Source organism: Shouchella oshimensis (assembly GCF_004375095.1).
GTDB lineage: Bacteria > Bacillota > Bacilli > Bacillales > Bacillaceae_D > Shouchella > Shouchella oshimensis.
In genome coordinates this window covers 118319-233661 of sequence record NZ_SNUX01000003.1, presented here as the reverse complement: position 1 = coordinate 233661, position 115343 = coordinate 118319, and the positions used below count along the sequence as shown (strand labels likewise).

General features: G+C 39.4%; 112 protein-coding genes (2 of these 112 running past the window's edge). 35 read left to right on the top strand and 77 right to left on the bottom strand.

The genetic code is table 11. The features are described 5' to 3' along the window. Together E2L03_RS11870 and E2L03_RS11865 are read left to right on the top strand one after the other, a co-directional pair. Positions 1-281: the 3' portion of a DUF368 domain-containing protein gene (locus tag E2L03_RS11870; protein WP_095149882.1), read on the top strand. Its footprint begins 544 nt before the window's first position; 281 of the gene's 825 nt are visible here — the last part of the coding sequence; its start codon lies off the left edge, out of view; the stop codon is at positions 279-281. 384 nt (positions 282-665) lie between these two features. Further along, positions 666-2012 (top strand): hemolysin family protein, encoded by a 1347-nt coding sequence (locus tag E2L03_RS11865; protein WP_038478319.1) that lies wholly within the window; start codon positions 666-668, stop codon positions 2010-2012. A 45-nt stretch (positions 2013-2057) separates the two neighbouring features. On the opposite strand, the gene E2L03_RS11860 is transcribed toward E2L03_RS11865, so the two are convergent. Continuing rightward, entirely contained in the window at positions 2058-2705 is a 648-nt protein-coding gene (locus E2L03_RS11860; RefSeq protein WP_134259269.1) for a histidine phosphatase family protein, read from the bottom strand. A gap of 16 nt (positions 2706-2721) precedes the next feature. Beyond that, positions 2722-2913: an SE1561 family protein gene (locus E2L03_RS11855; RefSeq protein WP_038478313.1), complete on the bottom strand. Its 192-nt coding sequence runs from the start codon at positions 2911-2913 to the stop codon at positions 2722-2724. Between the two features lie 128 nt (positions 2914-3041). On the opposite strand from E2L03_RS11855, the gene yfkAB reads away from it, so the two are divergent. Further along, complete coding sequence (gene yfkAB, locus E2L03_RS11850; protein ID WP_038478310.1) at positions 3042-4157, top strand: radical SAM/CxCxxxxC motif protein YfkAB; 1116 nt, start codon at positions 3042-3044, stop codon at positions 4155-4157. Between the two features lie 39 nt (positions 4158-4196). Here the strand turns inward: yfkAB and E2L03_RS11845 are convergent, their stop codons facing one another. The 3 genes from E2L03_RS11845 to E2L03_RS20445 form a co-directional block, all read right to left on the bottom strand. Then, positions 4197-4997: a YfkD famly protein gene (locus tag E2L03_RS11845; protein ID WP_038478307.1), complete on the bottom strand. Its 801-nt coding sequence runs from the start codon at positions 4995-4997 to the stop codon at positions 4197-4199. Between the two features lie 349 nt (positions 4998-5346). Then, entirely contained in the window at positions 5347-5688 is a 342-nt protein-coding gene (locus E2L03_RS11840; protein ID WP_134259268.1) for a hypothetical protein, read from the bottom strand. Positions 5689-5797: 109 nt separating this feature from the next. Beyond that, positions 5798-5944: a hypothetical protein gene (locus E2L03_RS20445; RefSeq protein ID WP_158318503.1), complete on the bottom strand. Its 147-nt coding sequence runs from the start codon at positions 5942-5944 to the stop codon at positions 5798-5800. Between the two features lie 200 nt (positions 5945-6144). On the opposite strand from E2L03_RS20445, the gene E2L03_RS11835 reads away from it, so the two are divergent. The 3 genes from E2L03_RS11835 (at position 6145) to E2L03_RS11825 (ending at position 8860) form a co-directional block, all read left to right on the top strand. Then, on the top strand, positions 6145-6348 hold the full coding sequence (locus E2L03_RS11835) for an FbpB family small basic protein (protein WP_038478302.1): 204 nt from the start codon (positions 6145-6147) through the stop codon (positions 6346-6348). Between the two features lie 121 nt (positions 6349-6469). Beyond that, the gene (locus E2L03_RS11830) at positions 6470-7810 is read left to right on the top strand and encodes a cytochrome ubiquinol oxidase subunit I (protein WP_134259267.1); all 1341 of its coding nucleotides are present in this window, start codon (positions 6470-6472) and stop codon (positions 7808-7810) included. 12 nt (positions 7811-7822) lie between these two features. Continuing rightward, complete coding sequence (locus tag E2L03_RS11825; RefSeq protein ID WP_134259266.1) at positions 7823-8860, top strand: cytochrome d ubiquinol oxidase subunit II; 1038 nt, start codon at positions 7823-7825, stop codon at positions 8858-8860. Positions 8861-8904: 44 nt separating this feature from the next. Here E2L03_RS11825 and E2L03_RS11820 read toward each other — a convergent pair whose 3' ends face one another. From E2L03_RS11820 to rnhA, 8 genes are all read right to left on the bottom strand, one after another. Next, the gene (locus E2L03_RS11820) at positions 8905-9804 is read right to left on the bottom strand and encodes a hypothetical protein (protein WP_134259265.1); all 900 of its coding nucleotides are present in this window, start codon (positions 9802-9804) and stop codon (positions 8905-8907) included. A gap of 361 nt (positions 9805-10165) precedes the next feature. Continuing rightward, positions 10166-11926, bottom strand: a complete 1761-nt coding sequence (locus tag E2L03_RS11815) for a M3 family oligoendopeptidase (protein WP_038478296.1) — start codon at positions 11924-11926, stop codon at positions 10166-10168. Between the two features lie 234 nt (positions 11927-12160). Then, positions 12161-13015 carry an amidohydrolase family protein gene (locus E2L03_RS11810; RefSeq protein WP_055735136.1) on the bottom strand — a complete coding sequence of 285 codons (855 nt, stop codon included), beginning with the start codon at positions 13013-13015 and terminating at the stop codon, positions 12161-12163. 6 nt (positions 13016-13021) lie between these two features. Continuing rightward, complete coding sequence (locus E2L03_RS11805; protein ID WP_166740291.1) at positions 13022-16060, bottom strand: GNAT family N-acetyltransferase; 3039 nt, start codon at positions 16058-16060, stop codon at positions 13022-13024. Between the two features lie 99 nt (positions 16061-16159). Continuing rightward, positions 16160-17617, bottom strand: a complete 1458-nt coding sequence (locus tag E2L03_RS11800) for a catalase (protein ID WP_038478288.1) — start codon at positions 17615-17617, stop codon at positions 16160-16162. 120 nt (positions 17618-17737) lie between these two features. Then, on the bottom strand, positions 17738-19039 hold the full coding sequence (locus E2L03_RS11795) for a lysine N(6)-hydroxylase/L-ornithine N(5)-oxygenase family protein (RefSeq protein WP_134259263.1): 1302 nt from the start codon (positions 19037-19039) through the stop codon (positions 17738-17740). A 10-nt stretch (positions 19040-19049) separates the two neighbouring features. Next, positions 19050-20447, bottom strand: a complete 1398-nt coding sequence (locus E2L03_RS11790) for an aldehyde dehydrogenase (protein WP_241741791.1) — start codon at positions 20445-20447, stop codon at positions 19050-19052. Between the two features lie 33 nt (positions 20448-20480). Next, positions 20481-21113, bottom strand: coding sequence for a ribonuclease H (gene rnhA / locus E2L03_RS11785; RefSeq protein WP_038478282.1), 633 nt, complete (start codon positions 21111-21113; stop codon positions 20481-20483). Positions 21114-21285: 172 nt separating this feature from the next. Between rnhA and E2L03_RS11780 the strand changes: the two genes are divergently transcribed. Then, positions 21286-21537: a hypothetical protein gene (locus tag E2L03_RS11780; RefSeq protein WP_038478279.1), complete on the top strand. Its 252-nt coding sequence runs from the start codon at positions 21286-21288 to the stop codon at positions 21535-21537. Between the two features lie 180 nt (positions 21538-21717). On the opposite strand, the gene E2L03_RS11775 is transcribed toward E2L03_RS11780, so the two are convergent. Together E2L03_RS11775 and E2L03_RS11770 are read right to left on the bottom strand one after the other, a co-directional pair. Beyond that, positions 21718-22038, bottom strand: a complete 321-nt coding sequence (locus E2L03_RS11775; protein WP_038478276.1) for a hypothetical protein — start codon at positions 22036-22038, stop codon at positions 21718-21720. An 85-nt stretch (positions 22039-22123) separates the two neighbouring features. After that, positions 22124-22516: a thiol-disulfide oxidoreductase DCC family protein gene (locus E2L03_RS11770; RefSeq protein WP_197196471.1), complete on the bottom strand. Its 393-nt coding sequence runs from the start codon at positions 22514-22516 to the stop codon at positions 22124-22126. Between the two features lie 336 nt (positions 22517-22852). Between E2L03_RS11770 and mreBH the strand changes: the two genes are divergently transcribed. Continuing rightward, positions 22853-23860: a rod-share determining protein MreBH gene (gene mreBH / locus E2L03_RS11765; RefSeq protein WP_038478270.1), complete on the top strand. Its 1008-nt coding sequence runs from the start codon at positions 22853-22855 to the stop codon at positions 23858-23860. Positions 23861-23991: 131 nt separating this feature from the next. Here mreBH and E2L03_RS11760 read toward each other — a convergent pair whose 3' ends face one another. The 12 genes from E2L03_RS11760 to treP form a co-directional block, all read right to left on the bottom strand. Further along, positions 23992-24228: a protein YuzH gene (locus E2L03_RS11760; protein WP_038478267.1), complete on the bottom strand. Its 237-nt coding sequence runs from the start codon at positions 24226-24228 to the stop codon at positions 23992-23994. Between the two features lie 18 nt (positions 24229-24246). Next, positions 24247-24948, bottom strand: coding sequence for a hypothetical protein (locus tag E2L03_RS11755; RefSeq protein WP_124741693.1), 702 nt, complete (start codon positions 24946-24948; stop codon positions 24247-24249). 14 nt (positions 24949-24962) lie between these two features. Continuing rightward, positions 24963-26261, bottom strand: a complete 1299-nt coding sequence (locus E2L03_RS11750; protein WP_241741801.1) for an amidohydrolase family protein — start codon at positions 26259-26261, stop codon at positions 24963-24965. 121 nt (positions 26262-26382) lie between these two features. Further along, a complete protein-coding gene (locus tag E2L03_RS11745; protein ID WP_124741691.1) occupies positions 26383-28269 on the bottom strand; it encodes a PTS fructose transporter subunit IIABC in 1887 nt (628 codons plus the stop codon). A 15-nt stretch (positions 28270-28284) separates the two neighbouring features. Continuing rightward, the gene (pfkB, locus tag E2L03_RS11740; RefSeq protein WP_055735142.1) at positions 28285-29196 is read right to left on the bottom strand and encodes a 1-phosphofructokinase; all 912 of its coding nucleotides are present in this window, start codon (positions 29194-29196) and stop codon (positions 28285-28287) included. Further along, the gene (locus E2L03_RS11735) at positions 29193-29957 is read right to left on the bottom strand and encodes a DeoR/GlpR family DNA-binding transcription regulator (RefSeq protein ID WP_124741689.1); all 765 of its coding nucleotides are present in this window, start codon (positions 29955-29957) and stop codon (positions 29193-29195) included. Before E2L03_RS11735 ends, pfkB begins: the two co-directional genes overlap by 4 nt. A 209-nt stretch (positions 29958-30166) precedes the next feature. Continuing rightward, positions 30167-32038, bottom strand: a complete 1872-nt coding sequence (locus tag E2L03_RS11730; protein WP_134259262.1) for an ABC-F family ATP-binding cassette domain-containing protein — start codon at positions 32036-32038, stop codon at positions 30167-30169. A 54-nt stretch (positions 32039-32092) separates the two neighbouring features. Next, complete coding sequence (locus E2L03_RS11725) at positions 32093-33160, bottom strand: nitric oxide synthase oxygenase (RefSeq protein ID WP_134259261.1); 1068 nt, start codon at positions 33158-33160, stop codon at positions 32093-32095. A 57-nt stretch (positions 33161-33217) separates the two neighbouring features. After that, positions 33218-33703, bottom strand: a complete 486-nt coding sequence (locus E2L03_RS11720; protein WP_134259260.1) for a glutathione peroxidase — start codon at positions 33701-33703, stop codon at positions 33218-33220. 70 nt (positions 33704-33773) lie between these two features. Further along, positions 33774-34490 carry a trehalose operon repressor gene (treR, locus tag E2L03_RS11715; protein ID WP_055735146.1) on the bottom strand — a complete coding sequence of 239 codons (717 nt, stop codon included), beginning with the start codon at positions 34488-34490 and terminating at the stop codon, positions 33774-33776. Positions 34491-34499: 9 nt separating this feature from the next. Next, positions 34500-36170: an alpha,alpha-phosphotrehalase gene (gene treC, locus E2L03_RS11710; protein WP_134259259.1), complete on the bottom strand. Its 1671-nt coding sequence runs from the start codon at positions 36168-36170 to the stop codon at positions 34500-34502. 141 nt (positions 36171-36311) lie between these two features. After that, complete coding sequence (treP, locus tag E2L03_RS11705) at positions 36312-37742, bottom strand: PTS system trehalose-specific EIIBC component (RefSeq protein WP_038478235.1); 1431 nt, start codon at positions 37740-37742, stop codon at positions 36312-36314. A gap of 196 nt (positions 37743-37938) precedes the next feature. On the opposite strand from treP, the gene E2L03_RS11700 reads away from it, so the two are divergent. Further along, the gene (locus E2L03_RS11700; RefSeq protein ID WP_134259258.1) at positions 37939-39549 is read left to right on the top strand and encodes a gamma-glutamyltransferase family protein; all 1611 of its coding nucleotides are present in this window, start codon (positions 37939-37941) and stop codon (positions 39547-39549) included. A gap of 88 nt (positions 39550-39637) precedes the next feature. On the opposite strand, the gene E2L03_RS11695 is transcribed toward E2L03_RS11700, so the two are convergent. The 3 genes from E2L03_RS11695 to E2L03_RS11685 all read right to left on the bottom strand — a co-directional run bounded on the left by E2L03_RS11695 (position 39638) and on the right by E2L03_RS11685 (position 44218). Next, positions 39638-40972 carry a polysaccharide biosynthesis protein gene (locus tag E2L03_RS11695; protein ID WP_038478230.1) on the bottom strand — a complete coding sequence of 445 codons (1335 nt, stop codon included), beginning with the start codon at positions 40970-40972 and terminating at the stop codon, positions 39638-39640. Between the two features lie 86 nt (positions 40973-41058). Then, on the bottom strand, positions 41059-42447 hold the full coding sequence (locus E2L03_RS11690; protein ID WP_134259257.1) for an alanine/glycine:cation symporter family protein: 1389 nt from the start codon (positions 42445-42447) through the stop codon (positions 41059-41061). Between the two features lie 115 nt (positions 42448-42562). Further along, entirely contained in the window at positions 42563-44218 is a 1656-nt protein-coding gene (locus E2L03_RS11685) for a glycerol-3-phosphate dehydrogenase/oxidase (RefSeq protein ID WP_134259256.1), read from the bottom strand. 131 nt (positions 44219-44349) lie between these two features. Between E2L03_RS11685 and E2L03_RS11680 the strand changes: the two genes are divergently transcribed. Next, the gene (locus E2L03_RS11680; protein WP_166740290.1) at positions 44350-45099 is read left to right on the top strand and encodes an SDR family NAD(P)-dependent oxidoreductase; all 750 of its coding nucleotides are present in this window, start codon (positions 44350-44352) and stop codon (positions 45097-45099) included. A 101-nt stretch (positions 45100-45200) separates the two neighbouring features. Here the strand turns inward: E2L03_RS11680 and E2L03_RS11675 are convergent, their stop codons facing one another. From E2L03_RS11675 to E2L03_RS11655, 5 genes are all read right to left on the bottom strand, one after another. Beyond that, complete coding sequence (locus tag E2L03_RS11675; RefSeq protein WP_166740289.1) at positions 45201-46448, bottom strand: ATP-binding protein; 1248 nt, start codon at positions 46446-46448, stop codon at positions 45201-45203. 68 nt (positions 46449-46516) lie between these two features. Further along, the gene (locus tag E2L03_RS11670; protein ID WP_134259254.1) at positions 46517-48397 is read right to left on the bottom strand and encodes an ABC transporter ATP-binding protein; all 1881 of its coding nucleotides are present in this window, start codon (positions 48395-48397) and stop codon (positions 46517-46519) included. 1 nt (position 48398) lies between these two features. Beyond that, entirely contained in the window at positions 48399-50117 is a 1719-nt protein-coding gene (locus E2L03_RS11665; protein WP_038478217.1) for an ABC transporter ATP-binding protein, read from the bottom strand. 644 nt (positions 50118-50761) lie between these two features. Next, the gene (locus E2L03_RS11660; RefSeq protein ID WP_134259253.1) at positions 50762-51397 is read right to left on the bottom strand and encodes a GDSL-type esterase/lipase family protein; all 636 of its coding nucleotides are present in this window, start codon (positions 51395-51397) and stop codon (positions 50762-50764) included. A gap of 74 nt (positions 51398-51471) precedes the next feature. Continuing rightward, the gene (locus tag E2L03_RS11655; protein WP_134259252.1) at positions 51472-53496 is read right to left on the bottom strand and encodes a HelD family protein; all 2025 of its coding nucleotides are present in this window, start codon (positions 53494-53496) and stop codon (positions 51472-51474) included. Positions 53497-53706: 210 nt separating this feature from the next. On the opposite strand from E2L03_RS11655, the gene proC reads away from it, so the two are divergent. Further along, on the top strand, positions 53707-54507 hold the full coding sequence (proC, locus tag E2L03_RS11650) for a pyrroline-5-carboxylate reductase (protein ID WP_134259251.1): 801 nt from the start codon (positions 53707-53709) through the stop codon (positions 54505-54507). A gap of 45 nt (positions 54508-54552) precedes the next feature. Here the strand turns inward: proC and E2L03_RS11645 are convergent, their stop codons facing one another. The 8 genes from E2L03_RS11645 to E2L03_RS11610 all read right to left on the bottom strand — a co-directional run bounded on the left by E2L03_RS11645 (position 54553) and on the right by E2L03_RS11610 (position 64383). Then, positions 54553-55890, bottom strand: a complete 1338-nt coding sequence (locus tag E2L03_RS11645; protein WP_038485404.1) for an MATE family efflux transporter — start codon at positions 55888-55890, stop codon at positions 54553-54555. A gap of 160 nt (positions 55891-56050) precedes the next feature. Then, positions 56051-56572, bottom strand: a complete 522-nt coding sequence (locus tag E2L03_RS11640; protein ID WP_134259250.1) for a histidine phosphatase family protein — start codon at positions 56570-56572, stop codon at positions 56051-56053. A gap of 91 nt (positions 56573-56663) precedes the next feature. Continuing rightward, positions 56664-57572 (bottom strand): ABC transporter permease, encoded by a 909-nt coding sequence (locus tag E2L03_RS11635; protein WP_038478209.1) that lies wholly within the window; start codon positions 57570-57572, stop codon positions 56664-56666. Between the two features lie 13 nt (positions 57573-57585). Further along, the gene (locus tag E2L03_RS11630) at positions 57586-58575 is read right to left on the bottom strand and encodes an ABC transporter permease (RefSeq protein ID WP_206698858.1); all 990 of its coding nucleotides are present in this window, start codon (positions 58573-58575) and stop codon (positions 57586-57588) included. Positions 58576-58651: 76 nt separating this feature from the next. Next, on the bottom strand, positions 58652-60301 hold the full coding sequence (locus tag E2L03_RS11625) for an ABC transporter substrate-binding protein (RefSeq protein ID WP_134259249.1): 1650 nt from the start codon (positions 60299-60301) through the stop codon (positions 58652-58654). Continuing rightward, the gene (locus E2L03_RS11620; RefSeq protein ID WP_038478201.1) at positions 60301-61296 is read right to left on the bottom strand and encodes an ABC transporter ATP-binding protein; all 996 of its coding nucleotides are present in this window, start codon (positions 61294-61296) and stop codon (positions 60301-60303) included. The genes E2L03_RS11625 and E2L03_RS11620 overlap by 1 nt, the downstream gene beginning before the upstream one ends. Then, positions 61286-62275: an ABC transporter ATP-binding protein gene (locus E2L03_RS11615; protein WP_124741675.1), complete on the bottom strand. Its 990-nt coding sequence runs from the start codon at positions 62273-62275 to the stop codon at positions 61286-61288. Before E2L03_RS11615 ends, E2L03_RS11620 begins: the two co-directional genes overlap by 11 nt. Before the next feature lie 299 nt (positions 62276-62574). Further along, positions 62575-64383, bottom strand: a complete 1809-nt coding sequence (locus E2L03_RS11610; protein ID WP_055735158.1) for a hypothetical protein — start codon at positions 64381-64383, stop codon at positions 62575-62577. A gap of 122 nt (positions 64384-64505) precedes the next feature. Between E2L03_RS11610 and E2L03_RS11605 the strand changes: the two genes are divergently transcribed. Then, positions 64506-65396, top strand: coding sequence for a diacylglycerol/lipid kinase family protein (locus E2L03_RS11605; protein ID WP_038478193.1), 891 nt, complete (start codon positions 64506-64508; stop codon positions 65394-65396). Positions 65397-65501: 105 nt separating this feature from the next. Here the strand turns inward: E2L03_RS11605 and E2L03_RS20440 are convergent, their stop codons facing one another. Beyond that, positions 65502-65648 carry a hypothetical protein gene (locus E2L03_RS20440; RefSeq protein WP_158318501.1) on the bottom strand — a complete coding sequence of 49 codons (147 nt, stop codon included), beginning with the start codon at positions 65646-65648 and terminating at the stop codon, positions 65502-65504. A 189-nt stretch (positions 65649-65837) separates the two neighbouring features. Here E2L03_RS20440 and E2L03_RS20435 point away from each other — a divergent pair, with 189 nt between their 5' ends. The 3 genes from E2L03_RS20435 (at position 65838) to E2L03_RS11595 (ending at position 68664) form a co-directional block, all read left to right on the top strand. Beyond that, on the top strand, positions 65838-66011 hold the full coding sequence (locus E2L03_RS20435) for a hypothetical protein (RefSeq protein ID WP_158318500.1): 174 nt from the start codon (positions 65838-65840) through the stop codon (positions 66009-66011). A gap of 154 nt (positions 66012-66165) precedes the next feature. After that, a complete protein-coding gene (locus tag E2L03_RS11600) occupies positions 66166-67041 on the top strand; it encodes a glycine betaine ABC transporter substrate-binding protein (protein ID WP_134259248.1) in 876 nt (291 codons plus the stop codon). A gap of 399 nt (positions 67042-67440) precedes the next feature. Then, a complete protein-coding gene (locus E2L03_RS11595; RefSeq protein ID WP_038478187.1) occupies positions 67441-68664 on the top strand; it encodes a YeeE/YedE family protein in 1224 nt (407 codons plus the stop codon). A 28-nt stretch (positions 68665-68692) separates the two neighbouring features. Here the strand turns inward: E2L03_RS11595 and E2L03_RS11590 are convergent, their stop codons facing one another. Continuing rightward, complete coding sequence (locus E2L03_RS11590; RefSeq protein ID WP_166740287.1) at positions 68693-69424, bottom strand: class I SAM-dependent methyltransferase; 732 nt, start codon at positions 69422-69424, stop codon at positions 68693-68695. A gap of 138 nt (positions 69425-69562) precedes the next feature. Between E2L03_RS11590 and E2L03_RS11585 the strand changes: the two genes are divergently transcribed. Continuing rightward, positions 69563-71200 carry a PAS domain S-box protein gene (locus E2L03_RS11585; RefSeq protein ID WP_134259246.1) on the top strand — a complete coding sequence of 546 codons (1638 nt, stop codon included), beginning with the start codon at positions 69563-69565 and terminating at the stop codon, positions 71198-71200. Between the two features lie 247 nt (positions 71201-71447). On the opposite strand, the gene E2L03_RS11580 is transcribed toward E2L03_RS11585, so the two are convergent. The 6 genes from E2L03_RS11580 to E2L03_RS11555 are packed head-to-tail and all read right to left on the bottom strand — an operon-like array spanning position 71448 to position 74324. Then, positions 71448-72218, bottom strand: a complete 771-nt coding sequence (locus E2L03_RS11580; protein ID WP_134259245.1) for an ABC transporter permease — start codon at positions 72216-72218, stop codon at positions 71448-71450. Next, positions 72215-73096: an ABC transporter ATP-binding protein gene (locus tag E2L03_RS11575; RefSeq protein WP_166740286.1), complete on the bottom strand. Its 882-nt coding sequence runs from the start codon at positions 73094-73096 to the stop codon at positions 72215-72217. The genes E2L03_RS11580 and E2L03_RS11575 overlap by 4 nt, the downstream gene beginning before the upstream one ends. Beyond that, positions 73086-73301, bottom strand: coding sequence for a PLDc N-terminal domain-containing protein (locus E2L03_RS11570; protein WP_134259243.1), 216 nt, complete (start codon positions 73299-73301; stop codon positions 73086-73088). Before E2L03_RS11570 ends, E2L03_RS11575 begins: the two co-directional genes overlap by 11 nt. Further along, entirely contained in the window at positions 73285-73524 is a 240-nt protein-coding gene (locus E2L03_RS11565) for a sigmaY antisigma factor component (protein ID WP_134259242.1), read from the bottom strand. Before E2L03_RS11565 ends, E2L03_RS11570 begins: the two co-directional genes overlap by 17 nt. Next, positions 73517-73807 carry a YxlC family protein gene (locus E2L03_RS11560; protein WP_134259241.1) on the bottom strand — a complete coding sequence of 97 codons (291 nt, stop codon included), beginning with the start codon at positions 73805-73807 and terminating at the stop codon, positions 73517-73519. Before E2L03_RS11560 ends, E2L03_RS11565 begins: the two co-directional genes overlap by 8 nt. Then, entirely contained in the window at positions 73788-74324 is a 537-nt protein-coding gene (locus E2L03_RS11555) for a sigma-70 family RNA polymerase sigma factor (protein ID WP_134259240.1), read from the bottom strand. Before E2L03_RS11555 ends, E2L03_RS11560 begins: the two co-directional genes overlap by 20 nt. A 164-nt stretch (positions 74325-74488) precedes the next feature. On the opposite strand from E2L03_RS11555, the gene E2L03_RS11550 reads away from it, so the two are divergent. After that, positions 74489-75499 (top strand): LLM class flavin-dependent oxidoreductase, encoded by a 1011-nt coding sequence (locus E2L03_RS11550; RefSeq protein ID WP_134259239.1) that lies wholly within the window; start codon positions 74489-74491, stop codon positions 75497-75499. Positions 75500-75574: 75 nt separating this feature from the next. Here E2L03_RS11550 and E2L03_RS11545 read toward each other — a convergent pair whose 3' ends face one another. After that, the gene (locus E2L03_RS11545) at positions 75575-76111 is read right to left on the bottom strand and encodes a GNAT family N-acetyltransferase (protein WP_134259238.1); all 537 of its coding nucleotides are present in this window, start codon (positions 76109-76111) and stop codon (positions 75575-75577) included. A 73-nt stretch (positions 76112-76184) separates the two neighbouring features. Beyond that, complete coding sequence (gene serS, locus E2L03_RS11540; RefSeq protein ID WP_038478160.1) at positions 76185-77465, bottom strand: serine--tRNA ligase; 1281 nt, start codon at positions 77463-77465, stop codon at positions 76185-76187. Between the two features lie 298 nt (positions 77466-77763). Between serS and E2L03_RS11535 the strand changes: the two genes are divergently transcribed. Continuing rightward, on the top strand, positions 77764-78615 hold the full coding sequence (locus E2L03_RS11535; protein WP_134259237.1) for a LysR family transcriptional regulator: 852 nt from the start codon (positions 77764-77766) through the stop codon (positions 78613-78615). A 51-nt stretch (positions 78616-78666) separates the two neighbouring features. Here the strand turns inward: E2L03_RS11535 and E2L03_RS11530 are convergent, their stop codons facing one another. Then, entirely contained in the window at positions 78667-79176 is a 510-nt protein-coding gene (locus E2L03_RS11530; RefSeq protein ID WP_166740285.1) for a YhcN/YlaJ family sporulation lipoprotein, read from the bottom strand. Between the two features lie 215 nt (positions 79177-79391). Here E2L03_RS11530 and E2L03_RS11525 point away from each other — a divergent pair, with 215 nt between their 5' ends. Next, on the top strand, positions 79392-80312 hold the full coding sequence (locus tag E2L03_RS11525; protein WP_038478155.1) for a patatin-like phospholipase family protein: 921 nt from the start codon (positions 79392-79394) through the stop codon (positions 80310-80312). A 46-nt stretch (positions 80313-80358) separates the two neighbouring features. Here the strand turns inward: E2L03_RS11525 and dsdA are convergent, their stop codons facing one another. After that, entirely contained in the window at positions 80359-81657 is a 1299-nt protein-coding gene (gene dsdA, locus E2L03_RS11520; RefSeq protein WP_134259235.1) for a D-serine ammonia-lyase, read from the bottom strand. Beyond that, positions 81654-82637: an HD domain-containing protein gene (locus E2L03_RS11515; protein WP_166740284.1), complete on the bottom strand. Its 984-nt coding sequence runs from the start codon at positions 82635-82637 to the stop codon at positions 81654-81656. Before E2L03_RS11515 ends, dsdA begins: the two co-directional genes overlap by 4 nt. Before the next feature lie 142 nt (positions 82638-82779). Here E2L03_RS11515 and E2L03_RS11510 point away from each other — a divergent pair, with 142 nt between their 5' ends. Both E2L03_RS11510 and E2L03_RS11505 read left to right on the top strand, forming a co-directional pair. Next, the gene (locus tag E2L03_RS11510) at positions 82780-83253 is read left to right on the top strand and encodes a GNAT family N-acetyltransferase (protein WP_095149854.1); all 474 of its coding nucleotides are present in this window, start codon (positions 82780-82782) and stop codon (positions 83251-83253) included. Between the two features lie 67 nt (positions 83254-83320). Continuing rightward, positions 83321-83554 (top strand): hypothetical protein, encoded by a 234-nt coding sequence (locus E2L03_RS11505; protein WP_038478144.1) that lies wholly within the window; start codon positions 83321-83323, stop codon positions 83552-83554. A 73-nt stretch (positions 83555-83627) separates the two neighbouring features. Here E2L03_RS11505 and E2L03_RS11500 read toward each other — a convergent pair whose 3' ends face one another. Both E2L03_RS11500 and E2L03_RS11495 read right to left on the bottom strand, forming a co-directional pair. Next, positions 83628-84314 carry an LrgB family protein gene (locus E2L03_RS11500; RefSeq protein ID WP_038478142.1) on the bottom strand — a complete coding sequence of 229 codons (687 nt, stop codon included), beginning with the start codon at positions 84312-84314 and terminating at the stop codon, positions 83628-83630. Continuing rightward, positions 84311-84679: a CidA/LrgA family protein gene (locus E2L03_RS11495; protein WP_038478139.1), complete on the bottom strand. Its 369-nt coding sequence runs from the start codon at positions 84677-84679 to the stop codon at positions 84311-84313. The genes E2L03_RS11500 and E2L03_RS11495 overlap by 4 nt, the downstream gene beginning before the upstream one ends. Before the next feature lie 122 nt (positions 84680-84801). On the opposite strand from E2L03_RS11495, the gene E2L03_RS11490 reads away from it, so the two are divergent. Continuing rightward, the gene (locus E2L03_RS11490) at positions 84802-84987 is read left to right on the top strand and encodes a hypothetical protein (protein WP_038478136.1); all 186 of its coding nucleotides are present in this window, start codon (positions 84802-84804) and stop codon (positions 84985-84987) included. A gap of 138 nt (positions 84988-85125) precedes the next feature. Here the strand turns inward: E2L03_RS11490 and E2L03_RS11485 are convergent, their stop codons facing one another. The 3 genes from E2L03_RS11485 to E2L03_RS11475 all read right to left on the bottom strand — a co-directional run bounded on the left by E2L03_RS11485 (position 85126) and on the right by E2L03_RS11475 (position 87016). Next, positions 85126-85527, bottom strand: coding sequence for a hypothetical protein (locus tag E2L03_RS11485; protein ID WP_038478133.1), 402 nt, complete (start codon positions 85525-85527; stop codon positions 85126-85128). Positions 85528-85611: 84 nt separating this feature from the next. Continuing rightward, positions 85612-86070: an NUDIX hydrolase gene (locus E2L03_RS11480; protein WP_038478130.1), complete on the bottom strand. Its 459-nt coding sequence runs from the start codon at positions 86068-86070 to the stop codon at positions 85612-85614. Between the two features lie 187 nt (positions 86071-86257). Then, positions 86258-87016, bottom strand: coding sequence for a TrmB family transcriptional regulator (locus tag E2L03_RS11475; RefSeq protein ID WP_134259233.1), 759 nt, complete (start codon positions 87014-87016; stop codon positions 86258-86260). Positions 87017-87144: 128 nt separating this feature from the next. Between E2L03_RS11475 and E2L03_RS11470 the strand changes: the two genes are divergently transcribed. Next, positions 87145-88326 (top strand): MFS transporter, encoded by a 1182-nt coding sequence (locus E2L03_RS11470; protein WP_134259232.1) that lies wholly within the window; start codon positions 87145-87147, stop codon positions 88324-88326. A 141-nt stretch (positions 88327-88467) separates the two neighbouring features. On the opposite strand, the gene E2L03_RS11465 is transcribed toward E2L03_RS11470, so the two are convergent. Then, complete coding sequence (locus E2L03_RS11465) at positions 88468-89754, bottom strand: MFS transporter (protein WP_134259231.1); 1287 nt, start codon at positions 89752-89754, stop codon at positions 88468-88470. Positions 89755-89908: 154 nt separating this feature from the next. On the opposite strand from E2L03_RS11465, the gene E2L03_RS11460 reads away from it, so the two are divergent. After that, positions 89909-91207, top strand: coding sequence for a helix-turn-helix domain-containing protein (locus E2L03_RS11460; protein ID WP_038478117.1), 1299 nt, complete (start codon positions 89909-89911; stop codon positions 91205-91207). Between the two features lie 316 nt (positions 91208-91523). After that, positions 91524-93020 carry a glycosyltransferase family 2 protein gene (locus E2L03_RS11455; protein ID WP_241741792.1) on the top strand — a complete coding sequence of 499 codons (1497 nt, stop codon included), beginning with the start codon at positions 91524-91526 and terminating at the stop codon, positions 93018-93020. Positions 93021-93366: 346 nt separating this feature from the next. Here E2L03_RS11455 and pdxT read toward each other — a convergent pair whose 3' ends face one another. Together pdxT and pdxS are read right to left on the bottom strand one after the other, a co-directional pair. Beyond that, positions 93367-93942 (bottom strand): pyridoxal 5'-phosphate synthase glutaminase subunit PdxT, encoded by a 576-nt coding sequence (gene pdxT, locus E2L03_RS11450; RefSeq protein WP_055737219.1) that lies wholly within the window; start codon positions 93940-93942, stop codon positions 93367-93369. Between the two features lies 1 nt (position 93943). Continuing rightward, positions 93944-94831: a pyridoxal 5'-phosphate synthase lyase subunit PdxS gene (pdxS, locus tag E2L03_RS11445; protein WP_134259230.1), complete on the bottom strand. Its 888-nt coding sequence runs from the start codon at positions 94829-94831 to the stop codon at positions 93944-93946. A gap of 72 nt (positions 94832-94903) precedes the next feature. Between pdxS and pdxR the strand changes: the two genes are divergently transcribed. Continuing rightward, on the top strand, positions 94904-96355 hold the full coding sequence (gene pdxR / locus E2L03_RS11440) for a MocR-like pyridoxine biosynthesis transcription factor PdxR (RefSeq protein ID WP_367613690.1): 1452 nt from the start codon (positions 94904-94906) through the stop codon (positions 96353-96355). A gap of 271 nt (positions 96356-96626) precedes the next feature. On the opposite strand, the gene E2L03_RS11435 is transcribed toward pdxR, so the two are convergent. Both E2L03_RS11435 and E2L03_RS11430 read right to left on the bottom strand, forming a co-directional pair. Then, positions 96627-97193 (bottom strand): NADPH-dependent FMN reductase, encoded by a 567-nt coding sequence (locus E2L03_RS11435; RefSeq protein ID WP_124741660.1) that lies wholly within the window; start codon positions 97191-97193, stop codon positions 96627-96629. Further along, a complete protein-coding gene (locus E2L03_RS11430) occupies positions 97190-98248 on the bottom strand; it encodes an LLM class flavin-dependent oxidoreductase (protein WP_095149851.1) in 1059 nt (352 codons plus the stop codon). Before E2L03_RS11430 ends, E2L03_RS11435 begins: the two co-directional genes overlap by 4 nt. A gap of 129 nt (positions 98249-98377) precedes the next feature. Between E2L03_RS11430 and E2L03_RS11425 the strand changes: the two genes are divergently transcribed. Then, on the top strand, positions 98378-98710 hold the full coding sequence (locus tag E2L03_RS11425) for a winged helix-turn-helix transcriptional regulator (RefSeq protein WP_038478098.1): 333 nt from the start codon (positions 98378-98380) through the stop codon (positions 98708-98710). A gap of 39 nt (positions 98711-98749) precedes the next feature. On the opposite strand, the gene aroD is transcribed toward E2L03_RS11425, so the two are convergent. The 3 genes from aroD to E2L03_RS11410 all read right to left on the bottom strand — a co-directional run bounded on the left by aroD (position 98750) and on the right by E2L03_RS11410 (position 101260). Further along, positions 98750-99514: a type I 3-dehydroquinate dehydratase gene (gene aroD, locus E2L03_RS11420; protein ID WP_134259228.1), complete on the bottom strand. Its 765-nt coding sequence runs from the start codon at positions 99512-99514 to the stop codon at positions 98750-98752. Positions 99515-99570: 56 nt separating this feature from the next. Next, on the bottom strand, positions 99571-100299 hold the full coding sequence (locus E2L03_RS11415; protein ID WP_134259227.1) for an IclR family transcriptional regulator: 729 nt from the start codon (positions 100297-100299) through the stop codon (positions 99571-99573). 127 nt (positions 100300-100426) lie between these two features. Next, positions 100427-101260, bottom strand: coding sequence for a sugar phosphate isomerase/epimerase family protein (locus E2L03_RS11410; protein WP_095149847.1), 834 nt, complete (start codon positions 101258-101260; stop codon positions 100427-100429). Between the two features lie 253 nt (positions 101261-101513). On the opposite strand from E2L03_RS11410, the gene E2L03_RS11405 reads away from it, so the two are divergent. From E2L03_RS11405 to E2L03_RS11395, 3 genes are read left to right on the top strand one after another with little or no spacing between them, the layout of a single operon-like run. Next, entirely contained in the window at positions 101514-102554 is a 1041-nt protein-coding gene (locus E2L03_RS11405) for a tripartite tricarboxylate transporter substrate binding protein (protein ID WP_134259226.1), read from the top strand. After that, positions 102547-102975, top strand: a complete 429-nt coding sequence (locus E2L03_RS11400) for a tripartite tricarboxylate transporter TctB family protein (protein WP_038478084.1) — start codon at positions 102547-102549, stop codon at positions 102973-102975. The genes E2L03_RS11405 and E2L03_RS11400 overlap by 8 nt, the downstream gene beginning before the upstream one ends. A 30-nt stretch (positions 102976-103005) precedes the next feature. After that, complete coding sequence (locus E2L03_RS11395) at positions 103006-104484, top strand: tripartite tricarboxylate transporter permease (RefSeq protein ID WP_051667393.1); 1479 nt, start codon at positions 103006-103008, stop codon at positions 104482-104484. Between the two features lie 38 nt (positions 104485-104522). Here the strand turns inward: E2L03_RS11395 and E2L03_RS20430 are convergent, their stop codons facing one another. The 5 genes from E2L03_RS20430 to E2L03_RS11375 form a co-directional block, all read right to left on the bottom strand. Further along, entirely contained in the window at positions 104523-104678 is a 156-nt protein-coding gene (locus tag E2L03_RS20430; RefSeq protein ID WP_166740283.1) for a hypothetical protein, read from the bottom strand. A gap of 74 nt (positions 104679-104752) precedes the next feature. Continuing rightward, a complete protein-coding gene (locus tag E2L03_RS11390; RefSeq protein ID WP_038478081.1) occupies positions 104753-105205 on the bottom strand; it encodes a GNAT family N-acetyltransferase in 453 nt (150 codons plus the stop codon). Continuing rightward, positions 105202-105849, bottom strand: a complete 648-nt coding sequence (locus E2L03_RS11385) for a TVP38/TMEM64 family protein (protein WP_038478078.1) — start codon at positions 105847-105849, stop codon at positions 105202-105204. Before E2L03_RS11385 ends, E2L03_RS11390 begins: the two co-directional genes overlap by 4 nt. A gap of 42 nt (positions 105850-105891) precedes the next feature. Further along, the gene (locus tag E2L03_RS11380; RefSeq protein ID WP_134259225.1) at positions 105892-107232 is read right to left on the bottom strand and encodes a hypothetical protein; all 1341 of its coding nucleotides are present in this window, start codon (positions 107230-107232) and stop codon (positions 105892-105894) included. 202 nt (positions 107233-107434) lie between these two features. Next, entirely contained in the window at positions 107435-107845 is a 411-nt protein-coding gene (locus E2L03_RS11375) for a hypothetical protein (RefSeq protein WP_134259224.1), read from the bottom strand. Positions 107846-108028: 183 nt separating this feature from the next. On the opposite strand from E2L03_RS11375, the gene E2L03_RS11370 reads away from it, so the two are divergent. Beyond that, on the top strand, positions 108029-108328 hold the full coding sequence (locus tag E2L03_RS11370) for a hypothetical protein (RefSeq protein WP_124741653.1): 300 nt from the start codon (positions 108029-108031) through the stop codon (positions 108326-108328). A gap of 22 nt (positions 108329-108350) precedes the next feature. Here the strand turns inward: E2L03_RS11370 and E2L03_RS11365 are convergent, their stop codons facing one another. Then, the gene (locus E2L03_RS11365; RefSeq protein ID WP_134259223.1) at positions 108351-109820 is read right to left on the bottom strand and encodes a protein adenylyltransferase SelO; all 1470 of its coding nucleotides are present in this window, start codon (positions 109818-109820) and stop codon (positions 108351-108353) included. Between the two features lie 277 nt (positions 109821-110097). Here E2L03_RS11365 and E2L03_RS11360 point away from each other — a divergent pair, with 277 nt between their 5' ends. The 4 genes from E2L03_RS11360 (at position 110098) to E2L03_RS11345 (ending at position 114464) form a co-directional block, all read left to right on the top strand. Next, a complete protein-coding gene (locus tag E2L03_RS11360) occupies positions 110098-110664 on the top strand; it encodes an RNA polymerase sigma factor (RefSeq protein ID WP_051667391.1) in 567 nt (188 codons plus the stop codon). Next, positions 110657-111430 (top strand): anti-sigma factor, encoded by a 774-nt coding sequence (locus tag E2L03_RS11355; protein WP_166740282.1) that lies wholly within the window; start codon positions 110657-110659, stop codon positions 111428-111430. The genes E2L03_RS11360 and E2L03_RS11355 overlap by 8 nt, the downstream gene beginning before the upstream one ends. Positions 111431-111992: 562 nt before the next feature. Next, the gene (locus tag E2L03_RS11350) at positions 111993-113336 is read left to right on the top strand and encodes a copper amine oxidase (RefSeq protein WP_134259221.1); all 1344 of its coding nucleotides are present in this window, start codon (positions 111993-111995) and stop codon (positions 113334-113336) included. Between the two features lie 210 nt (positions 113337-113546). Next, positions 113547-114464: a class F sortase gene (locus E2L03_RS11345; protein WP_134259220.1), complete on the top strand. Its 918-nt coding sequence runs from the start codon at positions 113547-113549 to the stop codon at positions 114462-114464. Positions 114465-114486: 22 nt separating this feature from the next. Here E2L03_RS11345 and E2L03_RS11340 read toward each other — a convergent pair whose 3' ends face one another. Next, positions 114487-114837: a DUF779 domain-containing protein gene (locus E2L03_RS11340; protein WP_038478054.1), complete on the bottom strand. Its 351-nt coding sequence runs from the start codon at positions 114835-114837 to the stop codon at positions 114487-114489. 27 nt (positions 114838-114864) lie between these two features. Then, positions 114865-115343, bottom strand: partial view of an acetaldehyde dehydrogenase ExaC gene (gene exaC, locus E2L03_RS11335; protein WP_055737013.1) — the end only. Its footprint extends 1039 nt past the window's final position; only the last 479 of its 1518 coding nucleotides appear in the window; its start codon lies off the right edge, out of view — the gene reads right to left on this strand; its stop codon occupies positions 114865-114867.

Here is a 115343-nt window from a genome sequence, read left to right as displayed (position 1 = left end):
CGGCTATTTCCGCTCTTGATTCGTTTCATATACCTGTGATTGCAGCGATTGGTTTAGGTGTAGCATTTGGTGTTTTATTTACAAGTAGAGTTATACGTTATTTCTTAAAAACGTACACGCAAGCTACTTATTCTATTATGTTAGGCCTTGTAGCAGGATCTATACTTGTTATTGCGCCATCCTCGTTACCGGATACCTTTTTATATGGCCTTGTTACATTTTTTACGTTCTTAGCCGGATTAGTCACTGCGTTGACTTTCGGACGAGCTGAACGTTCCTAGTGCTAAACAACTAAACGTTTAGCACTTTTTTGAATTGTTAATTTTTTTAAATAAAGTGTTTGACGTTCTTCTAAACTTCCCATAAAATATAAGTACTTAATAATGAGAGCGGGGTGATTCGATGGTGGAGAGTACAAAGTAGATAGAAAAACGATACATGCGTGCAATTATCGTTTGGAACTTCTCGTTTGCTTCCCAATCGAGTCGGGCTTCCGCTATTCTTGCGAAACCATCTACTTCACATAAAACACATTGTCATTGTACGCACTACGTTTACACATTTGGTAAAGAATATGCGTTAGCCTGTTGTTCCAAACTAGGAAGCTTTACAAGCCTATTTTTTGAACATTACAGGAGGTGACTCCCTCTTTACGAGGGGAATATTTGGACATACAACAGGGACTTAGCCTTATCGCTGTGGCGATATTAATTGGATTAACCGCATTTTTTGTGGCATCAGAATTTGCAATCGTAAAAATAAGAAGTACGCAGCTTGAACCACATTTAGAAGCTGGAAAGAGATCAGCGAAGTACGCCAAAAGGGTAACGACGCATTTAGATGAATATTTATCCGCTTGCCAACTCGGGATTACGATTACCGCCCTAGGAATTGGACGTTTAGCTGAACCAACGTTCGAGCAAATGCTCCATCCATTCTTTGAAGGGGTCGTACCGCCTGCAATGGTAACAACACTTGCTGTCGTTGTTTCATTTAGCTTTGCAACGTTCCTACACGTTGTTATCGGTGAACTTGCACCTAAGACGATTGCAATCCAACGAGCAGAACAAGTCACTCTTTTAATTGCCCGTCCACTCGTCTGGTTCTATCGCTTACTCTATCCTTTTATCTGGGTTTTAAACGGATCTGCTCGGATCTTAATACGCCTTTTAGGCTTTAAACCAATGTCAGAGCATGAAGTAACCCATTCCGAAGAAGAGCTGCGCCTAATTATTTCTGATAGTTACAAAGGTGGGGAAATTAATCAGTCTGAGTTTAAGTATGTTAGCAAAATCTTTGACTTTGATAACAGGTTGGCCAAAGAAATTATGGTTCCACGAACTGAAATTTCTGCCGTCTCAATAGAAGATAGTTTAGACGACAATTTAGCCATTATGCGTGAAGAGAAATTTACACGCTATCCAGTAGTAAACGGTGATAAAGACAACATTTTGGGCATTGTTAACGTTCGTGAAGTGCTAACAGATATTGTCTCCCCAGCCATTACTGAAGAAATAAAATTGGAAAATTATATTCGCCCCGTCATTAACGTAATTGAATCGATTCCAGTCAACGACCTTCTTGTAGAAATGCAAAAGAAACAGACGCATATGGCGATTCTTTTTGATGAGTACGGTGGCACTGCTGGATTGATAACGGCTGAAGATATTATTGAAGAAATTGTTGGCGAAATTAGAGACGAATTCGATGTGGAAGAAGACCCTCTTATTCGTACCATTAATGAAGATCATTATCTTTTAGATGGTAAGACACTAATCTCTGATGTTAATAAATTGCTTCATGTTGAACTAAACGAAGATGAAGTCGATACAATTGGTGGTTGGGTACTTACAGAAAAGTACGACATTGAAGTCGGTGAAACCATGATCTTTAACGACTATGCGTTTACAGTAAAAGCCTTTGATGGTCACCAAATTAAATTAGTAGAAGTATTGAAGCGATCCGATGAACAAGACATTGAGGATCACTTTCAAGCTTATGGTACTTCTTAAGAAACGAAGGAAAGACGCATACCGCTATTGTATGCGTCTTTTATTTTATAAAATTCCTTTTCGTGCTTGATGGTCAGCTTTCACTGCTTCTAAATGAGCCGTTCGGTTTGTGTAGTCGATATAAAAACGATTGGATTCAAGATCCCATTCAACAAGGCTGACGCTTGTATTGCCAATCACAAATGGGCGATTTGCCCCTCCCCACTGTTTACCAACAATTAAATACGTGAGTACCATGCTAATAAAACCACCGTGAGAAACGAGTACAACCGATTCGTCGTTTTTATGCTTCTCTTTTAGTAGAGAAAATAATTGTTCACAGCGTTCACTGAGGTCGTCTGTTGTTTCAGCACCCTCTATATCAGCACCAACAAGCGGTTTTCCTTTTAAATGAGGATATTCTGTATAAATGTCTTCTCGTGTTTTACCTTGTATGGAACCTAGATGTACTTCTCGTAATAGAGTCGTTTCCTTTAACGGTTGAGTAAGCTTTTGCGTAATCGCTTGTGCAGTATGAAGAGCACGGGTCAAATCACTTGTATAAATTTGATTAACTGGTATTGATCGCGTGAATTCAGCCACTGCCTCTGCTTGTCTTTCTCCGAGCTTACTTAATGGAAAATTCATCGTTCCTTGAATTTTCCCCTGTTTATTTCCTTCAGACTCTCCATGACGAATAAAATATAGCTTCATAGTTACCGCCTCCTTCTTAAGCGTTTGGCCAGTCTCTACGAAATTGTTGACATTTTACCTCGATATCGTCAATCATTTTCAAAATCGAATCGAGCTCTTCAACGCTAGCAGAATCAGCATCCATTCCTTCAATAACAGATGCTACTAATTCGAAGCGCTTTTGTAAATAATCAAGTTGTTCATTCTTTGTTGATACGGCACGGCCCATTTTATCTCTCCTTTTAACTTACATGCAATGGCTTAAGTTTAACAAAGTATGCATATACTCTCAAACAGTCTTTTGTTTCTTGACAAGATACGATAAGATAGACGTTGGAGTAAAGGAGTATGATTTTAATGATTACAAACTATTCTACAAGCATCACACCAAAAAACGACCCTTGGGAAGCGTACATCGATGTAGCTGAAACAGGACAACTTTCATTAACAAATATAGAAATAACCACGACTACTTTATGTAATATGAGATGTGAACATTGTGCTGTTGGCTATACACTATCTCCAAAAGATCCTGAAGCACTTCCATTAGAATTAATTATCCAACGACTCGACGAAATTCCTACGCTTCGCGCATTTAGCATTACTGGTGGCGAACCGATGATGTCTATGAAGTCCGTTCGAGAATACGTTGTTCCGCTTTTAAAATACGCTCATGAACGTGGAGCAAGAACGCAAATTAACTCCAATTTAACCATGCCATTAGAGCGTTATGATCTTATTATCCCTTATTTAGATGTTCTACATATTTCACACAACTATGGGAGTGTTGATGACTTTCATCTTATTGGATTTGCTCATGCTGAGCGGAAGCCCGGAGAAAAGCAACGTGAAGCTATGTTTAACCGAATGATTGATAATGCGAAGTCATTAACGTCTAGAGGGGTATTGGTATCAGCAGAAACAATGATTAACAAACGAACATTGCCTCATTTGGAATCCATTCATAAACAAATTGTTGAAATGGGTTGTCAGCGCCATGAAGTTCACCCAATGTACCCAAGCGACTTTGCATCTGCATTAGAGACTGCTTCCCTAAGTGAGATTCGCAAAGGCATTCATCGCCTTTTAGACCATCGAGATCCGAATGTATGGATGTTGTTTGGAACATTGCCATTTTATCCTTGTTCCGATAACCAAGATGATCTTGATTTACAAAGACGATTGTATGGAGAAGAGAACGTGACGGTTCGAAATGACCCTGATGGGCGATCTCGACTAAATATTAACTTATTCTCTGGAGATATTATTGTTACTGATTTTGGGGATGCGCCTGATTTGGGTAACATACAGCATACCTCATTACCAGACGCTTATAGAATTTGGCAGACCTCTTCGTTAAATGAGGGGATATCTTGTCATTGTCCAGCTGTAAAATGTCTTGGACCAAACTTACTTGTCCGTGACGCTTATTACAGTGACATTGACTTTACAAAAAAAAGTTCAAATCTATAGCTTAAAAAAAGAAGTCCACATTGCGTGAACTTCTTTTTTTTATCTAGGTTTAGTTGATGCCATAAAAGTAAAAGATAAATTATCTTGAACTGGAATCCACGCACCAATTCCTTGCTCTGTTACGTTTTTTACGTCTAATTTTGGCTTACCGCCCCGTAAGGTTAAATAGACTTCTCCGTATGTGACATCTCCTTTTTCATGTACAGCCGGTACATAGCCATACAAGTACCCTACTTGGTTTGCTGGTACGTTATATTGATTATTCTTTACCGTGCTTTGACCAATAACTGTATCAAACGCTAAAGGAAGGTTTGTTTTCTCCGCTGCAGAAATCATCATCATTTTTTCTACAGCTTCAGAATTCGGTATCTTTGCTGTTAAACCACCGGTTATTTTCTTTTGTTGTTCCTGATAATACGACATTGTTTTTGGCGCATTCCCGCCTCGATTATCAATATAGTTTGTATTCACTTTTTGATATTCCCAATTCACTTCTGTTCCTTTTGATTCATAAGCAAGTGGCCATTCACCTAAATAAATCGATGCTTTCATAGCAAATCCTAATTTGGCAAATTGGATGGATGATTCATTCATTATACGAATAAGGTCTGGGTTCTCAATTTCTTCATTTGTTGAATCCAACAGTTGCTGAGCCAATTCACTTGGTTGTAAATAAGGAAGATCTTGAGTCGGATTTTTATAAGTATTTTCTTTTGATATCGATAAGACAGACTGGGGAATCATGAACGTATTTTCTTCTTTTGGTGACTCTTCTGCAGCAAAAGTAAGATTTGATTGAATGAGCAGGAATAGCAAGGATGCGATCATTATCTTTTTCATCAAATTTTCTCCTTTTTTATTGATGTGCTTAGTGTGAAACAATTACCACAGTTTTATCCACATCGAAAAAGAGAATGTTTACCAAAAAAACAACAGCAGCGCTTGGCTGCTGTTGTTGCAATAAAACCACCTGCTCTAGGGTAGAGTCGATTTTTGTCTTTTGGAAACACCTTCCTTCATCATGTATGGTCTTACATGATAAAAAAGACATTTACATTGCTCAACGCAACCACCTCTTCTAGTTATAGAAAACGTGTGACAATCAACATGTAACTAGCACAACTGATTTTAAGGAAGAACTGTAGCATAGCTACCGTCCTTACGTATAGAATAACCCGTTGTTTTTATTCTATTCAAGTTCCCGTTGCTTTTTTAATGCTTTAATTTCGTCTGCTGCTTCCTTTGCTGCATGAATTGCTTCCTCAGAGGTTTCTCTAATATGGACAGCTTTTTCTGTAATTGCTCGAACATCATTAGCAACATCTTTCCAAAGAAGATTTACGCCTTCAATCGTCTCTTTTGCTTGAGCAACCATTTCTTCCCGATTATCACGTAAGAATGTATACGCCTCTTGTGCTTGCTTACAAGCAAGCTTTGATTCTATGCATACTCGCTCACGCCATTCTTTTTTAGACGCTACTGCAACAACAACCGCTGTTACAAGAATGAAACCCCATTTACGCTTTGCCATTATCTTCATCCTCCTAAGCACTAACTTGTTCTACTATCATTTTAAAACAATTTTCGACGCTTTTGCAAAGAAGAATGAAAAAACTGCCAGCGAAATTTCGCTGACAGGGTTAATTATATGTCTGCACCAGTGATTTATCCGTTTCTAATTGTTCAAAATTTGGATAGGATTTTTGCTTAAGTTCATTCATTTCCTTTGAAAGCGCATGTATCTTTGCCTCTAAACTTTCCATACGTTGACGATCTTTTTCTGTCATTAAGCTTCCCCTCCATTTTTTAACGTACCCATATTTTCTTTTATATATGCAGAATAGTTTACCAAATGTACACCCTACGTGTAAAGTGTATCTCTTAAAAATACACAAACTTTTTTTAGTGACTTTTTTCGACATAAATCTTCTTTATCGAAAATTTGTAACAAATTCCCCTTGCATATACAAATAGAGGTGATATACTGATGTTAGGAAATATTCAGAAAAAGGTGATGGATTTGCGCAGAAGACATTCTGTTCGTTATGAAGACTTAATGGCTAGAAATCGGGATGAATTATTGAAAGATGCAGACGCACTTTCAAAAATAGACGACAAGTTATACGAACGTGCTCTTAAAAAGAATCGAGCTTCAGTAGACAATACTTCTAACAAGTCACGTCGTTACTAAATACGAACTCTTTCTCGTTCTACTCACTCTTAGTAGTGAATGAACTTGAGAGAGTTTTTTTTGTATATTTTCTTTTCACCTGCACAAATTACCTCTTAAACAAAGTGAAAAGAGGATTCACATGGATAATGTCTTACTTTCAAGAATGCTATTCGGTACGTCAATGGCATTTCACATCATTTTCGCCACCCTAACCGTTGGTATATCACTCATGATTTTCTTTGGTGAACTAATGCGGGTTATTCGTAAAGATAACGACTATGCTGTTTTAGCAAAACGCTTGACAAAAGGCTTAGCGATTTTACTAGGAGTGGCTATCCCAACAGGAACGATTGTTGCGGTCATGCTCTCACTCCTCTGGCCTGGTTTTATGGAAATCGTTGGTCAGGTCATTGCACTACCATTCCAAATTGAAATTTTTGCGTTTTTCCTTGAATCCTTATTTTTAGCGATATATGTCTATGCCGCTGACCGGCTCACAACACCTATGCGCATAGTTAGCTCGTTTTTTATAGCCTTTGGCGCGGTTGCTTCAGCTGTTCTTATTACAAGCGCTCATGCCTGGATGAACACACCTGAAGGTTTCGACATCGTAGACGGAGCGATAACGAATGTTAGTCCGCTTTCTGCGGCATTATCCACCAGTTTTTGGGCGACGTCTTTACATGTTGTTAGCACCGCTTATATGACAGGTGCATTTGTGCTCGTCGCTGTTGCGGCTTATAAATTAATGAAACCCTCTATTACCCAAGCTGAGCGTCGCTACCATCATAAAGGAATGCTTCTAGCGCTCGTCTTCGGATTAGGAATGTCATTATGGACTGGTTTAACAGGTCATGACACTACAGTAATGCTCTATGAGGAAATTCCGATTAAACTCGCTGCTGCTGAAGGATTATTTGAAACGCAGTCAAATGCTCCATTAACCTTATTCGGGGTCCCAAGTCCTGAGGAAAATGAGGTAATCGGTGGAATTGAAATACCAGGACTATTAAGCTGGTTAGCTACTTACTCAACAGACGGCGTCATACAAGGTTTAAATGATTTTCCACAAGATGACTGGCCACCCCTTATCGTCCACACTTTATTTAATGTCATGGTCTTTATTGGTGGAGGGTTAATCGCCATATCTGCTGGTGGATTATTGTATTGGTTTATAAAACGGAAAACGGAGAACTTTGCGTTTCCGAGGTGGATTTTAGCTGCGTTTGTAGCCTCTGGACCACTTGCAATGATTGGGATTGAGACTGGCTGGATTTTCAGCTGTACTGGTAGGCAACCATGGACCATTTTCAACATTCAACGAACATCTGAAGCCGCTACCACTTCAGGAAACTTAGGGATCATTTTCTTCTTTTTCGCTGTACTCTACGCGGTTCTCTTAGTCATCACAAGTCTTGTTCTTTATTTCTATTTTAAACGTAATCCGCTTGCACAAGACATGAATGCAATTGGATCATAAGGAGGTTAGCGAATGGAATCCGTATACGTTGGTATTTTATTAATCTGGATCCTATTATTTATTTACGCAGTGGCAGGTTCAATTGATTTTGGAACCGGTTTTTGGGCAATGTATTATGAACGAAAAAATAATGTTCAAGCTTCGCGTATTGCCAATAACTTTTTGTCACCAGCGTGGAAAGTGACGAACGTGTTTCTTGTTTTACTCGTTGTCGCCTTCGTTGCTTTATTTCCTGGTGCTGCTCCTACACTAGGCACATTAATGATTGTGCCACTCTGTCTAGTGTTGCTACTCTTAACCATTCGAAGTGCTTTTATGGTTTACGCTTTCAGTACTGAAAAGTATTCAAGGATGCTTACACTTGTGTCCGGCGTTTGCGGACTCATTATTCCCGCTATCTTAATAAGCATTTTACCAGCTGCGATTGGTGGCTTCGTAACAGTTGCAGGGGACCAACAATACATTCTACTAGATGGCCTTCTACAGAGCCCTGCATTCTATACCCATATTGGCTTTGGCTTAATGACTGAGCTTTTTATTTCTTCTCTCTTTATGGCAGATTACGCTAAAGAGGCAGGGGATTTTGATACTGCTCGAACGTATCGAAGAAACGCCTTAATCCTCGGACCACTCACACTGGTTATTGCTATCGCAGCGATTTTCACGCTTATTCCAGAAGCGCCGTGGATGTTTGATAATTTTATGGACCTATGGGGATGGTATACAGCCTCTTTATTTGCATTCGCCATTGGTTATAGTGCTTTATGGTGGCCATCAAAAAACAAAGAATTGGGGCAGCCGCGGATGGCACTTTTGTTCACCGTCATTCAGTTTGGTCTTGCCAGTTTAGCTTATGGGATGGCGCACTTGCCTTATCTGTTATATCCAGACGTAACGATCTACAATTCTTTCACGAACGAAACCATGTTCCACTATTTATTAATTGGCTTCATTATCGGCCTCGCCATTTTAATACCTGTTTTTATATGGTTCTGGCGCTTGTTTTTTAAAGATAAGGCGTATTTACAAAGCGATGGTCACGACTATTAGACAATAAGAAAAGAAGCACTCTTTAGAGGAGGCTTCTTTTTATACTATCGTTCATCAATTACTGGATATTGACTACTATAGCTTATTTGAAAATCTGCTTCAGTTAGTTCTACATCTGAATCGAACATGGTCAGTCGAGAAACCGTTCCATTATAGCCTGCGAAAAATTCATTTTGTCGGATTTGAATGCCAGTTTCTGTATCGAACCACAGGTTAATTTCTGTGTCTCCCTTTTCTGTTTCAGCAAAGATATGGTACGCCTCATAGCCCTCTGTTTCAAAAATCCCTCTGTAATTCAGCTGATAGGGCGCAGTTTGATTGGTAAATTCATGAAGGTCTCGGATGGAGATTGTTGGAACGAATTCATCAGAAGCTGTTTGCAAAGTCACTTGATCTTCACCTTCAATATAAAGAGTCCTAGCTTCTGGCGTTTGGGCCTCATATATCGTAGATGCGTCATTCTCCTCTAATTCTACACCGGAATCCTCTCGATAAAAATAGTCTGGTCCGTTTTCGTTTTCCATATATTTAATGAGCGTAAACCCCTTCGCTTCCATCACCGATCCATCCTCTGCTACATCATGGTGCTGCCACTCAAGTGAATAAGATGAAAATTGGGTTTCAGCCTCAATCGCTCGATTAATGATGTCTACTGGATTTAAAACGTCTTCTTCATCAATGGCTTCGTCTTTTTCCTCTTCCTCCGATGGCTGGTCCTCTTCATCCTTTTCTTTCTCATCATCTGAAGAGTCATCAAGCTCATGATCCGTTTCGGTCTCTTCTTCTCCCACTTCAGTTTCAACTTGATCCTCTTGATGTTGACCGTTCTCTACTTGTTCATTGTCACCCTCATCAACCTGCTCTGTCTCTGTAGGTTCTCGATCTTCAGCACAAGCCGTGAGCATCATTGCACTGCATAAAAGGAAAAACGACGCTTTTTTCACCTTTATTGCCCCTTTCATTCTAAAAACAACAGAACTTCTCATTATTTATAATGTATGCGGTCATACATCACACATACGATATTCATTAAGCGCATACAAATTAGCACGGCAAAGGGAAAATAAGACACTTCCCTTATTTTATAACTAAGATACACTGAAACCTCTACCTTTGTCAGTGGTTATTTCACTTTTTTATTCTTTTACTAAATCTATCCCATCAATAACGATCGGGTTGATCATTTAGAGAATTCTACATTACAGTCAAACTTCCCTATTTGAATAGAGCTAAACATCATACTACCTTTTTTCAATCATCTATAAAAAAAAACGTACAGCTCGCATGGCTGTACGTTGGCGATTATTAAAATTTGCGAATATCCTCTAACACTACATCAATAGCCTCTTGCCAGAAGTCAGGTTTTGTTAAGTCTACATTCAAATGTTTCTCTGCTAATGCTTCAACACTCATACTGCCGCTATCTTGAAGCAAGGAGATATACGCACTTTCAAAGGATGTTTCAGACTTTAAAGCGCGCGCATAGATTCCCATACTAAACAAATATCCGAATGTATATGGGAAGTTATAAAATGGCTGCCCAGTAATGTGGAAGTGTAGTTTTGATGCCCAAAAATAAGGATCGTAAGAAGATAATTTATCACCATATGCCTCTTTTTGAGCATCTACCATTAGCTCATTCAAACGCTCTGTTGGTACCATACCGTTTTTACGCTCTTCATAGAACCGTGTCTCAAATAAGAACCGCGAATGAATATTCATAAAGAAAGCAAGAGATCGGGACAGTTTATTTTCTAGCAACATCTTTTTTACATCTGAGCTCTCGGCTTCGTCAACAAGAGCGTCTGCTACAATCATTTCTGCAAACGTTGAAGCTGTCTCGGCAATACTCATCGGATATTGCTTTTGTGATTGTACGTCATTGTCTTTTAAACACCAGCTGTGATAAGCATGTCCTAATTCATGGGCAAGGGTAGCAACATTCGACATCGATCCGTCATACGTCATGAAAATACGTGTTTCTTTATTCATTGGGAAGTTCGTACAAAAGCCTCCTGGACGCTTTCCAGAACGATTTTCTGCTTCTACCCAACCTTCACGCAGTGCCATTTCTGCGAACTCAGCCATTTTTGGACTAAACCGGTTAAAATGTTTAATAATTAAGTGACACGCTTCTTCATATGGAATGGTATTTTTTGACGCATCTTCGAGTGGAAGTGGCGCACCTACATCATGAATCGATAACTGATCCACACCGAGTAATGTTGCTTTTTTATCCATGTACGCATAGAATTCAGGTTTATTTTTTGTAATGGTCGCCCACATTGTATTTAAAGTGTCTTCCGTCATACCGTTAAGCTCTAGTGGTTCTTTTAAAACATTTTCCCACCCACGCTCTTCATAAAGCTTTAAGCGAAAGCCCGCTAAACGGTTTAACGTCTGCGTAAACAATGGTGCCTGCTCTTCCCAAGCATGTAAAGCAGCCTCTGATGCTCGTTCTCGAACTTGTCGGTCTGTACTTCCTAAGCGATTATGTAGTTGACCTGCTGACAACATCTTTGTTTCCCCATCTTCTTCAAACGGGATAACCATTCGTCCGACAGCTTCATTGTAAACGGAACCCCATGCATGGTAGCCATCTTTAGCCAGTTTTGTAGCTAATTCTTCTTTTTCTGTATTCATTTTATCTAAAGCGTGTGAACGTGTTTTCTTTAAAAGATAAGCAGACGGCTTCACTTGCTCATTTGTAAGCAGTTGATTGAATGCGTCATCTGACATACTTCGCAATTCTTCCTCTAAAAATAAATAAAGCTTTTGCGCTTTCACTTTTTGTTCTTGAACGTTTTCTGCTAGAAGCAATGCCTGTTTATCATTTACATCTTGAGCAGCTAAGCATGAAACAAATGCAGCCGTTTGCCAAAGTCTTGGGCTAATTGATTCTATAGCTTGGACTAATGCTTCCACCTCAACAGACGATTGATCTACCCATTGATCTAATTGCTTGTTTGTTTCGTTGAAGAATTCTGTGAATTCATTTGAATCGCTTCCGCCTTCAAAAATTGAATGTAGATCCCACGTAATTGGAAAGTGAACAGTTTCTTTCATCATATCCTCCTCAAAAAAACGGTTTTATTTCGTATTCCGTAATATCGTACCATTAATAGTTTAGATTTGCACGTTATAGTTAAAAGAACAAACTTGAAATCATAAACAAAACAGTTAAAGCACTTACGATTAGTAACACTTTCTCCTGCTTACAATACCTTGTCCACCAATTCAACATAATAAAAGCCCCCTCTGTTCTCACTTAATCGTATGAGAGCAGAGGCAGGCTTATGCTTATATCAATGCATGTAATTTCGGAAATACGTGAAGCGCAGTATCGTGAAAGAATGCCTCATGGTGCTTTTCTGGAATAATCCCACCTAACCATTCTGCGTATGGCTTAATGGGGACAAGCGGCCAATCGGTACCAAACATGTAACGATCATAAGCATCCCCATAAATAAGCGCATGTTTAAAATGATCAAAGTACGAATTATCTTTTCTCATATGCTGCGCTACTTTATCAGCTGTCCCCACGATTAGACCAGATAAGTCCGCATACACATTGCGGTTCTTATACATTACTTCTGCCGCCGTTAAACACCACGGATCTCCTAAATGAGCCATAACAAATGTAACATCTCGATGTTTTACAGCTACCTCATCAATCGTTAAAGGATGTGCATATTTTAATATCGCTCCTTCTGCATACGTATCACCAGTGTGAAATACAACTGGAACACGATGCTTCTTTGCAAGTTCATATACAGGCTGATACACCTCATCAAATGCGTAATATGGGTAATAGCCTAAATAAATTTTCACCCCAACAAATTCTCTTTCTTCTAGTAGAGCATCTAGCTTTTCAACTGATTCCTTTGAAAAACGAAAGGGGTTTATCCCGATACATATGCCCATTGTTTTAGGTCGATCAGGCAAGTTTAACCCCATTAAATCGGGAGCTGAATGATCGGGGAAAGCACCTGTAACACTTTCTTCCACACCCATACCTACTGTTGCAATAACATTCGCATCTTCACATTCTCGCTCAATCCCTTTATGGTCATAAGCCAGCATGCTTGCATCGACTGCTGTTCGTTGGAAGGTGTGAATTCTTGAAAAATGAACATGTGCATCAATGATTTTCAACGGTCGTTATTCCTCCTTAAATTGCAATGAACTTAACCATTCCCATCCTTCTGCTCGCGCTAAACCTTTTGCCCATACAAAACTATGTGGCTGCGAAACAGCGGGTCCATGCCAGTCAATGGTTTCTCTACTCATGTACGAAAATACATCTTTATTCTCATAAAATTCTGGTTTGCGCTGGTGCTTCGGTCTAGCTAAAAGAAGCGTCTCATCCGTCTCTTCACAATAGAGACGCGCTACTTTTTCTAATTGATTTCCAGCAAAAGTTTGTGTCCTTTCTCCTAATTGAAACGAAAGCTGATTCGAGTCGGTAGGGTAAAGGAATAATTGATCACGATTAAAAAAACATCCCATTAACCATTCTTGCTCATCGATTCGATCCTGTCTATCTTCCAGTTCTGTATAATGTGTCAGCAACATACAGCCTGGCAACGTAAGAAAATATTGGCTAATCGTGGCATTTTTCCAGATTGGATGATCTGAAAAGGTTATTGATATTCTAATCCCCGTCCACTCTTGATTCCAATTATCCACTCTCGTCACAAAGTTTGTCTGACGTTTATGTTCATATACCGTTCTCAATTGTAGATTAGCAGGTATAGTCATTAAGCCGCCACCCCATGGATTCCACCAACTTTTTGCTCCTGCTGTAGGGAAAGAGTGATGAAGCCACTCTCTTTTCGTCTTAATCGAATACAATGACGGATAAAATGAATTGGCAGCTTTAAATGTGAAAACACCATTATCAACAAGATGAACATCTACACCATTCTCCTGCACTATTTGTGTCGTGACAGTCTTCTCCCCAACATATAGCGCTTGCAAATAATGAGTAGATCGGATGGATTTACCTTGAACAGTAACGGCAAGTGTCGTTACTGGTTGGTCTGGTTGGTTTAACTTATGCTGAATGGTTTCTGTGCCCTTCATCGGCTCATACGGATAAGTAACAGATTTGTCATCAACGATTGTAATAATCCCATGATCTGGTTGATTGGGATTCGTTTGAAGTGCTACGTTTACCTCACCACCTCGATGGTAGAAACCATGCGCAGCAAACGCCACTTGTTTTAATGGTTTTACAACTGGCTTCGTATGCTTTCTAGCCATAAATTGATCAATGCTGTTATCTACATTTGAATAGAGAAGTAGTTTCTTAGAAGTGGATTCTTCCCCAACTTGAAGCGGATCTAATGTCCAACGAACGCATAAGTCGTCATCGATCTCTAAGCATTCTGCACCGTCTTTTCCCTCAACTCCTAGAGAACTACTAGCCCAGTTCATAAACACCCATGGATCACTAAGCTTGTCTAAAGGTAGATCTTGAATCCACACTTGATTTATTTGGGACACATGCACCACTTCCCCCTTAATAGGCAAATAGATCGAATCAGGTTGAAAGTAAAAAGGAATAATCAGTTGTTTTAAATCTAACACGTTTCTACTCTTATTTTTAAGAACATAGCTTGCTTCAATGATTCCATTTTTCTCCCACTCGTACACAATGGTTAATTGCGCATCTCCATTATGAATAGGATAGTTAATTGTTATGAGTACACCATTATCTGTCACTTCCGGCTTGAGTGAAGTCCAGCCTGTTTGAGCAAGTTCATTCGATACTGGTTCATTGAAGCTAGGATAAAGCATAGTCCAAGGTTCGTCCTGACCGAACTGTTTCATCGTGACAAAGTACGTTTCATAATCAAAGACGAGTTGACGTCTTCCATTCACAACAACAAGACTTCGCTCCTTTTCGAAAAACCCAATGGTATCGTCTGATTCTACAAGAAAAGGAACCTGCTCAGTATAGCGTAAAGATCCGTGTCCGTCCTTACTTTCACTCGCTAGCTCTATAATCAATGGTACGACACCAGCACGTTTTTGCTTACATGTGAGTATAAATGATTCTACACCAGTAGCAGCCAAAGAAACGTTCATTTCCCTTTGATTATTCCATTGAATAAGCGGATGATCCTTCACACGCACATTCACTTGTTGACTTGTCGATAGATGATTCTTTAGTTGAAAAACCACCTTACCTTGTTCTAACTGTGGTTTTGCTTGAAGTGCAAACGGTTTTTTTATTGAATATCCACACGCTAATGGACAAGCTATCCCATCCATAAATAGGGGCATACGTGCCATTGGGTATGTAACGCCATCTGAAATTGCTTCATCTTCCTTCCTAACCTCAGAAATAATAAAGGGAAAACGATAGGTTTTCTGTTCATTTTTTTCCAGTACATCATCAACTGCCATCTTCATGTGTAAACGGTTATCAACCGTTTCAGTTACGTGAATAGATAGAGGGCAATTCTTTTTATTATGAATTTTAAGAGTGGCTTCATATGGATGATTCGGGAACAATTGTTTATGAGGAAGCAAATACTCTACCATTGCCTCTGCGGTTTCAATCTTATAGACCTTTCGACTTGAATGCTCAATTCCAACTGAGACCTCATCATGCTCGAACTCAAAGCGATACGTAAAAACGGAAAATTCATTTTCTTTTTCCACATCCGGTTTTACCGTTAAATCCCGTTTTAATGCTTGATACCAGTTTGTTTCAGTAACCGATCTCTTAATAAATGGATGTTGCAAAACAAGAGGTATAAAGTTCATTAAATGTGTTGTCTCTTCACGCTCTTCCCAGAAAAAACCACATCGTTTGTACAATGGAACCGCTTTTGTGTTGCCTGGCCAAGTATGTAAATCAAGGCGGGGCCACCCTGCTTTATACGTTCGTTTAATGGCCTCAAGCACAAGCTGTTTTCCAATCCCTTTACCGATATGCTGCGGGTGAGCATTTAATAATGGAATGTATAGTGCATCTTTATCCGTTTTAAATTCAGCTAACCCGCAATAGCCTACAACCTTGTCTTCTTGAAGGGCTAACATGGTTGACAAATTCCCTGAGTTTCGCTCGTCTTTATCACGATCTTCTGCCAATTCAACTTTGTCGTCTCCACCAAAATTTTCACGACTCTCATTCCACATTTTTGCCGTCGCCTTTGCATATTTTTTCTCATAATCTACAATTTTCATAACCTTCCCCCTTTTTTCGTTTATCATAAAATAAATTATCCTTTGACGCAAAAAAGAACCGCCATTTATGGCTGGTTCTTTTTGGAATTAAAGATTTCTTTAGTGATCAGCATGTTGCACATAGCTAGAAATATCAAGATTCAATTGATCTGCCAATGCTTGACCCAGGGTTTCATCCGCTCGATAGAAATTACAAACTGCACGTAAAGCTGTTTCTTCTTTTACTTGTTCTAGATCACCAACAATATTTTTAATGAGGGCTTCTTGAACACTCTTTTCGTAATTACGGTAGATCTTTCCTGCTTGACCAAAATGGTTTTTCTTCTCAATCGCTATTCTACCTATTGTGCCGCTAATCGGTGCTCTATAGTCTTCGTATCCTTCCGCCTCAGCAGGTGTTTCCTGGTGACGGTTCGGCTCATAATTTATCCGATTTGTCTGCTGTCCAATTGGCATTGCACCATCACGCTGAAAGTTTGCTTTTTGAGCAAATGGGCAATTGACTGGTAAATTTAAATAGTTTGCACCTACACGGTAGCGTTGTGTATCAGAATAAGAAAAGATTCTCCCTTGAAGCATCTTATCTTCTGAAGGTTCGATTCCAGGTACAAGGTTTCCGGGATTGAAGCCGACTTGTTCCGTTTCTGCAAACACATTATCCGGATTACGATTTAATGTCATTGTACCAACGTGTTGATAAGGAATATCTTCTTCTAACCAGTCTTTCGTTGAATCCAGTGGATGGAAATCAAAGTGATCAAGGTCTGCCGGGTCAAGAATTTGAACATAAAGATCCCACTCTGGAAAATCACCTTTTTCAATTGCTTCATACAAATCTCTTGTTGCATGGTTAAAATCTTTCCCTTGAATTTCAGCTGCTTCTTCTCCTGATAAGTTGCGAATACCTTTTTTCGGAACCCAACGCAGCTTTACATAGACCATATTCCCATGTGCATTCACCCACTTAAACGCATGGACACTTGATCCCCGCATTTCTCGGTAGGAAGCTGGTATGCCTTCATCTGTAAACAAATGCATGAGCATATTCGTTGTTTCAGGTGACAAAGACATAAAGTCCCAGTAACGATCTGGATCTTGAATATTTGTACGTGGGTCGGGCTTTAATGAATGAATGACATCTGGAAATTTGATTGCGTCTCGAATGAAAAATACAGGTAAATTGTTGCCAACAAAATCATAATTGCCTTCCTCTGTATAAAACTTCACTGAAAAGCCACGAGGATCTCGCAATGTTTCTGGAGAAGTGCCGCCGTGAATAACTGTAGAAAAACGTACAAACAATGGCGTTTCTTTTCCATCCTCTGCAAGGAAAGCAGCTTTTGTATAACGTTTCATATTCGTCTTCACCTTAAAAACGCCGTAAGCGCCAACGCCTCTCGCATGGACAACTCGCTCAGGTATACGCTCTCTGTCAAAGTGAGCTAGCTTTTCTACTAAATGATAGTCTTCTAACATAGTCGGACCATGTTGTCCGGCTGTTCTTGAATTTTGATTGTCGTAGATCGGATGACCTTGATTGTCTGTTAAACGTGTCATATGTAGTGCCTCCTTCAGAAAACAGGTATCATTCTATTCCCTTGTTGCAATGATAAACTGTTCCCCTTCCAAGAAGCATTTAAACCTGATGCAAAAAGAATTCTTTTTTAATAATCATTATTACGTATTCTTTTCGCTTGAAAAGCGTTGAAACACGGACCCTGGACTTTCTTTATATATGGCTTCGCCAGCCAGTTCATTTACGATTCGTACATTTCTCTCTACTGATAACCCTAAATTGGTTGCGCTTGTCCCTAACGCATGCTCTAGATTTGTTAACGAAAAGACGTTGTTCTTCCTTCCATCAAGAAATCGTAAAGCTGCGTTTCGAGTCATAGCAAATTCCTTCTCTGATTCCATTTCCACCTCTTTCAGCATCTCTTGAAACCATTGAGGCAGTCTAGGTTTGTAGCCGGTAGCGAATACAACCTTTTCTGTATCATGTTTAAACGAATGATCTTCTTGCCATTGTTTAGCAAAAAGTGTGTATCCTTTCGTACCACTCTTTTCTACACGACTTACTTCCGTTGTTGCTTGAACAAGTGCTGGCGCATGATTTGTTTCAATACTACGGTGATACAACTTGTCATAAATTTTGTGAAGGGTTTTTTGTTGGACACCATTTCGCAAGTTCCCTAGCATCGGAAGGGCTTTTTTTCTTGTATCATACGATAGGCTATGAAAGTAATCCACATAGCTAGGCGAAAAGAGTTCCTGACCAATTTTTGAGTCTTCAAGCTGAAAGAATCCTGGTGAGCGAGTAAACCACGTTAATTCATAGTCATAATCAATTTGGTCATCAAGCAGCTTATAAAAAATTTCAGCCGCACTTTGTCCAGAGCCAATCACTGTAATGGATTTCGCTTGTTTTATCTTTTCTTCATGAAACCCATAAGAACTAGAATGGATGAGGTCATCATTCAACCCTTCTTCCAATTCAACTGGCACCATTGGCTCACTACCAGTACCAACAACAAGATGTTTGCTATAGTAGTGCTCTGTTTGATGATTCGCTTTTACCGTCACTTCGTAGCATTCATCCTCTTTTACATAGCGAACATCTACTACCTTCTTCCCAAAATGACAGTTCGTTAATTGCTCTGAAACCCAGCGGCAGTAAGCATTGTATTCTTTTCTTGGTACGTCGAACCGGTTAAAAAAGAAAAATGACATTAAGCGGTCATGAACATGAGCATAATTTAAAAACGTATACTTACTTGTGGGGTTTGCAAATGAAACTAAATCGGCTAAAAATGGGACCTGTAAATCGGTCCCATCTAATAACATTCCAGGATGCCATTGAAACACATTTGTTTCATCAAAAAATGCGCTTTTTACGTTTGTCTTTTCCTCGAGTAAAGCAGCAAGCCCTAAATTAAATGGACCAATTCCTATTCCAATGACATCAATTTTCTCTTTCATATACACGCTCCTATTTGAAAACACTTCGAATAATTTTGTTCATAACTTTACCGCTTTTATAGCGTAACGGCATATCAAAAGCGGTTGTTTGTTTTAGCATGCCCTTTTGGTGAGAAAAAGTACGGAAACTCTCATATCCGTGGTATGCCCCAATGCCACTTGGACCCTTCCCACCAAAAGGTAAGTAAGGATTCGCTACATGCATAATCGTATCATTGATACAGCCGCCCCCAAACGAGAGTTGTTCGGTGTACAGTTTTTGCGTTTGCTCCTCTTCCGAAAACACATATAGAGCAAGAGGATTTGGTAATGATCGCACTCTTACCAATACTTCTGTTGCTGATTTAAATGGAAAGACAGGTAAGATGGGTCCAAATATCTCATCTTGCATTATAGGGGCGTCCCAATCAACATCTGTTAATAGAGTTGGTGCTATTAAACGGTCTTCCTTTGAGCTCTGTCCCCCTAATACAATTTCCCCATCATTTAAAAAGGCTGCTAATCGATCAAAATGTTTATCATTAACAATTTGCGTGAACGTCCCTTCTTTTGTTCGTTGAGAAAACAAATTGTACGTATGCTTTTTAAGCTTTTTTAGAAAGTCTTCGTAGACTGATTCGTGAACCATTACATAATCAGGCGCAATACATGTTTGTCCTGCATTCGTAAATTTCCCCCATGCAATACGCTTTGCCGCCAAGTCAAGCTTCGCATCTTCTGCAACAATCACCGGGCTTTTCCCACCTAATTCAAGGGTATGAGGTGTTAAATGTTCGGCAGCATGTTTCATAACAATTTTTCCTACGGCCACACTACCTGTAAAAAAGATGTAGTCAAATCCCTGTTTTAAAAGGGCTTCCGATGTCTTCGCATCGCCCTCCACGACAGCAACAATCTCTTGTGCGAAAGTTGCACGCACAGCGGCAGCAATGGCACTTGACGTATGAGGTGTCAATTCGGAAGGTTTAATAACTGCACTGTTTCCAGCTGCTAGCGCTCCTACTAAAGGAGAAAATGTTAATTGAATTGGATAATTCCAAGGCGCTATAATTAATACACTTCCATAAGGTTCATTTACCAAATAGCTTTTAGAACCAGTATGCGTAACAGGTGTTTTTACATTTACTGGCTCCATCCATTCTTCTAATGATTCCAGCGCATGCGTAATTTCAGCGTGCACCGTACCAAGCTCCATCATAAATGCTTCAGCTTCTTGCTTGTTTAAATCTTTATTAACTGCCCTAAGAAATTCTTGTTCATGTTGATGTAGCATTTGTTTTAATTTTTCTAGCTGCTGCTTTCTAGCGTGAAAAGATTTCATGGCACCTGAAAAAACAAATTCTTGCTGAACACCTTTTAATGTTGCATACATAAACGTCACATCCCCTTTTATGTGTTCTTTTAACATATTCCCTTTACCCAAAATGAAAAACGTTTACTTTTAGCTTTTCCGACCATAATCAGCTTTAATTTCACCATTTCGTTCTGTATCCCATTTTAATACTTGATGATGGTTTGGATTTTCCTTTAGCCATTTCTCAGCTCGATCAATGAGGGACCAAATCTCTTCAGTTTTTTCATCTCGTGGTAATGTTGAATTTGCTTTTTTCTTCTTCACCCAACTAATGGCGGTTTTAGAATCAGAATAAATCGGTTTTGACAGTTGTTTCTGTTTTAAATAAGCAAGCCCATGTACAATTGCTAAAAATTCACCCATATTATTCGTTCCGAGCTGAATTGGCTCTTTCTCAAATAAAACCTCGCCTGTTTTTGTATCCACACCTTTATATTCTACTCTTCCTGGATTCCCGTGGCTTCCGACGTCTACGCTAATACTATCCCAAATAACATCGTTCCCACTACCTTGCTCAGCTCGCTGCAACGATTTTTTGGCTGTTTTTTTTACACCTTGACCTGGTTTCCCTAAAAAAGCTTGTTCCGCCTCGTTCTTTGTTGGAAATGACTTGTATCGTGCTCCTTTAAAGCCTTTCACTTGCCTTTCACACTCTGACCACGTTTCATATATACCGGGCTTTTTGCCTGCCCATACAACATAATATTTTTGCTTTGCCACTTTTTCTTCGCCTCACTTTGGTCAACTACGTCTACTAGGACATTCCTAAACCAGTTCTATTATTCTTCTACTCATGTAGTGTATCACACTATAAATCTTCATCACTACGCCTGCACTTCCTTGATTAAAACGTTCATTTTCTGTCTAAACTGAAGGAAAGAGGAGGCGAATCATGGAAATTAATGTGGATCGAAAACGCTCTGTGGAGGAAATTGGAAATTTTGTCTGTACGGAAAAAGAAAAACTATTCGTTCTCGTGTTAGATAAAGGGGACAAATACCCCTATTTACTCTTATCGTTACAAACGTTTCATATCATCCAAAATTACGATAGCATGCCTACTCGTGAAGAGTTAGAAGAAGATATAGGGGAGAAAATAAAAGAAATTTATAGTCAAAACTACGCATCTATCACACTTGTGTAGCAGAATACTTTTTCTTTTTTTCAGAAAGCAACTCGTTCAAAGAAGAAAATCATTTGTTTGAACGTGGCTCTCTAAGAAGTAAGGAAAGAGCTATTAAGGTTTTGATTAAGCTACAAATGGACCCAAAAAACTCCTCAAATCAAGTTGCGTGATTTCAGGAGTAGTGTTAAATCTATTTATTTATTGTGCAGAATCGGCAGTCGATTGTTCATACCAATTATCCAATACTTTAGCATCTAAAATGCGTTTTTTAATATAAATCGTTTGCTTTTTAAGAAAAAGCTCTTCCCAGTTCACTTCAAAATCTGAAGCCATCTCAACAAGTGTTAACAGCTCTTGCCAAGCCACGTATCGTTTGTACCAAAAAAACGTAGGCTGTTCTGAGATATACGGATAGAGATCATCAAATTCTGTATGCTTACAGTCGATTGTACGCTCAAATTGAAGCTTCGCTTTCTCTAATCGCTCTTTCAAATATGGTTGCAATTCAGTCTGTTTCACTATGATGCCCCCCTCGTGCTTTTTGTAATTATAGCACAATTCTTCCATCTGTACAGAACAGAAAAATCACGAACTTCATCAAAAATTATGTTAAAAACCGACTTCTCTCTTCTTCAGTTGGTAAACGACATGTGGTTTTCTTGCCGAATAAGCGATAACGATTTGCAGCAACTACATCGTAAAGCTTATGTCGAATTAAACGTGGAACCCACTTTCCAGCTCCTAGTATAAACCAACCCCCAGTCAATTTAGGTGCTACCTTTAATACTGCATCGCTTTTTACGTAGGCTTTGTCATCCTCAATTACCACCATTGTGTTTAAATCGACTTCAAGTTGATATTCTTTTAAAAGTGATTGGCCTTTTTCAGATTGGAGAGAAGCAAATTGATAGTATTTTTCTTTGTCTCGTTTCATGACGAAGTCTACAAGATGATTACACAAACTGCATACACCATCGAACAATAGAATTCCACCCACATGATCACATCCTTCCTCTATAATTAGCCTATCATAACAAGCATTAACATTCCTATTGTTTGAATCATTTTTTCTTCATCCTGTTTCCATTGGTTACAAAACAATTCAGTGAGGGCATTTTTCTTATTTTGTTTCCATTACATGAATCCCTCCCCCACCTTTTGAAGCCCCTATATTAGGTGCTTCTTTACATTTATGTAACAAAGCAGGCATTACGACTTATTTCTCCAAATCGAATTGAAACGTTTTTTCCATCCTTTTTCACTTTATCTCTCTCCACACAGTTGGTACACTATCATGTAGTCAAAGAAATAGAAGGAAATGTGGTGATTGGTTATGTTTTCAACTGCACAAATAGGCATTGATTTAGGAACAGCAAACATTTTAGTTTACAGTAAAGAAAAAGGTATTATTTTAAACGAACCATCTGTCGTAGCACTTAATATAGATACAAGAGATGTATTAGCGATTGGAATCGAAGCAAAGAAAATGGTAGGGAAGACCCCTTCACATATCGTTGCCGTTCGTCCATTACGCGATGGTGTTATTGCTGATTTCGATGTTACAGCTAGCTTATTAAAAGAAATTATGAAAAAAGCAAGCAAAAATATGGGACTTGCCATGCGCAAACCAAATGTAGTTGTTTGCGCACCAACCGGATCAACATCCGTTGAAAGACGTGCCATTTTAGATGCTGTACGTAGCTGTGGTGCGAAGAACGTTCATATTATTGAAGAACCTGTTGCAGCCGCTATTGGCGCTGACTTACCTGTTGAAGAGCCAACGGCAAATGTCGTTGTCGATATTGGTGGTGGCACAACTGAAGTGGCGATTATTTCTTATGGTGGGGTTGTCTCTTCTAATTCCGTTCGCGTTGGCGGAGATAAACTTGACGAAGCCATTATTCAATACGTACGAAAAACATACAATATTTTAATTGGTGAGCGAACAGCAGAACAAATAAAAATAGACATCGGTTATGCACCAATTGAGCACGAGAAGCTGACAATGGAAATTCGTGGACGGGATCTCGTAAATGGGCTACCAAAAACGATTGAACTCCATTCATTCGAAATTCAAGAAGCCATGGGCGAGCTCTTGCACCAATTATTAGAAGCACTTCGAGCAACACTTGAAGATTGTCCTCCTGAATTGAGTGGAGATATCGTTGATCAAGGAGTTCTTCTTACTGGAGGCGGTGCCCTTTTAAACGGACTAAAAGAGTGGATTTCAGATGAAATCTTTGTTCCGGTACATGTTGCACCGAATCCTTTAGAATCAGTGGCCATTGGAACAGGCCGTTCCTTATCGTTTATCGACAAACTTCAAAAAGCTACTATATAACCACGTTTAGAACATGACATGAAAGAAGCGCTGCGATAACGGCTTTCTGCGAAAATTACAGTTTTTTTCTGTAATGATAGTGCAAGGCTTTACGCTATGCGCTTCTTTTTTTGCCTAATCTCCTCATTTCTTCAATATGCACGTTTTCGATTTTCATAAAAATGCACTAAACCTAATTCCTCATTCAAAAGCCATTCCATTTCTTTTAAGTCTTCTCGTATAACCATTGTATCCATCTCAGACCACTGAACCGAATATACGAAATAATAGTTTCTTACCATACGAAAGGTAACAACTGAGGACGGAAAGCGGTTAAAGATAGCTTTTATTTGGTTTCGTTTCCAATATGAATAGGAGACCAATTCCACAATCCATACACCTCCTCCTCACATCAACTCGTCATGCAAATAAATGGCCTGCTGCTCTTTTTTGATATACCCTTTTCGAATGTTTTCACTCACTCGTTGAAAATAAAACGCTACTGGATATTCAGGGCGCTGTGCGTACACGGTTGCAACTACTTTTTCGATTGGGACAGGCTCCTTAAACTGCCTTAATGCCTCAAGAATCTCCGGATCGAAGTAGCCATCCTTACGTACTTCGTGTGTAAACCGATCCATTCGTTCAACTAATTGTTTATGTTCTACGTTAGAAAAGGATGGGACCATCACACTCCACTCTTTTTTTGTAAGTGGAGGTTGTTGCGCCAACTCGGTAAAAAGCGTTGGGGCGCGTTCATGAATGTGTAAGGGTCCAGGAACTAGTCGAAGCGTTAACCTTTCTGAATGATTTAAACGCTCTGCTAACTCCATAAATGCAAGCTCTTCTCCAGCAGATGGCCCAATCCATGCGGTAACAAACCCTACTTCTAGTGCTGTTTGAATGGCATCTCGTTGCAGCTGCTGTTGCTTTCGTACTTTCGTTCTTTCCTCTTGAAGTTGATTCACACCTAATAACGCTTCAATACGCTGCATACGTGTTTCTTCATTTTTTAAAATGCCTAGTTGCCAAAATGGCTCATACATGAGTTGTTCTTCATTTTCAAAGGGCGTTTTCACATTCGTTGAAAAGAACAATTGTTTTTCCATTTAGAACACCTTCTTTATTTCATTAAATGAGGATACTGTTTATTCATATAATCATAATAAACTTGTTCTTGCTTATCATACGAAGCTTGATTGTATTTCTGTTGGTTTTGTTCGGCTTTAGCAATAAGCGCCTCTGGTCGATGCCACATACCGTTTTTCACAACCCATTCGATCAGTCGTGTTGCTGAAATATCTTTCAAAGGGTTGCTTTTCAAGATAACAAGGTCAGCTTGTCCCCCTACTTTACAGACACTGTTCAAACCGAAAAGTTTACTAGGAATCGATGTTGCTGATTGGATCGCTTCAAAAGGAGAGAGGCCGCATTGGACGAGTAATTGCAATTCTCGATGTAAAAGCTGACCCGGGTACGTATCGACTCCTGCAGGTGAATCCGTTCCTGCTAATATCGTGCCTCCTTTTTCATGGTAGGCGGTCGTGATTTGTTTGCTCACTTCCAATAGTCGTGTTTGTTTACTTGACTGAATGTATGGTCGTACATAGTTCCAATGCTCCTCCAAGCTTGTCAACGCGCTCGTTTTAACAGATGTTGAAATGCTCCAATGAGACTCTTTTGTTCCTTGTGCAAATAAACTTAAGGTTGGTACGATTACGACTCCTGCTGTTATCAATTCTTCACACAAGGTAGAAAGCTTATCTTCGTCTAAACCTTTCTCAAGTAACGCTCTATCTTCTTTATCTGAAAGCAAGCTATGCCAACTTGGAATAAGAGACTGAATGATTCCAGAATTATGTTCTAAAAAACGAATACCCATTTTAGCAGCCGTTCGTGCGTCAACATCGGTAGAGGCTAATAAGTCAGCGCTAACATCAAGTTTGCATTTGGCAGCTTCGTTTACCACTGCCTCCATAACGTCTCTTTTTAATCGACCATAGACTTTAATAAAAGATGCGCCTACGTCAACTTGTCGCTTTACTTCTTCTATAGCGTCATGCTTAGACTGCGTAGAGAACGAGCCACTACTCGTCTTCCCCCATAAGCCGGGTACACCATCAATCATTCGATCAGCAGTAAAAACGGTTGGGCTAAAGGAGGCGTACTGGTGATCCTTTAATGGCTTTAAATGAAGCGAATTTCCTGCTGTATTCCGAACACTTGTAACACCAGCAGCTGTAAAAAGTGGTGCATATGCAGGCTGTATATGACAATGATTATCAACCAGTCCAGGTAATGCATACGTTCGCAAATGAGAAATTGGTGCCTCCATCATTTCTGTAACTTTTCCATCGTTAATTGTAATGGTTTTGCCTTCAAACTGTCCTGTTTCCAAGTTTAATACGTTAAGTGTCTCCATTTGCTTCACACAGCCACCACCTTAACAGCTATTTTTTATTTGTAAAAAGCTTACCATATTCTTTCTATACCCACATGGTTCAAAATCAAAAAAGCCCGCTCCTATAGAGCAGGCTCGATTACTAATCAATTGGTCGTTTCATAATGCCATATAGAACGCCTGTCACAATGGCACCAATAATAATTGCGAGTGCATAAAGTCCCATATAGGAGAACGTTGAATCATTTACGAGCAACATGGTAAACACGCCACCGTGAGGAGCTGGCAACGTAATTTGGAACAACCCTGTCAGCCCTCCTGCAATTGCTGCACCAATAACACTTGCTGAAATAACACGGACCGGGTCTGCTGCCGCGAACGGAATGGCACCTTCTGTAATAAAGGATGCACCAAGTACATAATTGGTTCGTCCAGACTCACGTTGCTGTTTTGTAAATTTATGCTTCCAGAACGTTGTCGCAATAGCTATTCCTAGCGGTGGCACCATTCCTGCTGCCATAACAGCCGCTTGGGGACCAAGGTTCCCTGCATCAAGCATGGCAATACCGAATGTATAAGCGGCTTTATTAATGGGTCCCCCCATATCAATGGCCATCATAATGCCAAGAACAACCCCTAAAATGACCATATTTCCTGTTCCTAAATTACCAAGCCAGTTTTGTAAACCCGTATTTACAGATGCAAGTGGGGTAATAAGGACATACATAATTAAGCCGGTAAAGAGTATATTTAAGACTGGCGTAAAGAGAATGGTTTTTAAACCGTCTAAAGACTGCGGGATATTGGAAAGTAGTTTTTTTACACCTAAAGCCATATATCCTGCAAGAAAACCTGCTAATAAGCCTCCTAGAAAACCAGCGTCTCCATTATACGCCATGTATCCTGCGATTAAGCCAGGCGCAAATCCGGGACGGTCTGCAATGCTCATCGCAATAAAGGCTGCTAAGACTGGAATAAACAGCGCAAATGCGTTATCGCCACCAATAAAGCCTAGAATATTCGTGACGACGTTATCTTCCCCTAATAGGGCATCCACTTCAAATAAGAAGCTGATTGCAAGAAGGATTCCACCACCGATAACGAACGGTAGCATATTGGAAACACCATTCATTAAATGCTTGTAAACACTTTTCCCAAAACCACCACTTGAATGACTTTCTCCACTCTCTTCTTTCTGACCACCTTGAGCAGAGTAAACAGCTTCTTTCCCTGCTAATGAGCGATCAATTAGTTGGGCAGGCTTTCGAACACCATCTGCTACTGGTGCAATGACTATGCGTTTTCCATCGAAGCGATCCATCTCAACTTTCGTGTCTGCCGCCACAATGATGCCATCAGCTCGGTCAATGTCTTCTTTTGTAAGACGGTTTTTCACGCCACCTGAGCCATTTGTTTCTACCTTTATAGAAAAGCCTCGTTCTTGTGCTTCTTTTTTTAGCGCATCAGCAGCCATATACGTATGGGCGATACCCGTAGGACATCCAGTAACACCGATGATAAATGTATCATCAGCAGATGTAGACTGAACTTCCTCTTCTTCCTCGTCACTTTCTTCCGCTTCTTTTCTATCAATAATCGCCATAACGTCATCAATTGATTGAGCGTCCAGCAGTTGATCACGAAAGGTCGTATCCATTAGAAATGTCGATAACTTCGAGAGGGTTGCTAAGTGTTCGTTATTTGCACCTTCGGAAGCAGCAATCATAAAAAACAGCTGACTTGGTTGTCCGTCTAGTGCTTCATAATCAATCCCCGTAACTGAACGCCCAAAGGCAATGGCAGGTGTTCGAACAGCCGCTGTTTTTGCATGTGGAATGGCAATTCCCTCACCTAACCCTGTCGTACTTTGATCTTCTCTTGCTAAGATAGCTTTCTTATAATCCTCTTTATTATTCAATCGCCCTGCTTCATCAAGCTTCATCACTAATTCATCAATGACATCTGCTTTTGAAACCGCTTGTAAGTCAAGTATAATGGTATCTTTCTTTAGTAAGTCAGAGATCCTCATCTCGTATCTTCCTCCTTATATGGTGCTCACTTCAATTTCTTTTTCTAAACGTTTTACTTCCGCTAGTTCACCAAAGCCAAGGGAAAATGCGGTTGCACTTCCTGAAGCCATTCCGAATCGAAAGGCATCCTCTACACTTGCTCCTTCATGATGAGCATGAATAAATCCAGCAACTGTCGCATCACCAGCACCGACAGAGTTTATCAATTCTCCTTTTGGTGCATTTGCACTGTAAATACCATCTCTTGTTGCCAGTAATGCCCCATCTCCTGCAAAACTAACAAGAACATAGTCAACACCTTGTTCAACAAGAGCTTTGGCATGAGGAATCGCATCTTCTTTGGTGGTAATGACTGATTGTGTTAATTCCGCTAACTCATGTTGATTCGGTTTAATGAAGGCTGGTTTTGCTTTGATAACCTGTTTTAGCGCTTCACCACTTGTATCAACAAAAACATGTACACCTTGTCCATTTAATTGTTCTGTCCACTCAGCATATAAATTCGCTTGTAGCGATGGGGGGATACTACCTGCTAACACAACGATGTCGCCTTTATTTAGTTGTTTAAACTGCTCTTCTAGAGTGGCTTTATCACTTATCGTAATTTCAGGAGAGAAACCATTTATTTCGGATTCTTCTTCTGCCTTTATCTTTACATTAATGCGTGTATCACCTTTAATACGGATAAAGTTTGAATCGATGCCATCTTGCATAACGGCTTCATGAATAAAGTCACCTGTAAAACCACCAATAAAGCCGAGTGCTGTGGAATGAGTCCCGTACCTCTTTAATACCTTTGATACATTGATACCTTTCCCTCCAGCTACTTTTCGATCGTTTGTTGAACGATTCACATGACCAACATGTAATGTTGGAAGGGACACATAATAATCCATTGCGGGGTTTAAGGTCACCGTATAAATCATAGCTTTACCACCTCTACTGCCGTGCTTTTCTGTAATTCTTGATAGAGCTTCTTTCGTTCTTCTTCAACGTATGAGCTTGTTACAATGTGTACGTCTTGAATAGAAGCGAATGTTGAAAATGTAATGTCACCAAACTTCGTGTGATCGGCTAGCACAAACGCTTGCTGAGCATATGCAATGGCTTTTGCTTTAATATAGGCTTCTTCTGGATCTGGTGTGGTAAATCCATCTTTAAGTGTAAGACCATTCGTTCCAATAAAAGCTTTGTTAAATCGAAAACTTGAAATGGCTTCAATGGCACCTCTTCCCACAAACGCATACGTGCCTTTTTTCACAAGCCCCCCAAGACCATGTGTATGAATATCTGCCTCTAGTAACGCTTGAATATTCATAACACCATTTGTGACTACTTCTATGTTCTTTCCTTTTAAATAAGGAATCATTTCATACGTCGTACTGCCAGCATCTAAAAAAATACAATCGCCATCTTCCACCCATTCAGCTGCTCGTTTAGCAATTTGCTTTTTCTCATGACTGTTTTTGAATGATTTTTGAGCCATCGTTGGTTCATCTCTCATCGTTTGAAGTACCGTCGCGCCACCATGTATGCGCTTTAATTTCTTTCCTTGTTCAAGTTCAGTTAAATCTCTTCGTATTGTTGATTCTGAAGAACGAGTAGCTTCAATAAGCTCATAAATTTTCACTACTTCCCGTTCTTGAACAAGCTTAAGAATCATTTCTTGTCTCTCTACAGTTAACATACATACACCTCTTTGCTTACAAGACTTTTTCATTATACATTCAAAAACAATCACAATCAATCATTTTCGATCATTTTATATGTGACAACTTTATCCTTTAAACGTCACAAAAACGCTAGTAATCGTATCGTAGAAAAGAGGTAGCTGTTTTTTAGCTTCTCCCTTAACTTGTCCGTTACTAGCGTTCCATATGAATCTCATTTCGTTGTCTACTTTAACTGTTCCACTTTTTCAGCTAGCTCTGCCCAACGTTCAAGTGTCTGGTCAAGTTCCTCATCAACAACTTCTTTTTCCTTCATCGTATCAGCGATTTTACCGTAGTCACTACCTGCTTCTTGAATGATTTCCTCTAATGACGCTTGCTTCTCTTCGAGTGAAGCGATCTTTTCATCTATTCCGTCCCATTCTCTTTGTTCCTTATAGGAAAGCTTCTTACCAACTTTTTTCCGCTCAACGGATGGCTCTTTTTCTTTCTTTGGAACAACTTCCGTTCGTTTCTCTTCAAGGTAATCTGTATAATCCCCTTGATAACGTTGAACAGTTCCATTTTCAAAAATAAGCATTTGCTCGACGACACGGTCAAGAAAATAGCGATCATGAGAAACGGTTACAACTGTACCAGGAAAGGTTTCAATATAGTCCTCTAAGACCGCCAGTGTTTCCACATCTAAATCGTTGGTTGGCTCATCTAAAAATAGTACATTCGGTTCGCCCATCAATATTCGCAGCAAGTAAAGACGGCGCTTTTCACCACCTGAAAGTCGTCGAATAAAGGTCCATTGTTGTGCTCTCGGGAATAAAAAACGCTCAAGCATTTGCTCAGCCGTAATTTGATCCCCCTTGGCGGTGTATACCACTTCAGCTACTTGTTTAATATAGTCAATAACAGTCAGATTCCCATCAAGCTCAGCATCTTCCTGAGTGTAATAGCCAATTTTTACTGTTTCTCCAACAATACATGCACCACTATCAGGTTCCAAACGAGTTGCCATAATATTGAGAAGCGTTGTCTTCCCACTCCCGTTAGCCCCAATGATGCCTAATCGCTCTTGGTTAGTAAGTAGATAAGATAGGTCTGTAAACAAAGCCTTACCATTGAGGGTTTTGCTAACTGCTTTCAATTCAATGACTTGCTTCCCTAAACGTTGTGAACCAATTGCAACATCTAATTGCTCTTTACTTTTTAAACCCTGTTGATTTTTTAAGGCTTCCACTCGCTGGATTCGCGCCTTTTGCTTCGTTGTTCGTGCTTTTGCCCCTCTTTGAAGCCAAGCCATTTCTCGTCGGAGTAAATTTTGTCTTTTGGCTTCTGCTTGTTCAAGGTGTTCTTCCCGGAGGGCGCGCTTTTCTAAATATGTCTCAAAGTTCCCTTCATATTGATACAGGTTTCCGTTTGTTAATTCATAGATCATTGTAGCCACTCGATTTAAGAAATAGCGATCATGAGTAATAACAACTAGGGCACCTCGATACTGATGTAAGTGCCCTTCAAGCCATTCAACAGTTTCATGGTCAAGGTGGTTTGTAGGTTCATCAAGCAATAGTAAATCAACTGGCTGAATAAGTGAGCGGGCAATTGCTACTCGTTTCTTTTGTCCTCCAGATAATGTAGAAAGGGGTGCTGTCAGATCAAAAACACCCAATTTACTAAGGATTGTCTTTGCCTGTGTACTCGCTTCCCATCCATCCACTTTATCCATATGGGCTTGTAACGTAATTAGATTTGATTGCAATCGTTCATCCATTGGATTTTGTTCAAGCTTTGCTAATCCTTCTTCGTAACGAGCGACCGTTCGCAGTAATTCTGACTCACTTTTAAAGATATAATGAAGGACCGTCTCGTTATCTGGAAGTTCCGGTTGCTGCGCTAGGTATTCAATGGTAAAGTCATTTGCGTGGAATAAAGTTCCTGCTTCTTTTCCTTCCACACCTGCTAAAACTTTAAGAAGTGTAGATTTCCCAGTCCCATTTACTCCTAATAGACCTATTCGATCTCCAGCTTCAATTGTAAAATCGATAGAGTGAAAAAGCGCTTTTTCCCCGAACGTTTTACTTAGCCCTTCAACTCTTATTAAACTCATGAACATCTTCCTTTTTCCATATGATTCGTTATCTATGCAGTATAGCACACTGTACTATTGATAAGGCGCGTCTTCATAAAAGAAGTTCGGTGACTTGATTTCATTATGAAATGTCTGATGAAAAATAGATGTTTGTGCCGGTGACATAGGCGGGATTAACCAAGTCCAGTCTCCTGTTACTTCTCGTTGCTGCTTTGCTTCATTTTTCATAAACTGTTGAAATTGTTTTGCAGCAGTATGATGATCAACAATGCTGACACCATCTCGTTGAAACGAATGTAAAACGGCACGATTTAACTCAACTAAAGCCTCATCTCGCCATAGGGAAGATTCTTTTTTTCGCTCGATGTTCAATTGATCGGCTACTTGTTCTAAGCGATTGTAACGAAAATCATCAGCTAAGTTACGGGCGCCAATCTCGGTCCCCATATACCAACCATTAAAAGGCGCAGCAAAGAAGGACAAGCCACCGATCTCTAACCTCATATCAGCAATAATTGGCACCGCATACCACTTTAATCCTAAATCGTTAAACGATTTGTAAGTTGGGTGATGCAAACGCACTTCCTTCACAAGTTCTTCTGGTATTGGATAATAAACAGGTGGCTGTCCTTTAATGGAAAATACAAGGGGAAGCACGTCAAAATCAGTCCCATTCCCCTTCCAGCCCAACGCTTCACAAAGACGTGTAAATTCAAGGGAAGCTGGGTCCCCAATAACGTTCCTGTTCTTTTCATACCCTGCATAACGGATAAGCTGATGATTCCAGATGCGTACTACATCGCCCTCCGGAAAAATCGTAATCGTAGGAATAATTTTTCCTTCATTTGTAGCATACATAATGTGTCGCTTTAATGCCTCAATCACGTCACCTTTCGTTCGTGCATCCCTCGCATCAAATACATGCATTCGTTCCCAAAACAGTCTTCCAATACAGCGATTGCTGTTTCTCCACGCCAATTTGGCTCCATACGTAAGCTCATCAAGTGTTAACGTGTATGACCCCTTAACATTTATCTCTTGAAGGACCTCTTCAATGCGTTCTGATACTCCTACTCGGCTCGTCTCTTTATAAAATTGCTTCAGAAATGCTATCGCTTGTTGCTCCCGTTCGATTTCCATAAATGTCAATAATCCTCCTAAAAAAACTGTGTAGCCGATTGCTACACAGTTTTTTGGCTATTGCTTTTTATCGATTTCCGCTTTAATATCGTTTTCTATTTGACTTGGCTTCGTTTGTGGCGCGTACCGCTTCACAACTTGACCATTTCGATCAACTAAGAACTTCGTAAAGTTCCATTTAATCTCTTCGCCTATTGTACCCTTTTTTTCACTTTTTAAGTGCTTAAAAAGTGGATTAGTGTCTTTCCCTTTTACATTGGTTTTTGCAAAAAGAGGGAAGGTCACACCGAAGTTCAATTTACAAACACTTTCCATTTCATCATCTGATGTTGGCTCTTGATTCATAAATTGATTACTTGGGAAGCCTAATACACGTAATCCGTCATTTTGATACGTTTGGTGAAGCGATTCTAAGCCATCAAATTGTGATGCAAACCCGCATTTTGTTGCTGTATTCACAACAAGAAGAACGTCACCTTCATAATTTGATAATGGAAAATCTTCACCATTACTCGTTTTTACCGTGTAATCAAACACAGACATGTTTACCTCTCCTCCATTGCTTCTTTTCAACAAGTATAAAGGTTCTGCACCCACAAGAAAACTAATTTGCTCACGCCTTATGCCTTCTAGCAAACTCTACAAAGCGGAAGCGATCTGGACGGTGTCTTGATTCTGTTATTTGCAGTAAAGTGGCATCTTCCAAATACGTTAAACTGTGCACAACAACGATGTGACTTTCTGGTTCAACATCGAGAAGTTCAACATCTTCTTCGGTAGCAACGTCGACGACAATCTCTTTTTTGGCGAAGCTAATTGTCAGTTCCAACGTATTCTCAATGTACGCGTAAATACTCCCAGCACAAATATCTGCTGTTAGTCCTGGCACAAGTGCTTTTGGGAACCAATCTTTATCAAGAATGATCCGCTCACCATCAATCATTCGTACCCTCGCAATTTCTAGAAGGTTCTCTTCCTCAGGCAGTTGAAATGCGTGAGCTTGTTCTGCTGTTGCTTTTAGTTCATTAAACGCTACAACAGCTGTTGATGCATTCATACCTAATTTTTGATTTAACTCTTGAAAACTTGTTACGCCTGAAACAGGAAAATCAAGTCGCTGTACATCTAATACAACAGAGCCCTTCCCTTGAATCTTCTGAATGTACCCATGTTCAGAAAGCTGCTTTAACGCTTTACGAATGGTTTCTCGCGAAGCTTCAAATTGAGTCGTTAGCTCATGTTCCGACGGTAATGTATCACCTGGCATATAGCGTCCTTCATGAATATCACGTATTAAATGTTGGTAAATGGAATGAAATTTACTTTTCAACGTATCGCCCTACTTTTTTAACAGAAATGCGATGGTTTCGTAAGGTTCTAACTCTAATGATGCTGTTAGCTTCTTTTCACCATCATAATTTCGTATGACTTGTTCTCCTTCTAACGATACCATAGAAGCAGGGCACGTGAACACGGATTTACTACGATAAAAGTTTGAGATAACGAGTAGCTTCTCCTGTTCATTTTCCCTTACATAAGCAAACACAGTTGGATGATTACGTGTTAAGTGAGTGTAATTCCCATCTGTAATGACATCGTACTCTTTCCTAAGTGAAATAAGCTTTTTGTAGAAATAAAAAATCGAATCTTTATCTGCTAACGCCTTTTCAGCATTAATATGCTTGTAATTGTTCGCAACATGAATCCAAGGTGTTCCTGTCGTAAATCCAGCGTGACGGTCATCGTTCCACTGGACAGGCGTACGAGAGTTGTCACGGGATTTATGTTGTAAGATTTCTAGAACGTCCTTCTCATTTTTCCCATCTTGAAGCAATTCTTTATACATATTCAACGACTCTACGTCTCTGTAATCATCGATAGAGGTGAAATATGGATTGGTCATGCCAAACTCTTCACCTTGATAAATGTAAGGCGTACCTTGCATAAGATGAATCGTCGCAGCAAGCATTTTGGCAGAGTGTTGGTGAAACCTTTTATCATCACCATAACGACTCACAATCCGTGGCTGATCATGATTACACCAGAAAAGCGCGTTCCAGCCACCACCTTCATGCATTCGTACTTGCCATTCAGATAGAATTGATTTTAATTGTTCGAAATCAAATTCAGCAACAGTCCACTTCTCACCGTTTGGATAATCGACTTTTAAATGGTGAAAATTAAACGTCATGGATAACTCTTGACGCTCCGGGTTTGAATAGTTAATACAGTCTTCAATCGTTGTCGAGGACATTTCTCCGACTGTCATGCTGTCGTATTTAGACAATACTTGTTGATTCATTTCATGGATAAACTCATGAACACGTGGTCCATCTGTGTAAAATTTACGTCCATCACCAGGAGCTACACTACCATCATCATTTGGAAAACGCTGGTCTTTTGAAATCAAGTTGATAACATCTAAGCGGAAGCCGTCAATTCCTTTTTCAAACCAGAAGTGCATCATATCATAGACATGCCGACGCATTGTTTCATTCTCCCAATTTAAATCAGCCTGAGTTACATCAAATAAGTGCAAATAATAGTCTTGGGTCGCTTCATTCCATTTCCACGCAGAGCCTCCAAATTTTGATTGCCAATTTGTCGGCTCTTTTCCTTCTATTGCTTCTTTCCATATATAGAAATCGCGAAACTTTGCATCTTTACCTTGCATCGCCGATTGAAACCATTGGTGTTCAGTAGAAGTATGGTTTACAACTAAGTCCATTATGACCTTAATGCCACGTGAATGGGCTTCTTCTAACAACTGATCAAAATCTTCCATAGTTCCATACTCGTCATGAATTGTGTAATAATCCGCGATATCGTAGCCGTTATCCTGTTGTGGAGACGTATAAATCGGTGTTAACCAAATAACGTCAATTCCTAATTCTTTTATATAATCAAGCTTCTCAATGATCCCTTGTAAATCACCGACACCATTACCTGTTGTGTCATTAAAGCTTTTTGGATAAATTTGATAAACCGTACTTTTTCTCCACCATTCCATTACAGTTCACCCTTTCATTGGTATCATACGTACTTAGTTTACCACACTTGTATATACAAGTAAAAAAAGACCTGCTTAAGGCAGGTCTTCCTTTTAAAAAACGCTATGAATGCCTATAGTTCTAACTCTTGCACTACTTTCCTATTCATGTAGGCTTTTCGGGTTTCGAATTTTCCCGTATAAGAGGGTTGCAATAAATGGCAATAAGATGACGATTCCCATACCAATCGCAAATGCTCCCCAGCTACCAGGCTGAATAACGAAAATTCCAGGCACTCCACCTACTCCAACTGTGTGGGCTAATACATTTTGCATGGAAATAAACATTCCTGCAAAACCAGAGCTAATAATAGCTGCTAAAAACGGGAAGCGGAAGCGAAGGTTCACTCCGAATAATGCTGGTTCTGTAATTCCTAACCATGCTGATAGGCCGGATGTACTCGCTAACCCTTTTAGGTTCTTATTTTTTAGTACAAAATACATAGCAAATGCAGCAGATCCTTGGGCAATATTAGAAAGCGCTAAGATTGGCCATAAGAAGGTACCACCTGCATCTCCACTCGTTAACTGTAAGTCTACAGCTAAGAAGGTATGGTGCATCCCGGTAATAACGAGTGGTCCATAAATAATTCCATATAAGAATCCAGCAATAGCAGGGATTGTATCGAATAACCAGATAAATCCGTCGGCAATGCCATTTCCAATAGCAAATGTAATGGGGCCAACAGCAATAAAAGTGATAAAGCTCGTAACAAGTAAGGCAATTGGTGCAACCGTTAGTAAATGGAATGAATCTGGTATGCGTTTCCTTAAGAATACTTCAATCTTTGCAAGAATAATGGATGCGACAAACACTGGTAAAACTTGTCCTTGGTAGCCAAGCTTTTGAATTTCTAATCCAAACAGGTTCCAAACAGGAATCTCCCCTGCTTCACGCGCATTTCCGTAATCCCACGCGCTTAATAATGCTGGGTTAACAAGAATTAACCCTAACACAATACCAAGTAAAGGGCTTCCACCAAATCGTTTTACGGCTGACCACCCTATTAGCGCTGGTAAGAACGTAAAGGCGGTGCTGGCAATTACGTTAATGATATCCGCAAAATCAGTCCATTGAGGATGAACATCAATAATGGATGCATTGTCATAAAAGATGTCCGTTCCAGTCAAAACGTTGTTTAACCCCATTAATAAACCAGCCGTTACAATTGCTGGCAAGATAGGGATGAAGACATCTGCCAATACTTTAATGGCTCTTTGTAAGGGGTTACCTTTTTTAGCAGCGGCTTCTTTTACATCGTCTTTTGACTGCTCTTCACGTCCCGTAAGCGCCATTAATTCTTTATACACTTTATCAACAACGCCGTTTCCTAAAATAATTTGAAACTGTCCGTTTGCTGAGAATGTTCCCTTCACCACGTCAAGCTCTTCTAACGCCTTTGTATCAACTTGACTTTCATCTTGCAATACAAGGCGTAGTCTTGTTACACAATGAGTGGCAGAAGAAATGTTCGCTTCTCCACCAATGGCCTCTAAAATCTGCTCGGCAGACTTTTTATAGTTAACAGCCATCTTGTTTCCTCCTTTGCTAACGTTTTCAAAAACGTCGCTTTTATTCTTCTTTAATTTGTATATACAAATATATTATTCGCCTTGATCATACCTTGTATATACAAATTAGTCAATAACAATGATAGCCATTTTAATCTTAATTTCTTCTTCCCCTTTTTTGATCGTGTTACACTACTAAAAAAGGAGGTTTCATAAAATGCAATTCGATCCACATTCCCATCCATATCCTTCCACAACAATGCCGATTTATGCAAAAAAAGGTATGGTCGCAACATCACAACCAATCGCCGCTCAGGTTGGCAGAGACATTTTAAAGCAAGGTGGAAATGCAGTTGATGCTGCCATTGCAACAGCCGCTTGTTTAACCGTTGTGGAACCATGCTCAAACGGAATTGGTGGCGATGCCTTTGCAATAGTCTGGCTAGATGGTGCTATTTATGGATTAAACGGTAGCGGTCCATCACCTGAGGCATTAACCATTGAGGAAGTGAAACAGCGAGGGTTTGATTCAATGCCGACAACCGGACTCATACCCGTAACGGTCCCTGGAGCACCTGCTTCATGGGCAAGTCTTTCCGAACGTTTTGGTAAATTATCGTTACTAGATGCACTCCAACCAGCCATCGACATTGCAGAAGAAGGCTTTGCGGTCACCCCTACGATTTCAAGACAATGGAAAATGAGCTACAATCGCTTTAAGAAGCAACATACAGCTGAAGAATTTACCGCATGGTTCGATACATTTTCGTTACATAACCGCGCCCCTGAACCCGGCGAAATATGGCGATCTCCCAATCATGCCAAAACGTTGCGTTTAATTGGTGAAACAAACGGAAGAGCTTTTTACGAAGGGGAATTAGCTGATCAGATCGATGCCTTCTTTAAAAAACATAACGGCTATTTACGTAAAGAAGATTTAGCAGCATACGAACCTGAGTGGGTTCAACCGATTCGCACGAATTATAAAGGGTATGACGTCTGGGAGATACCTCCTAATGGGCAAGGCTTAATTGCTCTTATTGCGTTAAATATTCTCGAAGCATTAGAGATTGGCGAAAAAGAAAGCGTAGAAACGTATCACAAACAAATTGAAGCGATTAAGCTTGCTTTTACTGATGGAAAAGCGTATATAACCGATGAAGGTCACATGAGCGTACCTACGGCATCACTGCTTAATAAAACGTATGCAGCCAAACGGGCAGCAGAAATTACGGATCAAGCTACATTGCCTACCGTTGGTAAACCAGTCGGTAGTGGGACCGTATACCTTTGTACAGCTGATGAGGAAGGCAATATGGTCTCGTTTATTCAATCGAATTACATGGGCTTCGGTTCAGGACTTGTTGTACCTGACACCGGTATCTCCTTACAAAATCGCGGGCATGCTTTTTCTTTAGATGTTAACCACGATAATGCGCTGGCACCGAAGAAACGTCCGTACCACACTATTATCCCTGGCTTCCTTTCTAAAGATGAAAAAGGTATTGGCCCATTTGGCGTTATGGGAGGGTTTATGCAGCCACAAGGACATGTGCAGGTAGTCATGAATACAATTGACTTTCTTCTACACCCTCAAGCTGCTCTAGACTCCCCTCGCTGGCAGTGGACTGAAGGAAATAAAGTGTTACTCGAACCAACATTCCCGCGCCATATTGCAGAAGGCTTAGCTCGAAAGGGTCACGAAATCAGCGTTGCAAATGATGTCATTTCTTTCGGAAGAGGTCAAATCATTTGGAAAGATGAAGCAAAGGGTTCTTATGTCGGTGGCATGGAAACACGAACTGACAGTGCCATTTCCTCGCTTTAATATAAAAAACCCCTCCAATGTCGACATTGGAGGGAACCTATTATCTATCCTTCTTTCGATTTTCCTTTATATCTATTGCACTTCCTCATTATCGAAATAACTTGCTTTCACCAGGCCGCATTAACATATTTAGCTTGAGCTTTTTGCAAATCGTAATATAGTGCAAAATGGTCAACAAGACTGCACTCATATTCATGCCAATAATAATACCGTTCATCTGTAAACTTGGCATTGAACCTAACGAAATCATTAAACAGAAAGATACAACCGTTGCATAGAATGAATGAAGAAACGCATCTTTTACGAGTCCAATTCCAATTAAATACGCCTGTAAGGGTGTTGCACAATACTGAAATAAAAAATAAGGAATTAAAATTTTCAAGTAGTCTGCTGCTGGAGATGGTCCAAAAAACAGGGTTGTTATTGGTTCAGCAAAAAAATAAAACACGAGTACAACTGGTAATCCATAACCAAAAGTAACAAGTAATGACAGCCTCAGATAATAATGAAGCGTATCATAGCGACGTTTTGCGTAACTATCAGCAACGATTGGTATAAGCACTACAAGAAGCGAGTGCGCGACAAACGCAGGAAAGAATCCGATGGTAAATGCAATTCCTGCTAGTTTTCCATACTGTACAAGGGCAACACTTTCAAGAACTCCTGCATTCGTAAGGGCAGTTGTAATTAAAAATGGCTTTACTGCAAACGTAATGGAATGAAAGATGCGTAAGCCTGTTGTCGGAATGGATACAGCCAATAATTTTTTCTGTACTTCCTTTTGACTAACTTTCTTTTGTGGGTGACCCTTTTTCGTTTGATGTATCTTGCGAATAAATACAACTACTAAATAAAATAAAACAAGTAGTTCACTAAGTTTCAATGCTAATAGTGCCATAAAGATTGCAAGATCGCTCGTAAAGGAAAACATATAAAACACAATAAGCAATCCACTAAGCTGAGCAGTTCGTTTTAAAATATTTGCGATTGCAATTTTAGACGTTTGGTGTGCACCAATTAGATAGCCCTTTGCAACGGATGAAAACGTAATGACTGGTATAAGTAAAAAAAGCATCCACTGTACACCGACATGATACTGCTGTAGCACACTTAATTGAGGTAAAATGAGGAGCGCTGCAACCATCACAGTTAACGCACAAATGGTTGCTAGTTTCAATGACTGTACCAGTATACCCCAATGATAGTTTGGCTCCTTTTCCGCAATTAACTTTGATATCGCAACAGGTAACTCTACACTTGCTAACACAACAACAAATAACATTGTTGGCAATATCGCCATGTATAGTCCAAAGGCTTCATCACCTAATTCTCTAGCTAATACCATATTAATAACAAATTCCAAACACTCTCCTATAAAGGCAGCTCCACTTAAAACAAGTACACCACGGAAAAACGTACCCAAAACTCATCTCTCCTTTTCTCTCTTTAATAAGGTATGAGACAAGTTCATATTTTAAGACAGAAAAAAAACAAGCGTAATCGCTTGTTTTATTCATCCCAAGTATCTGCATTCTTTAAACCAGGTATATTCTTGCTTTTAAATACAGGGTTTTTCCCTGCTTTTCGTTGCACGACATAATCGTTAATAACAGCAAGCGCAATTTTACTTATAAGCACAATGGAAATTAAGTTTACAACTGTTGTAAACGCCATAAAGACATCTGCCATATCCCACACAAGTCCAATACTAGCAAGAGAACCAAAAACGATCATCCCCATAACCGCTAGACGGTAGACTTGAAGCCAACCAGTTCCTTCTTTAATGAATGCAAGATTCGTTTCTCCGTAGTAATAATTTCCTACGAGAGAAGTAAATGAAAAGAAGAAGATTGCAATTGCAATAAACGGAACTGCCCAATCACCGACTAGTAGACTTAACGACTCTTGTGTTAAAGCCACACCGTTTACTCCTTCTGAAGCAAACAAATAGACATCCGTTAACAAAATCACAAAAGCGGTTGCCGAACAAATAATAATCGTATCGAAAAAAACACCCAACGATTGGACAAGCCCTTGTTTTGCCGGATGCGATACATCTGCTGTAGCAGCAGCATTCGGCACACTCCCCATTCCAGCCTCGTTTGAAAACAAGCCTCTTTGAGCACCAACTAGTAAACCAGCAAAGATTCCTACACTTGCTTCCTGAAACCCAAAAGCATTTCCTACTATTAATGAGAACACTGCTGGAATCGCTTCTGCATTTGTCACAACGACAAATCCAACAACTCCAAGATATAGTACAGCCATTATCGGTACAACAATACCTGAAAATACAGAAATAGAACGAATGCCACCAAAGATTATGACACCGACTGCAAGGGAAATAATAATTCCAACAACGAGCGGGTTAAATTGAAACGCATTTTCAAACGCAACAGCGATAGTATTTGCCTGTAATGAATTAAATATAAAGCCAAACGTAACAGCAATCAAAACTGCGAAAATGACACCTAACCAGCGTTTCCCTAACGCACGCTCAATATAATAAGCTGGTCCTCCTCGGAATTGACCATCAACACGGACTTTATACACTTGTCCTAACATACTTTCAATAAAACCCGTCGCCATACCAATAATAGCAATGACCCACATCCAAAAAATAGCTCCAGGACCACCCATAACGATTGCTAAGGCCACACCAGAAATATTGGCAGCACCTACACGTGACGCGGCACTAATACAGAACGCCTGAAAAGCAGAAACTTCTCCTTTTTTTGTTTTCTTTTCAGTAATAGCCCGAAACATTTCTGGAAATAAACGAAATTGAACAAAATTAGACCGAAAAGTAAAATATAGACCTACGCTAATTAAAGCAGCAACAAGTATGTATGATGTAACACCATTAATGCTTTTTATAAAATCATGAAATGCGTCCATTTGTATCCTCCAATAGTCAACTAAAACAATCTTTGAATTATACCAAACTACATATTTTTTTGCAATTCAAGAAAAGACTTACTAGAAATGCCTTTCCAGTAAGTCTCCTTTAAGACTAGATATCCGTGAGGGTTAGGAGACGAATCTGCTTATTTAACTCATTTATGTGCTCATTCTTTTCCTCTTGTGTCCATTTGAATAAATCCGCCATTGCTTGGACAATTTGCCCCTTATACGTTGATACAGTTTGAATATCAAATAGAAGATCCGAGGTCCTTCGCAAGAAAAAGTCTACCGGTGTTAGAGCCATTTCGTAGTGAATAGCGTACAGTAAAGAAGCCCATAAATCTTTTGGCACGTGATAGATTTCCGCTCTTGAATCATCTAAATAAGCGAATACTTGAGGCACATTTGAACCATATCGCTCAACCAGTTTTTTTGCTACCACTTTATCCAACCCTAATTGAACACCAGCTTCTATATGGACATTATTGAAATGCTCAAGCTGATCCGAACCACCAACTTTTCCACCACTTAATACAAGGTGCTTTGTCTTGGATTGCGGATAGGAGTCTGCTCCATTGTCCTCTAAAGATTTACATACGCGATCAATAATGTGAGATGCCATTTTTCGGTAGCCTGTTAACTTACCTCCTGCAATCGTCATTAATCCACTGTCTGAAACAAAGATTTCGTCTTTACGAGAAATATCGGAAGGGTCTTTTCCTTCCTCATGAATGAGTGGTCTCAATCCGGACCAGCTCGATTCAATATCCTCTTTTGACACCTGATGATTAGGAAAACGAGCCATAACAGCTCCAATAATGTACTCTACATCTTCTCTTGTTACACCTGGTTCATGTATGGACCCTTTGTAGTTTGTATCGGTTGTTCCAACATACACTTTTTCATCTCTAGGAATTGCAAACATCATACGCCCATCACCATACGGCGTATCAAAATAAAGTGCTTGATTTAAAGGTAGCTTTCGTTTTGAGAATACAAGATGAACGCCCTTCGTTAAGTGAATGGTCTTTCCTTCTTTTGAACGGTCTTGCTCACGTAATGTATCAACCCAAGGGCCTGTTGCGTTCACAACATGCTTTGCATGAATCACAATCGCATCACCTGATTGTAAGTCTCTTGCAACGACACCATTAACGTGATTGTCTTCATACGTAAACGACTCCACCTTCACATAATTGGCTAAGTGCGCTCCATACATTGAAGCTGTTTTTGCTACTTCCATAGTTAACCGAGCATCATCTGTCCGATATTCCACATACATTCCTGCCCCTTTGAGCTGGTCTGGAGCTAATATTGGTTCTTTTTTCAACGCTTTGTTTGCTCGCATCATTGTCCGTCGTTCTGATTTTTTGACGCCTGCCAATTTATCATACACACGAAGACCGATTGATGTTGTAAAAGCGTTAAAGGTTCCACCTTTATAAAATGGGAGCATCATTCTAAGAGGCGTTGTTACATGAGGTGCATTTTCATAAACAATTTCTCGCTCTTTCCCTACTTCAGCCACTAGCTTAATTTCAAATTGTTTTAAATAACGAAGACCACCGTGAATTAATTTAGTTGATCGACTGGAGGTTCCTGCTGCAAAGTCTTGCATTTCGACTAGCCCTACTTTTAGTCCTCTTGTAGCTGCATCAAGTGCTGTTCCTACACCTGTAATGCCTCCACCAATAATCAATAAATCCAATTCATTTTGTTGCATAGTTTCTAGTGAATGTTTTCGTGTTTTTGACGAAAAGGTCATTTCATCATTCCCCCATCTTAGTAGCCCAATCAAACGTTTCCCTATCTATTATTCCACGTAAGCGATCTTTCAAACACATGGATTGCCCGGATAAAAGCGAATCGTTATACTTAACAAAAGGAGAGGGTCAGATGCGTATTGCATTCGTCATCGGCAGTTCAAAAGGATTAGGAGCAGCCGTTGTGAAAAAATTGCTTGAAGAAGAGTACGAAGTCATTGGATTCTCAAGAACAGAAGCACAAGAAGAGATACAGAAACACCCCTCTTTTACTCATGTTTCTTTCGACGCTAGTCACGTAGCTAACCGACAGATTCTTTTTTCAAATGCATTAGCCTCAATTACTGTTTCCATCGTCACAGAAATGCTCTTTATTTATAATGCCGCTCTTATTGATCCTGTAGGAAAGCTCGGCACTCTGGAAAAAGGAAATGTAACGTTTAGTCACTTATTTGAAGTGAATGTAGTCGCACCTCTTGAATTGAGCAATTTGTTTATTCAATTCGTTCAACCGTTAACGCTTTCAAAACGAATGCTCTTTGTTACATCAGGCGTAGCGTTAAAGCCTATTAGTGGTTGGTCAGGTTACTCTAGCTCAAAAGCAGGACTAAATATGCTTGTACAATCAATCGCACAAGAACAGATGGATGAATCGTTACCTGTTTTAGTAGCAGGGTTTAACCCTGGTATCATGGATACGACTATGCAAGAGTCCATTCGACACTACACAGAAGACCAGTTCCCACCTGTAGCACGGTTTAAGCATTTTCACAAAAGTGGAAAACTGCGCCCTGCAAGTACTGTCGCCTGTTCGCTTATTCACTGTCTACAGAATCCTACATTTCCAAATGGACAAATCGTTCATGTTAATGACAACCTTTAGCAAAAGCATGCTAATACTTCAGCATGCTTTAATGTATAAAAACAAAAAAGATAGCAAGAGTCATTCGCTACCTTCCAACTTTTTATAAGGAAGAGATTTCTTTATCCTTCCGATATATTTTCCTTTACTACTGGTAATGAAATAATTACTTTTGTTCCTATTCCAGGTTTGCTTTTATAGGTTACCATCCCATTCATCATTTCCACTATACGAATGGATACCATCGTTCCAATTCCATTGCCAGACTCCTTTGTTGTGAAATAAGCCGTACCTAGCTGCTTTAATTGCTGTCTACTCATCCCTACACCGTTATCATTAATTTCAATTTGTGCTCGATCTTTTAATTGATCTAATTGGATGGTTACAGTATCTCCTTCAATAGATGCTTCAATGCCGTTCTTCACAAAATTCATTAGCGCTTGCTTTACTTTGTTCTCATTACCGTCTATAAAGGCTTGTTCACATATGCCTATTGTCAATTGAATAGACCGCTCATGTGCATAAGGAGTTAATAAAGTCACTACCTCATGAACCGTTTTGTTTAACGGAAAGATGGCATTTGGTTGCGGCTTTGTTGAATTTAAAAATTCATAAATAATGGATTCTGCTCGATCCAATTCACTCAAGATTAATTTATGATATTCAGCATGTTGTTTATCTTCTGATAATAGTTGCACAAATCCTTTCACCACTGTTAAAGGATTCCGTACTTCATGTGCAATGGATGCCGCCAGTTCTCCCTTTGTAAAATCTTTTTCAGTTGCAACAAGTTCAGCCACAATCCGTTCTTTCTCTAATAATGTCTCAAATAAATACGTCACCAGGAAAACAGTCATGACAAGGAAGAGAATATAGAACCATCCTGCTAACCACGATTGGGATAGTTGACCTCCATTGTTTATTAAAATTAACGTTCCAAAGGTTTGAATCGCCGAAGGAAAGAGTAAGATTAAAGATGCATAGCGAATTCTTGACCATTTAGGCGGTAACATATAAAAGCGGTTAACACACAAGGCATAAAAAAGAGCCGTTAACACGATCAGTACTACTCCTAGTAAAAATAGATCCCCACCTTGACCTATTCTACCCACTACCGCAATAGCTGCAACGCCCCAACCAGCTCGTTTACCTCCATATAAAAATGCAAGGAGTATCGGAATATAGCGTAAATCCCATTGAATGCTTCCTACATTAATGGAAAAAACCAAGCACAGTAATACCGCTCCGCTCATAAATAAAAACATCGTTAATGAACGTTGTATTTTCCAGCTGCCTTCAGCGCGAAGGCCGTAGATAAGCACGGGGATTAAGATGGCGAATACATTAATCATGAGTTTTTCAATAACCATGTCACCCAGCATCCCCCTTATTCACTATGCTTATCATTTCGACACTGTTTGCATCATTCCTTTCTAATTTACAGAATTGCATCCATATTTTTAGTGCGTTGCAACTCATAGTAGAAGCCTTTTTTCTCCATTAACTCCCGATGTGAGCCCATTTCCGTTAATTCTCCTGCTTGTAAAACGAGAATTTTATCTGCTGCTTCAATGGTATTTAACCGATGCGCGATCACAAAACTCGTTCGACCATGCATCAAACGTTTTAATGCTTCTTGAATTTTCATTTCGGTTACCGTATCAATACTAGAAGTTGCTTCATCAAGAATTAACAGCTTAGGATCTGCTAATAACGCACGGGCTATCGATACTAATTGTCTTTGACCTTGACTAATGCCACCGCCATCTTGCTTTAAAGCCGTTTTATACCCTTTAGGCAATCGCTTAATAAAGCTATGGGCATTTGCCAATTTCGCAGCTTCATAAACCTCTTCGTCTGTTGCTGTAAGTCGTCCATAGCGGATATTATCAAGAATAGTGCCTTGAAATAAAAAAGAGTCTTGTAGTACAACCCCCATCTGACTTCGCAAGTCAGCACGATTGCGATTTCGAATGTCCACCCCGTCAATCGTAATAGCACCTTGATTCACGTCATAAAACCTTGTCAACAAATTAATAATCGTTGTTTTTCCAGCTCCAGTGGGACCAACAAAGGCAACCGTTTCACCTGGCATCACACTAAATGAGACATCCTTTAATATTGGAGATTGTGCATAGGAAAAGCTTACCCGTTCAAACGCCACATGGCCTTGTAAATCACTTTGAACAGAACCTTCTTCTGTTTCCTCTTCTGGCTTTTGATCCATGATTTCAAACACTCGTTCAGCCCCTGCCAATGCAGAAAGCAAAGCATTAAACTGGTTTGCTAAATCATTTAGTGGCCTTGTAAACTGACGAGCGTATTCCACAAAGATAACAATCATCCCAACCGTTACACCAGCTACTTGATTTACCGCCATTACTCCACCAACAAAGGCAATGACAGCAAAGCTTAAATTATTTAAGACGTTCATAACTTTTGGAATAAATCCTGAATAGGTTTGTGCCCAAAAACCAGCTACTTTTAAGGCTTCATTTCGCTGCGTAAACCCATCAATGACCGTGTCTTCACGAGAAAACGTCTTGACCATTTGCTGACCAGCAATCGTTTCCTCTGAATAGCCATTTACTATTCCTAAAGTACGTTGTTGCTCTTTAAAAAACACTTGTGTTCGCTTCGTAATCCATTTTAAACCATAGAACATAAGAGGAATAACCGTCATTGTTACAATCGTTAAGATAGGAGATAGCCATAACATGACTGCTAATATACCGATAAATGTAACGACACTCGATAAGATTTGCACAATGGATGAATTCAAGGTTGCCGATATATTTTCAATATCGTTTGTTACTCGACTCATGATATCGCCATGCTGCCGTTTATCAAAAAAACGAATAGGCAGTTGTTGGAGATGGTTAAACAAATCTCTCCTAATCTCATAAATTGTAGCTTGCGCAATACGAACCATAATAAAATTTTGAAAAAACGTGGCAATTGACAAACCAACAAAAGAAGCAAATAAAAGAAGCAAGATGGTGCCTAATCCATCAAACGTCATCGGAATGATGTAATTATCGATAATAACGCCAATGAGAAAGGGACCTACTAACATCAGTAATGAACTGATAATAACTAGTGCCATTACAACAAAGATGGCACTCTGACGCTTCCGTAAATAGACAAGAATTCTTCGAGTTGCTTCTTTCCAATCACGGGCTTTTTGGCTTTTACCTACTCTAGCCGCGTGTGGATGAGCTTGCTTTGAAGGCTGATTGTCTTTTTGCTTATGTCGATAATGGCGCCAATCAATTTTTTTATATTCAAACGGCTCTTTTAAGATCGTTTTAAACGACATACTACTCCTCCTTTCCGTATTGTGACTGATAGATTTTACGATAAAACGATGATTGTTCCATTAACTGCTCATGACTCCCAAAGCCTTCAATTTTACCGAATTCAAGCAATAAAATTTTATCTGCTTTCCTCGCTGTTGAAAGCTTTTGCGTAATTATGAGCGTGGTACACGAGTAACACTCTAGCGCATGTAGAAACTGTTCTTCTGTTTTCGTATCTAGCGCACTTGTACTATCATCTAAAAGTAAAATTTTTGGTTCACGAAGCAGCGCACGAGCAATGGAAATACGTTGCTTTTGCCCTCCTGACAAATTGACTCCTTGTTGTCCGACCACTGTATCGTAACCTTGTTCAAGCTTCTCAATCGTCTCATGTATTTGCGCTGCCTTAGCTGCTAACACAATCTGTTCAAGAGAAGCATCGGGTACCCCCCACGCAATATTCTCTCGTATTGTTCCGGAAAACAGGCGAATAGACTGGGGTACGTAGCCAAGTTGCTTTCGTAGCTCTTGAATATTCCACTGTTTTATAGACGTTCCATCTATCCTAACATCACCAGAATCGGTTTCATAAAGCTTCGGAATGAGTTGAAACAGAGACGTTTTTCCAGCACCTGTTTCCCCTAAAACGGCTACGGTTTCCCCTGCCTGAACATGAAATGAGATATCTTCTAAAACAGGCTCTTTTTGACCATCATAAGAAAACCATACAGATTGAAACTGAACCTCCCCATTAATCGTTGGAGGTTGCGGAAGCTCTTTTTGACCTTTTAGTTCATCATCAGGCTCTAACAATACTTCCTCAATTCGCAAGGCCGAAGCTTTCGCTCTGGAAAATACCATAATAATCATTGCGAATACGCCTAAAGCAGATGTTATTCTTGTTGCATAGTTAACAATGGCTACAACGTCGCCTACTTGAGCGGTATCATTATCAATCTGAAAGCTACCAAACCAAAGCACAAGTAAAATCGAGCTATTCATTAGAAGTAAAAGAATTGGCATCGTTAGTTCCATCAGGCGAAATGCCTGAACCATGCGCTTTCTTAACGTATCGTTTTCTTTAAAAAAACGATGAACTTCATGAGTCCTTCGCACAAAAACTCGAACAAGTCGAATTCCTGTTAAATTTTCTCGAACGACATGGTTTACCTTGTCCACCTGATTTTGAACTTGTCCAAAAATATGTACACCTTTTTTCAATATCCACAGTAAAAAGAATACAAGGATTGGAATGGTGAGAATGAGAAATAATGCCAGTCTAGCATTTATTAAAAAGGCCATAATGGCACCGCCTACTACGAGTAAGGGCGCTCGAGCCATAATTCGTAAGCCCATAAAAATAGTATTTTGAATTTGCGTTATATCGTTTGTTAACCTTGTCATTAATGAAGATGTAGCAAATGGTTGCAATTTGTCTAAACTAGATCGTTGAATATTTTTAAACATCGCGTTTCGCAAATCAAAGCCTGTACTCTGTCCCGCATGCCCTGCATAAAATGAGTTCAATATACCTGCTACAAAGGCAATAAGGGATAAGCCTATCATCACACTTCCCCAAACAATAACGATTGTTAGATCTTCTTGAAGTATGCCATCATCAATAATTCGAGCTAATAATAAAGGCTGGATTAATTCTACTGTCAGTTCTAACAGCATAAAGATAAACGCAATGATTGCAGCCCACTTGTACGACAGCAAATAAGAAAAAACTGTCCTCAAATCTATCTACCCCTCTACCTTTCTCTTTCAGACTATTATAAGCGATCTAAACAAAAAAAATCCTAAGAATGCACTTAGAATTTTTTCATAACGTATTACTATCATTATTGTATTCAAATTAGCTTCTCGAACATCTACGTTTTACATGTCTAGTTACGAACATTATTACGAATTCTAAGGTTGACTTTAACGGTACTATTAAACGTTTTCATCTATATTAGCACGTTCATTATCCAGTAATCGCAAAAACAAGTATACCAGCTATACATACAAAAAAAGCAGCAGAGATTAATTTAACAAACCGCGCGTTCACGTCCCGATCCCCCTCTTCATTAGTACTTCCCTTAGTATACAATGATTTGATCTGTTGTACTATGTAAAACATACAGAAAAAAGTCAAAAATTAGTTACATATACCCTGTATGGATCCTTTCTTTTTAAATAAGTCGCTTTCAATTAAAACCAGCCACTCTCTATTGTAGTTAATCGAAATGTAGGAGAGAACGGCGACTCACACCAACTATGAGCTAGCCGCCACTCCTAAAGGTAAAAACAATATATTGTTCATCTCTCTTTGTTTCCCAATGTAGCGGTTATTGAGGTACAACGGAATCAATGAAAGTGTTAACCTATTTCCTTGTTTTTTAGTTTAGCTGATAGCCTTTTTTTGCTGCTGCATCCGCCATTATGCGATAGCCTTTGTTGTTTGGATGAAACGCATCTTGAGAAAGAACGTAGTGGTTTCGTCCTTTAAAAGCCTGATAGACGTCTACAACTTGTACATGTGGAAACCGTGTTAACGATTGTATTCCTCGGTTAAACGACTTGATATACTGGTCTATAAACGGAACAGACTCTAGTGGATTATAGCTATTGAACACAATAATTTTGTACGGAATGGCTTCCTTTTGTTTCATTTCCGTTATATACAAAACCAATTGAGTCATCCAATAAATGGCGTTTTTAATGGCACCTTCTAACTTTTCAATAGAGTAAGGTTGTCGTCCATATTGTACGGATTGAATGAGATCATTTCCTCCACCAGTAATTGTTATGAAATTGGCTTTTGAAATAGATGCTATAGGTTGCTGGTAGACGAGACGATAGATTTGTGCCGCTGTTAAACCACTTCGAGCTACTAGTAGTGTCCTCACAGGAGCTTGTAAAGCGCCACTCGCATACTGACGATAGATTGAAACAAACCCACCGGGCTTTGAAGCACCTACTCCCGTAGTTAGTGAATCGCCAATTGCTAAGTAGTTCGCTCCTCTATGTTCCATAGCTAGCCCTCCCTTCTATCCACACTATTCATCTGCAAAAAAAGAGGAACGGCATACGCTCCTCTTTCTCCTATTTATAATGGAATAATTGGAGATAACGTTCCTTCATATGAAAGTGATAAAGAATGAAGTGCTCTTGTACACCCTACATAAAGCAACTTTTTATGAATAGAATCACTTGGATAATGATGGCTTGATACATTTGTTAACATAACAGCGTCAAATTCAAATCCTTTTGACAGATAAATTGGTAGTATGGAGATACCCCCTTGATACGTTGTATCTCCAGCACGAACTAACGTTGCTGAAACCTTGGCTTCTTTTAATTCCAAAGCTAGCATTTCAGCTTCTTTCTTTGTCCGAGTTAGAAAAGCAATTGTCTCATACGCTTTTACATCCTTTAGCCACTGAAGCATGGATGATAATGAATAGGTGGTAACTTTAACAGGTTCACCACTTCGAAAAACAGGCTTCGCTAATGGCGGATGGTTTTCAATTTGTTTAAGAATACCATTACTATATTCAATAATCTCCATCGTTGAGCGATAACTCTTTTCCATTTGCACATAAGTACAGTTTTCATCAAGAACCTTAACAAATGAGTCCCACGCAACGATACCTTCTTCACCATGTATGCCTTGAGCGAGATCTCCGAGAATCGTTAAGCCACCTTTTCTCGTATAGTCATTTAATAAGGAAATGATAAAGGGGGATAAATCTTGCGACTCGTCAATGACTAAGTGATCAAAACGATCTTCTTTGTCTATACTGATTAACTGTTGGCGTATGAAAACCATTGGAGCCAAATCTTCAAACATTAGTTTCCCACTGCGCAATAAAGGAGAAACAGGATAATCTTGTTGCTGTAAAAAATGAAGATACAGTTTTAATTCATCTGGTTTTTTCCAGCTATTCATGTACCTTCTTACGGCTTTCAATCCTTCAGTCTTATATTCTTTGCGTTCCTTTTCATCCTCAAACATTCTCACTTCTATTTCAACCCAACGTTTTAACCTCGCTTGCAGTCGCTCTCTTTGCTTTAAAGGGGGAGAATGAACGAAATCCTGAGTTAACCAGTTCTGTATCATTTCTTTTTTTACAATGCCATGAGCCCAAGGTATGAAATCATTAACCGGCATGCGATTGGCTAATTCTTCCTCAACGTATTTCTTCAATTGATTACGAAAAGTAAGAGACCCTTTTTCTTTCATAACAGCTTGATATTCTGGCTCAACTTGTAGCTCAAAACGAGTAAAGATTCTGTCTTCAGTTGACTCCACTTCATAAGCCTCACCTAATTTTTGCAAGACCCAGTCAACATAAGTAGATTGTTGAATATGGCCTACTCCTAATTCTGGTAGCACTTGGGCAATATAATCAAGGAACATCGCATTTGGAGCAAAGATCATCATTCGTTCTGCTTTTAAACGTTCCCTATACTCGTAAAGAAGAAAAGCCAGCCTATGAAGAGCAACTGTTGTTTTTCCACTACCTGCTGCTCCTTGAATAAGTAATGGCTTTCTTACATCTGAACGAATAATAGAATTCTGTTCTGCTTGAATGGTCGATACAATGTCTTTTAATTTGTTGTCTTTTTGTTCACCTAATTTATATAGTAGGAATTCATCTCCACCGCTGCTTTCTTGACCTTCAACGTAACTATCCACAACTCGCCTTAATTCACGTGCTCGGATAACAACATTTCGTTTTAATTGGATTTCCCCTTCAACGATACCGTCTGGCGACTCGTAATAAACATCTTCCTCACTCCCGTTAAAACTATAAAATAAAGAGGCAACAGGAGCTCTCCAATCAATGACTAGTGGTTGCTCCTCTTCGTCATCATGTACACCAACTTTACCAATGTATAAAGACTTCTTTTCATCCCTATCGAATTCAAGAAAATCCAAACGAGCAAAATAGGGTTCTTGCTTTGCGATTCGTAGAGATTGCCGCATTGCTTCACGTCTTTCTTCTAATACTTGTTGAGTAAAGTCATCTCCACGGTAAATGGGTATATTCTGGACATACGCTAACATTCGATCAATCTTTTCTAATGACATTTTTAGTACAGCTACTTCGTAATCATGTTGGTTCATAGTTATTCACCCTCTCATCAAGTCTCTCCTTTTATTTTGCCTAATTTTTTTAAAAAAATATAGACTTTTTCTTTTCAGTTTGGTAAGCTTTATATAGTTCAATTACCTAAAATATTTATACCAATATATGGTATTTTTTTTATAAAAGACTTACGCTTTTTTCTTTTTTTTTGCGTAAGTCTTTTACTATATTAAAGGAGTGAAGTCACGTTGCCATCATTATTATTCATCGGTGCTGGAAGAATGGCTGAAGCTGTATTTAAAGGCGTTCTAGCTAAACCAAATCCAGCATTCTCACCCGTTTACGTAAGTAATCATACGAACAAAGCCCATTTAGATAAACTAACAGACGTTTATCCCATTGAAGCGATTTCAAATTGGTCTGAAAAGGCTACTGAAGCGGATGTTATTCTGATTGCCGCTCCACCTTCTGCACACCCTTCTATCTTGGAAACGTTAAGCCCTCTTGTTACGAACCAACTTGTGTTAACGGTGGCTGCAGGTATCGGCCCTTCTGACCTTGAAGCACAATTACCAGCCGGTGTAGCAACTGCTTGGATCATGCCAAATACAGCAGCGCAAGCAGGAGCTTCAATAAGTCTTTATACATATGGTTCACATGTAACGGATACACAAAAAAGTTATGTAGAATCATTAGTAGCTTCTATTGGAACAGGTGCGCAACTAAGTGAATCCCTTATTCACGAATTAACTGCTGTTACAGGAAGCGCCCCTGCTTTCGCTTATGAATTTGTCATTCAGCTCGAATCGATTGCACAATCTTTTGGTATTGATCAATCTCAAGCTCGCAACCTCGTTGTTCAGATGCTGGCTGGAAGTGCAGATATGCTTAAAGCAGGCTTTACACCAACAGAATTACGTGATCAAGTAACCACACCAGGTGGTGCGACAGAAGCTGGTTTAAAATCGTTACACGCGGATGATTTTAGTGGTTCCATTGCTCGTGGTGTTCAAGCAGTAACGGATCATGCCAAAGCAAAAAGCAACTAACATATAAGAACAGGCTATAGACAATGTCTATAGCCTGGTTATTCTTTAAAATACACGTTTCTCACCAAAGTGAATGTTACTTCTTTTCAAGTATACGTAGATAAGAACCAATACGGTTATTTCAGCAAAAGGAATGGCCAACCATATAGCATGAACACCTAAAAGAAACGGTACAGTCAATAAGAACAGCAACATTAGAATGATTTGTCTCCCAGCAGTAATCCACGTTGCAATGGCTACCTCTCCAATTGATTGGAAATAGGTCATTAGTACAAAGTTCACTCCCATAACCAAATACGCTATAAAGAATAAGCGAATGCCTCTTACCGCTAATTCTTTTACTTCTTGAGGGAAATCACCAAAGATATTTACAATTGGAACAGCCGCGAATTGACCAACTAAGAAGCAAATGAATCCGGCAACAAAACCTGTTCGAATAGCTAGTTTCATGAGCTGTCTTTTTTTCTCATGTTCTGCTGCTCCATGAAAATAACTAACAATAGGCTGAACCGCAGCTCCCATACCTAAGAACATGAGCAACATAACTGCATGCACATAATTCACAACAGAAAAAGCTGCAACACCTACTGTACCCGCAAGACGTGCAAACATAATATTATGAGAGACTGTAAAAACAGATATACCTACTTCTGCTAGAAAACTCGGAAAGCCGAATCGTAGAGCTTGCTTTGATAATAATGAATCGAATCTCACCCTTACAAACTTTAAATTACTTCTTTTCGTAAAGAAGTGAGAAGATAGAACAAGTAAGCCTAAAAAAGCAGCAATGATCGTTCCGAATGCAATCTCACGTACCCCTAAATCGAGTACATACAAAATAATATAGTTAATACCAACATTTGAAAAAGCCGTTGTGACCAGCGCTGCCATAGCAAGCGTCGGGTTGCCATCATTGCGTACAAAAATACTTGATGCATTTTCCAAGGTAAAAATAAAACCGAATACTAAGAAAACGTTCATATACGCAGCAGCAAATGGAGCTGTTTCCTCATTTGCACCTAATGCATAGACAAGTGGCTCGTGAAAGAGTAAAGCCAGAGCGCCTATAACAATAGTTCCCAATCCAATTAGTAAAATGGAATGGGTGAAAATCACTCGCGCACGTCCCTCTTCTTTCCTACCCATTGCTTGGGAATATAGAGTCGCTCCACCAATCCCTAGCCATAGCGATAAGCCAACAAAAATGGTATAGACTGGACCAGCAATATTTACACCTGCTAAGGCAACAGGACCAAGTCGATTTCCAACCATAATACCGTCTACCGCTAGATTAATAGCCATTAATAGCATGCCGACTAATGATGGAATTAAATACCGCATAAACAGCTTACTAATTTTTTCCGTTTCTAACGGATTTGCCATATCTTCTCTTCCCAAATTTCCACCTTCTTTTTAACACAACCGAAATCAAATCTTATGTATTATAGCAAACTTTCACAGCGCCACGTCAATCTTTTTCTATTTGCTTCATTCTCTCGATCGTGTACGCACTAATACCTCGCCGATCATTTATTCTACGCTCTCACCTTACTAAATAAACCTTCTTTTCTGTTAAAGAGAGTGCATAAACAGCTGGATTCCCCATCTCTTCCCAATCTTTGAAGCCAAATGTAGACTGGTAAGATCGAATCAGTAATGCTAGAAGATTTCCATGACTTACAATAATGGTAGGTTTGGTTAAGCTGTTTACGACAGACAGAATACGCGCTTGAGCGTCATGGGAGGATTCACCGCCTTTGAGTGAATAGAATTCATCATCAAAACTTTTCTGTACATGCATACGCCAATTCGTAAGGGGCACCGGGCTTAAACAGCGCTCAACTAACCTTTCGTCTTGGTTAAGTGGTAACCCTAGCGCTTCTGCTGTCGGCTCAATCGTTGAAATCGCCCTTTTGTAAGGGCTCGACAGAATCATTTTAATGCCTTTCTCTTGAAAGAACAGTGCTAAATCTTTCGCATCTTGCTTCCCTTTACTCGTTAAACGAGCAGACGGTTCTTGCCCCGTTGCTTCAGCATGCCTTACTAAGTAAAGAATGTTCCTCATATAGAACAACCAACCCCCTTTAATTTAAATAGACAAACCAAGAAAAAGCGAACATGAAAAAGGTTCATGCTCGCTTTTCATTATACCTTTATTAGCCTTGGTCTTTCATTTTTGGATCAAGGGCATCCCTTAATCCATCTCCTAACATATTAAACCCTAATACTACTAGCATAATAGACAAACCCGGAAAAAGTACGGTCCAGTAAGCATTTTGAATGTAACCTCTAGAATCTGCTAACATTCTACCCCATTCTGGTGTAGGAGGGCTTGCTCCCATTCCAAGAAATCCAAGTGCAGCTGCTTCAATAATGGCAATACCAAATCCTAGAGTCGCCTGTACGATAATGGGTGCTAAACTATTAGGCAAAATGTGGTGAAACATTATTCGCCCATTTTTCATACCCTGCGCTTTTGCGGCTAAGACAAACTCTTCTGCTCGTAAGCTGATCACTTTTGAACGAACAATTCGACCAAATATCGGCACATTAATAATAGCAATAGCTAGCATTGCATTTTGTAGAGATGGCCCTAAAATCGCTACAATGGCAATGGCTAGTAAAATACTTGGGAATGCAAGCATAATATCAAAAATTCTAGAAATAAGCATATCGACCCAGCGTCCGTAGAACCCTGCTACTAATCCAAGTGTGGTTCCAATGACAAGCGCACCACTAATTGAAAAGAGGCCGATTAAAAGAGAAATTCTTGCACCATGTGCAACACGAGTAAAAACATCTCGTCCTAAATCATCTGTCCCCATCCAATGTTCTGATGAAGGAGGCATTAAACGAATGGAAGGATTCGTTTTATCAATCGTGTACGACGTTAATAACGGGGCGAAAATAGCTAGTAAAATGAAAAACGTTAGTATAATAGCCCCGACAAGTGCTAATTTATTCTTGAATAAATGGTAGAATGTATCGCCCCATATCGACCTTGTTTTTTCTTCTTTTGAAGGAGGACGTTGATGAGGTTGAGTGGCTAGTGGTCTTGATTCCATCTCTTAATCCCCCTTAATATTTAATTCTCGGGTCGATAGATGCATAAAGAAGATCGACAATGAGATTAATAAACACAAAAATAGTAGCAACAATTAAAATACCAGACTGGATAACTGGATAATCTCGATACGAAATACCCTCATAAATATAGCGACCCACCCCAGGCCAACTGAAGATCGTTTCCGTTAGGATTGCTCCACCGAGTAATGCTCCAGCTTGTAAGCCTACAACCGTTAACACTGGAATAAAAGCATTTTTTAATGCATGTTTATAAACAACTACGCCTTGGCTAGAGCCTTTTGCTTGAACCGTACGAATATAGTCAGATCGTAACACTTCAAGCATACTAGAACGTGTCATCCTAGCAATAATCGCCATTGGAATCGTCCCAAGCGCAATGACAGGTAAAACAAGATGACGTATAGCCGTTATAGTTTGATCAAAATTTCCTCTTAATAACGTGTCAATAATATAAAAATGAGTAATTGGCTCAATTGGTGCACGTGGATCACTTCTTCCAACGGTCGGAAGCCAACCTAACTCCTGTGCAAAGATCCATTGCTCCATTAATGCTAACCAGAAAACTGGCATTGATACTCCTACAAGAGCGATAAGCATACATGCATAATCAAAGAATGAATTTTGTTTCCACGCACTAACAATACCAGCGTTTACACCAATAATAATGGCAAATAACATGGCAAAAAACGTTAGCTCCATTGTTGCAGCTAAATACGGCCAAATTTCGGTAATAATTTCATTATTTGTTCGCATTGAAACACCAAGATCGCCTGTTATTAAATCTCCTATGTAACTACCATATTGAACCCAAAATGGATTGTTTAAGCCTAGCTGCTCTTCTAATTCTGCAATTGCTTGAGGAGAAGCTTGTTCACCTAAGATTGTTTGGGCTGGGTTTCCTGGAATGAGCCAAATAATCGAAAACGTGACAACCGTCATCCCAATTAAAACAGGAATTAATAAAGCGATTCTTCTTAACATATAAGAAAACACAGTTTCACCTCTATTCTTTGGATAAAGAAGGCAGCAGCATTCATGCTACCGCCTTTCATCGATGTTATTGATTTGTAAGCGAAACGTGCTTCAAGCTTTCACTCGTTGATGGGTGAGGAACATAACCTGAAATAATATCGGAACCTGCTAACACCGGTATCGAGTGAACAAGTGGAACCATAGGCGCATCTTCATGAATGAGCACTTGTGCTTCTTCATAGTAGCTCGCTCGCTCGTCTGGATCGACCGTTCGTTTTGCTTGGTCCAATAATGCATCGACTTCCTCGTTGCTATAGAACGTTTGGTTACTTCCTGGAATACCATCAGTGTGAAGAATGGTTCCTAAGAAATAATCAGCATCGCCATTGACCCCGGACCATCCAAGCATAAACACATCATGATAGCCCAGTTCAATTTCCTCTAAATAAACAGCCCATTCTTTTTCTACAATATTAGCGGTAATATTCAATTCACTTAACTCCGCTTGAATTAATTCAGCAGCGCGCATTGGGTTTGGCATGTAAGGTCGAGCAACAGGCATTGTCCATAGATCAAATTCAAATCCATCTTCAAGTCCTGCTTCTGCTAAGAGCTCTTTCGCTAAATCTAGGTCATATTCGTAATCTTCGATGTCGTCATTATGTCCTAAATAATCTTCTGGGATTGCATTTTTAGCTGGTGTAGCTTGTCCACCGTATACAGCTGCAATGACACCTTCTTTATCAATTGCATGGTTAAATGCTTTTCGAACGAGTGGGTCATCAAATGGTTCTACTTCTGTATTAAAGCCAAGGTAACCGATATTATTTGGTACACGCTCAAAAATTTCGAACCCATCTGCACCTTCAACTTGCGCAATATCATCTGGTGACAACCCATCCATTAAGTCAATATCACCTGACATTAGAGAAGAGAGTCGCGCTGAATTGTCACCGATAACAGAGAACGTTACACCCTCTAAGTACGGAAGTCCTTCTTCCCAATAATCTTCATTTTTCTTTAAAACGATGCTTGAATCTCGTTGCCAGCTCTCGAACTTAAAAGGACCTGTCCCAACTGGGTTTTCGTCAATATCTGTCCCATATTCCTCTAGAGCCGCTGGAGAGATAATACCGAAGTAACTTGCCGCAACGTTTTGTAAAAACGCCCCTAACGGCTCATTTAAAATAAATTCAACTTCGTAATCATTGATTACGTTAATCTCTTCAATGACATCTTCTTCGCCTACACCAAATAATGTTCCATATACACTGTACGTATAACCTTCATCTCGAAATGCAAATTCGTGATCCGGATTCGCCCAACGTTCGAAATTGACCTTAACAGCCTCTGCATTAAACGGTGTACCATCATGGAACGTTACACCCTCTCTTAACGTAAAGACATAGCTTAATCCATCTTCACTAGGCTCCCAGTTTGTAGCCAATCCTTCTTTTAACTCAAAAGAATCTTGTTCGAACTCAATCAACGTTTCATAGATTTGTTTTGTTACACGTGAAGATTCTCCATCTGTGACAGCACCAGGATCCAACCCTTGCGAGTCTCCTCCTCTAGCGAAGATTAATACCCCGCCATCCGTTTGCTCTATACCATTTCCATTGTCATTTGTATCTGTGTTTCCATCACTTGCCGTATCTTCATCGCCTCCACAAGCTGCCAATAGTAAGAGAGACAAGCATGATACTGAAATTAAATTCATTTTTACTTTTTTCATTAAATAATCCCCTTTTCATCATTTTGATTAAATAAATGGCACGCAACGCGATGGTTTGGTTCTACTTCCTGCCAGGCTGGTACAGTTGTTTTACAAATATCCATTGCATTGGGACACCTTGTATGGAACGTACAGCCAGTTGGCGGATTTGAAGGACTCGGTACATCTCCTTTTAAAATCGTTCGCTCCGATTTCAAATCAGGATCAGGTATTGGGACTGAAGACAAGAGTGCTTTTGTATATGGATGCTTCGGTTCTTCATATAGAGCGTCACTTGAAGCTAGTTCTACCATTTTACCTAAATACATGACTCCAACACGATCACTTATATGTTTCACAACACTTAGATCATGAGCGATAAACACATAAGTCAATTTGAATTCATCCTTTAATGATTCCATTAAATTAAGAATTTGCGATTGAACAGAAACATCTAATGCAGAAACTGGCTCATCACAAATAATCAGCTTCGGGTGAACGGCTAATGCTCGAGCAATACCGATTCGCTGTCTTTGACCACCGCTGAATTGATGAGGATACCGATTCGCATGCTCTTTTCGCAACCCTACTTTTTCAAGCAGTTCTTCTACACGCTTTTTCCGTTCTTGTTTATCGCCGATTCCATGGATGAGCATTGGCTCACCAATTATTTTCCCAACTTTATGACGTGGGTTTAATGATGCATATGGATCTTGAAAAATAATTTGCATATCTCTTCTGACTTTTCTAACTTTTTCATCAGTAAGCGCCAATATATTTTCCCCATTAAAATAGACTTCTCCCGATGTTGGCTCAATTAACCGCAAGATCGATTTCCCAGTCGTTGATTTACCACAACCTGATTCTCCAACGATCCCGACAATTTCCCCTTCTTCTACGGAGAACGAGACGCCGTCAACTGCTTTCACTTCTCCTACTTTCTTAGATAAAGCGCCACCTTTAATATCAAAGTACGTCTTCAAGTTTTTAATTTCTAATAAGGGCTTAGCCGACACTTTCTTGTTCCTCCTTGTATAGCAAACAGCGACAAGCACGACCTTCTTCTAAATTGAGCAAAGCTGGATCTTCGAAGAAACATGCATCAAAAGCAAATTCGCAACGATCTGCAAAACGACAGCCGTTTTCGATTGACCCTGGCTGTGGCACGGTGCCTGGAATCGAATAAAGCGTCTGTTGCTTTTCAGCCATATTTGGCAACGATCGAATTAATCCCTGAGTATATGGATGCTTTGGATCTTTTAAAATCATCCGGGTCGATCCTTCTTCAACAACTTGTCCTGCATACATAACAACAACACGATTACATATGTCAGCTACTACGCCTAAATCATGTGTAATAAATAATATAGCTGTTCCTTTTTCTCGATTCAATTCCCTCATCAAATCTAGAATTTGGGCTTGAATGGTTACATCTAGAGCCGTTGTTGGTTCATCTGCAATTAAAACTTCTGGGTCGCACGACATTGCCATCGCAATCATAATCCGTTGACGCATTCCACCAGATAATTGATGTGGATAACTTTCAACAATTTCTCTTGCACGAGGAATGCCAACCATCTCCACTAATTGGATCGCTTTTTCTAGCGCCTCTTTCTTTGATAGGTTGTTGTGATTGCGAATGGCTTCAACAAGCTGATTCCCAATGGTGAACAAAGGATTTAAAGAAGTCATCGGCTCCTGAAAAATCATGGAGATTTCTTTTCCTCTTATTTTCTTCATTCTCTTGTTTGAAACGGTAACGAGGTTCTCCCCATTAAAGAGAATTTCACCTCTACTAATTTTCCCAGGTGGGCTTGGAATAAGCCGCATAATGGATAAAGACGTTACGCTTTTCCCACACCCTGATTCACCTACAATTCCGACAACTTCACCTTTATGTAGTTGAATACTAACGCCATCAACAGCTGGAACAGACTTTCTACCAGATTGAAAAGTCGTTTGTAAATCTTTCAATTGAAGTACAATGTTATCCATTAGACCCCCCCTTACGGCATTACTAACGATACGTATAACAATACATAAGATTGATTCATAGAACAATGTTTTTTAAGTTTTTAAATAGTTTTATCTAGTAAAAATTTTTCCTAGACTCCTCCTTTATATTCTCTATTTAACGACAATTCCCTTTATTTCTTCAACGATTTCATATAATTTATCACACATTTTAATTATTTGCAATTTTTGTCGAATAAAAATAAAGTATTATATCCATATAAAAACGCCGCAAACAAATGATTCTGTACCGAATCATCGTTTGCAGCGGAAATGTTTTTTTATTCGTCCGAAGAGTCTGCTTCTTCCTCTTCATTGACCTCTTGTTCATTTTCGTCCTCTAATTCAAAGTCTTCTATCTCTCCAAATTCTTCATCTGTTGTAAGGTTAATGAATTCAATAACTGGCAATACACTTTCTCCAGTATCATTCACAATGACTTCAATTTCGTCTCCAGGCTGAATAAATACTGCAGCTGCATTTCCCGTCATATCAAATTCTAGCACACGACTCTCTCCCTCTAGGAGCACTTGAATGAATCGAGAATTAGACACTTGACTCACTCGATACACTGTTCCTTCAACCTCTAACTCATCTAATAGATTCGTCGGAATATAATCGTCTGTTCCTAAATCGTTTGCTAACATTTGACGGTAATGGTGAAACGCTTCTTCTCGCGATGTTCCAGTAGCAACACTTGACGTATCAGCATGAACCATAGCAATCTCTCTCATTAACCCGCTCTGATCCACAACTGGTACTACCCACGTGTAGTTATCATAGATCGAATATAATACAGGCTGTGTGCCTTCCCATTGCTCACGTTGGAATGACCGATTAACGGCATCCCGTGCACCTCTAGCATTCGTCATACCGGATGTACCTGCATAATAAGTTGCTTCTCCTGTTTGTGCATTAACCATTGTAAAACCGACCATTGCATTGGATTCCTGATTTGGTCTCATATGGTCAATCATCCAATACATATTTCCGTCTGGTCCAAGTACACCAATCATTTCTTCATCACTTGTTGGTTGGTGTACCCCTTCTTTTGCAAATAAAGAATTAATTAATCCATTGCTATACGTTCCAAACCAGTACGCGTAATCAAGCGCTAAAGAATAATGTATAGCATTATCGATAAAGTCAGGCTGTTCTCCTAACGCATACTTCTCCGCTTCCCCTGTAACCGGGTTAACTAGTATAACGCCGTCTGCTTTCGGGGCACTACGGTAGTGGTCATAGTATGCATAAGAATACGCGTAATAAGGATTCCCATCATCATCGGGCTCGAATGAATAATCAATTAATATTACATCACCATAAAGACTCCGAATATGCCGTTCTAAGTTTTCTCCTAAAAAAGCGCTTGGTACATAAGTCATTTCATAGTCATCAACTAGTACCGCTTCTGCATTTGGATTCTCTGCACTAACCATAACGTATCCAGGTGCGCTGTCGGCTCTCAGCCAGCGCCAAACACTAGAGTATTCAATTGGTGATACCCAATACAACTCGCCGTCGATTCGCTGAATGGCCGACTCGCCTAGTTCATAAAAAGAATAATTATCTATATTCCCGAATACAATTTCCGATTTGTATCGAGCATACGAATGTGGAACAGATCGAACACTTTCTTCCGTTACTGAATCAATTGAATCGGTTGAAATCTCAATCTCACCTAGTTCACTTAATTGTTGTGTAATCGTTAGTGGATACACCATGTTCATAACAAGCAACCCAATAAATAAAACAGCACCAATTCCTGCTTGAGTTAAGCGAACATTTCCTTTTTTAAGTTTCTGTACTTTTTTCTTTTTAGTCGCGGTAGATAACCCTTGGGCTGCTTGAAAAAAACCTGAAACGAGCAGATTAATGGCAACGATAAATCCGAAACTATTTACAAATCCTGTAAGTGAATGATCCACCAATAGAATATAAATTAGAACAAAACTGATCACTACGCCAATTCCATAGCGTAGTACTTGGCTTAATAACCATTGTTTTGGCATTTTCTTCAAACCACGCATCCATTCACGTGGATTTAAATTTAAACATGTTAACCCCATAATCATAATCCAAAAAAACATCGACTCTCCCCTTCCTTCACCAGTATACTACGAGTGAAAGGCAATTGGGTTTCAATTACGTGCAAATTTACTGAGAATGTGAGAAAACTAAACTAGGATAAATTTGCTAGAGGTGAAAATGTATGAAACAGGCACTCATTATTTTAAATCCAAGCTCCGGTAAAGAGAAAGCGCACACTTATGCTAAACAAACATCTCGCTTGCTAGAAGAAACAGGATATACAGTTGCCGTAAAAGAGACGCAAAAAGAGTTTGACGCAACCGCTTTCAGTACAGAAGCGTGCAAAGAGAAAATTGACTTAGTCGTTTCACTTGGTGGAGATGGAACACTGCACGAAACGATAAATGGCATGATGAACCAGCCACATCGACCGAAGCTGGCTGTTGTTCCACTCGGTACAGTAAATGACTTTGCACGAGCACTTCATATTCCTTTACAGCCAGAAAAGGCAATTAACATGTTGCGTTCCACCACTACACGCAAAGCTGATATTGGCAAAATCAATGACCAATTGTTTATTAATGTTGTAGCAGCGGGTCAATTAGCTACTTCGTTATCAGAAGTTCCATCAGAAGATAAATCAAAACTAGGTTTTTTTGCTTATGTAAAAGAAGGTATTAAAACATTCGCTGGTGATGCCTCATGCACAATGAGCGTAGAATACGATGAGCAAAAATGGGAAGGACGAGCATTACTCTTTATTGCAGCCTTAACGAATTCAGTAGGTGGTTTTGAACAGCTGGCTCCTGCAGCAGAAATTGACGATGGTTACTTACACTGCTTCATTATAAAAGATACGAACTTATTCACCACAGCTGCTGTAGGGACTTCCTTACTAGCCGGTAATTTAGAGCATAGTAAATATGTACATGCCTTTAAAGCAAAACGGGTTCGCGTATCAACAAACAATGACTTAACGACGAATGTTGATGGAGAGTCGGGAATGTCACTACCTGTTACTATTGAACTGATCCCTAGCTATATCGATGTCCTCATCCCATTAACTAAATAAGTTAGCGCTACGGCGAGCGCTTTTTTGAAAAGCGTCGTTTACCGCGTTAGTGGACTTTTCTTCGTTGAAACTTGGTGCCAACATGCCTTTTTCTCCATCTAAATCTTATACACTATTTATTAATTGCGTAATTAAAAATATAACGGCTGCTATCGCTGCAATTGAAAAAACGATACGTAAAATGGCTTTCGTCACACCTGCTAAGATGACAAATAAAATAACGGCAACTATAATCCAAATCATTGTTTCCATTTTCGTTCTCTCCTTGTGACCGTAGTCTTAATCGACAAAAGTGCGTACATTTACATTAAGCTCGATCCATTTAATGTGCATTCTACAAAATCCTACAAAACCTTGCTCTTTTTTCAGAAAATTATTAATGAAGTTCCTCTATAAGTGTGCCATAATACAGATAAGAACAAGTAGGAAGGAGTTCGTTGCATGTACGCTGTAACCCGTATCGTCGATGGCTATACTCAGTCGCTAAAAAACTCCTCTACACCATACGATAAATTATTTTCCTCTTATGAACATGCAGATCATTTAGCTTCAAAACTAAATTCAAATACATTCCCTGAAATGCACTGGAAAGTAAATAAAGTATTTCGACCATAATACGAGCACCCCTTTTATGGAGGGGGTGTTTTTTTCTTTGTTCCCTTTTCTTTTTCCTGACAAACCTTCTCTTCTTATGTATAAAAGGTGTACGTTTCGCCACAATATGGTAAGGTTTACTTTATGGAATTCAATAAGGAGGCTACACATCACTATGAAAAAGCATTACCTTGTTGTCACTGCATTCGCTGCCACGGCTGTTTTAAGCGGATGTGGAAGCGATAACACCAACCAAGAGGATTCAACTGGCACCATTCAAATAGGCTATAATTTATATGCAGAGGCTATCGCATTTTCTCACGTATGGGAGCAACTTTTAGAAGAACAGGGCTATGATGTTGAATTGGCTTCTGTTGAGAAAGCATTTTTATTTTCAGGTGTAGAGCAAGGAGATTATGACATCGGCTTCAACACTTGGTTACCATTAACAGATCGTGCATATATTGATGAAAATAGTGATACAATTGATGTTCAAGAAGATGGTGTTCTATACGAAGGCGCCACGTTAGGGCTTGCCGTACCTACATATATGGAAGATGTTCAGTCAATAGCTGATCTACCAGATGCATATGATGATCTTAACGGAACAATTTATGGTATTGATCCTGGCTCAGCTTTAATGGGTATAACAGAAGATGAGGTCATTCCCCATTACGGACTTGAAGACTTTTCCCTTTCAGCTTCATCTGAACAAGCAATGGTTGCAGAGCTTCAAAATGCTTATCAAAATGAAGATCCTATTGTTGTTACTTTATGGAGCCCCCATTGGACTTTAGGTGAGTATGACTTGAACTTTCTTGATGATCCAGACCGTATTTATGGTGAACCAGACGATATTTACTACCTAGCTCGAAAAGGATTAGAAGAAGACCATTCAGACGTTATTACATGGCTAAATAATGCACAATTTACAGATGAAACACTTGGTGAGCTTCTTCAGTTACAAGCAGAATTAGATGATGACGAGGAAGCGGCTAAACAATGGATTGAACAAAATCGAGAACTTGTTGACAGTTGGTTAGAGAAATAAAGAGAACTAAAAGTAGTATTTGAAAAGACGAATAGTCTAAACTATTCTGAGTAGCACCGCTACAGGAGAACCCTTCGCTTTCCGGGGACACGGCCTCAGCCTCCTCTGTGGAAAACCGCCACTCCACCAGAGTCTTCAGACACGTGCTGATCCCCCAGGAGTCTTCGGATTCTCCTTCCGCTCATTTTCATATAAAACAAACGACGAACGTTCCTATTTTCAGGAATGTTCGTCATTTTGGTCTGTCTATCTACTTTTGTCACAGCCTCATTTTTATGTTACAAATCACTTAACAACCACACTAACTAAGCACAAATGGTTTTACCTTGACAGCGTACACAATTTTAACTAAGATAATACAATCCTTTTCGGATAAATTTAATAGGATAAGGTGATGACGTGTCTACGATAGCGCAACAAGAAGAAAGAAAACCTTTAAACCCACCACAACGTCTTTTAGTCATAGTTGGTATAGTTGTAGCCATTTTATTGACTGTCTTTTTAGCCCTTACCCAACATGTTGTCCAACCATTATTAGCACTTATCGGTATTGGGCTTGGGTTTACATTATTTCACGCTCGATTTGGATTTACGTCTGCTTTTCGAAGACTTGCATCTGTAGGGAATGGCCAGTCTTTACGAGCGCATATGCTCATGCTCGCAGTTGCCTGTTTATTATTTGCACCAATCTTAGCAATCGGTACTACGTTCTTTGGAACAGATGCTAATGGCTACGTCTCCCCTGTGGGCGTGAGTTTATTAGTCGGTGCCTTTATCTTCGGCATTGGCATGCAGCTTGGTGGAGGGTGTGCATCAGGTACCCTATACGCTGTTGGTGGCGGTCGTTCTGTTATGTTTATCACGCTTCTTTTCTTTATTATTGGCTCTACTATTGGAGCAGCCCACTTTACCTTTTGGATGGACGAAATGCCGTCAGCCGAACCCTTTTCTTTAGCAACCTCAACTGGACTAGGCTATGGTGGGGCACTCTTAGTATCTTTACTTATCTTTGCTACCATTGCATGGATAACGATTCGTATAGAAAAGAAAAAAAACCCTCCAAAAATGGCAGCCGTCCCTTCTGCCGTTGGTTGGAAACGTATCTTTAGAGGTTCATGGCCTTTGTTTACAGCGGCTATTGTACTTGCGGTGTTAAATGCCTTAACTCTATTAACACGCGGTACACCATGGGGTGTAACATCAGCATTTACTTTATGGGGTTCAAAGGCTGCTGATGCAATGGGATTTAATGTTGAAAGCTGGGGCTACTGGCAAGGAAGCACAGAAGCCTTACATGCATCGATCTTTGCTGATACAACTACGGTGTTAAACTTCGGTGTTATATTAGGTGCCTTTCTTGCTTCTGCAGCAGGTGGCTTATTTACTCTTTCAACTATCACTGCAAAAAATGCAGCTGCCTCTGTAATAGGTGGTTTACTAATGGGTTATGGCGCACGCCTCGCATTTGGTTGTAATGTAGGTGCTTATTTTGGAGGTATTGCATCTTTTAGTGCTCATGGGTACATTTGGGGCGTAATGGCTATTGGTGGAACCTTTTTAGCTCTTAAACTACGGCCGTTGTTCGGATTGTCGGTCCCTAAACCACAAGATCGTTTTTGCTAGTAAGTAAAAGGTAGTAGGATGAACCCTACTACCTTTTTTTCTTTAAAACCAGTAAATCTTGATACGTTGTAAACTGTGTACGGCCACACCAACTTCCAAACTTCAACTCAGACCGCACAAAATTTGTTTTGTTCATCATCGCTTCAACAGTATGTAGTGAATAACCCACTGCAGCATTAGGTAAGGCAAGATTTTCAATTGAGGCTTCCCCTACTTTATGAGGGAATTGAAGTGAGCTTTTTCCTGCTTTTATTAAATCTGTGGCTTCATCATTTACAATAAACATTGTCAATAAACAAGTACCGTCTTTCTTCATAACCCGATTTATTTCATGTAAATAATGGGTCATTTCATCTTCCATTAAGTGAGTAAAAATAGATGTTAAAAACACAAAATTGAAGGTATCCGCTTCATATGGAAAGTGAAAGCCTGTTGACGTCAACGAGCCATTAGGATTATACAAGTGGTTATAAATGTTAATGTGTTCAAATTGAAAATGCGGATACTCCGAACTAATATTTGCGATCGACCAATCAATACCTTCTTTAGATATATCAAACCCTCTGTATAGCCCTTCCGTCGACAAAAAGGTTGTTAATGGAACAGCCATACGACCCACACCACTTCCGACATCTAGTACAGAATCATTTTGTTTCAAACCACCAAATTGTTGGAACAACGTTAAAAATTCCTTCCCCACTTGCTCAAAATTTCCACCTACAAATTGTTGCAGATGATCTGGTGGAAGTTGATTCACCATGAGAAACTCCTCCTCTATATTCTGAAGACTTTTTAGCATAAGTTAGCCATCAATTGACAGACTTATTCTAATTCGGTTGTTTTTCCCTAATAGAGCAGGTAGTCTTATGACGATAGCATCTTAAAGGTGGACGTGAAAATGAGCGGAAAACGAAAAATGATTGCTTTATTTATTGGGGTTAGTCTTATTTGGGTGATAGGAACCGATTACTTATTACTAAGTTGGGAGCCTCAACTATATTCCTTTTACCAAAAAATAAAAGGAATTTTCTTTATCATCGCAACCAGCGTATTTATTTATGTTTTATTAACTAAATCTGAAAAGATTAACACGTTAACAGAAGAAAAAGAAAAGGTCGAAACACTTATTAATTCTATTCCTGATTTCATTAGCTTCAAAGATGGTGATGGTCGTTGGATTCAATCTAATCTATTTGCTTTAGAGCTATTCCAATTAAATCCCATTGATTACATAGGAAAAACAAATTCCCAGTTGGCTGAAGAAAAGCCTTTTTTTAAAAAAACTTTTTTACTGGCAAACAAAACAGATGAACAAACGTGGACACTTCGAAAGACAACTAGAAGTGAAGCTATTGTAACGCTGGAAAAAGGTGAACAAAAAATATTTGACACAACGAAAACACCTCTTTTTACAGAAAGCGGTGAACGCAAAGCCTTAATTGTTGTAGGTCGAGATATAACTGAGCGAATGAAAGCTAAACAAAGATTAGAAGAGAGCGAGCTGCGATATAAAGCATTATTTGATCACAGCCCTGAGCTCGTTTACATGGTTGATCTCCAAGGGAATATTACCGATCTTAATCCACATTTTATGCACGTCACCGGCTATGACAGAGTAGCAAGTATTGGCAAACCCTTCATTTCATTTGTTGATGAACGAGACCATGTTCGCTTGAAACTAACATTCTATCAAGTGATAACAAGCCGAGAAGTGGTTCAATGTAACGAAATTCGTATGAAACATCAAACTGGAAAAAAGGTCATCGTCAATTGTGCGTCGTTGCCTGTTATTATAAATGGCGAACTTGTAGGCATTACAGGTTATGCACATAACATAACACCTATGATGGAAGCAGAAGAAAAACTACGTACAACCGAAAAATTAGCCGTAGTTGGCGAGTTAGCTGCTGGAATTGCTCATGAAATTCGAAACCCCCTGACATCACTTAGAGGGTTTGTTCAACTATTTCAAGCCGAGAGCAAGGAAGAGAACCCTATTCATCGCATTATGTTAGAGGAACTAGAACGCATTAATATGATCGCGAGTGAATTACTCATTCTATCACGCCCTCATGATATCTTTTTTTCTAAAACAAATGTAACAAATGTGCTATCAGACGTCATCCATCTACTTACTGGTGAAGCAAAAGTAAATGGTGTTAGCTTATCATTTAAAAAACCATGCCCCTTTTATCTATACGGCGATAAAAACCAGCTTAAACAATTGTTTATTAACGTCATTAAAAATGCGATCGAAGCAAGTGCCAGCACGATTACTGTATCAACGCTTGCCCTAGATGGAAGGCTTAAGGTGAAGGTCGAAGATGATGGCCATGGTATTAGCGAGGAGCGTATGGCACGTTTAGGTGAACCGTTCTTTTCACAAAAAGATAAAGGTACAGGCTTAGGACTAACAGTGAGTTACAAAATTGTCGAACAACATAAAGGAAACATTCTTTACGAAAGTGCAGTAGGAGAAGGAACAATCGTCCATATTACATTTCCACTAGTAAAAGAGAGGCTGGGACAAAAGTAGATAGACAGACCAAAATGACGAACATTCCTGAAAATAGGAACGTTCGTCGTTTGTTTTATATGAAAATGAGCAGAAGGAGAATCCGAAGACTCCTGGGGGATCAGCACGTGTCTGAAGACTCTGGAGTGGCGGTTTTCCACGGAGGAGGCTGAGGCCGTTTCCCCGGAAAGCGAAGGATTCTCCTGTAGCGGTGCTACTCAGCAGTCTTTTCAAATACTACTTTTCGTTATGTCCCAGCCTCTGTTCTTTAGATGCTCCACTCTTTCTTTGTTACGTAATTTGTCCCTCCTAGCAACAGTAAAAAGATAAGGCTTAACGTGATCCATATAGGTTTCAGGCTTATAGGATCATTGAAAAGAAAGGATTCTATCAACATAAGAAGTCCCGCAGGCGTCCATAAGGCACCCTCTCCAAATAAAACAGGAAACATTAGAACAAGCATAATCGTTAAAATACTAAAAAGGCTTACTACTGCTGAACTTTTAACGATTGTTCCAATGAAAAGTGTTACAGTCACGAAAAACGTTAACCAAACCCCATAGACAAGTCCCGTAATCAAAATTGATGAAAGCGATAGAGAGTCATATAATAATGAAATATAGTAAAGGGATGCTACTAAACCCGCAATGAAACTTCCTATCACTAAAACAAGAGCTACAAACCATTTTGAAAGCCAATAAGCCCAGTGTGTTACTGGCTTTACAAGTATGAGCATGGCTTCACCAGTTTTTCGTTCATTCGTGAATGTCGACATAAAAGACAAAACGATTGCAAACATACCAATTTGTGAGAATTGGTCTAACGTATGCACAACGACTTCCTCAACGGTCATTGTTGGCATCACAAAACCCGCCCCTTCTGGCAACCCCCCAAGGAATGCTAACATGTCTTCCATGTAATAAAGCGTCAATGGCTGCATGATACCCAAAACAACAAACAAAGCCGGTAGCCATAAACATTTATAGTTGCGCCAGCTTTCAAGTGCTTCTTTTTTTATGAACGCACTAAGCTGATTCATCCTGTCACCGCTTTCTGAAAAATATCCTCAAGGGTTTTTTTCCGTTTTCTAATTCCATCAAATGAATAACCACCTTTTTCAAGAATTGATAACAGCATTAAATCTTCTCGCACTTTAGTTGGTGTAATGTTTATTTCAACATGATTTAGCCCTCTAGTGATACACCGCTTTGGATAAACGGTTTTTAGTTCAGCCTCTAGCCTTTCACACTCAGCAGTCTCAATCTCAAGCACATAGTCTTCTTCTTTTGAATGCAGAGAACCGGTTTCGATTAATTGACCTTTGTGCATAAGCATATAAGCATCACTTACCTGCTCTGCATCATGAAGAACATGAGTTGAATAGATAATCGTTCGATCTTTCTTTAGTGTTAGTAGAAGCTCCATCACTTCTGTTCTTGCCTTTGGATCTAATGCGGAAACTGGTTCATCTAGTAACAGTACTTTAGGGTTGTTCACTAAGCTCTGAGCAATACCGAGTCGTTGCTTCATCCCTCCAGAATAAGATTCTATACGTTTTCCCCTACTCTCCTCTAAGCGAACAAGGGTTAAAAGATCAGTAGCTTTACGCACCGCATTTTGTTTTTTCAAACCTACTAATTGCCCCACATGTGTAAGATACTCTAACCCAGTCATCCACTCGTGAAAAGATGGGAATTGCGGCAAAAACCCAATATAAGAGCGGATGTCCTTTTTCATCGCACCTTCAAATTCAATTCTGCCAGATGTCGGTTTTAATAAAGAAGCCATTACTTGCAACAAGGTTGTCTTCCCTGCTCCATTCTCACCGATTAGTGCCGTAATCTGATTCGTCTCAATGTAAGCATTCACATGATGAATGCGCGATCCTTTATTAAGTTCAATCACCTTAATATTCACTACTTTTCTCTCTTCCGAAGATAAAGTATGCAATAGGACCTAGTAAGTTAATGACGATAATAATGATGACCCATACCCATTTCTGACCTCGGACAGAAACACGGCGATACAAATCAAATAAAGCAACACTCATTAATAATAATTGAACAACAATCAGTGGCAAAAACAGTCTTATGATGTCCATTACTTCATTCATCTGATCCATCTCCCTTTTCTTTTACGATTGGTTTAAACAAATAAGTCCAAATAAAATAAACAACTAGCGGCATTGGAAAGTGAGTCACACCCCAAATTCCCCAAAACCATTTCATCTGTCCATTCTGTTGACTCTTAAAGTACAAATATATACTTTGAGATAAGAGCAAAATCCCCAGTATTATCCAAGCCCAAAGAGGAATATTGGTTAACGTTCGTAAATCATTATTCATAACGATCCCTCCAACGTTTCACCAATCCCAAAACCAAAAGAACAGGAAGTAACCCTATTAAAATTATGTTCATTGTCACGTATATAGCCGGCAATCGAGCAATCGAAAAAACAACGATGTTGACAAGAATAAGTGTTACGATAAAGAAAAGAATCGCTTCACGCCGCTGCTTTCGTTTCGTTTTCTGAATAAGTGCAATTATATCTTCTTTCGTTGGTGACTGTACGTCAACCCTGTCCAATTGAGATAACCCATCTTTCACTTTATCGTCGATTTCCCTCATCGTGCTTTAACTCCTTTCGAATAAAATCCACTGCACTATTAACTCTTGACTTTGCTGTTCCAATCCGAATTTGACAGATTCGTCCAACCTCTTCGTAACTGTATCCGTAATAATGCTTTAACAAAAGTGGGATTCGTTTTTTGCGATCTAGCTTCATTAACACATCTTGAATATCGAGCCATTCTGTATGGGGCTCTTCTTTCATTGACCATTGTAATCGTTGCATTCGCACATACTCATCTTCATGCTTTTTCTTTCGTTTTTTATCGATAAAAACATTAGTCGCAATCTGAAATAGCCACGTAGAAAATGCTGCTTTCTTCATTTTGTAACTTTTAATTGCTATAATCGCCTTCGTCATCGTTTCCTGAGTTAATTCTGCAGCATAGTCAGGGTCAAAAGTGATTTTTAATAAAAAACGGTAAACACGGTCATAGTGATCTGTTAATAATACTGCCAGCGCTTCTTCCTCGCCTTTCTGCGCTTTTTGAATCAACACTTCAAGCGGTTCTTCCATGACACCACCCCTATGCTTTTCCTCTTTCTAATTTGCACAACTGTTATACGTTTCAAATCCTAAATCGTTCATTTTCGTTTTATATTTTTTGAGCAGTAAAATAGGGTTTTAATTTGTTCTATGGTATAGTGCTTAACAGTAAACCCGAAAGGAAGACCGTTAAAATGAAACTAAGCATTCTTGATCAAGCTCCTATACCTCAAGGTTCGACCTCTACTGATGCATTACAGTTTACGAAAGAACTTGCAACCTTAGGGGACAAATTGGGCTACCATCGTCTTTGGATGGCTGAACATCATAATGGAACGTCTTTTTCGAGCTCTGCCCCAGAAATCACCATCGCACACTTAGCAGCTCAAACGAAGCAGATTCGTCTAGGGACAGGTGGCGTGATGATGATGCATTATTCCCCCTTAAAAATGGCAGAAGTCTTTAAAACATTAAGTGCTCTAGCTCCAAACCGTATCGATTTTGGTGTTGGTCGTGCTCCTGGTGGTGATCATCACTCCATTCATGCCCTCGCTCAAGGAAAAGCATACCAACCAAATGACCAGTATGATAAATTAGCAACAACATTACAGCTCATCAATGATCAAAAAACCAATGACCCTCTTTATAACCAAGTTATCGCCGCTCCACATGAAGTAGCATTACCTGAAGCTTGGTTATTAGGATCTAGCGGAAATAGCGCTCGACAGGCAGGAAAGCAAGGTGTCGGCTATTCATTTGCACAGTTTTTTAATGGAGAAATGTCTAAAGAGATCTTTGATACGTATCGCCATTATTTCGAGCCATCGTATTTCATGCCGCATCCAATCATTAGCGTATCGTATGCTATAACGGTAGCAGAAACAACAGATGAAGCAGAGTTTCTTGCTCTACCAATTGATTTGGCAAGGTTATTTCTTATGCGAGGAAGATTACCACAAACCCTTAGTCCTGAAGACGCTCAAAACTACCCTTTAACTGAAATGGATCGAGCCATCCTTGCTAAAAATCGCTCACTACATCTTGTCGGAACGCCTAAACAGGTAAGTAATCAATTGTTGAGGGAAAAAGAGGCATTTGGATTTGATGAAGTTATGATTAATAGCAATCAATACTCTTTTGAATCTCGACTAAACGTTTACCGTTTAATGGCAAAAGAATTGCTAAATAAACCAGCAACCAATTAATTGGCTGCTGGTTTTCTATTTCCCAAGAAATAAACTATCGTAAGGAGAACGAGCACGTTGGAGACTCCAAGGTAGTTAGTAATCAATAAGCTTATTCGTTGCCATTATATACACGTCATGATAACTGCCTTCATGCCATTCACGTTTCTCTACTTTTTTCACAATTGAAAAGTCACATTTTTTGTAACAGGCAATAGCACGTATGTTTTCAATGCGCGGATCAACCGTCACAATGGCTGTCTCATCTTTTTCTTGTATAAGTTGAATCAGTAATGTTATGAAGGCACTGCCAAAGCCTTTGTTCCAATACGTCACTTCGCCGATAAACAAATCCATTCCATATACCGACTGACATGCTGAATAACCGAATGTTCGCTTATCTTCAACGGTTAATTGATAAGATTGTAAGTACGCTATTGGTACACCATCAGTTTCGCCAATCCAACAATCTTTTTCAGCATCATTATAAAACTTTTCTTCAATCAAGGTTGCTGTAAATTGACGATCTCTTCCCTCGTAATATTTAAGCACCTCTTCTGTTGTCAACCACTTTAACAGAAGGGCTTGATCCTCTTTTTTTAATGGTCGAATGATTTGGTTTTTAACATGCATAAAATCGCCCTCACTTTAATCTAAAAAAGATAAAAAAGGACGTCGCCCTATGAAGAGGCGACGTACGTTAAGACTAGGAAAGCTGAATCGTTGTTTTCCCATACATATATTTCTGCAATGCTTTAGGGATTGCAATTGAACCATCTTCTTGTTGATGATTTTCTAATAATGGAATCAAAATTCTTGGTGTTGCCACTGCCGTATTATTTAATGTATAGCAGTATTGTAGTTTCCCATTTTCGTCCCGGTAACGAATGTTTGACCGTCTCGCCTGAAAGTCCGTTACGTTAGAAGATGAGTGGGTTTCACTATAACTCTCACGACTCGGCATCCACGTTTCAATGTCATATTGTTTATGGTTTTTTTGAGACATATCGCCTGTACAAACAGCGACAACTCGGTATGGAAGTTCTAATAAGTTTAAAATTTCTTTTGCGATCCCGGTAATTTCTGATAAGAGGCGATCGGCTAGTTCTGGATCGTTCTTACATAGAATAACTTGCTCTACTTTCGCAAACTGGTGAACACGGTATAACCCCCGCACATCTCTTCCAGCAGATCCAGCTTCTCTTCGGAAACAGTTGGATACTGCACCTAAGCGAATAGGCTCCTCAACATCGACTATCTCGTTTCCATAAAAGCCAACAAGAGGCACTTCCGCAGTACCTACTAGATACTTGTTGTCTTTCTCTAAATGATAAGTCTGCTCTTTACCATCTGGAAAAAATCCTGTACTGTATAATACTTCTTCATTTGCCATCAACGGTACGTCCATAATGGAGAATCCACGTTCATGTAGTAAATCGACAGCCAACTGCTGAACCGCTCTATGTAAAAACAGCCCTTGGTTCTTTAGCACATAATTACGTGTACCCGCGATTTTTACTCCTCGCTCCACATCAAACATTTCATGAGCCTGACCTAGCTCCATGTGGTCTTTAGGTGTAAATGTAAATTCTGGGATCTTGCCGACTTTTTCTAATTCAACATTATCTTCGTCAGAGTCACCAACAGGTGTATCTTCAGAGACGACGTTTGGAATTAAATTCATTATGTGTAAGTAAGATGCTTCAACATCTTGATATTCCGCCTCTAACTCTTTAATTGATTGATTCAATAGACGAACTTCTTCTTTCTTTGCGTCCATTTCCTCTTTTTTCTTTTCTCTTGCTAATTCACCGATCGCTTTCGTTTGTTGATTGCGCTCTGTTCGGTAGCCTTCAATCTTTTGAATAAGTTCGCGTCGCTTTTGGTCAACTTCAATGAGTTCATCTACCGGGACGTTTAACTTCTTATGAACTGCCGTTTGTTTAATTTTGTCGGCATGATCCCTTATAAATTGAATATCTAACATGTGTAAACCTCTCTCATTCTAATTTCTCACTCGTATACATTGTAAACGACTAGTAATCATTATGTACATTTTAGCACACCACTATAGCTTTCACACGCAAAAAAAATGGTTTTCCATTCCACAATCAGCCTCTTATCGTTCATTCATAAAAAAACTCACTCTTTTATAGAAAAAGAGGTTTTGTTTTATAGAAATAAGGGTATATAGATGAGCTAACTTTTTTGTGATGTCTTGTATATATCTTGAACACGAATAGAATGGCAGCAACATAATACTTGTTACTAAAAAGGAGAGATAAATGAACATTCGATATTTAGAAGCGTTTTTAACGATTTCTGAAGAAGGCAGTATTTCAAAAGCCGCTACTCGACTAGGGTTAACCCAACCTGCTGTTAGTCGACATGTAAAGGAATTAGAAAAATCTTTAAACACAACATTATTTATTCGTTCCCACGAGGGGATGACGTTAACAGAAACAGGACAATTTTTTTATAATGACGTGCAACCAACTTGGCATGAGCTACAAAGTAAGCTAGACAGCTTCACACCCAAAAAAGCCGTTCGTTTAGGTGTTGCGCCTTTTATTTCATCCACATATTTACCTCAAACACTTACATATGAAGACTCGAAAATGGATATTATGTGCACCCGTACTCAAGACAATTGCTTTGAATTTATACCGATGCTAAAAAAAGGAGACATTGATGCAGCAATTTTTGAAGACTATCCTCATCATGATGGCTTTTACTCAACACTTGTGAAACATGATGAATACCAAGTTGCCCTAGCTGAGGACCATCCACTTGCTAATTTTAAAGAACTCTCGCTTGAGCAATGTTTTTCATATCCGCAAATAGTCCCACCAAAAACAAGTCGGTTTTATCAAATGTGGCAAGCATTACGCGAAAAAAACGGATGGAGAAGAAAGGATATTCAAAGCCTTCCTCATCGATCCTTATTCCATTCTTTGAAGCAAAATCACGCGATAGCTATTATTCCAAAATTAATGGTTGAACCACCTTGGAATCAACATTTTTTATTCAAACGTCTCTCCAATTGTCCGTTTACTAGAGACTTGTACCTTTTCACTGCTAAAAAATCGTATTTAAAACCTTTGCAACAGAGTTTAGTCCATACGCTTCAAAGGTAAAAGAAGAATAAAAACCTACAGTTGAAAACCTGTAGGTTTTATTCTTCACTACTATCGTTTTGTTGTTGGAAACATACGGTGAACCATTTCCATAAATTCATCAGCAAAACCACTTACAGGTTCGCCATTCTCAATTCTGTCACCATACCCTTTCATGCGTTCTACGAAATCAGGATTTGAAGAAACATGGACTTCGCTAAGATTATGGTCAACTTCCATTGCTTTGTCCGCGATTTTTTGCTTCATTTCATCAGAAACATCGTGTGATTCATCATCCATTGTCACAGCAATGTAAGCTTGGCTTCCCATCACGATTGCTGCCGCGTGGTGAACACCATCTAATTCACGAACGCTATCAGCGACTTCACCAGAAACCGTTATATGTTGGTCGTCATGATTATCCATGCCGTAGCCTTGGTTTTCAACACCATCTTCACCAGGCTCATTCATCTCCGTATCATTATCTGGTGAATTCATATCATTGTTATTGTTGCCTCCACATGCGACTAACGCAGCTGCAACAAAAGTAATGGCTAGAGAATGCAATAGATATTTCTTCATTTTCATTCAACTCCAGTATTTGTATTTTGTTTCACTCTTAGTTTGGTTTTCTACTAAAAAAATATGTATATCAAGAAGATTTTTCTAAATTTTTTTTGATTTTTGCTGAATGTTCTCCTCTTTAATGGAAATTGAACACTTTTCTTTAGGGTTGTTCATAGAATAGAGTAGACAAGTTCCTTTGTTAACTTGTTGAACTGAAAGGAGGCATACTAATGAAAGTCGATGCAGTTTTTGAAGGTGGAGGCATTCGTGGTATTGCTTTTGCTGGAGCAATTGAATCAATGGAAGCCCATGGAGTGCAATGGCAGAAATTAGCCGGAACTTCTGTAGGGGCTATTATTGCCGCTCTTCTTGCAGCAGGATATACAAGCAAGGAAATTAATGAACAGTTAAAAGAATTAAATTTCAAAGATTTACGAGGGAAGAATTGGATCAATCATATTCCTTTTGTTGGAAACTTCGTTAATCTCGTGTTTTATTTAGGTATGTATAAAAACGATTATATTGACGTGTGGCTCGAAGAACGATTACGAAAGAAAAACATTCGAACTTTTGCAGATCTCCCGCCTGAAAAACTTAAAATTATTGCTTCTGATATTAGTAGCGGACAAATGATTATTTTTCCTGACGATTTAAACCGTTATGGTATGAAACCAAGTGATGTGACGATTGCTCAAGCAGTGCGAATGAGTACATCCATTCCTTTCTTCTATCGACCGGCTAGGTGGAAACTGGCTAACAAAAGTAAATCGTATATTGTTGATGGTGGTTTGCTAAGTAATTTTCCAATTTGGCTGTTTGATGTTGAAACTCCCCGTTACCCAACATTCGGCTTTCGCTTTTTAAAAGATCGAATTGAAGGAGATGCGATTATTCCAACGCCTATACATTTGGCACAGAATATTGTCAAAACGATGATGCAAGCACATGATATGAGACATCTGAGTGACGAAACGAGAGACCGGACCATCCAAATTTATACCGATTCCATCACAGCTACCGATTTCCTCCTAACGGATGAGCAAAGCGATTACTTGTTTGAATCAGGATACCAAGCCGCTGAACTTTTCTTGTCTACATGGGATTTTGAAGCACACAAACAGCTCCGTTCTAAAAAGAAACCACAAAAATAGGGATACGTCCTATGGACAAGTATCCCTTCTTTTTAAGAAAACTGGATTACAGTAATAGCGCTTTGCCTATTTCATAATCAATCTTCATTTGATTAGCTGGCACCATACTACCACCTGTACCCCAAGCTAGATGTACAGCATTCTTTGCTGAATTGGCAATCTGTACAGGTCCAAATAAAGCTGTAACTGCTGATGGTTCCAGAGCCATTTCTTCTCGATCAATGAGCATGGCTAAAAGCTTATACATTGTCTCATCACTTATCGTATAGATACCTCCAAGAATAGGTTCCATCACCTTCCCAACAAAGCCTGATGGCCGTCCTACCGCAAGTCCATCTGCAATAGTCTGATTATCAATTCCTATTTCATTCACGTGGATATTCTCATGTAATCCGGTCATCATCCCGACAAGCATACAAGGAGAGTGGGTTGGTTCTGCGAAATAGCATGTTACGTTCTCTCCAAATACTTGGTGCAACCCATATGCGATTCCGCCTGGCCCTCCACCAACGCCGCAAGGTAAATAAACAATTAAAGGACGGTCGTTATGAATAGTCATACCTTTATCATCCAGCTGTTTTTTTAACCGTAACGCTGCAACAGCATACCCTAAAAAGAGTGTCGTTGAATGCTCGTCATCAATAAAGAAGCTGTTTACGTTCGCTTCGGCTTGTTTCCTCCCTTCCTCTACCGCCAAACTATAGTCTTGATCATGTTCGACAACGTGCGCTCCTTTTTGCTGAAGTAATGCTTTTTTCCATGCTTTAGCATCACTTGACATATGTACAATGACGTTAAATCCTAACTTTGCCCCCATAACACCAATACTAAGTCCTAAATTACCCGTCGAACCTACGATAATCGTATAGCGAGACAATACGTCCCGATACACAGGCTCTAGTAACTTCACATAAGACTCTTCTTTTGAGAGCATTCTTTCTTCAATAAGTACCTTTTCTGCAATCGTCAAAACCTCATAAATGCCCCCTCTTGCTTTAATAGAACCGGAAATCGGTAGCAAGTGGTCACCTTTCAGAAACAACCTACCGTTAACGGTCACCTTATAATAATCTTCAAGTTGCACTCGGAAAGAGTCAATTTCCAGCAGTGGCGATTCTACCAGCCCATTCATTGGTTTTGTTTCTGGAAACGCCTGAGATAAATAAGGCGCAAATCGAGCAAGTCGAGCCTCTGCTTCTACAATTGCCTCCATGGACAGTGTTTCAGTTTTCGCTACTGTCTCCTTTCCTTTAAAAGGATTGATCCATAGATATTCTTCTAACGCTGTCAGCTTCGTTAAATGAGGAAATGCTTTTAGCAGCTGCTCTTTTCTCTCTTGAGTCATTTTACTCCCCTTTCAGCAATCGTGACAATTGCACCTGTTGTCGCTGCTTTTTTTGTTTGTATAAATAAATCTTTCATCACAGTAGATTGAGTTGAGGCAGGTAAACATCTAGCCCCTAAGCGCACGTCGGGATCAATCACTCTAATTTTTAATTGGATATGCTTCTCCCTTAACTGAAAGTCAGAGGGTGAAAGCGGCTTTTCAAACGCTGTTAAAAGTGTTTGGATGGTTTTATTCTGGCTCATCTGTAGCTTTTTCAATACATCGAAATCAGTTTCAACGAAATCATCAAGACTTAACACCCCTGCTTCTAAACTTACTGACAAGATATGCGCAAGCTGCTGATTAGCAAAAACATTTGTTGGATGTAAGAAAAATTCAATTGTTTCTTTAAAATACATAGATGCAAACCATTCTGCCCACCTTAATTCTTCGCACACAAGATACCCATCTACCACAACCAATTGATTTAAAAAACCATGGGCATGACCTAAGGAAAGCCAACCATATGAATAAAGATCACGCAACGTATAATCAATCCGATCTACACATAAATGGGGCAAATCCCTATCTAGTAGTGACCACTCTTTAGTAGAGAATAAAATAGACTTGGCGTTATAACCAGCTTTGTCGATTAGTTCAGGGATGTTCGTTTCTATTAAAAGTCTTTCATAAAGGCTCTCATGATAGTCTTCATCTTTATTGCTTAACACATAATCAATAACATGGGAAAAAGCTGTATGGGAAAGATCATGTAATAAAGCGGCGATTTGCTCTTCCATTCCACCACCTAATTTGCGTACAAGCAACATGGCTCCTATGGAGTGCTCATATCTAGTCACGTTCCATTCCGGCTTTGCAAGAAAACAACCACCTGCCTGATGGATCTTTTTTAAACGCTGAACAGCAGGACTAGCTATCAATGCCTCTAGAACTGGTTCAAGCTTAAACGTACCATAAAGTGAATCCGTAATAACCACAAAGTACACCTCCTCTTTCTCTATTATGACACAGGTAGAAATTTGTTCACTTCCTCTATCTTGCATTCTTTTGTTCTCAAGCTGTACAATAGTTGTCATAATCTTCTAAGAAGCTTTAATCAGTATGGATAGGAGCAAAGCCATGATCATTCGAGAAATTCAAGAACAAGACAATCATGAGGTAGAACAGCTAATTCGAACTTGTTTAATCGAATTCGGCGCAAATAAACCAGGAACAGCATGGTCAGATCCTGATTTAAGCCGTTTTTATGACCTTTACCAAAAAGATCGAACACACTACTGGGTGGCTGTTCACGCTGGCCGCATCATTGCTGGTGTAGGAATAGGTGATGTTCCGGGTTTTCCTAACATTTGTGAACTACAAAAGATGTATGCATTACAAGAAGCTAGAGGGACAGGTATTGCAGAGGAATTATTAGAGGTAAGTTTAGCCTTTGCCAAACAGTATTACGAAGCATGTTATCTTGAAACTATTCATACAATGCATGCTGCCAATCGTTTTTATCAAAAACACGGTTTCCAAAAACTAGACGAACCTTTACTTCAAACAGAGCACTTCTCTTGCGACACTTGGTACATGAAAGCACTACAGTAGCATCCGTCATGTTTATAATCTCCTACGTTTGGATATAGGAACAAAAACCGCTTAAGAAGGAGATGACATGGCAACATACCATTCATTAGACGTTGGCGTGCATTATAAAGCCACAGACCTAGATCAATTTGTAAATAAAAAAGAGGTTGTTCTTCTTTCTTCAAACGAAAACCACCTTTTTTCTGATCCCGAACGGGAATTTAAAGTCATTCAAAGCTTTAATGGGTTCTTTGAGCATTCTTCAGATAATGGCGAGAAGGAATATCGATCTAAGAAAGCGTATGTGTTAGAAAAAGTATAGGAATTTCTGTTCCATTGGCTAAAGCTAATGGAACTTTTTAATTGAAAGAAGAGTGTGTTTTCACACACCCTCTCTAAAAGATCCAAATGAAAATAGGAATGAAAAGCGATGCAACAATTGCACTTAACGTCATAGCAATGGAACTCATTGACAGAGGAATGTTTCCATACTCTGCTGCTTTAGAAATCCCCATGGCGTGAGATGCCCCCCCGAGTGCAATGCTTTTACCATACAGACTCCTTATACCTGCTTTTTGCATGACCCATGGTCCGATGAGAATGCCACTAAAGCCAGCTACAAGGACAAATGTTGCCGTTAATGGGGGCAATCCGTGTAAGGCCGCAGAGATTTCCACTGCTACAGGAGCTGTAATCGATTTTGGAAGCACTGTCGCAACAAGGATATCATTGAATTGAAATAGGAGCGCCAGTCCATAAACGGTACTGAAACCTAAGAATACACCAATGAGTACTGCCCCACCGATCATGACACTATAACGTAAAACAAGGACCCGTTGCTTATACAATGGAAACGCAAGTGCCACAATAGCCGGTCCCATTAACCGACTTAGCCATTCTCCTCCAATTAAATAGTCTTCATACGATATATTAAAGAATAGCAAGATGAGTAAAATGAACACAGTAGATGTGACGACAGGCAACAGAATGGGGTAAGGATAGCGTAAGTACAGCTTCCGAAACAAGAAATAAATAACAACCGTAGCAATAACAATGGCTACAGCTACTATTGGGTACATCATCCGTCCCACTCACCTCGATTTCGTTCATACCATTGGCAGAAATGCCCAATGCCTATCATGGAAAGAAGCGTACTGACTATTACAGATAAGAATAGAAGAAAACCAGTCGTTGATAGAAGTTCAGGATATTGCATAACCCCTAAATTAAACGGGATAAACAAAAGGGGTAGCACAAACAATAATGCGGTTGCTCCTGTTTCCACCCAGCTTTCTGGAATGATTTTGGTACTTAATAATAAAAGCAATAAAAGAAACCCAATGATTGAACCTGGAATAGTGAGATTCAACCAACGGGATAAGAAATCTCCAATTACGGAGAGTCCATATAAAAATAGAACCTGTAGCAAAAGCTGTATAATTTTCATAATTCCCTGTTGAATTGTAACAGGTTCCCTCCTTCATTTAGGTAAGACAATGTGATAAGCTTTGATAAAAAGAACCTGCTAGCATCATAGCATGTTTTCGACTAAAAAGGGGCTCTTCTACCATGTTACCTGTCTTTCTAATCGCCGCTTGTATTTGCATCGCTGGCCTTGTGCTTACCCTCGTATCGATGAACCGGACAGATACAAGCTACAGCAGTGAGCGAAGTATTAAAACATTTTCTTGGCTTTATTTTTTACTTGTTCCCATTGCATTAGCATTTGTCGTTTTACTCGCATTTCTTTTATAAGAATAGAAATGAACAGCGAGAATGTCAATGACGACACTCTCGCTCACCTTTTACTGGTTGATATAGCTGACCATTGGATCTTTAACGTTATCAAAAAATACATGTAAAGTTTTTGTGTCACCTTATTCATCAATGCCATTAGTTTGATGGCCGGTGCCAACGATTAAATTGCTCTTGCATCTTCTTCATCTCTTTATGCACCCGGTTTAACTCCCCTTGCATTTGCCTCATTTGTGTATACAAATACATGGCATATTCCTGCTGATCACCAACAGGCCCCCTAAGTCCACCAGTTTGCGTTGCCTCAGCTGCAAAGAATGTCGCCGCTTCTTCTGCCTCTTGTTCAACGCTTGATGAGGCATCTCGTTGTCTTGAAATATCACGTGCAATGGTGACGCCGATAAACCCTAACGCAGAAGAAATCGTACTTAATATCGTACCGAGATAAATCATATCTTCAGATAACTCTAATAGGCTTTCTAAATATTGTTCATGGGGATCAGTGTAATTGTTTTTACCAGTCCCCTTATTTTTCGCCATGACACACCCCTCCCAATAAGAGTGTTGTATCATTATCTTATGTTCGCCATTCTAAAATATTGCTTGGGAAGTCCATTTAATCTTTTACCGAAAACGTCCTTTCTCGTTGCTTCGATAATCAGCTAAACAATCCTTATGCTGTTGATTAAAAAGAGGCGGCGCATGCTCAGGGTCAACAAAAGCAAGTTCAACTGTTTCAACTCCATCTACATTTAGGCTACCTTTAACGGGGTAACCTTTAAAGAAATGCAAGACGGTCTGAGCCTGATCACCGTTAGAATAGGTCGTAAAATAATTGGAATAGACTCCAATAAGGTAGTCAATTTCAACATGTAGTCCTGTCTCTTCTAATACTTCCCTTTTAGCACACTCTGCAAGAGATTCACCTATTTCCATGGCGCCACCAGGAAATCCCCACTGGTTGCAATCCCCTCTTTTTTGAAGAAGAATTTGTCCTTTCTCGTTCACTACACAAATTCCAGCAAAATTAAGAATGATTGGATCTGATCCTACTTTGTTACGAATCATCTTGATATAATCCATCGGATACCATCCTTTCTAGGTTAAAACAAAAGGCTAAAGACAACCATCTATGGTCATTGCGCTTTTCCGGAAAATGATGACGTACTGCAATTGTATTCCAATTGTATTCTTTGTTATCCCGTTACCATCTTCTTGAATGTCTTATTGAACAAAACATTACCGCTTGAACAACAGGGTGTGAAATTCATTAATATTTTAACTTTAACAGCATGTCCCTTACTTCTTCATCTTTCATAATGAGCTCATGATACCGTTGCGTAATTTTTGTAAGCACTACATCATGATAAAAGAATTCTGTAAAAAATGTCACAAGTGGTTTTGATTGGGTTCGAATTGCCTGCCAACCATGCTCTTCAATTCCTGCAAAAATCATTTCCTTTTCATCTACAATGAGGATTCGACTTCTTTCTAAAGAATCATGTCCTTGGGTTGGGATTAAGACAGATGTATTGGGAATGACCGTTTGGATTGATCCAACTGCATGTAAGTGCACTTCTCGTCCGCTGTTGTACACTTCCTCTAGTAAAGGAAGAAGAGCTTTCATTTCGTCTGCCCAAAGAGATAAATGAATCGATTGTTTGGCACCTTCCATTAGGTCTTTCATTATAGACAAGATGGATTGATCCTCTCGTAATGTCCACACTCGATCATCAACTTCCATTTCTTCCACTTCAATGTTCTTTAGTTCTTCAATATTGGCTTCAAAATTTGTCGTTAGTTTTTCTATTAAAGCCTCCATTGGTAATCCAGTGTACTGCCGCTTTTTCTCCACAAAGGCTTCAAGAATAAGTCCTTTTTCAATCAGTTTTGTAATAACCTCATATACTTTCGAACGCGGTACACCTGAGCGCTTCACAATTGCCGTAGCATCTAAAGGCTGGCTGACTGTGATTAATGATGTATACACTTGACTTTCATATTGGGTGAATCCAAATTGTTGTAGCACCTAATCAACCTTTCCTTCTTGTTATCTCTTTCTTTAGGATAGACCAAACTCTATAAACATTTCCACTTGTAGAGAGATTTACTTATATGTTACTCTTCTAGTGGTAACATAATTATGAGAGGTGTTTTATGAATAAACGTGTATACTTACTAACCATCGTTTCTTTTGTCGTTGGTCTTGTTGAACTTATTTTAGGCGGCATCCTACATTTAGTTGCGTCCGATTTAAACGTTACATTAGGACAAGTCGGTATGCTGATCTCCATTTTTTCATTTGTGTTTGCGATCTCTGGTCCCATTCTTTTATCCGCTACAGCAAAAGTGGAACGAAAGAAGCTAACGCTCATTACCTTAGTGGTATTTTTATTTGCAAACGTCCTTGCTGTAATGAGTTCTGGCTATTGGGTTTTACTCATTGCTCGAATAATTTCCGCAATGAGTGCAGCGCTTCTCATTTCACTTTGCGTAACCATTGCATCTAACCTTGTTAGTGAACCATATCGTGCACGCGCGATAGGAATTGTTTTTATGGGCGTTAGTGCTTCTCTAGTCTTAGGTGTTCCTGTTGGTTTGCTACTTGGAAATGCTTTTGGATGGCGAGCGCCTTTTGTCCTGATAGTTCTTTTAACAAGTTTATCCATTTTATTTGTTGCGCTATTTATGGAAAAGATTAAACCAAAGCCAAGTGTTCCCCTCATTCAGCAATTAAAATCATTAAAAAACATGAAAGTTATACTCATTCAACTAACGTCCTTTTTATTCCTGGCAGGTCACTTAACACTTTATGCTTACTTAACACCTTTTTTACAATCAATTGGTATTGATGGAAATTGGATTAGCATTATGTATCTTCTGTTTGGTATTGCCGCTATCATTGGCGGAGGTATTGGTGGCTTGCTTTCCGATCGATTTGGCCCCCAGAAAACCATTATTGGTATCATCGCCCTTTTCGCGGCATCCCTCTTTTCCATACCGTTTACTACAGCATTTATGCCCCTTTTTATTATTGTCATGATGGTTTGGAGTTTATTAAGCTGGGCAATTACTCCGGCGATGCAGAGTTATCTCATCCATTCTGCACCGCAAACATCTGATATTCAGCAAAGTTTAAATAACTCTGCGCTTCATTTTGGTATTGCTTTTGGTTCCATGAGTGGCGGAATTGTCATTGAGAGGAGCACCGTTGAAATGAATGCTTTTGTTGGTAGTATCTTCGCTTTTCTCGCTTTGATTGTAGTGGGATTGTCTATGAAAAAATCTCTTCAACCAAAACCTAAAGAAACGGACTTACCGTTAAAAAAAGCCAATTGACTAGTCAATTGGCTTTTTACTGTATCACGCTTTACTTCTATTGAATCACTCTCTTCAAACCTGATCCGTGACAAATCCACGTATGACAGCTTTTTCATAACTAGTTGCGTTGTTTCTTTTCACGCAAAAAAGCACTTATCGTTATGTATACAAGTTTTCTATCGTTTTTGCTTTTGGAGAATTTAACTCAGGATGAGCCGATAAGATTATTTTCTTTCGCAACATATAGAGGGTTACACATAAAAGGAAAATCCCTGTAGGAAGAAGAGTTCCGATCGGACCTAAGAGATCATAAATAAATCCATATAGTATAAAGCTAAGTGGCATGAGTGAAGTAGCGCCTGTTTCTAGAATGCCAAATACTCTGCCCTTATACTGGTCACTTACCCGTTTTTGCAGTAAAACACCGATTGGTGTATTCACATATGTCATCGAAAAGCCAATAAGTAGCATAACCATACTATAAAAAATCACTATCCCATTATAAGGAATTAAGACTATTAACGGTAATACGAATAGCGTCATTAAACACGAAAAAGCAAGTAGACCATGCTTTACATTCAGTAACGGAAATGCCACATCTTTTTTTATTGAAAAATAAACGCCTCCCAGTAATGCTCCTCCTGCTAAAATACCTTCGATGATACCGAAGTGACGGGCGTCTACTTGCAAAATTTCAACAAGGATAAATGGTACACCAATTAATAATGCCCCAGTAAAAAAATTAACAACAAGCGCGATTCCAACAATTGAACGAATAATCGGTTGCTGATGAATAAAGAGAAAACCCGCTTTCATTCCTTGCCACATGTTCTCCTTCTTCTCTTCCTTTGTTCGCTCAGACCCATAAAGTGTAAAATCCATTGTCGCTTCCACGCAAACAGCAAGGAAAAACGCAATAATGAAAATCACTAAAAATACTTGAATAGGCGAAAAGGCAAAAAGCATTCCTCCAATAATCGGTCCCCCGATTGTTGAAAATGAGACGACCATCTGATTAATCGCTGTTGCTTTTTGAATTCGTCCCTCATCAATTAGCCTCGTAATAGAAGAAGTAAACGCTACTCCGGTAAACATTTGCGAAATGGTCAGCAAAACCGTTGTTGCATAAATAGCTAAAACCGATAAACCATTCGTCACCATATAAACGAGTAATCCAGAAACAATTAAAAGCGAAACCACTTGAGAGGAAAGAACGATCACTTTTTTTGGAAAATGATCCGCTACATAACCAGCAATTGGTGCAAGAATGGTCCTCGGCAAAATTGTACAAATCATATTAATAGCAAAATTCATTGCAGAACCTGTCATTGTTAAAATAAATAAACTCATTGCAAAAACATAAATACTATTTCCAAACGACGAGATAAACTTACTAAACGCAAAAGTCCATAAATGATACGTTGCACGCTTTAATTTTACATCCATTCCAAGCACCCCTCTAATAAGTTTAATTTAATTAAACTTATTATATACAGAGAAAATGAAAAAGAGCAACGCAAAAGTTTAATAATATTAAACTTTTATTTTTATTCTCAATCTTTTATAATGATATGAAACACGGAAAGAAAGGCGATCCGATATGAGTACATTAGGAGAACGAATCCGGCAATTACGCAAGCAACGTGGAAAAACCCTTGCAGAAGTGGCTGAAGGGCGTTTAACAAAAGGCATGTTAAGTTTAATAGAAAATAATAAGGCCCAACCTTCTATGGAAAGCCTTACTCACATTGCTGAAGCCCTTGAGACAGATCCTCAATCGTTATTAGCAGATGTGAATGTCATTACTGAAGCAGATTTAAGATCATTAATTATCCAATTAAAAGCTTTATTAACCAATCATCGCTACGATGAAGTTTCATCCATCCTTACCCCTTTTGCAGGAATGACGTTGCCTCATACGTATGAAGCTGCACATTTCGTTAGGGATTTAGGAAAGGCGTATTTTTATACAAGCCAATCTATCCATCAAACAGATATCGGTCTTTTTTTATTAGAAAAGAAAACGGTGAACTCTACCGTTGATGAAAATAATTGGCGGGTTTATTTTGAAAATGCCGAACAACGCTTTAACGAACTTTCTTTCCTAGACGACGCGGCAAATACGGCACTTGATTATATTCAACACCTTACTTTTGAATTAGAATATGAAAAAGCAATAGAGTTGTTTACTAAGAAGCAAGTAGCATACGCTGATCAGATTAAGGGCTTTGATGCTTTCACCTTATCAAAGTGGAATTTTCAAGAGGTAGCGTTGCTTATGATTATGGGAAAAACAGATCTAGGCAGAAAACGGTTAAAGGAAGCACTCACGTTTGCTATTAAAGAACGGCAATTTTACAAGGTAGATGAATATTATCGCTTTGCTATCCATTTTGCAATGCTAGCCAAAGACGAAAAAGAGGTCAATTACTATTTGCATAAGCATCATCTATTAACAGAGTTATTGGAGGATGATTATTTAAAAAGTGTTCACGCCATTAATAGAGCAGAAGTGGCTATCTGGATTGAAAACAATCCTATTAAAGCATTAGAAGTAATTGATAAAGGTGAACATTACGTAGCAACTAATAACCCTTTAATGACACTCTTTCAGTATATTCGTGGTCAAGCGCTCTACGAGCTTGAACGCTATAAAGAGTCCCTTTTGTATTTACCCTCTGTTGAAGACTATCCATTCCGTATTCATTCACTGGATTTATCAATGCTCACAACAGCAGATGCCTATAAAGCATTATGTTACGCAAAATTAGGCGAGGATGATAAAGCTCGCGTTCATGCAACAAAAGCAAAAGAAAGCATCCTAAAACAAAACTATGCAATTAACTATCATAAATCGTTTATACTGCAAGCGTACGATGATATCTATCAGGGAATGTAAGAAGTTGGTCTTCCAGCTTCTTTTTTATGCGCCAATGGAGCACTTGATATTCTTACATTGTCTACTCTCGGTTGAAAAAGGAATTCAAGTAACTAAATGAAACATCGTACGGAAGGCTTCATCTTAGCAGCCTGATAATGTTCTTTATTAAGTTCCTTTTTTGTTAACTGTTTAAAAACGTTACTTTTTACCTATTTATACACAAAATAAAAATTCTTATTGCTTAATTCATTTAAAATCAGCTACAATTTAGGCACAAAGAACCTTTTAATATCTTGATCAAGATATTAAAACAGGATATTAGACGGGGTGCGCTATGGTTAAAAAGTATGTACCAATAATGAATGGCGCATTTATGAGGCCAAGGATTGTTGCTTTCATCCCTGCACATAATGAAGAAAAATCAATTCGAGATTGCTTAGAAGGATTGGCTGATCAAGTACTGCCGCAACATGTATTGCTTGATATTATTGTTATTGCAGATAATTGCACAGATCGAACAATCGAGAGAGCGATTCAAGCAGGTGAAGACTTAAAGTTAACGGTCATTATTCTAAAGACCGAGAATAATAGCCAGCGGAAAGTTGGTGCACTTAACGCGGCATGGAAAAGTTTGTATGGTGATCCTCTTAGCCTATATGAATACCATGTATCTAGCTATCAAGAAAAATACAATCAGTCTATAAAAGCGATTTTAGGTATGGATGCCGATAGTCGTCTTGCTCCAGGAGCACTAAAGCAACTTTGGGACGATCTTATGAGTGCCCGTAATATTGGCGGCGTTATGGCAAAATACACAATGCGTATGCCTAGAAAGAAAAGTCTTTTGTCTTTAGATGATCCTTATTATGAGCAAAAGTTAGAAAGCGGATTATATGGAGGACCGATAGCAAGATGGTGGACGCACCAGCAAAAACAAGATATGACAAGCTGGTTGCTCTCCTTGCAATATCAAGGTGGGAGCACATACGTATTAGGGGGGCAAGGCACATTGTTCCGACCCGAAGCCCTGCAAGACGTTGTTAATCGCAATAATTTAGATGGGCCGTGGCAAGACGATAGTGACGTTGAAGATATGTTGTTAACATGGCAACTTCAGCGAGCAAAGTGGAAAACGTTAATAAGCCCGTCGGCACGATGTTTTGTTGATTCTATGAGATCTTATCACACGTTCCGTCAACAACGCATTAAATGGTCGTCAGGCACAGTTGAGCTATTAACCAATCGAGAGTTAAATGTGTCAAGCTCTCATATATTCAGGATGTGGGGCTCTCAGCTTCGTCGATTGCTTGATTTACTCATCAGAGTCCTGTTAATCATTTTAATTCCTTTAGCTTTAATGACGGATCAATTTCAATGGAGTTGGTTGTGGATTATTCCTGTTGTCGTGGCTTCATTATTAAATTTAATTTTAGCATTAAAAACGCCTATGCGGCGCCCAATTGATGTGTTGCTAGCGATAACGCTTATCTCAAGTGAAATCTATCTTTGGGCCAACCTTATGACCTTTATTCAAGTGTGGAAAGATCGTCTTTCGAAAAACAAAAAAGATGGCTGGCACAACCAATATAGTGCCGAAAAAGGCCAAACAAAAAGTAAATTAGTGGAGGGGCTTTTCCTCGTTAACCTTTTACTAGCTCTTCTTATATTCGTCTCTATCTATTATCGGTCATTTTTTACAAACCGAACGATTCAAGATGTCGTTACTCCCTACCTTGAGCTCGGTTGGCAAATCTTAACCTATCTTACGGTTCTTGTAACAGTTATTATGATTCATCAACTGTGGACATTAAGAAAATCAAACCGTGCCTAATCGATCTTTACTCTTACAATAGACCATTTAGTAACAGTACCCTCATTACAACAGTAAACTTTTTATAAAAGAGAGGCTGGGACATAACGAAAAGTAGTATTTGAAATGACGAATAGTCTAAAATATGCTGAGTAGCACCACTACAGGAGAATCCTTCGCTTTCCGGCGACACGGCCTCAGCCTCCTCCGTGAAAAAACCGCCACTCCAGAGTCTTCAGACACGTGCTGATCCCCCAGGAGTCTTCGGATTCTCCTTCTGCTAATGTTCATATAAAACAAACGACGAACGTTCCTATTTTCAGGAATGTTCGTCATTTTGGTCTGTCTATCTACTTTTGTCCCAGCCTCATTTATATTCTTTTACCATTTGAATAAAGAGCTGATGCATTCTTGGATCATCCGTCAACTCAGGATGGAATGAGCATGCAAGAAAGGAACCTTGTCGCACTGCTACAATTTCATTATCGTACTCACTTACAACTTCAACCTCTTCTCCAATCTCCTGAACAAGAGGTGCACGAATAAAGACAGCTTCTACATATTCTGAAATACCCATTACAGATAAATGCGCTTCAAAACTTTCTCGTTGTCGACCAAACGCATTTCGTTCGACGACCATATTAATAAAACCTAGGTGTCCCTCTTTTTGATCGGTAAGAGAGCGAGCCATTAAGATCATGCCCGCGCACGTACCAAAAACAGGCCTTCCCTTTTCTCCAAATGCTTTTAGTGGCTCAAAAAAATGATCGTTGTCAATAAGACGCCGCATCGTTGTTGACTCGCCACCTGGAATAATAAGGCCATCAATGGTTTCTAGCTGCTCCACCCGCTTTACAGCAACACCAACAGCACCATTCTCCTCTATCATCTTAATATGCTCACTCACCGCACCTTGGAGAGCAAGTACACCAACTTTCACCATACTACCAGCCACGATCCTGCATACGTTCTTCTGGCGCAATTGTTGAAATATCTAGCCCTTTCATAGCTGTTCCTAAATTCTTTGAAAGTCGTGCAATTAAATCATAATCTTTGTAGTGGGTCGTCGCTTCTACGATCGCGCGAGCAAATTTTTCTGGTGATTCTGATTTGAATATACCTGAGCCAACGAACACCCCATCTGCGCCAAGCTCCATCATTAATGCCGCATCTGCAGGTGTTGCCACTCCGCCTGCTGCAAAATTTACAACTGGAAATTGACCAGTTTCTTTTATGTGAAGTAGAATTTCATATGGAGCACCAATGTTTTTTGCTTCTGTCATTAATTCATCTGTTGACATATGAATCACTTGTTTAATTTGAGCCTGCATTTTTCTCATATGACGAACGGCCTCTACAATATTTCCTGTACCTGGTTCTCCCTTCGTACGAATCATAGATGCCCCTTCACCAATCCGACGCGCAGCTTCGCCAAGGTCACGAGCGCCACATACGAATGGTACAGTAAAGTCGCGTTTATTCAAATGATAAACCTCATCTGCTGGTGTTAACACTTCACTTTCATCAATATAATCTACACCCATTGCTTCAAGAACTCGCGCTTCTACAATATGACCGATGCGCGCTTTTGCCATAACAGGAATGGAGACGGCTTGAAGTACCTGTTCAGTAATCGTTGGATCAGCCATACGAGCCACTCCACCTGCTGCACGAATATCTGATGGTACACGCTCTAGTGCCATAACTGCAACCGCTCCTGCTTCCTCCGCAATTTTCGCTTGCTCTGCATTAACAACGTCCATAATGACGCCACCTTTTTGCATTTGCGCCATTCCTTGTTTCACTCGATCTGTTCCTAACATACGTTCCATCTTGTCCACTCCTTTTTGATTGCATTTTTCAGATTTATTTCATAGTATAAAAAGAAACTGACTGTATTGTAAGTGCCAGTTTTCAAAAAAATAATGGGTTCAGATGAGAGGGACGAAAAAATGGATTTACTATGGGTACATTTAGACCGAGAGGCAACAACACCTCTTTATGAGCAGCTTTATTTGCATGTAAAAAAAGAAATTACTTCTGGTCGAATTGATCACGGTACAAAACTTCCATCAAAACGAAAGCTCGCTGAATTTTTAAAAGTAAGTCAAAATACCGTTGAATCGACCTATAACCAGCTTGTTGCGGAAGGGTATGTGGAAGTGCTCCCACGGAAAGGTTTTTTTGTACAAGCATACGAACAGCTTGACTATGCACCTGTTTCATCCCAACATACAACTACAAGCGTAGCAGATTCACCACCTATTCGTTTCAACTTTCACCCTACGCATATTGATACACGCTATTTTCCATTTGATAAGTGGCGAAAATACGTACGTCAAGTTGTCGACCAATCGAATCAACAGTTACTTTTACTTGGACATGCTTCAGGCGACCAACCGTTTCGACAAGAGATTGCCAATTACCTTTATCATTCCCGCGGTGTCCAGTGCACATGGGAGCAAGTGGTTATCGGTGCTGGAATGGAGACATTAGTGCAGCAACTCTTTCTTTTATTTGGTAAGAAAAGTGTTTATGGCATTGAGGACCCTGGCTATCAACTTATGCGTAAACTATTACGTCATCATCCACATGAATTTTATCCATTTACCGTTGATGAAGAAGGCGTGGATGTACAGGCACTTACTCAATCACCTGTGAACATTATGTACACCACCCCTTCCCACCACTTCCCTTATGGAGCGGTTTTATCTGTCAACCGACGTCAACAACTGTTAAAGTGGGCAGAGGAAAAGAACGACCGTTTCATTATTGAAGATGACTACGATAGTGAATTTCGCTATAGTGGTAAGACCATTCCGTCTCTTCAAAGTATGGATAAACACCATAAAGTGATCTATGTTGGCAGTTTTTCGAAGTCACTTATTCCATCCGCTCGGCTAAGCTATATGGTGTTACCACAAACATTAATAGAGCGGTATAACAATCTGTTTTCGTTTCATCACTCTACCGTCTCTCGAATTGATCAGCATGTTCTTACTTTATTTATGCAAGCTGGAGATTTTGAAAAACATGTAAACCGTATGCGAAAACTATACCGTCGAAAGCGTGACATTGTCTTACAAGCCATGAAGCCGTATGAAAATCAATTATCAATTATTGGTGAGCGCTCTGGACTCCATATTGTCGTTGTGATTAAAAACGGTATGAGTGAAGAAGAACTTGTTCAAGCTGCAAACGATGTGCAAGTAAAGGTTTATCCGCTCTCGCACTATACGATTGAACAACAAGTTTCTCAGCATCCCCGTATTGTGCTTGGCTTTGCCAGTATTCCAGAGGAACAACTGGAAGAAGCTGTTACGACAGTCCTTCACGCATGGAAATACATGAAATAAGAGGCTGGGACAAAAGTAGATGGACAGACCAAAATGACGAACATTCCTGAAAATAGGAACGTTCGTCGTTTGTTTTATATGAAAATTAGCGGAAGGAGAATCCGAAGACTCCTGGGGGATCAGCACGTGTCTGAAGACTCTGGAGTGGTGGTTTTCCACGGAGGAGGCTGAGGCCGTGTCCCCGGAAAGCGAAGGATTCTCCTGTAGCGGTGCTACTCAGCATATCTATTCGTCTTTTCAAATACTACTTTTCGTTATGTCCTAGCCTCATTTAAAATCCGTATGCGTCTTCTGCTTCTTCTTGTATTTTTTTAAATGTTCTCGTTAAGAGATGAGTATCTTCAACAAGTCGACCAATACGGAATTCAACATCATCATTCACTAATTGTTTCTGCTGAAAATCTTTTTCTTCAGCGAACACGATGGTTTGAACAAGCTGTGCTTTCATATAGCTTAAAATAGGCTTAAGCTGTTGCTCTGCTACTAAATAGTGTTTTGAGCTACCAGCTGTTACAACAATGCTTACGACTTTATTCTCGAAAGCATTTACAGGAAGCAAATCGAATATGTTTTTTAATGCGCCAGGGATAGACGCTTGAAATATAGGGGTTCCTATAATAAGTGCATCTGCATCCATTATTGTACGTGCCACATATCCAGTATCTCCTGTATAGTCAATAAACTGACGACCGTCACTATATTGAATGTTATGTTCAGCTAAATCAATGAGCGTGACATTTGTTGACTCATCATAGGTTTGTATTTGACGAACGACTTCATTCATTATCGTTCTTGTTTTTGATCCGACAACCGATCCCGATAATGCAACGATTTTCATGCCGATCCCTCCTTTGTATATTTCCGAATAGCAGGAAGAATGTCTGTTGCTATAAGCTCTAAATTTTTCTTTAGTTCATCAAATGGTACTCCACCAAAATCAAGCTGAGCAATGTAACGTTGGTGGCCAAACAATTCGTATTGATAAAGAATTTTTTCAATAATTTGCTGAGGGCTGCCGACATTTAATACGTCTCGTACATCCTCTCCTTGTGCAAATGCTCGTTTTGAAAAACCAGATCCGTTCGTTAATTTTATCCCTTCATTCACACAAGGATAATAGGCACGCTGAGCTTCTTGGGTCGTTTCCGCGGCATAGAAAAGTCCAGCTGTGGCGATTGGAAATTCATCTGGATTATAACCACTTTGCGTTAATGCACTGCGATACGCATCAATTGAACGTTTAAACGCTTCTGTCGGACCAGCCAAGTGAGCAAGAAACATCGGCACACCAGCAATGCCTGCTTTAATGGCACTTGCAGGCGAGCCTCCAACAGCACGCCAAATTGGCATTTTCCCTTCTAATGGTCGAGGTAAAACCTCAGCATCGCTAAGGGAAGCTCGAAATTCACCGTTCCATGTAACCCGCTCTTCTTTGTTAATCTGATTTAGTAAGTCAAATTTCTCTTCAAATAATTCCTCGTAGTTGCGCAAATCATAACCAAGAAGCTCATATAGACCTACACGGGAAGCTCTGCCTGCAATGATTTCTGCTCGTCCATTTGAAATTAAGTCAATCGTTGCAAAGTCTTCATATACACGAACTGGATCAGATGTACTAATAATCGTAGAAGAACTACCGATTTTTATGTTTTTTGTTGCCTGTGCAATTGCCGCGAGTACAACGGAATGTGCCTGCGTCGCAAAGTAAGCTTGATGACTTTCACCAACACTAAAAAAATCTAAGCCAGCTTCATCTGCAAGCTTAGCAAATTCAATAATTTCATGAAGGCGCTGCTGGGCAGAAATACGTTTTCCTGTATGTGGATTCGGAAGATGATCTCCTAGCGTATAAATACCGAATTCCAAACCATTTTCTTTTTTTATGCGATTCATGGAAATCCTCCTCACTTCATTAAGTTACATTGTTTGTATCTTCTTTCATTTTGCCTTATGATAAACACATTTAAAAGTACGTACTTTGATGAAAGAAGGTATACAAAAGTATACTAAAGGAGTCATTTTATGAATATCATACCTGATCAATGCCAAGTAAATCAGGCGTTGGAGATATTTGTCGGCAAGTGGAAGCTACTCATATTACTTCATTTAATAGCCAATGGCACGACACGTTTTGGTGAGTTTCAACGGGTTATACCGACTATAACCCCAAAAGTACTTACACAACAGCTTAGAGAATTAGAAGAAGAAAACATTATTGAGCGGCACGTTTATCCAGAAATTCCGCCAAAAGTTGAATATACGATTAGCACATACGGGAAGACGTTAGAGCCGATTTTTACAGCCATGCACACTTGGGGTCAAAACCACTTGCTCTATAAGCAATCACGCAAATAAGAAAAACATGTTCCCTTCCATAGGCAACATGTTTTTCTCTTATTCTTGACTGGCGTCAATTACGTCGAGTACCTTTTCAAGTTGATCAATTTGGATTTGTCCTGGTGCAGAAGCCGTTTGACCGACAGCAAAACTAACAGCAGAACCGAAAGCACCTCCAACTAGACGAGAAAGGGCTCCTTTAGGACCCATTGACATCGTAATGATAGGAATCGTTAGTCCTCGATTTGCTTCTTCTGTTACTTCAGCTACAAGTAATACATCACGAAGGGACTTTGGCATTAATGCAATTTTCCCTACGTCCCCACCTTCTTCTTGTGCTTGCTTTAAAACATCCAGCAGTTCCTCTTTTTTCGGTGTTTTTGAAAAATCGTGAAACGACATAACTGTTTGTATCTCCTTGTCCTTAGCAAGTGAGAGAATGGTTTCTTTCGCTTCTTTCGGGCAGCTTAACTCCACGTCAACAGCATCAATAATATCCGCTTCTAAGACACTGACATATAGTTCGGTTACTTCTTCCTCACTTAAGGTGATGGGTTGTCCCCCTTCACGATTTGAACGTCTTGTAAATAATACAGGTATCCCCCTCGCGTTCTCTTTTATCCATTTCCCTGTTTCAATAACAGATTCAGTCTTATCAATCTCTTCGAAGAAATCAACACGCCATTCAATGAGTCCAGGCTGCTTCTTAGTAATAACAAAAAGTTCTTCCTTGATTGCTTCGAACGTTTTTCCTACCAGAGGGGCACAGATTAATGGACGTTTAATGTGCTCAGCTTTCATTTTCTTAATAATTGTTGACATACTCTTCTCCTTCTTTTACGTCCCTCTATCGTAAACGCTTTCTTTATTCTTTACTTTTAAGCGTGCTCTACTTGGGCTACTGCGTCTTTTAAACGTTGCTTAAATTCGTTTATCTTTTCATTTGAGAATCGCTGAACAAGGCCAGAGATTGATAAACAATGGGTTACACTCCCATCACGATTCGGGACTGCTACTGCAATTGCCGCTAGTCCAATTTCACGTTCTTCAATACTAATAGCTATGCCTGATTCTTTAATTTGTTGCAGTTCAGCTAACCGTTCGTTTTGTTCAACCATTGTTAAATCCTTTATAGCTTCCTGCTTTCGTTGTTCAGACTGATAAGCCAGTAGGACCTTTCCTCCTGCTCCTGCATGCAGCGGTAGTAATTCGCCAATTCGAACTGCATGTCGGAGAGGCTGATACCCTTCAAACTGTAAGATACATACCCGTTTTACTCGGTCAATTGTATATAAATTCACTGTTTCTAATGTTTCGTCTCGAAGTTGCTTCATAAGTGGTGCCATCACATCTTTCAGTTGATACGCATCTTTTGCAATTTGACCTAAATAAATTAACTTGGTTCCTAGCTTATACTTACCTGTTTTGTCATCTCTCTGTACCAGCATTTCTGTCTCGAGACTTGTTAGCAATCGGGTTGTTGTCGACTTTGCTAATTCAATTTCATTTGCAATTTGTGTTAAAGAAAGTTCTTGTTTTTGGAACGAAAAACAATCTAGAATGGATAGTGCTCGTCGAACAGTTCGTAATGAATCACGTTTTTCCATGACTCTATGTCTCCACCTTTTCAACAACTATTAAATAATCGTTTGTTAAAAAGAGTGTACCATAACCAATTTAACATTTCTGAAATCATACCATAAAACCTCAAAAAACACTAGTATACAAGACAAGTCACTTTTTTATTATACGAGTATCCTTTTCCTGTACAAACGTTTTTGCAGATTCTAAACATTTCTTTATATACTCAAACGTTCCTAACTCTTTCGTTCTTTGCTTATGTGGCATCTCAAGTGAAAAAACAATATCACTAGGTAAACGCGTTACCATGTCTTTTAAGGGAAGCCCACCTTCACCAATATACAACCTCTCTTCTCGTAAAATACGTGTCATCTCTTCTTTTTTTACTGGAATTTCTCTTTGTGCATCACATAAATGAAAATAGTGAAGCCATTCTTTAGGGATGGTTTTAAGATCATCTATACAGTCATCCGCTCGATGGAAGTGATGAGCATCAATCATTAATCCTACATTTTCTCTTTTTACATCTTCTAATACATGAATAGCTCCCTTTAGCGTTTTCACAGATGCAATTGGTACTGATTCCAAATTAATAATTAGTCCATACGGTCTTGCTAGATCACATAACTGAGCAAACTTTTCACGACCAAGCTCTGTATCATCTGTCCATATACTACTTAAGACGTGTTTTGCTCCAAGTTCTGCCGCCACTTCAAACGCAGGTTCATAGATAAGTGGGTCAATGTCCGCATGAACTCTGGCCAATTCTATATCATGCACATTTAAGCCTGTTTGTTGAAGGGCTATTTTCGTTTCTTTAAACATTACTTTATTGGTTGCTAAGTCATAGTTTGGTTCATCAGGTAACCCCATATAGATCGGACGAATACTCACAAAGTCGTAACCAGCTTGTGCTGCTAGATAGGTTAATTCGGGTGGCGCACACTCTAATGCAGTGAGATGAGCTAGAGAAAATTGATGTTTCATCATTGCCCTCCTTTTATTTTTATACTAGTATACAAGTATTTCTTATCAAAATTCTAGCGATACATCTATTCATTTGTCAACTACTTTCCTCTTCCTTTATCTGTTGATTGTTTTTTGCTGAATTGCAAAAAAACAATGACAAGTTCTTTTTTGTTTGCTACAATTCACTTACACATTTCCGTTCTACAATATTATCATTCCATTTAACGGAACATTATTGAAAACGCTCTCCAAATGCTACAGAGGTGATTCCATGTTTTCTAAAAGAGTATTCGTACTCCTCTTTCTTATTTTATTCTTATCTTCCTGCAATCCAGTCACAACTGGTGTCGAATCAGAAACATACCCATCCCGCTCAATTACTGGCGTTATTCCATTTGGACCAGGAGGAGGAGCCGATTCTATTGCTCGAGTCATTAGCCAACATACTGAGCCTATTTTAGGTAAATCCATCGTCCTGCAAAATGTTGAAGGTGGCGCTGGTTCAATTGCTGCTTACGATGTACATAAGGATCCAGCAAACGGATATAAAATCTTATTTGGCGCAGAAAACCCTAATTTGTATCGTACAACAGGAATATCTGATTTAAGCTATCATGACTATGAACCAATAATGTTGTTTGCTAGAACCGTTCCTGTTGTCATCGTTCACCCAGACTCGCCTTTCCAAACATTAGACGATTTAATTGAACAAGCGGAAGCAGATCCTGGTAAAATTTTAATGGCCACAACAGGTCCTGTCGGAACTTCTGGTGTCGTGACAAGCATGTTAGGGCTTGATTTTGCAATGGTGCCTTACAAAGGAGAAGGTGCTTCCATCACCGGTTTAATGGGAAAGCAAATTGAAGCATCAATCGTTTCATTACCATCCGCTTACAATTATATTCTTGCTAATAAAGTACGAGTGTTAGGAATTGTCAACGACACTCGCTTAGAAGACTTTGGGGATTGGCCTGCTCTTGGTGAAGTAGCACCTGATTATTTGGAACACCTTCCTTGGGGTGCATATTACGGAGCATACGTAAAGAAAGGAACACCTGAACCTATTATTGAAGAACTTAGAGATAGCTTTACACAGGCTTTTCATACAGACGAATTTCAATCGTTTATTGAAAGGAGTAAAATGATTCCCCTTGGCCTCACTGGGGATGAGGCGCTAGCCTATCAGACAGAATGGGAATCAAGAACAAACTGGTTCCTTTACCAATCTGGCTTTGCTGAACATCCAAGCAATTACAACATCCCCATTCCTCGTAATGAAACACAGAAAGAAAGGAAGAACCCTTTTGATTAAATCTCCTGCATTTTATTTCTACATTGGTTGGATTGCGGTTAGCATTCTTTTCGTAACACAAGCAATGCGCATACCTGTTTATGACGAATTTCTATCCTCAGGACGTTTTCTACCCCTCGTCCTGTCTTTTTTAATGGTTGTATTTTCTTGTATACTAGCGTATCAGCATTTTAAGTCTTTAGAAGACGTTACATATGAGCTTTCAAATTCATTTTACTTTTTTGGCTTTATTAGTCTCGTTTTTGTTTATATCATTCTCATACCCTATGTTCCGTTTAGCATCGCCACTTTATTGTTTTTATGTATAAGCTTTCTATTTTTCCGAACCCTCTCTATATGGAAAAGCTTCCTTCTATCATTAGGGCTTGTCGTTGTCATTGTATTTGTCTTTCAAACGGTTTTTCAAATTGTTTTCCCTTAATTTTAATTCGCTACAGAAAAGAGGAACGTTATGGAACAATTTCTTATGCCGCTATTTGACTATCAGCTTCTACTTCTCGTAGCCTTAGGAACTTTTGCTGGTATTTATGTTGGAGCTATTCCTGGTCTCTCTGTTACAATGGCAACTGTTTTGCTTTTATCTCTCACGTATTCATGGGACACATTATCTGCACTTGCTCTAATCGTTGGGGTATATGTTGGTGGTGTGTACGGAGGTGCTCGCCCTGCCATTCTTTTAAATATGCCTGGTGGTCCCGCTCAAATTGCTACTTCCTTTGATGGTTATCCACTTGCGCAGAAGGGCGAAGCAGGGTTAGCCATTGGACTGTCTACAATCTTATCTATTATTGGAGGAATGGTTGGTTTACTTCTACTTGTATTCGCCACTCCAGTATTATCTGATATAGCTCTCTATTTCGCTCATAGAGACTACCTATTACTCGCTTTACTCGGTTTATTGTTAGTCGGTACCATGAGTCAAGGTGCATTTATTAAGTCGATATTTCTTGCCTGCTTCGGTGTCTTTATTGGTTTAATTGGTCTTGATATGATTTCAGCTAGCCCTAGGCTAACGTTTGGTCTAATCGAGCTTCAAAGCGGGATAAATGTCATTATTGCCATTCTTGGTCTATTCGGCTTTGCTGAGGTTCTCTATCAACTTTCTCAAAAAACACCGAAAAATCATAAAGAGAATGTCGTTGGTAAAATCATTCCGCCTTTAGCTATGTTAATCAAGTTCTTGCCCCTTACACTTCGAACATCCGTGATTGGGGCACTAGCTGGTGTACTGCCAGGAGTTGGAGGCGAAATTGCAGCTTTACTTGGCTATGACCACGCTAAACGTAGCATAAAAAAACCAAGTCGTCCTTTTGGAGAAGGCGCATATGAAGGGGTTATTGCGCCTGAAACAGCAAACAATGCAGCGATTGGTGGTGCCTTTGTGCCTATGCTCACACTTGGTATACCAGGTGATGCAGTAACAGCAGTTATCATCGGCGCGCTTATTGTACACGGACTTGATCCAGGACCATTGCTCATTACGAATTCACCTGACTTATTTTGGGTCATCTGCGGTTCTTTATTTTTAGCGAATCTCTTTCTACTTGTATTTGGGATGACCGGAATCCATTTATTTAAAAAAGTCATTTCCATTCCAAAAGGTATCCTTATGCCAATTATCCTTGTTCTAATAGTGGTTGGAGCTTATTCTATTAACAATACGATGATTGATGTTTATTGGATGATCGGATTTGGCTTGTTAGGTTTTGTCTTACGATTGTTTGGTTTTCCACTGGCGCCCCTTGTTTTAGGCATTGTACTTGGACCCTTAATTGATCAATCGTATCGGGCAGCTATGATTACGGCTCACCATGACTTAGGCACGTTCTTTCTTGGCTATGTGACATCACCTATCAGCCTCGTATTAAGCATCCTCTTTAGTATTATGCTTTTGTCGACGATAAAAAGTTTCCGAAAAAAAGCTCAATAAAAAAACAAACAAGCCATTACCATTTACGGCTTGTTTGTTTACTTATGATCGTTATAGAAATAAACGGCTTCTTTTAATAAGTTGATTTGACTATCAATTTCTGCTCGATAGTAGGCATAGAGCAATTTATTTTGCTTCTCTTTTTTTAAAACAGTTAATTCACGCTCAAAAAGCTCAATCTCCCTTACAATCATTCTAAAACCTTCTTTCTGACCCTCTACTACTCTATCATACCTGCCTTTTTCGGTCTTTAAACCATAAATTTCAATTAAAAGTGAATCGCCATTCTAACCATATCGACTGCTTGTATTCCATTCTCCCAAATCGCTTCCTCATAATGTCGTAAAAAGAATCCGCGATCAATCCATTCCAATCGAAATCCACACTTTTGATAAAGAGCAATTTGGTGTATACCCGAGTTTGATGTTCCGATTTCAACTGTTTTATAACCAGCCTGTTTCGCCGTTTCAATGGCATGCAGTACAAGGGCTTTTCCGTATCCATTACCATGTAATGCTTCTTTTACAGCAACATTGACAATTTCAATGGTCTCTGGTCTCGTTTGAATCATGACATAGCACCCAATGTGCTGTCCCTTTTGTTCATGTACATAGAAACTCCCTTGCTTAATATAGCTATCCACAATTTCTTTGTTAGGATCTGCTAACAATAAAAGATCGTATGGTACAACTTCATTTGGATGTAACTGTCTAATCGTCATTGTTCATTCACTCCACTTTTCATTCGTTTCGTCCATTTTTTCTTGACAGCAATAGTGCCCAATAGCAACACAACACCTATTAAAAGGAACCATTCCGCCCCTCCAGCAATAAGACCCTCCATTAACAAAAAAAGTGCCATTAAATAAAGACTGTTGCCTATAAACGTTGCAAAGAGAAAGGTTTTTACTGTGATCCGGCTACTTCCAGCTGCTACATTTATGAGGCTTGAAGGCATGACAGGAACAAGCCGACTTGTTAATACAACCCAAAAGCCGTTCTGCTCAATGGCTTGAACCCAATTTTTCCGAACTTTTTGTTGAAAGACGTGCTGTAGCCAGTAACGATATAAATAAAAAGACAATAGACTGGCTACGATACTTGTACCAAGGCTCCATGCATAGGCAAACCAAAACCCTAATAAGATATAGTTAAAAATTAGAATTAATGCGAGGGGAATAACCGTTAAGATGCTTTGAACCACCAATAACACAAAAGACAAGGATAATAAAAATGGCAGTGATTGTTGAAATAATTCACTCGCTTCGAGACCTTCACCTGTTCGTAGTTCTGTCACCCAACTTGATTGAGCAACTAGGACAATTGATAAGATAATTAGAATGGCTGTGGCTATTTTTATGATCATGGCACTCTACTTTCCTTACTTGTTTTTCTTTTACCGAGAGAATCAGAGAACGCTAAATACCGTTGCCACAGCTACAATAAACAACAGGTAGCCAAACGCAAACAATAAGTTTTTCTGGATAATCGAATAAGGATTTGCCTGCAATTGCATCGCAAGTATGGTAGGCGTTATATTAAATGGTCCAATCATGACTGTGCTTAATCCCACGCCTATTAAAAGTACACTAACACCATATGGATGCACGATCATCGCCTCAGCTAAGAATGGTGAAAAAATCGCAATGGAAATTAAAGGATGGAATCCAATCAGTGCAAAAATAAAAATACATAAAGCAATAAGTAAATAGAATAAAAGAATGGGCCCAGTTTCGTAAACATAGGAGAAAAAGAGATCCATTTGATCAAATAGTGTCGTATAAGGAAAGACTTCCACAAAAAAGCCAGCCGCTAAAAATAAAAAGAACAGACCATGAAGCTGAGTGGTATTTCCTTTTACATATGCAGAGCTTAAAAGTAAAAATCGTTTCCCTTTTTTAATGATAAATGCCCATAAAAATGTAAATGGAATAATTAATACGGTAACCGAAAATAAAAACGATTGAGGAATAAGGCTATTTAAGGTTAAAAGAACGACGATAAAGCATGTAATGGCAAATCCAAGTTCTAATAATTTCTTTCTCAACTGCGCCGGATTATGGTTTTCCTCAACAGCTGCTTTTAAATCAATATGCTGTAATTGTCGATTATGTATAAACCAGTCGAGTGAAATAAATAAAATACTAATGGTTAGCAACGTTGGAAACAACAGCAAATAACTTGTTCCAGTCATATCAATGGTTGAAGCAACAAGAACTTCTGTTGGGCTCCATAAAAGCACAAGTCCATACGCACGTAAAATACTATGGGCAAAAAAACGTTGAATAAATGCATCCTTTAACTGAGATACTTGTGCTTTCACCGTTGAAACAACTACTGGAACTGTTGCTACATTTAAAAACAACGTTAGCATATAGGTCATCAATGATGTACGTCTATATAATCTCACCATTGTTAATTGCGGTGGTTTACGAATCATTTGACCAAGAGCTCGATCGTATTTTCCAACCGCGATAATGGTACTCATATAGGGCAATACAAATAGCAAAGCTAATAAACTTGTCATCGAGCCGAATAAAGAAAGAAACGCTCTTTCTTGTGGAACATAAAGAAAAGCACAAATAAGACCAACAAAAAAGAAAGCCGTTCCTGCCCAAAAATATAATCGCTTCACTTTAAAAAAGTTCAATCCAATGATAACAATGGCCAAGCTGCCGATGATACTTTGAATAGCAATGTGCTCAAAAAATTCACTTATGACGTGCAGTAAGATTAAACTAAGATACAAATAAAAAATGGCACTCTCCTACTTTCGCCTGCTAAGAATCTAAGTAAAAGTATACCATCTTTTCTATGAATATATGGGAGTTATGCAGTTATACAGTAAATGGATATGGACTTCCCTTCAAAAAAAGAAGAGAATGGGTGCAGTCATTCTCCTCTCCTACATAAGATTTCTACGTAACCTTTAAAAATCCTCTACCCAATTATTAACCTGCATAGTTACGTTGTTTTTTCCACTCATCTAATGCTAAAATACGAACAGCTCCATTCGCTTTACTATATTGAATCGTTGCCTTTAACCGTTTTCTCCTCTTTACTTGATAGGCGAAAAAATAAGAAGAATTGGGGTCATCTTCAAGGAATTCGACTCCATCAGGAAATCGCTTCAGTAATGACAAAATAAGGCGAGACCACCTTGCTTCATCTTCGTTAAAGGAAAGTAGAACAATGAGCTGATTATTGCAAAAGGTAGCGCCATCATACTTTCGAACCTTATACAGTTTGCCATCTTCAGCTTGAAAGACCCAATCTTCTTCAGTATCCGAATGTAACGTTGTCTTCATTTGTAAAAACCCTTCTAGACATTGTTGCGCTTCATGGGTTAACTGAACATTCATGTTCACACCGCCTTTACCTTTCTTCTACGTTTAGCCTATTCCATTTATCCATCGGTTCTCCTCCCTTATCGACGAAACCTCTAATAACAAGTCACTGTTCTTCGTTTTCTGCATACGTCATAACCATTGCGAATGTTTAACACTATGTAATTAGGCTATAAATTAATAGGAGGTGTAAGGGGTATGGAAGAATACCAATCAAAGAGTAAAAGCGAAGTTTGGTGGCGAATTGAAGTCATTGCATGGGTTCCGTTTGTTATCACAATGGCGGTTTCCTTTTTACTTACACTTCATTACAGCTTGTTAGATAACACGATCACTACTACAATCGCATACACCCGCTCCACCACTCTAATTGTCGCCCTTATCCCCAAGACGATTAAGTGTTATTACCTAGGCTTAAAAAGAACCTACGCTTATGGAAGTCTTGCTTCTCTTCTTTTACTCGATCTCCTTTATAGCGTCTTCTTTCACCAAGCATAAGAAAAAGACACCTCGCTAACGCTTAGGTGCCGCAGTATGTGATATATGGCGTCTTGCTTGCTGATACTTGTGCAAACCTTTTTGTCATCTCCGTCTCTTTGAACGGATCTCGAATAGCTACAAGGAACGCATGTAGCAATGTGTGGTCATCGTTTTTTTCAACGTCTTCTAACACTTGTTCCACATGTTCATTACGAGGAATGATAAAAGGATTTACACTCAACATTTGATTTTCAATGTCACTTTTTTTCCTTGACTGTTGATTCACACGGTTCTCCCACTCTTTCTTCCATGTCTGACAGTGTTCCATGTTTTCTATAGAAGCAGGAAGCGTTCCCTCTGTACTTAATTGTCTAAATGTGAGGGTATAATCAAGGTTATGATCAGACATTATTTTGAGCAGTCTTTCAATTAGTGAGCGGTCTTCTTCCTGTTCATCATCAATAAAACCTACTTTTTTTCTCATCCCCTTTAACCAATAGCTCGTATACAAAGGGGTAAAGGTTTCGATGGCCTGTTGGGCTAGCTGAACAGCTGTTTCTTTAGTACTTGCTAGTAACGGTAAGAGTGCTTCTGCTAATCTGGCTAGATTCCAGTTCGCCATATAAGGCTGGTTTCCATATGAGTAACGACCTTGTCTGTCAATCGAGCTAAAGGTTTTCATTGGATCGTACTGATCAAGAAATGCGCACGGCCCATAATCTATGGTTTCACCACTAATAGCCATATTATCCGTATTCATAACACCGTGTACGAAACCAACCAATTGCCAATTTGCTATTAATTCCGCTTGTTTCTCAATGACCTGATGTAAGAAAGCAAGATACGGATTCTTTCCATCGCTAACAGTATGCTCATGTCGATTAATTGTATAATCAGCTAATGCTTTCAAGTCAGAAACATCTCCTCGTGCAGCCGCATATTGAAACGTACCAACCCGAATATGGCTTTTCGCCATTCTTGTTAAGACAGCACCTGGCAAACGCTTTTCCCTTTGCACTGCCTGTCCTGTTTTCACTACAGCGAGGCTCCGTGTTGTTGGAATACCTAACCCATTCATGCCCTCACTTATTAAATATTCTCTCAGCATTGGGCCAAGTGCAGCTCGACCATCTCCCCCACGTGAAAAGCTTGTTCTGCCTGACCCTTTTAATTGGATATCGTAGCGCTCTTCATTTGGTGTTACGTGTTCTCCAAGTAGCAGCGCTCGACCGTCCCCAAGCATCGTAAATTGACCAAACTGATGACCTGCATACGCCTGAGCGATTCCTTCGCTTCGACTCGGAATTTGATTACCCACTAGCCAATCGCGCCCACTATCTGTACTGGCGATCGTCTCATCTATACCTCGCTCTTTTGCTAATTCATAATTAAAGATAACCAGTTCCGGCTCTGGTACAGGGTTTGCTTGTTGAAGACTATAAAAAGTAGCTGGTAACGATCGATAGCTATCTTCTAATTGCCACTCTCTTTTCTCATGAGACTTCTTCATCGTCTTGTCCCCTTTTTAAATACATTGTATAATGCCATCTAACCACAACCGATATTGCCAATCAAGTTGAACTAAATAAATTACCCATTATGCAAATAAAATAAACCTTTTTTTAAAAAAAGTGATCCAAATCAGTGCTTCGTACGTTTTCTTTGTAAGAAAGCTTTTCACACCTTTTTATTTGGCTTTTCTCGACAAATACATGTAAAATCAGCAAAGAGCTATTATTCCGATTTTTATGTTCCTAAATCGAGATCAAGTAAAAAAGGAGAATATGATGTCCGAACATGATGTACAGCTTTATAAAAAGCTTAGGCGCGGAGAAAAAGAAGCCCTCGAACAGATGTATGACAAATACAGCAAACTTCTTTTTTCTTTTAGCTTCAAAATGACGGAAGAGAAACAATTAGCGGAAGAAATTGTTCAAGAAGTCTTTATAAAAGTGTGGACACAAAAGAGTTCTTATGATGAAACAAAAGGAAAGTTCTCTAGCTGGTTGCTTACTATGACACGTAATATCGTAATCGACCATCACCGGAAAAAGCGAGAAGTCGCTTCAGAAATTGCGACGAAAGAAATGACAGAAGACCCTGATCCAAGTGTAGAGGATCAAGTCGAATGGAAAGAAAAACGTGCTGTCGTAAAAAAAGCCATCAGTCAATTAAAACCAGAACAACAAAAGGTCATCACCTTGTTTTATTATCAAGGATTATCACAGCAAAAAATCGCTGATTCGTGTGATCTTCCTTTAGGAACTGTAAAAGGAAGGTTACGACTTGCTTTAAAACATCTAAAAACCACGATCCAAGACATAGAACAGAATGGAGGGATCATTCATGAGTGAACAGTGCAATCATTTAATTGACTACGTTAACGGACAGTTGACAGATACAGAAACAAAAGAATTCGAAGCTCACTTATCAACATGTTCGATATGCGAAGAAGAATTAAATGAAATCAGAGCGCTTACGGATGACTTAGGGTTTGATGTAGATCCAATTGAACCTCCACCTGACATGAAAGAACGGGTACTTTCAGCTGCGTTTGCAGAGGAAACGCCAGTCGAGTCTCAGTCTGCAGACGTTCAGAAACCAATTGCATCAGGATCTACAACAAACAAACAAGAACCACATGGACTAAAAAGAAAAAAGAAAGTAAATTGGCTTATTCCGACAATGGCTGCGGCACTCTTTCTTTCTTTAATTGGGAATATCTATACAGTTAGTCAGCTTGGTGAACCTGATGATGTAGCAATTGAACCAAGCATAACTGTTGATTCTTTGGTTCAACGGCTAAACTTACAACCAGCAGCAGAGACGATTCCTTTTCAAGCTACAGCTTCGTTTGTCAATAAAGATCATTATCAACAACTCGTTGTGGAAGCAGCTCAACTCTCCCAACCTGAGGATACACAAGTATACCAAGTATGGTTGTTAAAAGATGGTGAACCTTATCGAGCTGGTACATTTACTCCAGCCGAAGACGGGAGCGGTATCTCCACATTCGACATCGATCCAGAAATGGGTTACGATACCATTGCAATTACGATTGAGCCTGATGAAACAAGCGAGACACCTGAAGGCGACATTGTACTAGTAGAAGAATTATAAAATACCGAGGCTGGGACAAAAGTAGATAGACAGACCAAAACGACGAACATTCCTGAAAATAGGAACGTTCGTCGTTTGTTTTAGATGAAAATGAGCGGAAGGATTCTCCTGTAGCGGTGCTACTCAGCATATTTTAGACTATTCGTCATTTCAAATACTACTTTTAGTTATGTCCCAGCCTCTTTTTTATTCGAGTCCATTTCATGATTGCTGTTATAGCTAATTTAGATAAACCAATAATTATATGAAATGAACGAATTTCCTAACCCATCTATCGCTTTATACATACGAACATTCACCCAATTTCTGAACACTTTCCCTAGGCATTATCTCAGCCATTTCCGCGTAAATTCTCTGCACAATGTCTTCAAGCATATGCTACTCCCACGGGAGCCGTCGCCACTTTCATACGTGTATATAATGACTATTACTAATATATTCATTATGTTTTAAAAACAGTTATAAAATTGATTCATTCAAAAAAGTTTTTTAAAAAAAGTGATCCATTTTAACATCCCTTGCGTTAGCTTAGTGAAATCAAAACACAAAAGGAGTGTTCAAAATGAAAATAAAAAAAGCATTAATTCCCGTACTAGGTGCATCATTAATTGCCCCATCATTTGTTCAAGGAGCTCAAGCACAAGAAAGCACGTCTCAAGTAACCACACCAGCAGTTGAATTAAGAGGAACACTCGACCACCTTTTATCTGAACACTTTGCGCTTGCTGTTCTTTCTATGCAAAAGCAATACGATGGAGACGACGGTGCTGAAGCCGCACAAGAAGCACTTATGCAAAATGCAGCAGATATGAAACCTGCCATCGCATCACTGTATGGTGACGAAGGTGCTGAAGAGTTTGACCGTATCTTCTCTGGACATAACGAATACACAGCTGATTATGTTCAAGCTGTAAAAGATGGCGACACAGAAGCGCAAGAAGAAGCATCTAAAATGATTGATGGATTTTATGTAGAATTTGGTGAATTTCTTGAAGGCGCAACCGAAGGGGCACTTCCAAGCGACGCAGCAATTGAAGTATTAGACATTCATGAGCAACAAGTAGAGGATGCGTTTAATGCTTATGTAGAAGGCGATTATGAGACTGCGTACATGACGTATCGTGAAGGACTCTCACATATGTTTGATATCAGTGCTGCTTTATCTAACGCCATTGTTGAACAAAATCCTGATATGTTTGAAGGTACCACACCTTTAACAGACGCTGGAAACTTACGATCTGATTTGAGTAATCTTGTTGCCGAACATTTTGCTCTAGCAACCCTTTCGATGTCTAAAGAATTCAAAGATAGCGAAGATTTCGATTTTGTTAGCTGGGCAGAAGATGAGAATACAGCCGACTTAAAAGCAACCATTGCGTCTGTATATGGAGATGAAGGCGGAGAGCAGTTCGAACAAATTTGGCAAGGAAATCATATTTTAGCTCAAAGTGAATACGTAAACGCTGTAAAAAATGAAGATGAAGAAGCTAAAGAGGCTGCAAAAAGCAAATTAAGCACATTTGCTGATGAGTTCGGAATGTTTTTAGATACAGCAACAGAAGGAATCTTACCTGCAGCTGATGCTACAGAACTCGTTAACATGCACGAAGATCAAGTATTTACAACCTTTGACCGTTATATAGATGGTGACTATGCTGGTTCATTTGAAACATTCCTAGAAGGCTATGCCTTTACATTTGATATTGGTTCCGGTTTAGCTGGTGCCATTGTTGAACAAAACCCTGAAATGTTCGAAGAGGAAGCTGCAATGCCTGACATGCCGCAAACAGGTATGGGTGGAAGCCAGCAAGGTGTTTCTCTACAATGGATGGCATGGATTCTAGCAGGTGCAACAGTCGCATTCACTGGCTATTTCGGAGTACGTAAATTCCGCACAAATGCTTAATGGTTTGAAAAAGTAAACACTACTAAAGAACTGATAATAAACAGCGAATTTTACGGAAACGGCGCGTGAATAAAGCCTTTTCTCTAGCAAGTGAGAGAGGCTCCAGTCAATAGAACGCTCGCTCATTGTTCTAAAGCAATGAGCGATGTTGTTCTATTCAACAAAAGGTTACCGGTAACACTTTTTCATGTTTAAGGAGGTTGATCTGTCGTGCAAATTAGACCACTTCTTGTTCTCTTTCTTTCCCTATTAACCCTAATCGGCTGTAGCAGTTCTGCTGAAGAATCATCCTCTTCCCAACCTGCTACACAAAATGAAATTGAGCCCCCTGTTCACCTTGATCAGGAACAAACGATTGCAGAAGAATTCACGATCCATGCTGACAAAATTGAAGAAGCTTATCATGATTTAAACAAACAAAGCGAGCTTTTCCCTTCTAAATTAAGAATCCCTGCTTTGGATGTTGAAGCGCCTATTACAGAAGTTGGGCTTTTAGAAAATGGTCAAATGGGCGTTCCTGACAACGGAACAGATGTCGGTTGGTACGAGCCAGGAACAAAGCCTGGCGGACGTGGAAATGCTGTGCTAGCGGGGCATGTTGATGATAAAAATGGCCCAGCAGTTTTTTTTTATTTGGGTGATTTAGAAGAGAATGATTCGATCTTCGTAACAGACGATAACGGAGAAGAATTAGAATTTACTGTTGATCGTATTGAAAAATATCCCTATAACGATGCACCATTAACAGAAATTTTTGGTTCTACTGATCACAAACAACTAAATTTAATTACGTGTACCGGCACATTTGATCGCCAGACAGGCAATCATGATGAACGACTCGTTGTGTATACCTCGTTAGTTGAAGATACAGATGAAACCCCTAAAGAACCGACAGAATTAACAGTTCAGGGGAATTTGTTATCCTGGTATGCTGTTAGAGATGATTATATCGCCGGCTATCGTGTGTATGAAGTAAGCGAGAACGGAAAAGAGACGCTCGTCGCTAGTATTTCACAACAAGAACGAAAATCGTTTTTAATTGAACACGGCAACGCCCGCTATACCGTTAAAACTGTTGATTATTTTGGAAACGAATCAAAGCAAGCACAAGAAAAAGGAGACGCTTAAAACGATCTCCTTTTTTTAGTCTTTATAAAGCCGCTCGCTCTTCATCTGTAAACACTCTTGATCTCGTTAAGAAACGCTTTCCTTCTGGTCCCTCTACAGAAAACATCCCACCACGTCCCTCAACAACGTCTACGATAATTTGCGTATGTTTCCAATACTCATACTGAACTTTACTCATATAAAAAGGTGTACTAGCAATGGTACCAAGGAGGATATCACTTTCACCGACAAGAAATTCTCCTGCTGGATAACACATTGGTGAACTACCATCACAACACCCACCTGACTGATGAAACATCAAAGGACCATGCTTTTCTTTTAATTGTTCTAAAAAGGCGATTGCTGTTTCTGTTGCTGTTACTTTCTCAACCACGCGCTCATCTCCTCTTCATTAAACGAATTAGAAAAGCCCCATTGGACTCGTGCCATAGCTGACAAGCAAGTTCTTTGTCTGCTGGTAATGATCCAGCATCATTTTATGATTTTCCCTACCAATACCTGAGTTTTTATAACCTCCGAATGCAGCGTGAGCAGGATAGGCATGATAACAATTCGTCCAAACTCGTCCCGCTTCAATGTTTCTCCCAAAGCGGTAAGCTTGATTCATATTCCTGGTCCATACACCTGCACCTAACCCATACAGTGTGTCATTGGCAATGTCTAATGCCTCTTCATCTGATTTAAATGTTGTAACGGAGACAACTGGTCCAAAGATCTCTTCTTGGAAAATACGCATATTATTTGTCCCTTTAAAAACGGTTGGCTGAATGTAGTAGCCGTTTTCACTACCTTCAATTTTATTTTGCTCCCCACCTGTTAAGACCTCAGCACCTTCTTGCTTGCCAATATCAATGTAGGAGAGGATTTTTTCCATTTGTT

Bases quoted from the DNA above. Each gene is read 5' to 3' on its own strand.
- E2L03_RS11860 (WP_134259269.1), bottom strand. From the start codon at position 2,705: ATGAAGCTATATTTTATTCGTCATGGAGAGTCTGAAGGAAATAAACAG.
- E2L03_RS11855 (WP_038478313.1), bottom strand. From the start codon at position 2,913: ATGGGCCGTGCCGTATCAACAAAGAATGAACAACTTGATTATTTACAA.
- yfkAB (WP_038478310.1), top strand. From the start codon at position 3,042: ATGATTACAAACTATTCTACAAGCATCACACCAAAAAACGACCCTTGG.
- E2L03_RS11845 (WP_038478307.1), bottom strand. From the start codon at position 4,997: ATGAAAAAGATAATGATCGCATCCTTGCTATTCCTGCTCATTCAATCA.
- E2L03_RS11840 (WP_134259268.1), bottom strand. From the start codon at position 5,688: ATGGCAAAGCGTAAATGGGGTTTCATTCTTGTAACAGCGGTTGTTGTT.
- E2L03_RS20445 (WP_158318503.1), bottom strand. From the start codon at position 5,944: ATGACAGAAAAAGATCGTCAACGTATGGAAAGTTTAGAGGCAAAGATA.
- E2L03_RS11835 (WP_038478302.1), top strand. From the start codon at position 6,145: ATGTTAGGAAATATTCAGAAAAAGGTGATGGATTTGCGCAGAAGACAT.
- E2L03_RS11830 (WP_134259267.1), top strand. From the start codon at position 6,470: ATGGATAATGTCTTACTTTCAAGAATGCTATTCGGTACGTCAATGGCA.
- E2L03_RS11825 (WP_134259266.1), top strand. From the start codon at position 7,823: ATGGAATCCGTATACGTTGGTATTTTATTAATCTGGATCCTATTATTT.
- E2L03_RS11815 (WP_038478296.1), bottom strand. From the start codon at position 11,926: ATGAAAGAAACTGTTCACTTTCCAATTACGTGGGATCTACATTCAATT.
- E2L03_RS11805 (WP_166740291.1), bottom strand. From the start codon at position 16,060: ATGAAAATTGTAGATTATGAGAAAAAATATGCAAAGGCGACGGCAAAA.
- E2L03_RS11800 (WP_038478288.1), bottom strand. From the start codon at position 17,617: ATGACACGTTTAACAGACAATCAAGGTCATCCGATCTACGACAATCAA.
- E2L03_RS11795 (WP_134259263.1), bottom strand. From the start codon at position 19,039: ATGAAAGAGAAAATTGATGTCATTGGAATAGGAATTGGTCCATTTAAT.
- E2L03_RS11790 (WP_241741791.1), bottom strand. From the start codon at position 20,447: ATGTTAAAAGAACACATAAAAGGGGATGTGACGTTTATGTATGCAACA.
- E2L03_RS11780 (WP_038478279.1), top strand. From the start codon at position 21,286: ATGGAAATTAATGTGGATCGAAAACGCTCTGTGGAGGAAATTGGAAAT.
- mreBH (WP_038478270.1), top strand. From the start codon at position 22,853: ATGTTTTCAACTGCACAAATAGGCATTGATTTAGGAACAGCAAACATT.
- E2L03_RS11755 (WP_124741693.1), bottom strand. From the start codon at position 24,948: ATGGAAAAACAATTGTTCTTTTCAACGAATGTGAAAACGCCCTTTGAA.
- E2L03_RS11750 (WP_241741801.1), bottom strand. From the start codon at position 26,261: ATGGAGACACTTAACGTATTAAACTTGGAAACAGGACAGTTTGAAGGC.
- E2L03_RS11745 (WP_124741691.1), bottom strand. From the start codon at position 28,269: ATGAGGATCTCTGACTTACTAAAGAAAGATACCATTATACTTGACTTA.
- pfkB (WP_055735142.1), bottom strand. From the start codon at position 29,196: ATGATTTATACGGTGACCTTAAACCCCGCAATGGATTATTATGTGTCC.
- E2L03_RS11735 (WP_124741689.1), bottom strand. From the start codon at position 29,957: ATGTTAACTGTAGAGAGACAAGAAATGATTCTTAAGCTTGTTCAAGAA.
- E2L03_RS11730 (WP_134259262.1), bottom strand. From the start codon at position 32,038: ATGAGTTTAATAAGAGTTGAAGGGCTAAGTAAAACGTTCGGGGAAAAA.
- E2L03_RS11725 (WP_134259261.1), bottom strand. From the start codon at position 33,160: ATGGAAATCGAACGGGAGCAACAAGCGATAGCATTTCTGAAGCAATTT.
- E2L03_RS11720 (WP_134259260.1), bottom strand. From the start codon at position 33,703: ATGTCTGTGTTTGATTACACGGTAAAAACGAGTAATGGTGAAGATTTT.
- treC (WP_134259259.1), bottom strand. From the start codon at position 36,170: ATGGAATGGTGGAGAAAAAGTACGGTTTATCAAATTTATCCAAAAAGC.
- treP (WP_038478235.1), bottom strand. From the start codon at position 37,742: ATGGCTGTTAACTATAAAAAGTCTGCCGAGCAGATTTTAGAGGCCATT.
- E2L03_RS11700 (WP_134259258.1), top strand. From the start codon at position 37,939: ATGCAATTCGATCCACATTCCCATCCATATCCTTCCACAACAATGCCG.
- E2L03_RS11690 (WP_134259257.1), bottom strand. From the start codon at position 42,447: ATGGACGCATTTCATGATTTTATAAAAAGCATTAATGGTGTTACATCA.
- E2L03_RS11685 (WP_134259256.1), bottom strand. From the start codon at position 44,218: ATGACCTTTTCGTCAAAAACACGAAAACATTCACTAGAAACTATGCAA.
- E2L03_RS11680 (WP_166740290.1), top strand. From the start codon at position 44,350: ATGCGTATTGCATTCGTCATCGGCAGTTCAAAAGGATTAGGAGCAGCC.
- E2L03_RS11675 (WP_166740289.1), bottom strand. From the start codon at position 46,448: ATGGTTATTGAAAAACTCATGATTAATGTATTCGCCATCTTAATCCCC.
- E2L03_RS11670 (WP_134259254.1), bottom strand. From the start codon at position 48,397: ATGTCGTTTAAAACGATCTTAAAAGAGCCGTTTGAATATAAAAAAATT.
- E2L03_RS11660 (WP_134259253.1), bottom strand. From the start codon at position 51,397: ATGGAACATAGAGGAGCGAACTACTTAGCAATTGGCGATTCACTAACT.
- E2L03_RS11655 (WP_134259252.1), bottom strand. From the start codon at position 53,496: ATGAACCAACATGATTACGAAGTAGCTGTACTAAAAATGTCATTAGAA.
- E2L03_RS11645 (WP_038485404.1), bottom strand. From the start codon at position 55,890: ATGGCAAATCCGTTAGAAACGGAAAAAATTAGTAAGCTGTTTATGCGG.
- E2L03_RS11640 (WP_134259250.1), bottom strand. From the start codon at position 56,572: ATGAGGAACATTCTTTACTTAGTAAGGCATGCTGAAGCAACGGGGCAA.
- E2L03_RS11635 (WP_038478209.1), bottom strand. From the start codon at position 57,572: ATGGAATCAAGACCACTAGCCACTCAACCTCATCAACGTCCTCCTTCA.
- E2L03_RS11630 (WP_206698858.1), bottom strand. From the start codon at position 58,575: ATGTTAAGAAGAATCGCTTTATTAATTCCTGTTTTAATTGGGATGACG.
- E2L03_RS11625 (WP_134259249.1), bottom strand. From the start codon at position 60,301: ATGAAAAAAGTAAAAATGAATTTAATTTCAGTATCATGCTTGTCTCTC.
- E2L03_RS11615 (WP_124741675.1), bottom strand. From the start codon at position 62,275: ATGGATAACATTGTACTTCAATTGAAAGATTTACAAACGACTTTTCAA.
- E2L03_RS11610 (WP_055735158.1), bottom strand. From the start codon at position 64,383: ATGTTTTTTTGGATTATGATTATGGGGTTAACATGTTTAAATTTAAAT.
- E2L03_RS11605 (WP_038478193.1), top strand. From the start codon at position 64,506: ATGAAACAGGCACTCATTATTTTAAATCCAAGCTCCGGTAAAGAGAAA.
- E2L03_RS20440 (WP_158318501.1), bottom strand. From the start codon at position 65,648: ATGGAAACAATGATTTGGATTATAGTTGCCGTTATTTTATTTGTCATC.
- E2L03_RS20435 (WP_158318500.1), top strand. From the start codon at position 65,838: ATGTACGCTGTAACCCGTATCGTCGATGGCTATACTCAGTCGCTAAAA.
- E2L03_RS11600 (WP_134259248.1), top strand. From the start codon at position 66,166: ATGAAAAAGCATTACCTTGTTGTCACTGCATTCGCTGCCACGGCTGTT.
- E2L03_RS11590 (WP_166740287.1), bottom strand. From the start codon at position 69,424: ATGGTGAATCAACTTCCACCAGATCATCTGCAACAATTTGTAGGTGGA.
- E2L03_RS11585 (WP_134259246.1), top strand. From the start codon at position 69,563: ATGAGCGGAAAACGAAAAATGATTGCTTTATTTATTGGGGTTAGTCTT.
- E2L03_RS11580 (WP_134259245.1), bottom strand. From the start codon at position 72,218: ATGAATCAGCTTAGTGCGTTCATAAAAAAAGAAGCACTTGAAAGCTGG.
- E2L03_RS11570 (WP_134259243.1), bottom strand. From the start codon at position 73,301: ATGGATCAGATGAATGAAGTAATGGACATCATAAGACTGTTTTTGCCA.
- E2L03_RS11565 (WP_134259242.1), bottom strand. From the start codon at position 73,524: ATGAATAATGATTTACGAACGTTAACCAATATTCCTCTTTGGGCTTGG.
- E2L03_RS11560 (WP_134259241.1), bottom strand. From the start codon at position 73,807: ATGAGGGAAATCGACGATAAAGTGAAAGATGGGTTATCTCAATTGGAC.
- E2L03_RS11555 (WP_134259240.1), bottom strand. From the start codon at position 74,324: ATGGAAGAACCGCTTGAAGTGTTGATTCAAAAAGCGCAGAAAGGCGAG.
- E2L03_RS11550 (WP_134259239.1), top strand. From the start codon at position 74,489: ATGAAACTAAGCATTCTTGATCAAGCTCCTATACCTCAAGGTTCGACC.
- E2L03_RS11545 (WP_134259238.1), bottom strand. From the start codon at position 76,111: ATGCATGTTAAAAACCAAATCATTCGACCATTAAAAAAAGAGGATCAA.
- serS (WP_038478160.1), bottom strand. From the start codon at position 77,465: ATGTTAGATATTCAATTTATAAGGGATCATGCCGACAAAATTAAACAA.
- E2L03_RS11535 (WP_134259237.1), top strand. From the start codon at position 77,764: ATGAACATTCGATATTTAGAAGCGTTTTTAACGATTTCTGAAGAAGGC.
- E2L03_RS11530 (WP_166740285.1), bottom strand. From the start codon at position 79,176: ATGAAGAAATATCTATTGCATTCTCTAGCCATTACTTTTGTTGCAGCT.
- E2L03_RS11525 (WP_038478155.1), top strand. From the start codon at position 79,392: ATGAAAGTCGATGCAGTTTTTGAAGGTGGAGGCATTCGTGGTATTGCT.
- dsdA (WP_134259235.1), bottom strand. From the start codon at position 81,657: ATGACTCAAGAGAGAAAAGAGCAGCTGCTAAAAGCATTTCCTCATTTA.
- E2L03_RS11510 (WP_095149854.1), top strand. From the start codon at position 82,780: ATGATCATTCGAGAAATTCAAGAACAAGACAATCATGAGGTAGAACAG.
- E2L03_RS11505 (WP_038478144.1), top strand. From the start codon at position 83,321: ATGGCAACATACCATTCATTAGACGTTGGCGTGCATTATAAAGCCACA.
- E2L03_RS11500 (WP_038478142.1), bottom strand. From the start codon at position 84,314: ATGATGTACCCAATAGTAGCTGTAGCCATTGTTATTGCTACGGTTGTT.
- E2L03_RS11495 (WP_038478139.1), bottom strand. From the start codon at position 84,679: ATGAAAATTATACAGCTTTTGCTACAGGTTCTATTTTTATATGGACTC.
- E2L03_RS11490 (WP_038478136.1), top strand. From the start codon at position 84,802: ATGTTACCTGTCTTTCTAATCGCCGCTTGTATTTGCATCGCTGGCCTT.
- E2L03_RS11485 (WP_038478133.1), bottom strand. From the start codon at position 85,527: ATGGCGAAAAATAAGGGGACTGGTAAAAACAATTACACTGATCCCCAT.
- E2L03_RS11480 (WP_038478130.1), bottom strand. From the start codon at position 86,070: ATGGATTATATCAAGATGATTCGTAACAAAGTAGGATCAGATCCAATC.
- E2L03_RS11470 (WP_134259232.1), top strand. From the start codon at position 87,145: ATGAATAAACGTGTATACTTACTAACCATCGTTTCTTTTGTCGTTGGT.
- E2L03_RS11465 (WP_134259231.1), bottom strand. From the start codon at position 89,754: ATGGATGTAAAATTAAAGCGTGCAACGTATCATTTATGGACTTTTGCG.
- E2L03_RS11460 (WP_038478117.1), top strand. From the start codon at position 89,909: ATGAGTACATTAGGAGAACGAATCCGGCAATTACGCAAGCAACGTGGA.
- E2L03_RS11455 (WP_241741792.1), top strand. From the start codon at position 91,524: ATGGTTAAAAAGTATGTACCAATAATGAATGGCGCATTTATGAGGCCA.
- pdxT (WP_055737219.1), bottom strand. From the start codon at position 93,942: ATGGTGAAAGTTGGTGTACTTGCTCTCCAAGGTGCGGTGAGTGAGCAT.
- pdxS (WP_134259230.1), bottom strand. From the start codon at position 94,831: ATGGAACGTATGTTAGGAACAGATCGAGTGAAACAAGGAATGGCGCAA.
- E2L03_RS11435 (WP_124741660.1), bottom strand. From the start codon at position 97,193: ATGAAAATCGTTGCATTATCGGGATCGGTTGTCGGATCAAAAACAAGA.
- E2L03_RS11430 (WP_095149851.1), bottom strand. From the start codon at position 98,248: ATGAATCGCATAAAAAAAGAAAATGGTTTGGAATTCGGTATTTATACG.
- E2L03_RS11425 (WP_038478098.1), top strand. From the start codon at position 98,378: ATGAATATCATACCTGATCAATGCCAAGTAAATCAGGCGTTGGAGATA.
- aroD (WP_134259228.1), bottom strand. From the start codon at position 99,514: ATGTCAACAATTATTAAGAAAATGAAAGCTGAGCACATTAAACGTCCA.
- E2L03_RS11415 (WP_134259227.1), bottom strand. From the start codon at position 100,299: ATGGAAAAACGTGATTCATTACGAACTGTTCGACGAGCACTATCCATT.
- E2L03_RS11410 (WP_095149847.1), bottom strand. From the start codon at position 101,260: ATGAAACATCAATTTTCTCTAGCTCATCTCACTGCATTAGAGTGTGCG.
- E2L03_RS11405 (WP_134259226.1), top strand. From the start codon at position 101,514: ATGTTTTCTAAAAGAGTATTCGTACTCCTCTTTCTTATTTTATTCTTA.
- E2L03_RS11395 (WP_051667393.1), top strand. From the start codon at position 103,006: ATGGAACAATTTCTTATGCCGCTATTTGACTATCAGCTTCTACTTCTC.
- E2L03_RS20430 (WP_166740283.1), bottom strand. From the start codon at position 104,678: ATGATTGTAAGGGAGATTGAGCTTTTTGAGCGTGAATTAACTGTTTTA.
- E2L03_RS11390 (WP_038478081.1), bottom strand. From the start codon at position 105,205: ATGACGATTAGACAGTTACATCCAAATGAAGTTGTACCATACGATCTT.
- E2L03_RS11385 (WP_038478078.1), bottom strand. From the start codon at position 105,849: ATGATCATAAAAATAGCCACAGCCATTCTAATTATCTTATCAATTGTC.
- E2L03_RS11375 (WP_134259224.1), bottom strand. From the start codon at position 107,845: ATGAATGTTCAGTTAACCCATGAAGCGCAACAATGTCTAGAAGGGTTT.
- E2L03_RS11370 (WP_124741653.1), top strand. From the start codon at position 108,029: ATGGAAGAATACCAATCAAAGAGTAAAAGCGAAGTTTGGTGGCGAATT.
- E2L03_RS11365 (WP_134259223.1), bottom strand. From the start codon at position 109,820: ATGAAGAAGTCTCATGAGAAAAGAGAGTGGCAATTAGAAGATAGCTAT.
- E2L03_RS11360 (WP_051667391.1), top strand. From the start codon at position 110,098: ATGTCCGAACATGATGTACAGCTTTATAAAAAGCTTAGGCGCGGAGAA.
- E2L03_RS11355 (WP_166740282.1), top strand. From the start codon at position 110,657: ATGAGTGAACAGTGCAATCATTTAATTGACTACGTTAACGGACAGTTG.
- E2L03_RS11350 (WP_134259221.1), top strand. From the start codon at position 111,993: ATGAAAATAAAAAAAGCATTAATTCCCGTACTAGGTGCATCATTAATT.